This window comes from Methanosarcina sp. 1.H.T.1A.1, assembly GCF_000979295.1.
GTDB lineage: Archaea > Halobacteriota > Methanosarcinia > Methanosarcinales > Methanosarcinaceae > Methanosarcina.
Map to the genome: position 1 here is coordinate 1 of NZ_JJQY01000147.1, position 115,343 is coordinate 115,343.

The 115,343-nt window shown below is 42.2% G+C and carries 103 protein-coding genes and 1 tRNA gene (1 of these 104 running past the window's edge); 58 read left to right on the top strand and 46 right to left on the bottom strand.

What is annotated here, in order from left to right; genetic code table 11:
- A partial coding sequence (locus EO95_RS14440; RefSeq protein ID WP_048135797.1) for an S-layer protein domain-containing protein occupies positions 1-1,329 on the bottom strand: 1,329 nt, incomplete at its 3' end.
- A 1,031-nt stretch (positions 1,330-2,360) separates the two neighbouring features.
- Here EO95_RS14440 and EO95_RS14445 point away from each other — a divergent pair.
- The 5 genes from EO95_RS14445 to EO95_RS14465 all read left to right on the top strand — a co-directional run bounded on the left by EO95_RS14445 (position 2,361) and on the right by EO95_RS14465 (position 9,605).
- Positions 2,361-2,936, top strand: coding sequence for a hypothetical protein (locus tag EO95_RS14445; protein WP_048135799.1), 576 nt, complete (start codon positions 2,361-2,363; stop codon positions 2,934-2,936).
- Between the two features lie 436 nt (positions 2,937-3,372).
- A complete protein-coding gene (locus tag EO95_RS14450) occupies positions 3,373-5,016 on the top strand; it encodes a tRNA uridine(34) 5-carboxymethylaminomethyl modification radical SAM/GNAT enzyme Elp3 (RefSeq protein ID WP_048135801.1) in 1,644 nt (547 codons plus the stop codon).
- A gap of 1,573 nt (positions 5,017-6,589) precedes the next feature.
- Positions 6,590-6,985 carry a DUF1699 family protein gene (locus EO95_RS14455; RefSeq protein ID WP_048136055.1) on the top strand — a complete coding sequence of 132 codons (396 nt, stop codon included), beginning with the start codon at positions 6,590-6,592 and terminating at the stop codon, positions 6,983-6,985.
- Between the two features lie 683 nt (positions 6,986-7,668).
- Complete coding sequence (locus tag EO95_RS14460; protein ID WP_048135803.1) at positions 7,669-8,172, top strand: hypothetical protein; 504 nt, start codon at positions 7,669-7,671, stop codon at positions 8,170-8,172.
- A gap of 32 nt (positions 8,173-8,204) precedes the next feature.
- Entirely contained in the window at positions 8,205-9,605 is a 1,401-nt protein-coding gene (locus EO95_RS14465) for a DHHA1 domain-containing protein (RefSeq protein WP_048135805.1), read from the top strand.
- 111 nt (positions 9,606-9,716) lie between these two features.
- Here the strand turns inward: EO95_RS14465 and nrpRII are convergent, their stop codons facing one another.
- The 3 genes from nrpRII to EO95_RS14480 form a co-directional block, all read right to left on the bottom strand.
- Positions 9,717-10,475, bottom strand: a complete 759-nt coding sequence (gene nrpRII, locus EO95_RS14470; RefSeq protein WP_048135807.1) for a global nitrogen regulator NrpRII — start codon at positions 10,473-10,475, stop codon at positions 9,717-9,719.
- Positions 10,476-10,696: 221 nt separating this feature from the next.
- A complete protein-coding gene (locus EO95_RS14475) occupies positions 10,697-11,437 on the bottom strand; it encodes a glucose-6-phosphate isomerase family protein (protein WP_048135809.1) in 741 nt (246 codons plus the stop codon).
- 230 nt (positions 11,438-11,667) lie between these two features.
- Entirely contained in the window at positions 11,668-12,417 is a 750-nt protein-coding gene (locus EO95_RS14480; protein WP_048135811.1) for a ribonuclease H-like domain-containing protein, read from the bottom strand.
- Positions 12,418-12,893: 476 nt separating this feature from the next.
- Here EO95_RS14480 and mdh point away from each other — a divergent pair, with 476 nt between their 5' ends.
- The 6 genes from mdh (at position 12,894) to EO95_RS14510 (ending at position 20,995) form a co-directional block, all read left to right on the top strand.
- A complete protein-coding gene (gene mdh / locus EO95_RS14485; protein ID WP_048135813.1) occupies positions 12,894-13,817 on the top strand; it encodes a malate dehydrogenase in 924 nt (307 codons plus the stop codon).
- A gap of 656 nt (positions 13,818-14,473) precedes the next feature.
- Entirely contained in the window at positions 14,474-14,731 is a 258-nt protein-coding gene (locus tag EO95_RS14490; protein ID WP_048135815.1) for a PRC-barrel domain-containing protein, read from the top strand.
- A gap of 20 nt (positions 14,732-14,751) precedes the next feature.
- Positions 14,752-15,483, top strand: a complete 732-nt coding sequence (locus EO95_RS14495) for a tRNA(His) guanylyltransferase Thg1 family protein (RefSeq protein ID WP_048135817.1) — start codon at positions 14,752-14,754, stop codon at positions 15,481-15,483.
- Between the two features lie 39 nt (positions 15,484-15,522).
- Entirely contained in the window at positions 15,523-16,476 is a 954-nt protein-coding gene (locus EO95_RS14500; RefSeq protein WP_048135819.1) for a tyrosine--tRNA ligase, read from the top strand.
- 176 nt (positions 16,477-16,652) lie between these two features.
- Positions 16,653-17,825 (top strand): hypothetical protein, encoded by a 1,173-nt coding sequence (locus EO95_RS14505; RefSeq protein ID WP_048135820.1) that lies wholly within the window; start codon positions 16,653-16,655, stop codon positions 17,823-17,825.
- 959 nt (positions 17,826-18,784) lie between these two features.
- Positions 18,785-20,995: a CARDB domain-containing protein gene (locus EO95_RS14510; RefSeq protein ID WP_235283042.1), complete on the top strand. Its 2,211-nt coding sequence runs from the start codon at positions 18,785-18,787 to the stop codon at positions 20,993-20,995.
- Between the two features lie 73 nt (positions 20,996-21,068).
- Here EO95_RS14510 and EO95_RS14515 read toward each other — a convergent pair whose 3' ends face one another.
- Together EO95_RS14515 and EO95_RS14520 are read right to left on the bottom strand one after the other, a co-directional pair.
- Positions 21,069-21,425, bottom strand: a complete 357-nt coding sequence (locus EO95_RS14515; protein ID WP_048135824.1) for a DUF5518 domain-containing protein — start codon at positions 21,423-21,425, stop codon at positions 21,069-21,071.
- Between the two features lie 116 nt (positions 21,426-21,541).
- Positions 21,542-21,853 carry a SemiSWEET family sugar transporter gene (locus EO95_RS14520; RefSeq protein WP_048135826.1) on the bottom strand — a complete coding sequence of 104 codons (312 nt, stop codon included), beginning with the start codon at positions 21,851-21,853 and terminating at the stop codon, positions 21,542-21,544.
- 179 nt (positions 21,854-22,032) lie between these two features.
- Here EO95_RS14520 and EO95_RS14525 point away from each other — a divergent pair, with 179 nt between their 5' ends.
- The 6 genes from EO95_RS14525 (at position 22,033) to EO95_RS14555 (ending at position 27,172) form a co-directional block, all read left to right on the top strand.
- Positions 22,033-22,452: an HIT family protein gene (locus tag EO95_RS14525; RefSeq protein ID WP_048135827.1), complete on the top strand. Its 420-nt coding sequence runs from the start codon at positions 22,033-22,035 to the stop codon at positions 22,450-22,452.
- A 195-nt stretch (positions 22,453-22,647) separates the two neighbouring features.
- On the top strand, positions 22,648-22,875 hold the full coding sequence (locus EO95_RS14530; RefSeq protein ID WP_048135830.1) for a sulfurtransferase TusA family protein: 228 nt from the start codon (positions 22,648-22,650) through the stop codon (positions 22,873-22,875).
- 19 nt (positions 22,876-22,894) lie between these two features.
- On the top strand, positions 22,895-23,314 hold the full coding sequence (locus EO95_RS14535; RefSeq protein ID WP_048135831.1) for a DsrE/DsrF/DrsH-like family protein: 420 nt from the start codon (positions 22,895-22,897) through the stop codon (positions 23,312-23,314).
- A gap of 151 nt (positions 23,315-23,465) precedes the next feature.
- Positions 23,466-24,620, top strand: coding sequence for a cysteine desulfurase family protein (locus EO95_RS14540; protein ID WP_048135833.1), 1,155 nt, complete (start codon positions 23,466-23,468; stop codon positions 24,618-24,620).
- An 82-nt stretch (positions 24,621-24,702) separates the two neighbouring features.
- Positions 24,703-25,365 carry an iron-sulfur cluster assembly scaffold protein gene (locus tag EO95_RS14545; RefSeq protein WP_048136057.1) on the top strand — a complete coding sequence of 221 codons (663 nt, stop codon included), beginning with the start codon at positions 24,703-24,705 and terminating at the stop codon, positions 25,363-25,365.
- A 1,111-nt stretch (positions 25,366-26,476) separates the two neighbouring features.
- Positions 26,477-27,172, top strand: coding sequence for a class I SAM-dependent methyltransferase (locus tag EO95_RS14555; RefSeq protein WP_048135835.1), 696 nt, complete (start codon positions 26,477-26,479; stop codon positions 27,170-27,172).
- A gap of 161 nt (positions 27,173-27,333) precedes the next feature.
- On the opposite strand, the gene EO95_RS14560 is transcribed toward EO95_RS14555, so the two are convergent.
- Positions 27,334-28,203, bottom strand: coding sequence for a winged helix-turn-helix domain-containing protein (locus tag EO95_RS14560; RefSeq protein WP_048135837.1), 870 nt, complete (start codon positions 28,201-28,203; stop codon positions 27,334-27,336).
- Between the two features lie 611 nt (positions 28,204-28,814).
- Here EO95_RS14560 and EO95_RS18355 point away from each other — a divergent pair.
- Positions 28,815-29,063 (top strand): glycosyltransferase, encoded by a 249-nt coding sequence (locus EO95_RS18355; RefSeq protein ID WP_048135839.1) that lies wholly within the window; start codon positions 28,815-28,817, stop codon positions 29,061-29,063.
- 131 nt (positions 29,064-29,194) lie between these two features.
- A complete protein-coding gene (locus EO95_RS14570; protein WP_048135841.1) occupies positions 29,195-29,527 on the top strand; it encodes a carboxymuconolactone decarboxylase family protein in 333 nt (110 codons plus the stop codon).
- Positions 29,528-29,696: 169 nt separating this feature from the next.
- Here EO95_RS14570 and EO95_RS14575 read toward each other — a convergent pair whose 3' ends face one another.
- The gene (locus EO95_RS14575; protein WP_048135843.1) at positions 29,697-30,641 is read right to left on the bottom strand and encodes a radical SAM protein; all 945 of its coding nucleotides are present in this window, start codon (positions 30,639-30,641) and stop codon (positions 29,697-29,699) included.
- 308 nt (positions 30,642-30,949) lie between these two features.
- Here EO95_RS14575 and EO95_RS14580 point away from each other — a divergent pair, with 308 nt between their 5' ends.
- The 3 genes from EO95_RS14580 to EO95_RS14590 all read left to right on the top strand — a co-directional run bounded on the left by EO95_RS14580 (position 30,950) and on the right by EO95_RS14590 (position 34,198).
- Positions 30,950-32,023 (top strand): radical SAM protein, encoded by a 1,074-nt coding sequence (locus EO95_RS14580; RefSeq protein ID WP_235283043.1) that lies wholly within the window; start codon positions 30,950-30,952, stop codon positions 32,021-32,023.
- Positions 32,024-32,119: 96 nt separating this feature from the next.
- Positions 32,120-33,151 carry an L-histidine N(alpha)-methyltransferase gene (locus EO95_RS14585; RefSeq protein ID WP_048135846.1) on the top strand — a complete coding sequence of 344 codons (1,032 nt, stop codon included), beginning with the start codon at positions 32,120-32,122 and terminating at the stop codon, positions 33,149-33,151.
- Positions 33,152-33,184: 33 nt separating this feature from the next.
- A complete protein-coding gene (locus EO95_RS14590) occupies positions 33,185-34,198 on the top strand; it encodes a dimethylarginine dimethylaminohydrolase family protein (RefSeq protein WP_048135848.1) in 1,014 nt (337 codons plus the stop codon).
- A gap of 15 nt (positions 34,199-34,213) precedes the next feature.
- On the opposite strand, the gene EO95_RS14595 is transcribed toward EO95_RS14590, so the two are convergent.
- From EO95_RS14595 to EO95_RS18090, 5 genes are all read right to left on the bottom strand, one after another.
- Positions 34,214-35,107 carry a prenyltransferase gene (locus tag EO95_RS14595; RefSeq protein WP_048135851.1) on the bottom strand — a complete coding sequence of 298 codons (894 nt, stop codon included), beginning with the start codon at positions 35,105-35,107 and terminating at the stop codon, positions 34,214-34,216.
- 224 nt (positions 35,108-35,331) lie between these two features.
- A complete protein-coding gene (locus EO95_RS14600) occupies positions 35,332-36,054 on the bottom strand; it encodes an amino acid ABC transporter ATP-binding protein (protein WP_048135853.1) in 723 nt (240 codons plus the stop codon).
- Positions 36,038-36,733 (bottom strand): amino acid ABC transporter permease, encoded by a 696-nt coding sequence (locus EO95_RS14605; protein WP_235283044.1) that lies wholly within the window; start codon positions 36,731-36,733, stop codon positions 36,038-36,040. The genes EO95_RS14600 and EO95_RS14605 overlap by 17 nt, the downstream gene beginning before the upstream one ends.
- 445 nt (positions 36,734-37,178) lie before the next feature.
- The gene (locus EO95_RS14615) at positions 37,179-38,045 is read right to left on the bottom strand and encodes a basic amino acid ABC transporter substrate-binding protein (protein ID WP_048135857.1); all 867 of its coding nucleotides are present in this window, start codon (positions 38,043-38,045) and stop codon (positions 37,179-37,181) included.
- A gap of 764 nt (positions 38,046-38,809) precedes the next feature.
- Complete coding sequence (locus EO95_RS18090; RefSeq protein WP_048135860.1) at positions 38,810-39,145, bottom strand: hypothetical protein; 336 nt, start codon at positions 39,143-39,145, stop codon at positions 38,810-38,812.
- A gap of 464 nt (positions 39,146-39,609) precedes the next feature.
- Here EO95_RS18090 and EO95_RS17245 point away from each other — a divergent pair, with 464 nt between their 5' ends.
- From EO95_RS17245 to EO95_RS14630, 3 genes are all read left to right on the top strand, one after another.
- Positions 39,610-40,152 (top strand): YigZ family protein, encoded by a 543-nt coding sequence (locus EO95_RS17245; RefSeq protein WP_268767915.1) that lies wholly within the window; start codon positions 39,610-39,612, stop codon positions 40,150-40,152.
- Positions 40,153-40,486: 334 nt separating this feature from the next.
- The gene (locus EO95_RS14625) at positions 40,487-41,572 is read left to right on the top strand and encodes a DUF5050 domain-containing protein (RefSeq protein WP_235283045.1); all 1,086 of its coding nucleotides are present in this window, start codon (positions 40,487-40,489) and stop codon (positions 41,570-41,572) included.
- Between the two features lie 85 nt (positions 41,573-41,657).
- The gene (locus EO95_RS14630) at positions 41,658-42,518 is read left to right on the top strand and encodes a GNAT family N-acetyltransferase (RefSeq protein ID WP_048135865.1); all 861 of its coding nucleotides are present in this window, start codon (positions 41,658-41,660) and stop codon (positions 42,516-42,518) included.
- Positions 42,519-42,525: 7 nt separating this feature from the next.
- Here the strand turns inward: EO95_RS14630 and EO95_RS14635 are convergent, their stop codons facing one another.
- Positions 42,526-42,837, bottom strand: a complete 312-nt coding sequence (locus EO95_RS14635) for a nucleoside triphosphate pyrophosphohydrolase (protein WP_048135867.1) — start codon at positions 42,835-42,837, stop codon at positions 42,526-42,528.
- 115 nt (positions 42,838-42,952) lie between these two features.
- Here EO95_RS14635 and EO95_RS14640 point away from each other — a divergent pair, with 115 nt between their 5' ends.
- Entirely contained in the window at positions 42,953-43,846 is an 894-nt protein-coding gene (locus EO95_RS14640) for a DMT family transporter (protein WP_048135870.1), read from the top strand.
- A 71-nt stretch (positions 43,847-43,917) separates the two neighbouring features.
- Here the strand turns inward: EO95_RS14640 and mtaA are convergent, their stop codons facing one another.
- Positions 43,918-44,943: a methylcobamide:CoM methyltransferase MtaA gene (gene mtaA, locus EO95_RS14645; RefSeq protein ID WP_048135872.1), complete on the bottom strand. Its 1,026-nt coding sequence runs from the start codon at positions 44,941-44,943 to the stop codon at positions 43,918-43,920.
- Positions 44,944-45,111: 168 nt separating this feature from the next.
- Here mtaA and EO95_RS14650 point away from each other — a divergent pair, with 168 nt between their 5' ends.
- Positions 45,112-45,420: a hypothetical protein gene (locus EO95_RS14650; protein WP_048135874.1), complete on the top strand. Its 309-nt coding sequence runs from the start codon at positions 45,112-45,114 to the stop codon at positions 45,418-45,420.
- Positions 45,421-45,520: 100 nt separating this feature from the next.
- Here EO95_RS14650 and EO95_RS14655 read toward each other — a convergent pair whose 3' ends face one another.
- The 4 genes from EO95_RS14655 to EO95_RS14670 all read right to left on the bottom strand — a co-directional run bounded on the left by EO95_RS14655 (position 45,521) and on the right by EO95_RS14670 (position 52,877).
- Complete coding sequence (locus EO95_RS14655) at positions 45,521-47,215, bottom strand: histidine kinase N-terminal 7TM domain-containing protein (protein WP_048135876.1); 1,695 nt, start codon at positions 47,213-47,215, stop codon at positions 45,521-45,523.
- Between the two features lie 314 nt (positions 47,216-47,529).
- On the bottom strand, positions 47,530-48,648 hold the full coding sequence (locus EO95_RS14660) for a hypothetical protein (RefSeq protein ID WP_235283046.1): 1,119 nt from the start codon (positions 48,646-48,648) through the stop codon (positions 47,530-47,532).
- 765 nt (positions 48,649-49,413) lie between these two features.
- Entirely contained in the window at positions 49,414-51,168 is a 1,755-nt protein-coding gene (locus EO95_RS14665; RefSeq protein ID WP_235283047.1) for a hypothetical protein, read from the bottom strand.
- A gap of 647 nt (positions 51,169-51,815) precedes the next feature.
- Positions 51,816-52,877 carry a hypothetical protein gene (locus EO95_RS14670; RefSeq protein ID WP_048135883.1) on the bottom strand — a complete coding sequence of 354 codons (1,062 nt, stop codon included), beginning with the start codon at positions 52,875-52,877 and terminating at the stop codon, positions 51,816-51,818.
- A gap of 475 nt (positions 52,878-53,352) precedes the next feature.
- On the opposite strand from EO95_RS14670, the gene EO95_RS14675 reads away from it, so the two are divergent.
- Positions 53,353-53,892, top strand: a complete 540-nt coding sequence (locus tag EO95_RS14675; protein WP_048135885.1) for a GNAT family N-acetyltransferase — start codon at positions 53,353-53,355, stop codon at positions 53,890-53,892.
- Between the two features lie 54 nt (positions 53,893-53,946).
- Here EO95_RS14675 and EO95_RS14680 read toward each other — a convergent pair whose 3' ends face one another.
- Positions 53,947-56,532 carry a NosD domain-containing protein gene (locus EO95_RS14680; protein WP_048135888.1) on the bottom strand — a complete coding sequence of 862 codons (2,586 nt, stop codon included), beginning with the start codon at positions 56,530-56,532 and terminating at the stop codon, positions 53,947-53,949.
- A gap of 807 nt (positions 56,533-57,339) precedes the next feature.
- Here EO95_RS14680 and EO95_RS14685 point away from each other — a divergent pair.
- Entirely contained in the window at positions 57,340-57,597 is a 258-nt protein-coding gene (locus tag EO95_RS14685) for a hypothetical protein (RefSeq protein WP_048135890.1), read from the top strand.
- Between the two features lie 651 nt (positions 57,598-58,248).
- Here the strand turns inward: EO95_RS14685 and EO95_RS14690 are convergent.
- The gene (locus EO95_RS14690) at positions 58,249-59,562 is read right to left on the bottom strand and encodes an NAD(P)/FAD-dependent oxidoreductase (RefSeq protein ID WP_048135892.1); all 1,314 of its coding nucleotides are present in this window, start codon (positions 59,560-59,562) and stop codon (positions 58,249-58,251) included.
- Between the two features lie 280 nt (positions 59,563-59,842).
- Between EO95_RS14690 and EO95_RS14695 the strand changes: the two genes are divergently transcribed.
- On the top strand, positions 59,843-62,557 hold the full coding sequence (locus tag EO95_RS14695) for a calcium-translocating P-type ATPase, SERCA-type (RefSeq protein ID WP_048135894.1): 2,715 nt from the start codon (positions 59,843-59,845) through the stop codon (positions 62,555-62,557).
- A gap of 174 nt (positions 62,558-62,731) precedes the next feature.
- On the opposite strand, the gene EO95_RS14700 is transcribed toward EO95_RS14695, so the two are convergent.
- From EO95_RS14700 to EO95_RS14710, 3 genes are all read right to left on the bottom strand, one after another.
- On the bottom strand, positions 62,732-63,913 hold the full coding sequence (locus tag EO95_RS14700; protein WP_048135896.1) for a cation:proton antiporter: 1,182 nt from the start codon (positions 63,911-63,913) through the stop codon (positions 62,732-62,734).
- A 250-nt stretch (positions 63,914-64,163) separates the two neighbouring features.
- Complete coding sequence (locus tag EO95_RS14705; RefSeq protein ID WP_048135897.1) at positions 64,164-64,829, bottom strand: HPP family protein; 666 nt, start codon at positions 64,827-64,829, stop codon at positions 64,164-64,166.
- 80 nt (positions 64,830-64,909) lie between these two features.
- Complete coding sequence (locus EO95_RS14710; protein WP_048135899.1) at positions 64,910-66,544, bottom strand: flippase activity-associated protein Agl23; 1,635 nt, start codon at positions 66,542-66,544, stop codon at positions 64,910-64,912.
- An 80-nt stretch (positions 66,545-66,624) separates the two neighbouring features.
- On the opposite strand from EO95_RS14710, the gene EO95_RS14715 reads away from it, so the two are divergent.
- The 4 genes from EO95_RS14715 to crcB (EO95_RS14730) all read left to right on the top strand — a co-directional run bounded on the left by EO95_RS14715 (position 66,625) and on the right by crcB (EO95_RS14730) (position 69,039).
- On the top strand, positions 66,625-66,930 hold the full coding sequence (locus tag EO95_RS14715) for a ubiquitin-like small modifier protein 1 (RefSeq protein ID WP_048135901.1): 306 nt from the start codon (positions 66,625-66,627) through the stop codon (positions 66,928-66,930).
- A gap of 20 nt (positions 66,931-66,950) precedes the next feature.
- The gene (gene glp, locus EO95_RS14720; protein ID WP_048135903.1) at positions 66,951-68,144 is read left to right on the top strand and encodes a gephyrin-like molybdotransferase Glp; all 1,194 of its coding nucleotides are present in this window, start codon (positions 66,951-66,953) and stop codon (positions 68,142-68,144) included.
- A 142-nt stretch (positions 68,145-68,286) separates the two neighbouring features.
- Entirely contained in the window at positions 68,287-68,667 is a 381-nt protein-coding gene (crcB, locus tag EO95_RS14725) for a fluoride efflux transporter CrcB (RefSeq protein ID WP_048136063.1), read from the top strand.
- Positions 68,668-68,670: 3 nt separating this feature from the next.
- Positions 68,671-69,039 (top strand): fluoride efflux transporter CrcB, encoded by a 369-nt coding sequence (gene crcB, locus EO95_RS14730; RefSeq protein WP_048135905.1) that lies wholly within the window; start codon positions 68,671-68,673, stop codon positions 69,037-69,039.
- Positions 69,040-69,311: 272 nt separating this feature from the next.
- Here the strand turns inward: crcB (EO95_RS14730) and EO95_RS17920 are convergent, their stop codons facing one another.
- The gene (locus EO95_RS17920; RefSeq protein WP_162197365.1) at positions 69,312-69,485 is read right to left on the bottom strand and encodes a DUF5350 domain-containing protein; all 174 of its coding nucleotides are present in this window, start codon (positions 69,483-69,485) and stop codon (positions 69,312-69,314) included.
- A gap of 878 nt (positions 69,486-70,363) precedes the next feature.
- Between EO95_RS17920 and EO95_RS14735 the strand changes: the two genes are divergently transcribed.
- Positions 70,364-71,083 carry a YkgJ family cysteine cluster protein gene (locus tag EO95_RS14735; RefSeq protein WP_048136065.1) on the top strand — a complete coding sequence of 240 codons (720 nt, stop codon included), beginning with the start codon at positions 70,364-70,366 and terminating at the stop codon, positions 71,081-71,083.
- Between the two features lie 169 nt (positions 71,084-71,252).
- Here EO95_RS14735 and EO95_RS14740 read toward each other — a convergent pair whose 3' ends face one another.
- The 4 genes from EO95_RS14740 to EO95_RS14755 form a co-directional block, all read right to left on the bottom strand.
- The gene (locus tag EO95_RS14740; protein WP_048135907.1) at positions 71,253-71,939 is read right to left on the bottom strand and encodes a 2,5-diamino-6-(ribosylamino)-4(3H)-pyrimidinone 5'-phosphate reductase; all 687 of its coding nucleotides are present in this window, start codon (positions 71,937-71,939) and stop codon (positions 71,253-71,255) included.
- Between the two features lie 223 nt (positions 71,940-72,162).
- Positions 72,163-73,017: a CBS domain-containing protein gene (locus EO95_RS14745; RefSeq protein ID WP_048136067.1), complete on the bottom strand. Its 855-nt coding sequence runs from the start codon at positions 73,015-73,017 to the stop codon at positions 72,163-72,165.
- Positions 73,018-73,102: 85 nt separating this feature from the next.
- Positions 73,103-73,555, bottom strand: a complete 453-nt coding sequence (locus EO95_RS14750) for a universal stress protein (RefSeq protein WP_048135910.1) — start codon at positions 73,553-73,555, stop codon at positions 73,103-73,105.
- 19 nt (positions 73,556-73,574) lie between these two features.
- Entirely contained in the window at positions 73,575-74,684 is a 1,110-nt protein-coding gene (locus EO95_RS14755) for an amidohydrolase family protein (RefSeq protein ID WP_048135912.1), read from the bottom strand.
- Between the two features lie 825 nt (positions 74,685-75,509).
- Between EO95_RS14755 and EO95_RS14760 the strand changes: the two genes are divergently transcribed.
- Together EO95_RS14760 and EO95_RS14765 are read left to right on the top strand one after the other, a co-directional pair.
- Positions 75,510-75,836: a DUF167 domain-containing protein gene (locus tag EO95_RS14760; RefSeq protein WP_048136069.1), complete on the top strand. Its 327-nt coding sequence runs from the start codon at positions 75,510-75,512 to the stop codon at positions 75,834-75,836.
- A 67-nt stretch (positions 75,837-75,903) separates the two neighbouring features.
- Complete coding sequence (locus EO95_RS14765; protein ID WP_048135915.1) at positions 75,904-76,338, top strand: toprim domain-containing protein; 435 nt, start codon at positions 75,904-75,906, stop codon at positions 76,336-76,338.
- Between the two features lie 286 nt (positions 76,339-76,624).
- Here the strand turns inward: EO95_RS14765 and EO95_RS14770 are convergent, their stop codons facing one another.
- Entirely contained in the window at positions 76,625-77,041 is a 417-nt protein-coding gene (locus EO95_RS14770) for a DUF356 domain-containing protein (protein ID WP_048135917.1), read from the bottom strand.
- 924 nt (positions 77,042-77,965) lie between these two features.
- Here EO95_RS14770 and EO95_RS14775 point away from each other — a divergent pair.
- From EO95_RS14775 to proC, 3 genes are all read left to right on the top strand, one after another.
- On the top strand, positions 77,966-79,309 hold the full coding sequence (locus tag EO95_RS14775) for a glutamate-5-semialdehyde dehydrogenase (RefSeq protein ID WP_048135919.1): 1,344 nt from the start codon (positions 77,966-77,968) through the stop codon (positions 79,307-79,309).
- A 138-nt stretch (positions 79,310-79,447) separates the two neighbouring features.
- Complete coding sequence (proB, locus tag EO95_RS14780) at positions 79,448-80,605, top strand: glutamate 5-kinase (RefSeq protein WP_048135921.1); 1,158 nt, start codon at positions 79,448-79,450, stop codon at positions 80,603-80,605.
- 222 nt (positions 80,606-80,827) lie between these two features.
- Positions 80,828-81,640, top strand: a complete 813-nt coding sequence (gene proC / locus EO95_RS14785) for a pyrroline-5-carboxylate reductase (protein WP_048135923.1) — start codon at positions 80,828-80,830, stop codon at positions 81,638-81,640.
- Positions 81,641-82,400: 760 nt separating this feature from the next.
- Here the strand turns inward: proC and EO95_RS14790 are convergent.
- The 5 genes from EO95_RS14790 to EO95_RS18365 form a co-directional block, all read right to left on the bottom strand.
- Positions 82,401-82,832, bottom strand: coding sequence for a hypothetical protein (locus EO95_RS14790; protein ID WP_235283048.1), 432 nt, complete (start codon positions 82,830-82,832; stop codon positions 82,401-82,403).
- A 78-nt stretch (positions 82,833-82,910) separates the two neighbouring features.
- Positions 82,911-83,258, bottom strand: a complete 348-nt coding sequence (locus EO95_RS14795; RefSeq protein WP_048135925.1) for a P-II family nitrogen regulator — start codon at positions 83,256-83,258, stop codon at positions 82,911-82,913.
- A 1-nt stretch (position 83,259) separates the two neighbouring features.
- The gene (locus EO95_RS14800; protein WP_048135927.1) at positions 83,260-84,669 is read right to left on the bottom strand and encodes an ammonium transporter; all 1,410 of its coding nucleotides are present in this window, start codon (positions 84,667-84,669) and stop codon (positions 83,260-83,262) included.
- A 474-nt stretch (positions 84,670-85,143) separates the two neighbouring features.
- Complete coding sequence (locus EO95_RS18360; RefSeq protein ID WP_235283049.1) at positions 85,144-85,428, bottom strand: hypothetical protein; 285 nt, start codon at positions 85,426-85,428, stop codon at positions 85,144-85,146.
- A gap of 56 nt (positions 85,429-85,484) precedes the next feature.
- Positions 85,485-85,874: a class I SAM-dependent methyltransferase gene (locus tag EO95_RS18365; protein ID WP_235283050.1), complete on the bottom strand. Its 390-nt coding sequence runs from the start codon at positions 85,872-85,874 to the stop codon at positions 85,485-85,487.
- A gap of 332 nt (positions 85,875-86,206) precedes the next feature.
- Here EO95_RS18365 and EO95_RS14810 point away from each other — a divergent pair, with 332 nt between their 5' ends.
- Positions 86,207-88,135: a hydantoinase/oxoprolinase family protein gene (locus tag EO95_RS14810; RefSeq protein WP_048135929.1), complete on the top strand. Its 1,929-nt coding sequence runs from the start codon at positions 86,207-86,209 to the stop codon at positions 88,133-88,135.
- A gap of 169 nt (positions 88,136-88,304) precedes the next feature.
- Positions 88,305-89,006 (top strand): metallophosphoesterase, encoded by a 702-nt coding sequence (locus tag EO95_RS14815; RefSeq protein WP_048135931.1) that lies wholly within the window; start codon positions 88,305-88,307, stop codon positions 89,004-89,006.
- An 11-nt stretch (positions 89,007-89,017) separates the two neighbouring features.
- On the opposite strand, the gene EO95_RS14820 is transcribed toward EO95_RS14815, so the two are convergent.
- Positions 89,018-89,416: a putative zinc-binding protein gene (locus tag EO95_RS14820; protein WP_235283051.1), complete on the bottom strand. Its 399-nt coding sequence runs from the start codon at positions 89,414-89,416 to the stop codon at positions 89,018-89,020.
- Between the two features lie 169 nt (positions 89,417-89,585).
- Positions 89,586-90,086, bottom strand: coding sequence for a metallophosphoesterase (locus EO95_RS14825; protein ID WP_048135935.1), 501 nt, complete (start codon positions 90,084-90,086; stop codon positions 89,586-89,588).
- A 211-nt stretch (positions 90,087-90,297) separates the two neighbouring features.
- Between EO95_RS14825 and queC the strand changes: the two genes are divergently transcribed.
- From queC to nifB, 5 genes are all read left to right on the top strand, one after another.
- Positions 90,298-90,993: a 7-cyano-7-deazaguanine synthase QueC gene (gene queC, locus EO95_RS14830; RefSeq protein WP_048135938.1), complete on the top strand. Its 696-nt coding sequence runs from the start codon at positions 90,298-90,300 to the stop codon at positions 90,991-90,993.
- An 89-nt stretch (positions 90,994-91,082) separates the two neighbouring features.
- On the top strand, positions 91,083-91,643 hold the full coding sequence (locus EO95_RS14835) for a DUF366 family protein (protein ID WP_048135940.1): 561 nt from the start codon (positions 91,083-91,085) through the stop codon (positions 91,641-91,643).
- Positions 91,644-92,411, top strand: a complete 768-nt coding sequence (locus EO95_RS14840; RefSeq protein ID WP_048135942.1) for a 7-carboxy-7-deazaguanine synthase QueE — start codon at positions 91,644-91,646, stop codon at positions 92,409-92,411. It begins immediately after the preceding gene.
- A 114-nt stretch (positions 92,412-92,525) separates the two neighbouring features.
- The gene (gene queD, locus EO95_RS14845; protein ID WP_048135944.1) at positions 92,526-92,879 is read left to right on the top strand and encodes a 6-carboxytetrahydropterin synthase QueD; all 354 of its coding nucleotides are present in this window, start codon (positions 92,526-92,528) and stop codon (positions 92,877-92,879) included.
- Positions 92,880-93,076: 197 nt separating this feature from the next.
- Entirely contained in the window at positions 93,077-94,048 is a 972-nt protein-coding gene (nifB, locus tag EO95_RS14850; protein ID WP_048135946.1) for a nitrogenase cofactor biosynthesis protein NifB, read from the top strand.
- A gap of 112 nt (positions 94,049-94,160) precedes the next feature.
- On the opposite strand, the gene EO95_RS14855 is transcribed toward nifB, so the two are convergent.
- Positions 94,161-94,337, bottom strand: coding sequence for a 4Fe-4S binding protein (locus EO95_RS14855; RefSeq protein ID WP_048135948.1), 177 nt, complete (start codon positions 94,335-94,337; stop codon positions 94,161-94,163).
- A gap of 413 nt (positions 94,338-94,750) precedes the next feature.
- Between EO95_RS14855 and EO95_RS14860 the strand changes: the two genes are divergently transcribed.
- Entirely contained in the window at positions 94,751-95,731 is a 981-nt protein-coding gene (locus tag EO95_RS14860) for a methanogenesis marker 2 protein (protein ID WP_048135950.1), read from the top strand.
- A gap of 129 nt (positions 95,732-95,860) precedes the next feature.
- Here the strand turns inward: EO95_RS14860 and EO95_RS14865 are convergent, their stop codons facing one another.
- Complete coding sequence (locus EO95_RS14865) at positions 95,861-96,163, bottom strand: hypothetical protein (RefSeq protein WP_048135952.1); 303 nt, start codon at positions 96,161-96,163, stop codon at positions 95,861-95,863.
- Positions 96,164-96,595: 432 nt separating this feature from the next.
- Between EO95_RS14865 and EO95_RS14870 the strand changes: the two genes are divergently transcribed.
- The 5 genes from EO95_RS14870 to EO95_RS16840 all read left to right on the top strand — a co-directional run bounded on the left by EO95_RS14870 (position 96,596) and on the right by EO95_RS16840 (position 100,566).
- Positions 96,596-97,402, top strand: a complete 807-nt coding sequence (locus EO95_RS14870; RefSeq protein ID WP_048135954.1) for a PAS domain-containing protein — start codon at positions 96,596-96,598, stop codon at positions 97,400-97,402.
- Positions 97,403-97,409: 7 nt separating this feature from the next.
- Entirely contained in the window at positions 97,410-97,784 is a 375-nt protein-coding gene (locus EO95_RS14875) for an STAS domain-containing protein (RefSeq protein WP_048136074.1), read from the top strand.
- A 172-nt stretch (positions 97,785-97,956) separates the two neighbouring features.
- Positions 97,957-98,355 carry an anti-sigma regulatory factor gene (locus tag EO95_RS14880; RefSeq protein WP_048135956.1) on the top strand — a complete coding sequence of 133 codons (399 nt, stop codon included), beginning with the start codon at positions 97,957-97,959 and terminating at the stop codon, positions 98,353-98,355.
- Between the two features lie 208 nt (positions 98,356-98,563).
- Entirely contained in the window at positions 98,564-99,142 is a 579-nt protein-coding gene (locus tag EO95_RS14885) for a SpoIIE family protein phosphatase (RefSeq protein WP_235283052.1), read from the top strand.
- A gap of 8 nt (positions 99,143-99,150) precedes the next feature.
- Positions 99,151-100,566: an ATP-binding protein gene (locus EO95_RS16840; RefSeq protein ID WP_156164076.1), complete on the top strand. Its 1,416-nt coding sequence runs from the start codon at positions 99,151-99,153 to the stop codon at positions 100,564-100,566.
- A 198-nt stretch (positions 100,567-100,764) separates the two neighbouring features.
- Here EO95_RS16840 and EO95_RS18370 read toward each other — a convergent pair whose 3' ends face one another.
- A complete protein-coding gene (locus tag EO95_RS18370; protein ID WP_235283053.1) occupies positions 100,765-100,929 on the bottom strand; it encodes a hypothetical protein in 165 nt (54 codons plus the stop codon).
- Between the two features lie 439 nt (positions 100,930-101,368).
- On the opposite strand from EO95_RS18370, the gene EO95_RS14895 reads away from it, so the two are divergent.
- From EO95_RS14895 to EO95_RS16850, 4 genes are all read left to right on the top strand, one after another.
- The gene (locus EO95_RS14895; RefSeq protein WP_048135960.1) at positions 101,369-101,683 is read left to right on the top strand and encodes a DUF5611 family protein; all 315 of its coding nucleotides are present in this window, start codon (positions 101,369-101,371) and stop codon (positions 101,681-101,683) included.
- Positions 101,684-101,791: 108 nt separating this feature from the next.
- Positions 101,792-102,265 carry a chorismate pyruvate-lyase family protein gene (locus EO95_RS14900; protein ID WP_311135566.1) on the top strand — a complete coding sequence of 158 codons (474 nt, stop codon included), beginning with the start codon at positions 101,792-101,794 and terminating at the stop codon, positions 102,263-102,265.
- Between the two features lie 185 nt (positions 102,266-102,450).
- A tRNA-Thr gene (locus tag EO95_RS14905) sits at positions 102,451-102,522 on the top strand.
- A gap of 803 nt (positions 102,523-103,325) precedes the next feature.
- Positions 103,326-104,354: a ribonuclease HIII gene (locus EO95_RS16850; RefSeq protein ID WP_235283054.1), complete on the top strand. Its 1,029-nt coding sequence runs from the start codon at positions 103,326-103,328 to the stop codon at positions 104,352-104,354.
- A 964-nt stretch (positions 104,355-105,318) separates the two neighbouring features.
- Here EO95_RS16850 and EO95_RS14915 read toward each other — a convergent pair.
- The 6 genes from EO95_RS14915 to EO95_RS14940 all read right to left on the bottom strand — a co-directional run bounded on the left by EO95_RS14915 (position 105,319) and on the right by EO95_RS14940 (position 114,047).
- Positions 105,319-105,726, bottom strand: coding sequence for a DUF1699 family protein (locus tag EO95_RS14915; protein ID WP_048135963.1), 408 nt, complete (start codon positions 105,724-105,726; stop codon positions 105,319-105,321).
- Positions 105,727-106,709: 983 nt separating this feature from the next.
- Positions 106,710-106,889 carry a hypothetical protein gene (locus EO95_RS14920; protein WP_156164077.1) on the bottom strand — a complete coding sequence of 60 codons (180 nt, stop codon included), beginning with the start codon at positions 106,887-106,889 and terminating at the stop codon, positions 106,710-106,712.
- A 1,677-nt stretch (positions 106,890-108,566) separates the two neighbouring features.
- Positions 108,567-109,421 (bottom strand): winged helix-turn-helix domain-containing protein, encoded by an 855-nt coding sequence (locus EO95_RS14925; protein WP_052733606.1) that lies wholly within the window; start codon positions 109,419-109,421, stop codon positions 108,567-108,569.
- Between the two features lie 1,140 nt (positions 109,422-110,561).
- Positions 110,562-111,929, bottom strand: coding sequence for an MFS transporter (locus tag EO95_RS14930; protein WP_048135969.1), 1,368 nt, complete (start codon positions 111,927-111,929; stop codon positions 110,562-110,564).
- A 215-nt stretch (positions 111,930-112,144) separates the two neighbouring features.
- Positions 112,145-113,179 carry a uroporphyrinogen decarboxylase family protein gene (locus EO95_RS14935; protein WP_048135971.1) on the bottom strand — a complete coding sequence of 345 codons (1,035 nt, stop codon included), beginning with the start codon at positions 113,177-113,179 and terminating at the stop codon, positions 112,145-112,147.
- Positions 113,180-113,252: 73 nt separating this feature from the next.
- Positions 113,253-114,047, bottom strand: coding sequence for a corrinoid protein (locus tag EO95_RS14940; RefSeq protein WP_048135972.1), 795 nt, complete (start codon positions 114,045-114,047; stop codon positions 113,253-113,255).
- Positions 114,048-115,047: 1,000 nt separating this feature from the next.
- On the opposite strand from EO95_RS14940, the gene EO95_RS14945 reads away from it, so the two are divergent.
- On the top strand, positions 115,048-115,343 hold the start of the coding sequence (locus EO95_RS14945) for a hypothetical protein (protein ID WP_048135974.1). It continues 1,204 nt past the right edge of the window; 296 of the gene's 1,500 nt are visible here — the first part of the coding sequence; its start codon is at positions 115,048-115,050; its stop codon lies beyond the right edge, outside the window.

A 115,343-nucleotide genomic window follows, 5' to 3' on the forward strand; every position in this document is an offset into this window, starting at 1 on the left:
CTGCCTGGCTTCGATAGCATAGCCTTCGCCGAGGTCGAGGAGTTCGCCGGTTCTGATGGTGTACTTGTCATCGCTGTCAAGGATGAGCTTTGCAAGCTTGTCAGCTTTGTCAGCGTTGAGTGGGATGTATTCTTCTGCAAAGAAGCCGATAACAGGGTACTGTCCCCAGTTTGCCTTTGCGTTGGAGTACTCGTAATCAACATTCTCGATGGTGGTCGAATAAACGAGGCCGCCTTCAGGAATCACGTTTCCTTTAATACCGGAAACTTTGAGGGATTCTGTGGAGACATCGTCGTTGATGTCATAGTAGAAGCCAGCGAATTTGGTTGCATCCCAGGTGAAGTCACCTGCGCCGGAGGCGACCTGTCCTCTGAGTTCATAGGTGCCGGGCTCTGTGATTTCCTTCATGACGTAGAACCTGAGCACATTGGAGCTGGTGTCAGCGGTCTTGAAGAACATGCCCTCAGCGATTTCATCTGCGTCATCCCTGGTAAGGGTGAAGGTGTCTTCGTTGGTGATGGTAAGGGTTTTACCGTTGATTGAAACATCATTGAGTTCGCCGAATTCGTCGTCAGACTCGATTGTCATTGCGTTTGCGTAGTCAATGAGCCAGAGACCTTCGATCTGGGCAATGCTGTCTACTGCGCCCTGGAAGACCTGGTTGACGTGTACTCTGAGGACAACGACATCGTCTTCGTCCTGGATGTCATCAAGTTCGACTTCCCAGGTGTTGGTGCCAGTACCGACTGAGATGATTTCATCATCTACGAATTCTCCGTCCTTGGATAATTCGAGCCAGACTTTCTCACCGTCAACATCGACCTGCTTGGCTTCGATAGCATAGCCTTCGCCGAGGTCGAGGAGTTCGCCGGTTCTGATGGTGTACTTGTCATCGCTGTCAAGGACGAGCTTTGCGAGCTTGTCAGCTTTGTCAGGGTTGATCGGGATGTACTTCTCTGCGAAGAAACCGATCAGGCTGTAGTTGCTCCAGCCATCTGCTGCATTTTCATATTCGTAAGCAACATTCTGAATGGTTGTTGAGTAGACAATTCCGCCTTCTCCAATGACATTGCCTTTAGTGTCAGGTTTTTTAACAATGGAAAGGGTTTCGGTTGTCACATTATCGTCAATGTCATAGTAAAATGCTGCAAACTTAGTTGCATCGATTGTAAGGGTGTTACCAGCGCCATATGTATCAATAATGTCGTTGATATCAGAGCCATTGTACACTGGGCCACGGATCTCAATTACGTCTGCTGCACTTGCGGCGGATGCAAATACAGTGAGAAGCATGAGAACAGCCAGTGATACTGCTGCAAATCTCTTCATATTATTGTTTCCTCCATGTTTGTTAAGATATATCGTATGTAAGAAGAAGTGTCGGGATCAAACACTTAAAGGGTTTCACCATTCTTCACCAAATCAGACTCATCCATTTCGTCGATTGCCGAAGAGGATTTCATTCCCTCCTTATCCCTCTAAATTGGATTACAAGTGTTCTATAAAATAATTGCATTATTAAATCTTTTGTGGTCTATTTCAGGGGAATTAAAGAAGAAAAGCGCAAAACAACGATACAAATGACGGTAAATGTCGAAAGAACCCGGGCAGAATATTCGTCAGAGGTTAACAGAGAAGATGAAGTAGAAATACTTATAAAACACTATGGAAAAAAGGTAATGTGTTTTAAGAGGAGTAACTAAATAATTTGAAACAATACTAATTTTAAAAAACGATTATGTAAAAACACCATTTATTCAATGTTGATCCATTTTGAAAACCTATTAAATCAGGTAAAAATATCGGCACTTCGCACATGCCATCCTTTTCTCAACTGCAGAACCGAAGCAGGGCATTATTAGTATAACAGTCTAATACATTCCAGATTATACGTGAGCAGGCATCTTCTAAAAAGAGACTGTGTTTGAATACTCCATAATAGGCTGTCTTTTACATGTACTCTAGATACTGAACACACGGACAGCAGGAAAAGTGGCAGTTTAGAAATTAGTCCGGTAAAGCTGGCAAATTTCGAGGATTGGGGGTAAAAGTAAAAATAAACTTTTGAAACAATTCAGTTATTTTTCGCACGGACTTTCATTAGTTTTATAATAATAAAAGTAAAAAAAATGTCTATTTCACTCGGTGTATAGTATAATCATACAGAATATTAGAAATTGACGATATAAGAGAGGAAATATAATATAAGAAAAATATATAAAAGAAAAGAGTAGAAAATAATCTGAAGAAAGGATGCCCTGAAAATAAGGCACCTGACATTATACAGATAACCTATATAAGATCATATTTTATACCTGAACAATGCAACATAGGATTAAAAACAACATGGGGTATCAGCTTTGGAATGTCAAGATATTATCCAGAATGTCCTCTGCAGGATTAAAGCCATCAAAGGCGTGGAAGATACGTACATTTTGAATGAAGAAGATAAAGAGAAAATATTTGAGCTCGAGAAAAAAGCCGAAGGGGCGGTCTTGATGGGCATGGGAATCGGAGATAACCAGGGGATCAAAGAGGTTTTCAAACGCCAGGTAATCATTGCCTTTACAACCAACATGGACTACGTCTGGCCTGAAGGACCAAATGTAATTCTAATGCAGTATGGGGAAAAAGTAGGTGAAGATGTCTATGACCCCGAAAAACTCGAAGAGTGTAAAAAGTGCAAGGATATGATGGTGATGGGAAATTTTGTAATTTACAGAAATGCAGTACCAAAGCCGCAGAGCACAAAAAAAGAACCGATGACTGTTGTACTCCCTCCCCAGAGTTGTAAAGAAGTAGAATGTGTGAGCAACGTGGCTAATACCGTGCTCGCGTCCCCATCCACCCCTTCAGACGAGTACATCAGGTCTGTAATGGGTCTCAAGCCACAGGTAGGGCAGGGGACTTTTATCATCGGATTCGACACCTGCTGATCAAACTGGACATGTGGATGGTTACAGAAGTAAAAAATGTCTAGAAAAACAATCAAGCACACGATACAGACATGCCTGAGAGATGGCTCAGTCGTCATTATACATGTACTATACTCAACGTTGTATCTATAGATATAATACAGTAACAAAAACAATACAACAGCAAAAATTAAGTGTGCTATACAATAAAAAATGAAAATTCAAACAAACGATCTTTAGTATAAAAGATCGAAAATTATCTTTTTTTAGAGAGGTACAGCAGCAGGTTTCAATATTTAGATAAAGCAAGTTTATTGAGAATTCAGACCAACGAAAATTTAAAGAATCCTACATAAGGGAAATTCCATTACTTAGAAATCGGTCTCAAAACACTTTTATCTAAAACTGCTGCCGAAAGAAATAGCCGGGAATAAATGCCGGAAAGACGGAATATGAAATGAAGGAAGCTGATTATAACAGGGCCTGCAGAAGTGTACTTGAAAAGGTACTTGCCGGTGAAATAAAAGACGAAGTCCAGTTGAACAAAGAAAAAAAAGATGTGAGTAAGCTACATCATCTTGCCAGCCTGCCCAGAAATGGAGATATAATTATGCAGGGTACACCTGAAGAGCGAGCTCTAATAAAGGAGTTCCTCAGGCGAAAACCCGTAAGGACAATTTCCGGAGTTGCAGTAATTGCTGTAATGACCTCTCCCGCCCCATGCCCTCATGGAGTTTGTCTACCCTGCCCGGGAGGCCCAAAATCAGCATTTAAATCCCCTCAGAGCTACATGGGAAAAGAACCTGCAGCAATGAGAGCTATTCAACACGAGTTCGACCCTTACGCCCAGGTTCAATCCAGGCTATCTCAGCTAAGGGAGATCGGCCATGATGTGGAGAAGGTAGAGCTGATAGTTATGGGAGGCACATTTTCAGCACGCAGCCTCGACTATCAGGAATGGTTTAGCAAACGTTGCCTTGAAGCAATGAACGATCTCACAGGCACTGAATGGAGGGAAAATGTCTGGAAGATCGGAAAATCAGTCCCTTACATTCCGCTTGAAGAGGTTCAGAAAGCTAACGAAATAGCGGACATCCGTAACGTGGGAATAACATTTGAGACACGTCCAGACTGGGCAAGAGAAGAACATGTGGACGAGTTCCTCAGGCTTGGAGGAACAAAAGTCGAGCTTGGAGTCCAGAGTGTTTATGACTTTGTCTTAACCAGAATGCAGAGAGGACATGGTGTTGCAGAAATTGTCAGGGCTAACCGGGTATTAAGAGACAGCGCATTTAAGGTAGGCTTCCACATGATGCCCCACCTCCCGGGATCAGATTCACAACTCGACCTGAGAGGGTTTAAAAAGCTCTTTGAAGATCCGCGTTTCATGCCGGATTACCTCAAAATTTATCCAACCCTTGTGACTGAAGGCACCCCTCTGCACAGGATGTGGGAAGCCGGAGAATATCAGGCACTTTCAGATGAAGAGGCTGCAGAGCTCGTTGCAGACATAAAAGCTGTCCTGCCTAAATGGGTAAGACTCCAGCGCATCCAGCGTGACATTCCCGCCAATCAAATCTTTGCAGGCGTCAGAAAGAGTAACCTCAGGCAACTTGCAGAAGAAAAACTTCGGGAAAAGGGAGGTAAATGCCACTGTATACGCTGCAGGGAAGTGGGGCACAATAGCCTGAAAGGGAGAAGGCTAAACGAGAAAGACATCGAGCTTACGATGGAAACTTACGAAGCCTGTAACGGTAAAGAACATTTCATTGCTTTTGAGGACCTTTCGGCAGATATCCTGATAGGTTTTACGCGTTTGCGTTTCCCGGCGACTCCCCACCGTCAGGAACTGCAGGACTCCGCCCTTATAAGAGAACTGCACGTTTACGGCTCCATGGTACCTGTAGGAAAAGGGGCAAAACAAAAGGAATGGCAGCACCGGGGCTATGGAAAAGAACTTATTGAGCACGCTGAAAAAACGGCATATGAATCCGGCTACAGGAAACTTGCAATAATCAGTGGAATAGGTGCCAGGGAATACTACCGAAAACTCGGGTATAATCTTGACGGAGCTTATATGTCAAAAACTCTGAGGGGCTAAAAAGATGGCCCTCTTCCACTACATACCTTAAACTGAGTTTTCCAACCCGATACTTTACACAACCTATCGGGTTCCGGAACCTCTCCAGAGTTACTGGAACCCGTAATATTCCTGTTAACAGTTGTCCTTGCAGGGACTTTTTGGTATAAGATTTGCTTTTCTAGCATCTATCAGTATACATCCGGAAACACCATCTTAAGCACTTACCGTTTTCTCCCCACATTATGTTTCAAGTGTCTGGCTTTCCCACTAACTATTTTTTCAACTCCCTTTATACTCCAGATATTTGTATAAGCGGTTTTTTATAAAAATTCGGATTGTTTATCAGCTTGCTCCTGACAATTTATTTCAGATTTTGGGTTTAAAAGAGAAGAGTAAAGAAAAATATATAAATATTAATTTGTAAAAACATTTTAATAAAATTTATTAATATAAAAATCGTACTGTGGTTTTTTAGTTATAGAGTATAGAAGGTTTTGATTTGGATCTAAAAAGTTAAGAGGAAAAACGGGCTAAAACCTCAACAAGCAAGGCAATAAAGAGAAACTGATAAAATTGGCTATTATAACTTTTCCCTTATAATAACCACTTATATTTTAAAGATATAAGGTCTATCAAATATAATTAATGTAAAAATATAAATAGTACTGTGTAAATAAAGTAAGTCAACTGAATAATAATATTGAAGCGCAAGTCAAAATTTCTGCGTTAGTAAAATTAACTGACCAGAGACGAAAGACCTTGTTAGGAAGAAAATTCAGTTGAGCCATCAATTTTAAAGAATGAGGGGGATTATATGGCACATAAAAAATATAAAAAAGATTGGGGAGGGGAATATTCTGTCCTTAGTACCTGCAAAATGAGGAAAAACAGCCTATAAAAAATAACTAGTTAACTGAAATCCCTGTCCATCGCATTCGAATCTACAGATTTCACAGGGAGATTTACAGAGAAATGTTAAATAGTATGGTACAATAACGTATACCCGCCTTCACAAATTGTATAAAATATTTACAATTTATATGAAAAAAAGAAAAATGTCAACTTTTGGTTTCGCAAAAAATACTCTTCAAGCTTCAGGAAAAAAATACGGGTCACATTTTAAGGTAAATCCGTAATATATGAAATTAAAAACCTGAAAAAGAAAAAAATTATAAAAAGCAAAAATAAGGCAATTAAGAGATTTGGCTTCTGAAATAAATTTTTGATTAAAATAAAAGTAAAAAAAACATTCATAAAAAAATAAATATTATGAGACATTAACATAATAAAAAACGTAATATATCAGATCCGAAAGCCCCACTCAGGTTTTGAATTTTAAAGACAAAAACAAACCCGAAATTAAACCAAAGAAACCTTAAATAGAACCTAAGAAACCCTAAAAAACCTGAGAAATATTAAATTAAACCCTAATTAAACCCTAAATTAAACCCTAATTAAACCCTAATTAAACCCTAATTAAACCCTAATTAAACCCTAATTAAACCCTAATTAAACCCTAAATTAAACCTGAGAAACCCTAAATTAAACCCTAAATTAAACCCTAAAAAACCTGGAAAGAGCGGTGATAAAAATGAAAATTAGAGTTGTAAGCTCAAAAGAAGAAATTGACACTTTAAAACTCAATGAGGAAATTGTCCATCTTGCATTCAGACCATCCAACAAGGACATTTTTAAACTCATTCTGAAGTGTCCAGAAGTAAAAGCGATCCACATCCCGAGCTCATACAAGAGAACGATTTCCAGTTCTGCACAGATGTATCTATCGATGCAGAACATTGCTTTGCTTGAGGGCGATGTGTGGGGCCACAGAAAAGACATCAACGAATATTCCGAAGTTTCCCAACATGTATTTGACCGTATAAAGGAACTGAAAGAAGAGGGAAACTCCGATGAAGACACAATAGAAAGACTTGTAAGGGAAACAAGGCTCAGCCCTGAGTTTGTAACCTTTATCATATCGAATTAAAATAAAGTTCTAAATAAGCCGATCAAAATCCTGATCGGCGTCCATTCTCCGGCAGAATTCCCTGCTTAAACTTTTTTAAAATATTCAGAGACATATCCTGAAGCAAATCCTATAAGTTCCAGAGCTGATACAGGAAAAATGTATCGGAAAACGTGTCTCTCGTAAATTAATTAATTTAAGAGTTCCAGTCACCAGCAAGCTTTTAAAGAAAACTATCCTTCAGGATAAAAATTTCTTTTAGAAATAACAAATTAGATGTAATTAGATATTTTCTCATACAGGAACCTTATTTCATACATCAGTACATTTTAGCAACTACCAGTGATACAAGAATATTATTGATGTAGGAATATTATTGAGCCTGATATGCATTACTTTTATCAATACCTGACCGATAACATCTTTACTCTTACCAGAAACCTACCCTAAAACCCATATTATCTGTCGTCGGGATGCATTACCTGTGCCACCAGCATTCATAATCTGTTGTCTGCATGCACTATAGCTACTGGAATTCATTATCTGTTGTCCGCATGCACGATCTAGCTACTGGAATTCATTATCTGTTTCCCGTCTGTATTATCTTTGCTATCCGAAAAAAAATAGAAAATAAACCCGGGCATTGCCCTTATGTTTTAAATAAAAAGCTTAAGTAAAATAGAGAAAAACAGGAGATGGATTTTATGACCGAGTTCGAACATGTGCTTGTAAACTCATTTAACGCATACATTGAGGAAAAAGGCATAAGAGCCATCTCCTACCGGCTTAAGCAGCACAGGTTTACTTCTCAGTTCCTTGACGTGCTTGTAGATTCCCTTGACCCTGACCTGTACCTGGGGATCGAATGTAAAAGTATCTCTGTGGAGAAAGGAGCAAACGCACTTTACTTCACCCAGCATTTTACTGTAGACAAAAAAGGCATCCATCAAATAGACAGGATTTCAGACTACCTGAATAAATCGGGAAGGAGGGGATTCCTTGCAGTAGAGCTTCGCCTCGGGACAGGTCATGACAGGGAAGCATATATGGTCCCCTGGGAAGAGCTGGAGAAGAGTTATCATGCAAAAAATCTTAAACTAACAGTACAGGAAATCCGAAATTTTCCGGAAATGAAAAGGGATGGAAAAGATTACATGATAAACCCTAAAGAATGGGGAAGAAAAAATCGCTGGGAAAAAGACAGTTAAACTGAGGCTAGCAGAGAATCTCGGAGAAAGTAATGACTGAAATTATGGAAGCATTTAGAAAAGAAGCAGGCAGATGTGCCGAAGAGATAAGAAAACATAGGTCAGTGCACGTAGTATCTCATATAGATGCAGACGGACTGACTTCTGCAGGGATTATCTGCACAGCTCTTGAACGGGGAAATATCGAATATACAGCACGTTTTGTAAAGCAACTCGATGAAAAAGCCCTTGACACTCTCGCAGACGAAAACCATGAGTTAATAGTTTTTACGGATCTCGGCAGCGGGATGTGCGAACATATAAAATCCCGCGGGATCAATGCTATTGTCTCAGACCACCACCAGCCTCAGGGCACTCTGGAGTTTCACCTCAACCCACACCTTTTTGGGGCGAACGGTTCTTACGAACTAAGCGGTTCGGGAACCACTTACCTTCTGGCTTCAGCCCTCGGAAAAAACAGAGACCTTTCCTCACTTGCCATAGTAGGGGCTGTAGGGGATATGCAGCACCTGAAAATGGGGCAGCTTGTAGGGATTAACAGGGAAATTCTGGAAGAAGGGGTGAGAGGAGGGAACCTCGAATTCAAAAAAGACCTGACCCTGTTCGGAAAGCAGACCCGCCCAATCTACAAACTTCTGCAGTACTCTTCTGATCCTTACCTTCCCGGACTTACCGGAGATGAAGAAGCTTGCATTGAATTTCTTCATTCCCTGAATATTCGCCACAGCCAGGACGAGCGCTGGAGGCGCTGGATAGAACTTGAGGTTTCGGAAAAACAGAAAATTGTCTCAGGGCTTATCCAGTATTGCCTTAAATCAGGAATACCGTCATACAGGATCGAGCGCCTGATAGGCGAGGTGTACGTCCTCCTCAATGAAAAGGAAGGTACGGAAATGAGAGATGCATCAGAGTTTTCCACTCTTCTCAATGCTACTGCCCGGTACGACCATGCTGACATCGGGCTTGCAGTCTGCATGGGGGACAGGGAAAACGCCTACGAAGATGCCAAAAAACTGCTTGCTGAACACAGGCAAAACCTCGTTAACGGGCTTCTGTACGTAAAAGAAAATGGTATTACTCAGCTCAATAACATCCAGTACTTTGATGCAGGTTCGCAGATAAAGGAAACCATTGTAGGAATAATTGCAGGCATGAGTTCCACAATAGTTGAAAACAGGAATCTTCCAATTATTGCCTTTGCAAAAACAGAGGGAGGAGTTAAGGTCTCAGCAAGAGGGACGCAGGACCTGATCCGCAGAGGAGTAAACTTATCTGAAGCAATGTCAACTGTATCGGCAGAAGTTGGCGGGGCAGGCGGCGGACACGATATTGCCGCAGGGGCAACTATTCCTGAGAACGTAAAAGAAGAGTTTGCCCGAAAACTGGACCTTTTCATAGGAGAACAGCTTCGACGGAAAGCAAATTCAAGATAATGGAGGCTGCCCTCCGGAAATCGTTCCGGAAAGCCGGATACCACGAAAAGCAAATTCAAGGCTCAGTGAATGAAGGACAGGAATTTCTGGAATAGAGGTAATAAGCAGGTTTCAGACCAGATCTTCAATCCGGCTCATTTCCTTGAAAGAAATTAACCTTGACATTGCACTTGTGTCTATAGGAATTCCATACTCCTGTACAACAGCCATCGGATTTGTTCCTCCAATGACAACTATTCCGAGGTGGTCTCTCTCAATAGGGACATCGAGAACTCTTGTGTTTGGTTCTCCCACTTCCAGAATTCCGCTGAAGCCTGCATCCAGAAGGTCAGAAAGGCTACTTTCAATCACATCTCTTGCAACCATGGGAGCTTCCCTCAGGTTTGCGAGAATCTTGCCTGAACCTGTCCTGAGCATTTCAGATACGGAAGTGATTCCCTGAGACATCAGGACTTCCAGAGGATCTACAGTTGTACTTACATATGTCAGCACATCGGTAAAACGTACAGGAATTCCGTTTCGGATCTGGACAACCCCGCCAAGCTTCGGATTTACAGGAATTCCTGCTTTTAGCAGTACGCCGTCAATAGTTATACTGCAGACAGTCCCGATCCCTACCTTTCCGTTTTCAATGGTCAGGTTTCCGATTGATTCCCCTTCGGAAATTACTTTTACGTAAGGGGTCACGGAAAGTCCGCTTGAGATAACCATCTTGAAGATCCCGAGCACATCGTCCAGGTCTTTTTTATCGATAAGCGAGAGATTAAGTATGACGTCTCCATCCATTTTCTTCGGATCAAATGTAGTCCTGTACATGAGATCTCTGATTCGGGATGATGTAAACTGAATACGGTATCCATTTTTTTGCATTTCAACCCTCCTGTAATTGAAAGTATTTATACCTATTATAAGTTGTGTATTAATATGAAGGAAAAACATCCTCCCGATTGGTATCAACCATCTGTCTGTAAGTTCCCGGCCTTAAAGGCTATAATAAAAAAAGATAAAAATTAAGGTTTCTCAGAGGAGTCTTCAGGAAAAATGTATTAGAACGTGAGCTCGTGTATATCATGAGAAACTCGGAATCCTTTTCACAACACTCCCGCTAAGAAACCCATAAAATCCTGCGGAGCCGTTAAGAATCTTAGTTTGTCAGCTCTATGCAAAAGATCATACATATTTTCTCCGGAATCAAGCCTGAGTTCATCAAAGCTTAGTGGTTTGAGATAACGAATGGATGGGATATCCCTGTAAAGGGGATTTTTGGCAAAGCCATCTTTAAGAAGGAAATAGGCAGCTCCGGAAAGTCTTTTTACAGGCTCATAGACCGAAGAGAAATCCCGACAAACCCAGTTTGCCATCTCAAGAGTCTTTTCTGAAGCGTTTATTGTTACATGCCCGTACCCGGGTGGGACAAGCACCATATCTCCTTTTTCTGCTTTGATTACTGCCACATCCAGAACAATATCCTCTTCTCCAGGTTCCACTTTCTGCAGTAGATAAGTAGCAGAACCTTCAAGCACCTGGTAAATCTCAGGATAGGAAACATCTGTTCCGGGAACCTGCGGATGGTAGTGACCTACGGTTTTAATATATTCTGACCCAAGCATTCCGGGAGGGATTCTTGTAATGTCATATCTGAGGTGGTGGGTTTTAATGTTCTCAAGATCAGCATCATTTTTGGCAAGATCCCTGAACATGTAATACATGTCTTTATTTCTTTCATCTACCCTTTCAAACCATTCCCTATCAAATACCACATCTTCCATATCGTGGAGTTTTCTTACATCCGCCACAGTGACTTTATCCCCGAACTTCAGTGTTACTGCCATTAAATTCCCCTTTATTTCAGAGCATATAGATAACGTTCAATACCACAGCGAGCCTGTTCAATTACATACAAGATTTACATACAAGATTTTGCCATAAAAGTTAGCAGTGAATCAGTAAGGCCAAAATCCAGAACAGCAATAGGAAGTGCATAAGTTATTAACTGACAATATATACATATTGCTGACATTTCTACTTTTTGGCGACATCCTGATAGGAAAACTGCACTGTTTCACGTCTTCAAAGCTTTTTCAACCATTTTCGGGTAAGTAAGTTCAATAATAGTTTTCAGATTTACTATATCCTCCTGATTATATTTAAGAAGCAGGTCCAGAGCTTCCTTATCGCCCTTCTCATACTTCCTCCAGAGCCGGACCGCATCAAATCCATCCATACCGTCCGTATCCTCACTTCTGCAGATCCCGAGCAGCTTTTCAATATTTTTGAGACCTCCGCCATACCCTATACGCCTGAGCGGATACATCAGGTCGATGTGGAGCTGCTTGAATTCGATTTCGGGAAATTCGGATTTTATGAAAGGAATATCAAAGCGGGCTCCGTTAAAGGACACGAGGAGCTTGTATTTTGAAAATTCCTCTACTATGTCATCAAGATTGATTCCCCTCACATACATTTTGGACTCATTCCCGTCATAGATTCCAACAACGGTAATCCTGTCCCTGCTGGGAGAAAGCCCTGTGGTTTCGATGTCAAAGAAAGCGACAGAGTCAGAAAACAGAGAATAAGTCCTCCAGTGTTCTGCAGAAGGGAGACGCTGTGAAAAAAAGAAGCAATCTCTTGCAGCCAGATGTTTAGAAGAAATCTTTATTTCGTCACATATTCTGGTTTTCCTTGATAAAGGAATTGAGATTCGATCTTCCATTTCCAGGAACTCTTCCCAGGTATTTATTCCTGAAGCCCAGATCTTCTGCTCAAGAGCTTTTCCTACGCCTGGAATGTGAATATATGTGTTCTTTAGCATTTTTCCCCTGAACCATTGTAGGTGATCTTTAATAAAAATACTGCATGAGGACTGAAAGTGACATAGAACGCAGACAGTGGCTTTCAATAAATATAAACCCTACATTAAATGGTCAGAACATAGAAACTGTTCTCTAAACAGACATTAATCTGGGTCAATTCGTTCGGACATGTATTTAAGAGTCGACCTTGCCGTACGGAATCGTTCCGGAGTCACACCGACAAGGTTAATATACTTAGCTAGTGATAATATAAAGTACTCTTTATTTCTTGCGGGGGCAAAACATAAAGAGGGTTTATAGAGTCCGACTTAATAAGATTGGGGAAAAAATACAAGTTCAGGATTTCTAGAAAGCCAAAAAAATAAATACTAAGATATAGTTACCACCAAACCAATTAGAAATTCATGATCGATTTTTACAGGCAGGAATCAAGAAAGCTTCCTGCAAATGAATATTTTATACGGGTGTGCAAGTAATGGCTAAAATTTCCGTAATTGGTGCAGGAAATGTAGGTGCGACCACAGTCCAGCGGCTAGCCGAACTGGAACTGGGCGAAATTGTCATGACAGATATTGTGGAAGGACTACCACAGGGAAAAGCTCTTGACCTAATGCAGGCAGGGGCAATAAATGATTATGATACACAGGTAACAGGTACTAACAATTATGCAGACATTGCAGACTCTGACCTGGTGATCATTACAGCCGGGATTGCCAGAAAGCCCGGAATGAGCAGGGAAGACCTTATTAAAACCAATTCAAAAATAATAGGAGAGGTATCCCGAAATATTGCAGAGTATTCTCCGAACTCCATTGTTATAAATGTCACAAACCCACTTGACATTATAACATATGTATCTATGAAAGCAACGGGCTTTGAGCCAAAAAAGGTCTTCGGGATGAGTGGAGTTCTTGATGCAGGTCGTTTTGCAAGCTTTATAGCAGAAGAACTGAAGTGTTCGAAAAAGGATGTCGAGGCAATGGTTATAGGAGGCCACGGAGACCTTATGGTTCCCCTCCCCCAGTATACCACAGTCTCAGGAGTTTCGCTTCCGGAACTGCTTCCGGAGGAGACAATTGCCAGGCTTGTAGAAAGGACAGTGAATGGAGGAGCCGAAATCGTAGGACTTCTCAAACAGGGAAGTGCATTTTATGCCCCGTCTGCAGCCATTGTGCGCATGGCAGAAGCCGTGCTTAAAGATTCAAAACGCATTATTCCGGCGTCTGCATATCTTGAGGGGCAGTATGGGCAGGAAGGAATTTACTTCGGAGTGCCCGTAAAACTGGGAGCAAACGGGATAGAAGAAATCCTGGAACTCAAACTTGATGAAAGCCAGTATGAGATACTAAGAAAATCCTCAGAAACGATTAGAAGGGGAATCTCACAGCTGGAAATATAAAAAATAAACCAAAAAAAACCTTAAGAGGCATAGACAGATCAGAGCTGAAAGGTAAGTATTAACAAAAGAAAGGTTTAACAAAAGAAAGTTTTCGGTTAACGGAAAAATCAGTACATTTTTTTCGGCAGGTTTTTTAGGCGGGTTTTTTAGGCGGATTATAAAAATCTCAGAAGCCTGCCCTATTTACCAGTTTATTTCTGTTTTTAAATGTCTCTAAAAAATACAAAAACAAAGTTAATCCTTCTTGGTCAATTCGGAGAAGAGAAGGTGGGTCAACTACCCGCTAAATCTAAAGATTTAACGGGTTTCCTGCTAAAGCACTATGAATTAAAAGTTTCCATTCCTCTGGCCAGGACAATTCAGGAAAGAATTCAATAGAGAAAAACACCACCTATGACTAACTTAAACGCGGAGTATTTATTATAGAAAATAGATTAAAAATCCTTTTTCTCAGAAAAAGGCAATAGATAATTCGTTAATCGTAAACATTAAGATTAAGTAGAACTGTAGAATCTGGAACTATATTTTAAATAGAGAAGAGAGCTCAGTAAAACTGTAAGATATATAAGTATGTTTTTCATATAAGGTAGAGGAAGATATTTAAATAAATTTAGGATGCATAGATAACTTAAATTAATTAATAGAGCTGGGATATAATGCGCGAAGAACTCACATCACTCTTTGGCCTAAGCATATACACAAACAACGGTGTTTATGTAGGGAAGTTGCAGGACCTTGTAATTGATGTCGAGGAACGGAAAGTTACAGGACTTGCTGTTTCGGACATTAACAGGGAACTTTTTGATCTTAGCAGCAGAGGTATTATTATTCCCTACCGGTGGGTTATAACAGCAGCAGACATTATAATAATCAGAGACGTTATCCAGAGATACAAAAAGAGGAAAGAAGACTGAATGGTCTTTCGAAAAGTCATATGAAAAACCGGGAAATCTATGCTGAAATGCGCTGTATCCCGCCAGTGGTCTTGCGCGCTGACGGCAGGAATTTCAAAAATACACTTTCAGGCCTGGGCTTTAAGAAACCCTATGATAAAACCTTCGCCAGAGCGATGGCGAACACTGCCGAACTCTTCATCAAAAAAAGCGGTTTAAGCCCTCTTTTTGCCTATACTTTTTCAGATGAAGCCAGTTTTATTTTCACAGACCTACCTTTTGACGGCAGGGTGGAAAAAATCGATTCTGTTGTGGCGAGCTTTTTGGGAAGTGCCCTTACGATAGAACTGCGGCTTGAAGAACCCATAGCTTTTGATTCCAGATTGGTGGCTCTTCAAAAGGAAGAAATTCCTGAGTACTTTCACTGGAGGCAGCTGGAAGCCTGGCGCAACTTTGTGGCAGCCTGGGGATACTATGCCCTCAGGAACGAAGGTATGGAGAAGAATGAAGCCGCAAAGTGTCTGAAAGGAAAAAAAGAATGGGAAATTCATGAGATGCTTTTTGAGAGAGGCATCAATCTTGCGGCGCTTCCTGCCTGGCAGAGGAGAGGAATCATTATATCAAACGAAGAATATGAAATCCATGGTTTCAATCCGGTATCTGGCAAAGAGGAAAAATCCCTGCGAAGAAAAATAACTCAGAACTGGGAAATCCCGAAATTCAAATCCGAAGAAGGGATACCGTTTTTAGAGAAACTTATTAATAGAAACTGAAGTGTTTCAGAATAAAAAAAGAAAAGGAATGTAGATGTAATGGACAGACTTGAGCTTATAAGAAGAAATGTTCAGGAAATTGTAACCGAAGAAGAACTGGAAGGACTCCTTAAAAATAAAGAAATCCCCCGTGCTTACGTAGGATACGAACCGAGCGGAAAAATCCATATGGGGCATGTCCTTACCGTAAACAAATTAATAGATTTGCAAAAAGCAGGATTCAAAATCACTGTCCTGCTTGCAGATGTACACGCTTATATGAACAAGAAAGGCACTCTGGAAGAGGTCAAGAAGATTGCAGACTACAACCGGCGCTGCTTTATCGCTCTCGGGCTTGATGAAGTACAAACTGATTTCGTTTACGGGTCAGACTTCCAGCTGGGTGCCGAGTACATGTTAAATGTGCTCAAACTTTCAAGAACAGTCACCCTTAACAGGGCAAAGAGGAGCATGGACGAAGTAGGGCGTGCAATGGACGACCCGACAGTTTCCCAGATGGTATATCCCCTGATGCAGGCTATTGATATTGCCATGCTCGGAGTGGACGTGGCGGTCGGTGGGATTGACCAGAGGAAAATCCACATGCTTGCCCGCGAAAATTTAAAGAACCTCGGATTTGAAGCACCAATCTGTATTCACACTCCTATTCTCCTTGGGCTTGACGGAACCAAGATGGCTTCTTCAAAGGACAATTTTATTTCAGTAGATGATACGGAAGAAGAGATCTACAAGAAGTTTAAGAAAGCTTTCTGCAAGATAGGAGACGTAGAAGAAAACCCGATTCTTGCTCTTTTCCGCTATCATATCATCCCAAGATACGAAACAGTTGTTATTGAAAGGCCTGAGAAATTCGGTGGAAACCTCACATACCACAGTTACGCTGAGATGGAAAGTGACTTTATAGAAGAAAAAGTCCACCCAATGGACCTTAAAAATGCAGCTGCAAAATATATAAATGAGATTCTGGATCCTGTCCGAAAAGTTCTTCTATGAATTCCGGAAGGGTAAAACCCTTCCAGAAAATTTTAGAAAAAAATCCGGGGTGAAGGCACATTCTTATGGGGAGTGGGACGTCACATAAAAATGCCTGAAGATCCTGGATAAAATGTTATATAGCTATAAGGCATAGAATATTTGGAGAGTTAGTTCAGATATCCAGGGTGCTTTTTATGAAATATGTTTACCAGGACTCTACGGAACTGCCTGTACAGAGGGATTTCATTGAAGATCTGAAATCATACATAGACATAACTGCCCGAGTAATCCCTCTGGAGAATTCCATAATAGAACTTAAGTGCAAAAATAAAGAAGCGCTCCATGAATTGAACAACAGAATTGCTGGAATGAATATCTTCGAGGAGAAACTCAGCTCATTGGTTAATAAATTAATAAAAGAGATAGGTACAGAGGATTTAGTACCCTGTGCTGACGCAATCCGGATCACCTGCAGTGAAAATTTCGGGCGAAAGCATGAAATTCTTGAAATAGAGTCCAGAAAAATTGAAAATGGAACCGCTCAGGAATGTCAAAAAATTGAGAGCAAGGTCCTTGAGGTTCTCAATCCTTTTTTGATCTCAGGAATATATGGAGCCAAAAAGAGATTTGAGCTTTCCAGCAGTATAAGCGGAGTTTCAGGTGAAATAGAAGGTTCGGTTTCAGGCCTGCAATACTATTATAAACTCTGGTTTACAGAAGAGCCTCTGACAGTAGAGAGGCTTATTGATAGCTTGAGCCTGCCAGGATGGACAAGGACAGGAATCCTGCGAAAAGAAGAGAAAATAAAAATGCAGGACCTCTCCGAGTTTCTAGTAAGTTCCCTTGAATATGACAACGAAAGAAATATCCGTCTTGTTCTTGAAAATAAAAAAGCAAACCGGAAGTTCAGGATAGAAGGCAGTGGGCTCAAGTACTTTGTATATGAAGATGATAGAGAGATTACTGCCGACAAAGAGCTTGGTGCTCTTATAGATATGAAGGTTCTTGCTAAAATTCCGGAGAAGATCCAGAATTACCTCCGGACAAATATCCGAACCTATACCCTTTCAAAAGTCCTGCTTGACGAAGAAGATGCCATCTCTACAAACCAGATTTTCGACTGCCTGAAAGTGATTGCCGAACAGTACGGCGTGATCGTCCATGAGTGTCTGACAAAAGGGCTTAATAAAGAAGAAATTACCATCAAAATGGAAGAAGCCGACGGAACAAGAACTGAAAAGTATATCTCAAAGGCTGAAATGTACACCCGTCTTTCCGATGTAGGAAGCGAAGGCGTTGAGATTGCCGAAATACTCGGCGTGGACAGTAGGGCTCAGATTAAGGACAGTAAATACCTGATCGTCTAAGTCTTTTTAAACGTTATCTTTTTGAAGTATCTACTTATAAATTACATTTTAAATTTTGTATTATACATATTAAAACATACATTATGTTTGATATGAGATATATTACAGTATATACTGTTCGTTTTATAGTTTACTTTTTCATTTCTATTTTATACATCAATTCTTTAGACTTTTTCTCTCCTTTTATCGCCCGCAGATTTTAGCTAGTACAACTTATGAGCTGGAACAGATAGAGAAAGGAGAAATAAAAGGGCATCTACTACGGAATTTTGATACATTAATGAGCAGCTATAATACCTGCTTTCGGCAGGTAACTTGTTTTTATTGTAATATTTTTGCTGATAGTGTTTTTGCTGGAAAACACATTATCCCTGATACTAAACATTATTGCAAAAAAGGCTCATTGTTTATATATGTCGTGAGATTTGGGTCATATGTCAACCAGTTTCAAACATAATGCATATTTAAATAATGTTTGAAAAACGCCAGCAGAAAAAAACACTCAAAATATAATGTCGACCTGCCGAAAGTAGGATAATAGATTCAAAAGGAAAAAATCTTCTGAGATTTAGTTGGTAGGATGAAATAAACAGATATAGATAAATTTATATTATGTTAGGTTTGAACCTGCAAGAACCCAAGAGAAAAGCCTCAAGAAGGCTGATATTTGAACTGCAAAACTTTTTTAAAGGACTGGCGAATTGAAAGTGTCGAGCCTTAAATAGGAAGCAGGAGAAGTAACGTATTGTACGAAGTAACCCTCGTTCAAGGTATAAATATTTTGGATCAGGAGTTTACCGGAAAATTTATTCCGAGATAAAAATAAGAAACTCAATTTCGATGAATTATATAGCTACTTGTTAATAAGCTACTGATGTACCAGAAATTTATATTCATATGTGTGGGGACGGAGGCTAATAAAAATGAAAATAAGTTTTTTTCATTATTTGATTTATTTATTGATAATAACACTACTAATTCCTGGAATTATGCCTGTTACGGTTGCTGCAGCTGAGGACATACCTTCCGAAGATGACGGAAATATAACTATTTTACTGCCTGACCTGGTAATTGAGGATCTTTTCTGGAACCCGGTTAATCCAGAAACTGGAGAACAGGTGACCATCACAGCAACAGTAAAAAACCAGGGAGATGCAACTTCAGGAGCAACAAATCTGGTATTTTATAGCAACGGGAGCCAGATAGGAGAAAGCTCAGTCCCTGAAATAGAAGCTGGAAACAGTGAACAAATATCGTTTTTATGGATATCGGAAACTGAAAGTACAGTGGAGATAAGTGCAAAGGTAGATGAAAAAGATTCAGTGGAAGAAAGCAGTGAGGATAACAACGTCAAAACGGCGGGGTCTATAACTTTCAAAAAGAACAGATTCCCGGACCTGATAATAGACACTCTTGAACACCCTGAAAATCCCAGACCAGGAAAACATCAGAATGTATGGATAAGTGTAAAGAACCAGGGAACAGCAGCTTCAGAAAAGACGACGCTGACGCTCTACATTAACGGAAGTGCTGTTAACTACTGGAATGTGCCCAGGTTATCCAGGGAGGAAAGCAGCTATGCCTCATATACATGGATTCCGATTACAGAAGGGTCTGTAGAGATAAAAGCAGTTGTTGATGAGGGCTACCTTGTAGATGAAAGCAACGAAGAAAACAACGAAAAAACATCCACCGTAACAGTAGCAAAAGAGTTTATTCCGGACCTGATAATTGAAGATATCGTGCCTGAATCGGCGGAGGGTGAAGTCGGAAAGACCCTGAACCTCACCCTGAAAGTAAAGAACCAGGGTACGTCCCCCTCTGAGGAAGTCCGGGCAAAATATTATATTAACGGAATCGCCCCCACACAGGATGATATTCAGATTCCAGCTCTTTCAGAAGGTGAAGGGGCAGATGTCATATTCTCTCTGGTCCCGGATAGAGAAGGACAAATGGAAGTAAGAGCAATTATTGACTCTGGTACAGACGTTTATGAAAGTAATGAAGATAACAATCAATTCACAAAAATTATAGACGTAAAAACCATACTTCCGGACCTTATAGTAGAGTCTCTTTCTTTAAACCCGGAAGCACCCAGGATAGGGGATGACATTACTTTCACAATATCAATAAAGAACAATGGGCTCAGAGACTCGGCAAGCAGCGAGCTAAAATATTATATCAACGGGAACAATGTAACTCAGACCGGTAAAGTATCGATACCAGAAATTGCCATCGGGGAAACCACAAAAGGTACTTTTCACTGGGTTCCTGAAGCAGAAGGAAACGTAAATGTGAGAATGGTAGCAGATGACGGAAATGCCATACGTGAGGACGACGAGACGAACAATGAACGAACTGAAACTGTAAGTATCTCCAAACAGACAATTCCCAACAGTGAAGGGAGTTCGGGTTCCAGCTCCAGTGGTAGCGGCAGTGACAGCAGCAGTGGCAGTAGCAGCAAAAGCAGCAGTATGGGAAGTGGCGTTTCCAAAGAGCCAGCTAAGAATGTAGAGATCAAAGAGCTTGATACAAGGAACATTATGAGTGGCTACCATGTCAAATATGATTTCCCGAAAAACGTCACATGTATCACATATATCGAGTTTGACCCGCAGAAGACTTTTAAGAAAACGACAGCAACCGTAGAGGTGCTCAAGGGAAAATCCATTTTTGTTAAGAAACAGCCTCCTGGCAGGATATACAGGCAATTAAACATCTGGTTGGGAAATAAAGGAGCAGGGCTTCCGGCTTCCCTTAAGAACAGCTATACAGGGTTTAAAGTTGAAAAGGAATGGATAAAAAACAACAGTGTTGATGAATCCAATATAACCCTTCTATGGTACGATAGTAAATGGCAACCGCTAAGCACCAAAAAGACAGGTGAAGACAAAAACTATGTTTATTTCAGGGCAAAAACGCCTGGTTATTCTTCCTTTGCAATAAGTGAATATACGGGAGAAGAGGGAACTGTAGAAGGAGATGAAGATGGAATACAGGAAACTCTGAGAAGCTGGAACGGCGATGGGAAGACAATCCTGAACAGCAGTGCAGAAAGAGAAGGCGACACAGGAAAAAAGCCGATGGGAATGGCTAAAATACTTCTTGCTATTTCCCTGCCTCTGTTTATGATCCTTGCAGAGTACTTTGTTCTGAAGAAAAAGATCTGAAAAGATTCCTTTTCTTCAACCTCTATTTTTACCATTCAAAAAATGCAGCTTTTTAATGCTTAAACAGTGAGTTTCAGCCCATTTTTCTTTCAGCCAGAAGAGCCCCGATTACAGAGCCAATAATGCCTGTTATCGCGGTATGAGCTATGATAACTATTGTAATTATGAAAGTAGAGGCTGCTACAAACCCTCCAAGGACAGGGGCATCCCGCAGAACGGTCACAAGGACTCCCCCAAGAAGAAAGCCAGGGATTATCATGAAAACTGTCATAAGGAATCCGGACTTAAGCCCTCCTCCAAAGCCTCCGTCTGCATAATAACCCGCCAGTAAGCCTCCCAGAAAAGGAGCTACTGAGTTTACGACCGGAATAAAATAAAAAATTATAGTACAGACCATACCTATTAATGCGCCACTTATGGTTCTACCCATTGTTTAGACCCCCATGTTAAAGCAAGTCGAACCGGAAATTAATATAAATTTGATTTGATAATTATTAAGGATATAGTTGGCCCCCATATTAAATATATAGCTGAACCCCTTGTACTTCACTTCCAGAGAAAGGCATTTTTATTTTTAGACCCTCTAATTTTTTTGCCGAAATTGTCAACTAAATTTATATATTCATAATTAAGCTTGAGTCCCCGAAGAGAGACAGCCAGTATAACGGAAACGCTGTTTGCAGCAATTATTGCAGGATCGTCTACCTGGATTCCGTAGAACAGCCAGAGAACCATGTAAGAAGTCGAGCAAAGCAGCATTAGAAGATATACATCTTTTGTGGATTTCGTTGTCAGGGCTTTTATAAGCTGAGGGGCAAAAGCTATAGTTGTCAGAGCGCCTGCAATATAACCGATCATACTGATTTTATCTCCCGGATTCTGATTCGATGCTCAGAAAAATGGATTTCAGGATAGCTTTGTAAGATATAAAAGAGAGTTGGGATCCGAATTGTAATTAAAACTTATTCAAGAAACAGAACTCTGAGAACAGAACCCTGATATAAGTGTACCCTCCTAAACCTTTATGGGGATACCGCATGACAGAAAACTGCCTTTTTTGCAAGATAATATCAGGGGAAATCCCTTCAAACAGGATATATGAGGATGATGCCGTTTACGCATTTCTTGACATTTACCCGGCAAGCGAGGGGCATACGCTCGTTGCTCCTAAAAAACATTTCAGTAATTTTACGGATATGAATGCAGAAGACATTGCCCTGCTTTTTGAAGCTGCAAGAAAAGTTACGGCTGCGGTTGAGAAAGCATTTTCAGCAGAAGGATCGAACGTCGGCATAAATAACGGGGAAGTAGCAGGACAGGAAGTTCCCCATGTACATGTACACGTTATTCCAAGAAAAAAAGGGGATGGAGGACGAGGAATAAAATCAATTGTATGGACTGAACCCGATACTACCAATCTGGAAGAAGTTGCGGAAAAGATAAGAAAAGCCCTGTGAGGAAAAAGAAAAACTTTAAGTAAAAAATGACACCGGCAAAAGGCAGGTGAATAACCAGAGAGAGAAGAGACAGCTCCGGGATAATATTTTCAATACGAAACGATAATATATTTTTTGGAATATAGTGAATTTAGGGGAAGAAGGCATAGTTATCTTTAGAAACCTTCCATTTCTCTTACTTTGGGGGTAAGAACAGTGGCAGAGCTGGAAGTAGATGTTAGAGGGCAGACCTGCCCGGTCCCGCTGGTAGAGTGCAGAAAAGCATTCAAAAGAGCCTCTCCAGGAGACCTTGTAATAGTAAAGGGTACGCATCCGGCATCAAAAAAAGAGATTCCCATGGCATGTGAGGCGATGGGACTCAAGGTGCTGGAGATCGAAGACAAAGAGGGAGGAAAAGAGTGGGAGATAAAGATCCGGAGGTAAGCCCGGAAAAGGAGTGGAAATGGGGGAAAAAGCAGTTATTGTCCTGCATAGCGGGGATATGGACAAGGTATACAGTGCGCTCATAATAGGAAACGGAGCCCTGGCAATGGGAATGGAAGCCTCCATATACTTCACTTTCTGGGGGCTCATGCGGCTTAAAAAAGGGGAACTTGAAAAGGGGCCGCTTTCCAAAATGAATATGATGGGCATGGGCAGGCAGATGATCAAAAAGAGGATGGACAAAGCCAATGTAGCTTCCCTTGAAAGGCTGATGAGTGATTTCAAGGAACTTGGCGGAAAGATCATAGCCTGTGAAATGACCATGGAGATAATGGGCATAACAAAAGAAGAGCTTCGAACGGAATTGGTGGACGAATGGGGAGCTGTTGGCACATATATCCAGGAAGCAAGAAATGCAAACATAACTCTCTTTATCTGATCCTGAAAGGATTTCCGGATTTAGGATTATCGTATTAGCCCGGATCTTTTGGGTTTTGCTTCGATTCTTAGACCTCAGCACGTCCGTTTCAGTTGCAAATCTCAATATAAATTGAATTTAATCTGAGGAGGGGGAAGAGATATTTGAAAATATGATTTATCTTGACAATGCTGCATGTACCCGGCTGGATGAGAGGGTGCTTGAAGCAATGAAGCCTTACTTTTTTGATACTTATGCGGTAGCGACGTCCGAGTTTGGCTATTCTATGGGCATCGATGCAAAGGAGGGGCTGGAAAATTCCAGGGAAGGTATAGCTTCAAGGCTTGGTGCGGATTCCGAAGAAATTGTGTTCACTTCAGGGGATACGGAATCAAGCAACATGGCGCTTAAAGGAGCAACATGGGCCCTTAGGGAAAAGAAAGGCAAGCATATTATCGTCTCGAAGATAGAAGATTTTCCGGTATTAAATACGGCAAAAACCCTCCAGAAGCAGGGCTTTGAGGTAACTTTTCTGGATGTGGATGCCGAAGGGTTTGCAGACCTTGAAGGGCTCAAAAAAGCAATTACAAAAGAAACCGCCCTTGTCTCGATTCAGTACGCCAATCAAGAAATAGGGACTGCCCAGGACCTTAAGGCTATTTCTGAGATATGTGAAGAAAAAGACGTGCTCCTGCATACCGATGCTACCCACAGCTTTACCCGGCTTCCCCTCAATGTGAAGGAATTGCCCGTAGACCTGGTGACGTTGTCCGCCCATACAATTCACGGACCCAGAGGAATAGGGGCACTCTATGTCAGGAAAGACACGCCCATAACTAAATTCATGGACGGGGGCTTTCAGGAATTTAACATGAGAGCAGGCGTGGAGAATATTCCCGGAGCCGTAGGTTTTGCAACAGCTGTGGAACTTGTAACTGAAGAAGAAAACCGGCAGCTAGAAGCTATGAGGAATCGGGTAATTGAAAGAGCCCTTTCCGAAATCTCGGAGGTCACCCTCAACGGAAACCGCAAAAAACGTCTGCCTCAGAATGCAAACCTGACTTTCCACTATGTAGAGGGCGAATCCGTAACCCTGCATATGGATATGAGAGGATTTGCAGTTAGCACGGGTTCGGCCTGTTTTTCCCGCTCCCTTGAAGCCAGCCACGTGATAAGAGGAATTGGTGGAGATCATGAGAGGGCTCACGGCTCGGTACGTTTTACTTTTGGGCGTTACAACCGTATGGAGGATGCGGATTCGGCAATTGATGCCATGAGTGAAATTGTGGCAAGGCTCAGGGAAATAAGTCCGCTTGCGAAAAAATGAGCTGAAAGAAGGAGAAAAGAGAACACGTAAAAAAGGCAGGAACAGGCAGGAAAAGAAAAGGAAAGGAAAGGGAGAGAGGAAGATGAAAGTGGAAAGGAAAGGTGAGACTATAAAGTTTCCTTATAGCGAAAAAGTGCTGGAGCATTTCAGGAACCCGCATAATGTAGGGAAAATAGAGAATCCTGACGGAAAGGGCCTGGAAGGAAGTCCGGCATGTGGAGATATGGTTGCTGTATATATTAAAGTCGAACCCGAAACAAAGGTTATTGAAGACGTAAAATTCGAATCTTACGGGTGCGCTTCAAATATTGCCACAGGATCTGTAATCACAGACCTTGCACGGGGAAAAACTCTGGATGAAGCAAAGAAAATAACATGGAAACAGGCTTCTGAAGAACTGGGAGGGCTTCCTCCGATTAAAGCCCACTGCTCCGTGCTTGCAGTTGAGGGCCTGCGTGCTGCAATCCGTGACTACGAGGAAAAGCATGGGCTTGTTACTGAGAAAGAGCCTACAACTGAAGATGTTATCCGGCGGAGGCTCAAGCACGTTATGAATCCACTAACCGGTCTTGACATTATCCGCACGAATCTAATCCTTAAAACGAGTGTCGAAGATGGAGTGGTAAGGGTGGTTGTTGACCTGCCTGCGGACCACCAGTTTGCTCCGGCAATAAAAGAGGATGTAATGGAAAAACTGGGAGCTTTGTGGGATGTGGAAAGAGTGGACGTAGTGTTTACAGCCTGAATAGGCTCTGCATTACACCTGTAGAAACACCTGTAGAAACACCAGTTGAAACGCCGGCCCAAATGGAAACCTTTGTTGGGGAAAGAAAAAATAAAGGGTACGTGAGAGGAAGAAAGCAAAGCCACTTCCTGGAGGGTCTGGTTCCGAAAACACAGAAATTTAGTTCTTCCCGACTCAAAAAATGAATGGATATAAAGCCTTATTTTTTCTTTGCCCGGACAGGGCTCACAAATCAGGACGTTAGAGATAAATCAGGATATTAGAGATAAAACCCAGATAGCTTGAGCTCATTATCTTCATAACTAAGACCTGTTACCCAAATCCGTACCCTTACGTAGTTTTCGAGTTTTAATTAAAGTGGATAGAAATTAATCCTCTATCCTGCAAAGCAAACAGACCTGCAATCAGCTGGCGCTTATCCCGGGAAGTGTGCAGCCCCGGGAGATGTCCATCAGGAGAGAAAAAAGAACAAACTCTTAAAACCGAGAGGTGAACCAGGGAGGAATAAGATAATTCAAGCTAAAGGAATAACTAGAGAACCGGAGATAATGTGGAATCTCAATATCAGCAAAGATGGAAAGTTTTACCAGGAAAATTACATGCTCTTATTTCCCAGGTATGTCAGTGCCATAGATGAAGAGTGAGAAAGTTTTCTCCTTTAAAAAAAAACTCAAAAACCAAACCAGTTTCAATATCCAATATAAAATGTCGCTCGAGGGAGAGATTTTCTCTCGGGCAAACCTCCATTTCATTTTATTCTGAAGTAGTGAGAAATAGGTTTACGTCCGTGAAAGCCTGAATGATTAAATCTTTTTTATCAGGAATAGGTTTACATCCGCGAAAGCCTGAATGATTTACCTTTTTTATCAGGATAACTTAACCATCATTTAGTTCATTATAACTGAATCCTTTTTTCAGTTCAGAACAATTCACTTTTTTTTAGTTGAGAATACCTTAAGCCGTTCTGATTAGAATGATTAGTAGAAGATTAACCCTTTCAGATTCACTTTCTGTCCACTTGATAATAAAATAGACAGTTATATTAAAAGTCCGCGTATAAAATAGTAATAATGAAGATCAAAGGGAACTCAACCAGAAGGAAGTGCATGAGATGAATCTGGAAGACACGGGTAGTGAAAAAGTAGAATACGGCACGGAAAAAGAGATCCTTAACGAGCAGCAGCCTCACTGGGAGAAAGTGTTTTCAAACACCTGCTCGAGATTTGGGGACAAGCCAAGTTATCCGGCCAGAAAAGCGGCATCTGTTTTTGAAAAAGAAGGAAAAAAGAAAATCCTCGAACTTGGAGGAGGTCAGGGAAGAGATACCTGTTTTTTTGCCAGCCGGGGTTTTTCAGTCCATTCGCTCGATTATACTGAAAGCGGGCCAAAAGCGATAAAAGAAAAAGCTGAAGAAGCGGGATTAGGGGAATATGTTACAGCCCTCAGGCATGATGTAAGAAATCCTCTTCCTTTTGAAGATGGGACTTTTGATGCGTGCTATTCTCATATGCTTTACTGCATGGCCCTGACCACAGAGGAACTGGAATTTCTCTGCAAGGAGATTAAAAGGGTACTCAAGCCAGGTGGAATAAATATCTATACAGCCAGGCACACCGGAGATGCCCATTACGGGACCGGAAAACACAGGGGAGAAGACATGTACGAAATTGCAGGCGGCTTTATAGTGCACTTTTTCAGCAGAGAAAAGGTTGAGCACCTTGCAAAAGGTTACGGGAGCTTCGAGCTGGAAGAATTTGAAGAAGGCGAGCTCCCAAGAAAACTGTACCTGGTAACAATGCGAAAATAAGGGCAAAGAAAGACAGGCGGGGAAAAGGGGGTAGAAGAACTCCATAAGACTGCCGAACCCGGAAGGACTTTCTGCTATACCTTCTTTAAAGGCAGGAGAACAAAATCAAAAAACAGAATTTCAAAAACGTCCCAGCCTTAAAAAGAACGAATCGAGAAAACTCAGAGAGAAAAAACCTGCCTGGAATTCTTTTTGTAATATATAAAAAGTTCTTCCCCCCATTTTAGAGCACCGGGCTCAAAGCTTACAATGTATTGACGGTCAATTCGTTCATTTTTATCAAGCAGAGAAAGCGCAAAGACCTTATCGGTTACTACCAACATCATCGGTTTTTCTTCGCCCTCAGATACAAAAAAATGAGAATTTTCACAGTTCAAAAGAAGCTGTACCTTCTTCTTGTATTCCGGAAGAGCCATGTTAAGAACCGAACTGTCACTAAAAGGTGTGGCTGAATCAGAGAGGCACTCGTCCCGGATACTCTCGAAAACCGATTCCGTAAGGATAATTGTAACATCAATACCCATTTCAATTAATTCCAGACAGAGCAGATGGTAAGCTGGATGAATGGCAGAAACAAATACCATAATGCGGGAAGAGGCCAGCATACATTTTACAATATCTTCCTGAACTTTGAATATATGAGATAGATCGGGTTTCAGGACCTTACACTGCCCCAATTCTCCGATTCTTGTGAGAAAATGAAAAGGAATTGAACTCAAATCATGTTCTGACCAGAAATCCCTGTTTTCCTCATATATCTTAAGGGTGTTTAGCAAAAACTGTGCATTTGTGGCTATAACTATCCCCATTTCAGAAAGAGAATATACCCCATCTGTCTGGATAACCAGACCCAAATCAACCAGTTTTTTGATCTGGGGAATCATTGACTTCCAGGGAAAATCAAATGCATTTTTGATCTCGTCACTGCTTTTAGGACCCTCCTCTTTTAACAGCAGAAGAAGGTTCTTTCTTTTTTCAGAAAGGAAAATTGCGTCAAGCAACGAAGAACTGGTACCAGAAACTTGGCTCATGGGTTTGTCTCACTTAGAATATATTATAACAAAAAGTTATAAGTTCGCTGGAAAATCCTCAATAAATTCAGGATAAATCCCATACTATTCGAAACTCATAACAAAATGGATAGGTTCCAAGGGGAGTTGTCATGTCCAATGCCATTGGAATATTCTAATCGCAAAGTAAAAATCTTCATCGTTTTGGTTATATATGAATAGGAATTATATAAACTAGACAGATAGAAATATTATTCTATTGTCGTTTCGATTGGGTGAATATTAAGATGTGGTAGATACGCTGTGGTTTTCTTCAAGAGCTGTCGAAAAGCAATATACTCCCTCCAAGGAAGATGCTGTTGATGAAAACGCCTTATCATCAATATAGTTCTAGAAGCTCTGAGGCAAAACCTACAGCTAATACAATTCCGATTTTAATACAATTCTGATTTTAATACAATTCTGATTTTTAAGAGGGCTGGTAACTAGTCATCGGAATAGTCTCATGTAAAACATGAGGATTCAGAAATATAACAATAAAACAGACGAAATTCGGAACCTTTTTTCCAAATAAGATCATTTCCCGAATAAGTTAACAACTTCTGTTAACATTTCTCCGACAGGAGTTTTCTGTGGGCACTTATCTTCACATTACCCGCATTCCGTACAATTTGAAACCTGGACTTCAAGACCACTGTACAGAACCTTTTCCCCTTCTGCATTATCAACCTGCTCACCAGTCCAGCGACGAGGGGTTCGGGATTCCAATTCTTAAAGCGATTTCAAAAAAGGTCCCTTTTATAGCAATGAACCACAGCGGAGTTTCGGACATTATTGGGCACGGAGTAAATGGCTACCTTGCAGATAACCTCACTGAGTAGAAGAACGATTAAAGAGAGAATGATTTCAAAAAATTTTGAACTAATACTTAAATATAAAAAAATATCATAGTATATGTACCGTCTTAACAGTGTGAACCTGCAAGTTTGCAGGTAAAAAAGGAGCCGTATAAATGAAAATGCTGGAAGAATTTTTCCCTGAATTCACCCAGAAGCTGGACGAAATTGACCAGCTTTATGCCGAAAAACGGATGATCGATGAAAAGACCTACCAGTTCATCTGCTTTGCCCTCTCCATCAAAGGCAGGTCAAAGCCCTGCGTCCTGAAGCACTTCAAGGGTGCCCTCGAAGCAGGAGCTACGGTCAAGGAACTCTCATACATCTTTGCCCTGGTCATGAGGGAAGCCGCAGGAGCCGACGACTGCTGGACCCACGAAGTGATAGGCGACTGGAAAGAGATCCTGAAAGGCAACATTTCCTGCAGCTGCGCAGGAGATGAAAAATAAATACTTAAAATCAAGATTTTTTTGGATATAACTTCCAACAGGGACATGATTTCAGGAATGCAGCTCTTATTTTTCACCCCTAATCTTTTCAGGCTCAGAAATATGGAATGGGAAAAATCAAGAGCTTCATTTTCCTGTCTCCGGATTCCCTAATTTCAGAAAATGAAGCTTAAAAATCATCTTTGGAAAAATCCGTGAGCTTGAGCTGTCTGGGGCGTAAAAGTTTTGCTCGCATTGGTTTTATGTAATCTCCTGAGAGCTGGTATTTTTCCATGAGAGGCCTGAGCACCCCGTAAAGTTCAGCCTGATAGGCCCCGTCAACCACTCCTTTTGCATACAAACGGCGGTAAGGAGCAGAAAGTTCAGGAAAATTGCAGGCAAGGAAATTGAAAAAATGCTTTCTGGTTTCACCCCTGAGGTAAAGGATACCCGTAAGAGCATAATCTACCTTACAGTCGGCTGCAAGAGAGAGAATTTGCTCAAGGTTCTGAGGACTGTCCGTAAGAAAAGGAAGAACAGGCATCATATGAAGCCCGGTAACAGCGGCTGTATCTTTGAAAGCCCGAAGGACTGAGAAGCGCTTTTCCGGAGAAGAAGCCAGGGGTTCCAGCAGAGAGCTTAGCTTATCATCCATTGTAGTGACCGTGACTGCGACGTTTACATACGTCAGTTCAGAAAGTTCTTCAAGAAGGTCGCAGTCTCTGAGGATAAGATCGGATTTTGTGGATATAATAACAGGGTTTTTGTATTCGATCATCAGCGCCAGGACTTTCCGCATCAAGCCGTACCTTGCCTCAGCGGACTGGTAGCTGTCGCACACTCCACCTATGTTGATTACATCTCTTTTCCAGGACCGGGCTCCAAGCTGTTTTTCAAGGGCTTCTGCAATGTTGGTCTTTACGCAGATCCTCCGGAAAAAAGCACAGTTTTCCTTCCCTGTAGAGGAATAATTCTCCTCTTTTTCCAGATAGTTGTGAGAATACATTGCATAACAGTAATTGCAGCCGTGTTCGCACCCCCTATAAATATTCAGGTCCCAGCCGAAAGGTAATTTGAGCCTGCTAGTTTCCTTTATATTATTCAGAGCTTTTTTAACCCGGATTTCCTCAAACATCCGGGAATAAGATTGGGTTGAAAGCTATAAGAAACTTGAGAACAGAGTATATTAGAAAAAAAATCAGTAGAAAAAATAGGCAATTTCAATGAAAAAAGGGGAAAAACATTGAAACAAAACTAAAACAAATAAGAAATAGAAAATCAAAAACATCAGAACAAAATAAACCATCTGATCTCGAAAATATCACTTAGTTTCTTGTAACTTGATAAAGGGTGATATATATACCTTTTAATATGTTGGGGAAAGAATCAAAAAATTTCGATGCGTTGAGCCTGTTTTCACCACCCCCTGTCCTGAGAGGATACATGTACGGGGCACAGGAAGCCTATGAAGCGAGGAACTCAAACAGGCTTCTGGCCATACGGCTTGAAACAAACACATCATGTAACCTCCACTGTCGCTACTGCTATGCACAAAGTGGAGAGGATTCAGTAAAAATAGCTGATTTTAATGTCCTTAAACGCATAATATCCGAAGCAAAAGAACTGGGGATCAGGTCTGTGGTGGTGATAGGGGGAGGAGAACCGACTCTTTACCCTAACTTTAGAGAATTGATTGCCTGCATTGATTCCCTTGGGATCATTCCGATGCTTTTTTCAAATACTGTTTTGATGACAGAGGAACTTGCAGGGTTTCTGTATGAACACAACGCCTCTATTATGGGAAAGCTCGATTCCCTCAGGCCTGAGGTCCAGAACTATCTGGCAGGCAGGGAAGGGGCTTTCGAGGATATAAAAACCGGACTTGAAAATCTGATAAAAGCAGGCTTTTCAAACCCTGCCGAGCCTGGGAAACTCCGCCTGGGAGTCTCTTTCGTGAGCAATAAAATGAACCTTGAAGAGATTGAGGAGATCTGGCACTTCTGCAGACAGAACAATATCTTTCCTAACATGGAGATTCTCACTCCAACAGGCAGGGCAAATGATGAACTTGAAGATAAACTGCTCACAGCCGACGAGATAAAAGAGTACAAGTTAAAATTGCTGGAAATAGACAGGAAATATTACGGATACGACTGGCTGCCCTATACCCCGATCACTGCAAGCGGCTGCCTTCAACACCTTTACAGCCTGTACATCAATATAGAAGGAAATGTCAGGCCCTGTGCACCTACAAAGCTGGACGAACATCCCGCACTAAGGGTTAACGGGGAATATCCCTATAACATAAACAGGATGACCCTGAGGGAGATCTATGACTCCGAGCTCTTCGCATATGTAAGGAATATCGACAAAGTGCTCGAAGGCAGGTGTGGGAACTGCGAACACATCGAAGAATGCATAGGCTGCCGCGGGTATGCCTACAGCGTCGGAATAAATAACGGAGCCGACCCACTCGAAGCCCTGAAGATGGAATGTAAGCAGTGCTTCAAAGAATGATAAAACAATAAAAAGCGGCCCAGGCAATTAATAATAAATAAATTTATTAAGTGAGGGGCATATATATTATGAAATGACCCTGGGAGAAGTGAGAAGTTGGACAGCACAGGAAAAGCAAGATTAGAACAGGCTCCGGAGAAAGAAGAAAAGATCATAACTATCAGCGAGAAAGGCCCCGAAGAGAAGCTGTATGAGAGCCTGAAGAAGTACGAACTGCCCGATTATCTTCTGTATACAGGCGCTGGAGGGGCAAATAACTGGCTGAAGCTAGATGAATCCAAAACGTTTCCTGTTGCCCGTCAGCTCAAGATAATGCTTGAGGAGAATGTTGCTTCGATCGTCAGATTCATTCCTGCCTGCATGAACCTTGTGAGTGTGGGAGTAGGGAGCGGGGAAAAAGAAAGAATTCTTCTCGAAGAGCTAATAAAGAAAAACCGGGCTGAAAAACCAGCCTCAGAAAAAATATCAACACACTATTATCCTGTCGACATAAACAGCCAGTTTGTAGATATCGCCCTTGAAAAGGTAAAGGACCTGCCTGTAGAAAAGAAAGGGATAGTCGGCTTTATCGAGGACATGCCTCTCCTTAAAAAACACTGGCGACCCCCAGTTCTGTTCTGCATTCTGGGAAACACGTTTTGCAATTATGAGCCTGAATTCATTCTTCAGTTGATCTATGAAAACCTTGAGCAGGGAGACCTATTCTTCTTCGATGCCAATCTTCTTCCTTCACAGGGTTCGGGTGAAGAGGCACAGTCTTCAAGGAAATCTATCCTGGGCACATATGCCTCAAGAGAAAATGCGCTCTTCAATATGTACCCCCTGCTTCAGTACGGAATGGCTCCTGAGGATTTCGACTTCGAGCTTTTGCTTGCGCATGTGGATTCCAGAATAGGGGCACTGTACAGGACCTGGAAGAGCCTGAATATCCTGAAGGACGCTGAGATAAGGATCGGAACAGAGACCATAGGCTTCAGAGAAGGAGACGTCATCCGCATGGGCTTTACCTATAAATATACATATGACCAGGTTATCGCTTTTCTAAACATCTGCGGATTTGAGGTTCTCAAGGCTTTCCTGAGTGAAGACAGGACAAATGTGATGATCCTTGCAAAAAAATGCATCTGAGAATGACAATAAATTAGAATGGAGGTTCTGGACATGGGTTGCCGGATAGAAAAATTGGATGGGGTGAAAAAAACCGGATCGAGTATTGCTTACGGCTGCGATGACCTGGGGAAGCTGAAAAGTGTACTTGTGCATACTCCGGGAGATGAACTCGCGCTGGTCAACGAATCGAACTATAAACACTGGCTTTACGATGAGGTCCCCGATGTTTCCGGATATATTGAAGAACACAGGCGTTACCAGGAACTGCTGGAATCAAATGGGGTCAGGGTCTATGAGCTTGCAGACCATGTGACAGAAAACAGAGACATGATAAGCAGGATGCCAAATATTACCTTCCTGCATGACACTGCGGTAATTTCCAGAAAAGGCGCAATTCTTTCAAAAATGCGTCCTCCTGCAAGGGAAAATGAAGAGGTTGTCGTAAAGGAAGCTCTGAACAACCTGGGAATTCCCATACTCAACGAGTTCAACGGGGAAGAAGGATTTTTTGAAGGCTGTCTTCTACTCTCAAAAGAGACGATTTTTGTTGCTGATACGGAAAGGCATACCTATCCCTTTATCCGGGAATTTATTTTGAATATCCTGAGCGAGTTTGATGAAGTCATCTATGCCCGCATTCCTAAAGCCAGGCGCTACATGCACCCTGATACGGTCTTCAATCGAATAAGAGAAGACCTTGCCCTTGCTTACCTTCCAGCCTTTGAAGAGACCTGCCTGTTTACGAAAGACTCCAGAGAAAGAATAGATTTTAAAGAGTTCATGCAGGAGAAAGGCATGGAGATCATACCTGTTTCAGACTCCGAGCAAAGCCGCCTTGCCTGTTCTTTTGTCCCACTTGAAAGCGGGACCATCTTCCACTATGACATTGCACTTGATCAGAACACAAGGAAAAGCCTTGAAGGAGAAGGTGTTGAGATAATTCCTTTCCACCCTGAAGCCCTGCTTGCGGGAGGAGGAAGTCTGCGCTGTCATACCCTGAGGCTCTGCAGAAGGAAAAACAAGATTAAGCTGAAAAAGAGGGTGAAAACCGTGGAAAAGGCATGACGGATTTCACGAAATTTAATATAAGAAATCAAGGATGATCGAAACTGCATAGATTACAAGAGTTCCGTGGTAAACAGGCAGTATCCTCAAACCCGCACCTGGGCTCTTTTCTTTCCATAGATAAAGGTTTGCCCCTGCAAGGAGTGCAAAGCCTGCAAAAAAGCCGTAGTGAGCAATAGTCCCGAGCTCCCTGAGGAAGAAAATAGCTGTAAAGAAATGCAGGAGCGTAAAGCCTGTAACCCAGTACATAGTCCCTTTTGCGCCATAAAGGACGGCTATCGAATTCATGCCTCTTGCCCGGTCATTTTCCAGGTCGATAAAGTCGTTCAATCCCAGGTGAGCCATCGTCCAGGGATAGAAAAAAACCATATAGAGCAGCATGGTCATATCCGGCTGCCCGTAGCAGAGATAACCTGCTGCCGGAAAAAGGGTGAAGTCAGTCCTTCCGAGAAGCTGGGCAATAGGGAGTTTCTGGTCTATTTTTTTCACCTGGTAAAACGCCTCAATGCCGTAAGAGTACAGCATGATGGCAAAGACATAGAGTGAATTCGGATAGGGAAGGGTGAAGATCAGGGCTGAAGTAACACCTGCAAGCAGGATAAACAACCAGAAGGCATTTTTTGAAGTGATCTTCCCTGAGGGAAGGGGTCTCTCTTTAAAGGGTCTCCAGTACTTTGTAAGGGTATTCTCCACATCAAGCCGGTCTCTTTTTCTGTCCACGTAATCGTTGAGCACGAAGCCGGCTTCGAACCCCAGCAAGCCTATCAGGGCAGCCTTGATAATTAGTGCCCAGGAAAAACCGCCGTAATTAGCAAAAGCAAGCACCAACCCGGAGCAAAAAATAAGGGGCCAGGCAGGAAGGAAATGAGCACGAGTGAGGTCGATGTAGGCTTTCAGGGTTTCTTTCATTTTTTGGGCCTCAGTAACAATAGTGGTAAATAAGGGAGATCATTCCATAAAAATAATGAGTATAAATTAAAACCGTTGTAAAAGGGAGAAAGTTCAGGAATATAAAATAGGTGTAGCGCCTAAAGTTTATTCCGCTCGAAACAAAAAAATCAGAATGAAAAAGGTAAGGTTTCTGTTTATCACAATGGATATATCATTAATTTATAATGAGATACAGAATCTTATTACAGAATCTTACTCAAAAATGACTTTGTCCTCTCATTCTGAGCATTGTAGAAGATTTCATGGGGTGTGCCTTTTTCGACTATGATACCGTCGTCCATAAAGAGAACGCGGTCCCCGACTTCTCTGGCAAAGCCCATTTCGTGGGTCACAACAACCATTGTCATGCCTTCTTTTGCAAGGTCTTTCATGACGTTTAAGACTTCTCCGACCATCTCTGGATCAAGCGCGGAGGTGGGCTCGTCAAAGAGCATTACCTTCGGGTGCATAGCAAGAGCCCTGGCGATTGCGACCCTCTGCTGCTGCCCTCCGGAAAGGGAACTGGGGTACACATTGGCCTTGTCTTCAAGCCCTACTTTTTTTAGTAGGTCGTGGGCGCGGTCGTAAGCTTCTTTTTCGGAAAGGCCGCGGACCTTCATAGGGGCAATGGCTACGTTTTTAAGGGCGGTCATGTGGGGGAAGAGGTTGAAACGCTGGAAGACCATTCCGACTTCCTCGCGGATCTTGTTGATATTCACTTTAGGGTCAGTGACCTTTTCCCCATCGATCCAGATATCTCCCGAGGTAGGGGTTTCAAGAAGGTTCAGGCAGCGGAGGAAGGTACTTTTTCCGGAACCTGAGGGACCTATCACGCAGACCACCTCGCTATCTTCAACTTTTTCGGTTATTCCTTTAAGGACTTTCAAGCTTCCGAAATTTTTGTGGAGGTTATTCACTTCTATCACTTACGCCAAGCCTCCTCTCAATGTAATTAAGCACGCGGGAAATTCCCATGGTCAGGGCCAGGTACACAAGGGCAACTGAGATGTATGTCGGGAAAGTAGCAAAGGTCTTTGAGACATAAAGCATCCCGTTTTTGGAAAGCTCATGCACGCTGATGATTGCAAGCAGGGACGAATCTTTCAAAAGGGCTATAAACTCGTTTCCGAGAGGAGGGATAATCAGCCTTACAGCCTGCGGCACGATAACTTCCCTCATTGCCTGCCCTTCGGTCATACCCAGGGAACGGGCGGCTTCCATCTGCCCTCTGTCAACAGATTTGATGCCTGCGCGCACAATCTCGGCATTATAAGCCCCGCTGTTAATACTGCATACCGCAATACCAGCGATAATCGGGTCGATCATGAAAGGCTCTCCTGTAAGCCCGAAAATAAGGCCAGGGATTCCGTAGTAAAAAAGCAGGATCTGCACGAAAAGAGGGGTTCCCCTGATAAAATCAACATACATTGTACTCGGAATTTTGAAAACCGATCTTTTAGAGAGCTTTCCGAAAGCTGCAATTGTCCCCAGGATTAGCCCGAAAAATATCGCAAAGGTAGTGACCTCTATGGTGATTACCGCTCCCCTCAACAAACTCGGAAATACATTTATAGCGTGTTCAAGGTAGGACGCTAAAAGAGACAAACTTTAACCTCAGTTATTTATGATATATAAAATGAATTACATTATACAAATGATTGATCTGTTGGAGATGTTTAGCTCAGATTTTAGCTCAAATTATACAGCCATCCGGGTCCAACCGGAATGGGGGTTCCTCTTCAACAAATATCTCTGCAAATGGACTGCAACAACGCCTTTCAAGCGAGGGATTTTAAAGTTGCATCCAGTGCAAATACGCGTTTTACAGAAATATATTACTGAAAACACTTTTCCATTATATAAAACCAATCATTTGTAACAAATATATCAGTGGACATATTTTGGAAATGAGATGTTAGATAATTCAGGCAAAAAGAAAATCAACAGATTTGATCGAATATTGAAGAAATTATATAAAAAGAGCAGAAGCAAAAAGAAAAGAGACGGGAGAGCAGCACAAAATGTGCAGGCTCTCGAGTTACAGTAAGATTTACTCTTCCATGTAGGTTGGGAGTTTTGTAAGGAGTTCGTCGTACTTGCCACTGGCTTTGACGTTCTCAAGACCTGTGTTGATTTTGGTGAGGAGTTCGGTGTTGCCAGTGCGGACGGCAAAGCCATAGTCTTCACTGTTAAGGGGCTCGCCAACAATCTCGATTACATCTGGCTGGGCTGCGATGAAAGCTTCCGTGACAGGCAGGTCATTGATCATTGCATCGGCACCGCCGATCTTGAGTTCTTCAATGGCTTCATTTACATGGGGGAAGTCCTTGATCTCAGCAATGATTCCGGCTTTCTGGAGCTCTTCTGCCTTCAGGAACCCGGTGGATCCGGTCTGGACAGCAACGGTCTTGCCCTTCAGGTCGTCAATACTCTGAATGTCTTCATTGCCAATGATTACAGCAAGAGCCAGGCCTGCGTTGATATAAGATTCACTGAAGTCGACCTGTTCTTCACGTTCATCGGTGATTGTCATACCTGAGGCAATAATGTCAACATTTCCGGTCTGAAGAGCCGGGATAAGGCCAGCAAAGTCCTGGTCAAGATACTCAACCTTAAAGCCCTGGTCTTCTGCAATGGCGTTCATGAGATCAACGTCAAAACCGATCACATTTCCCTTAGAATCCACAATCTCAAAGGGCGGGAACTGGGCTTCAGTGCCTACAACGTAGGTGGGCATTTCTCCGTCAGAAGAACGGAAAACAGCATCAGATCCGTTTTCAGCTGGAACACTTTCTTCAGCGGCTTCTTCGACGGCTCCTTCTGCCGCTTCCTCTCCACCCTGCTCGGCACAGCCGGCTGCAAAGACAACAGTAGCAATTACAAGGAGTAGGGATATTATCTTTAACAGTTTCTGCATATCAGTACCTCTGAAAACTCTTCCTTAATAGTTAGTAAGTAAAATAATTAAACTTTTATAAATAGTAAGACAAAAGATTAATAGCTTTGGAGTTTAAATTAATTTCTTCAGATCGCAAAGTAAAATTTTTTAAACTAGAAAGAGAACTTAAATAGAAAAGCCTGAAAGTTAATAAAACTGAGTTAAACACTGAAGATTGCGGCAGGATGCAGCACCCGGTAAAAAACTGACATCTCTTTTGTATTTCTCACGGGACAGGTAGATTCAATAAATTTACGAACATGTGTATTCATTTATTTATAGAGTAAACTGAAAAACTCTGTATGCACCCAATTTTGAGTAGAAAGTTCAGTATAATTCAGGAGAAGGAAGAATGTTTGAGCGTAACATAGGAAACAAGTAAAAGAAATGTAGAATTCTCACCGGGGCTCGAATCAGAAAAATGTTGATGCTTATGTAGTTTTGCCCGGAGACCTATTAAGAAATAATTAATCTGGAAAACAGATATCTTCAGAAGATTTCAGTGAGCTTGATATTTACAATGTAGTTCCAATTTTTGCCAGATTATGTTTAGTACTTTTTGTTTAGCCTACTTTCCGGATTTGGGACAGAAAAGCAAGAGAAATGCTCTGACATGGGAATTTTATAAAAATACCTTATTGCAGGTTTTACACGGCTATAAACTGATTATACCCGAGTGTTTAAAAAAAGAAATGTGTAGCCTAAAAAGGCTACGCGGATTGTTATTTTATTAATTATACTGCTTATTCAGTAATTGATTCATTTTCGTCAGTGACGTTTGCGTCGTCAGTGACATTTGCGTCGTCAGTGACATTTGCGTCGTCAGTGACATTTGCGTCGTCAGTGACGTTTGCGTCATCAGTGACGTTTGCATCATCAGTGACGTTTGCGTCAACAGCTGCAACATCAGCTTCTAATTCACCTGCAGGTGCATTTTCTTCTGCTACTACGGTTTCATCGGTCACTTCTTCTGAAGCTCCTTCTTCTGCTGGTTCAGCGGCCTTGTCAGCACAGCCGGCTGCAAAAACAACAGTAGCAATAACAAGGAGCATTGCAATGATCTTAAACATTTTTTTCATTAATTTTACCTCTAATTAGTTCTCTTCCTTTTACACTTATCTCATACAAATTCATGAGACATTCATATGAGATATTTATGCATGAACCACCAATGAGATTAAAACTTTTCGATTTGGTAAAAAAATAAGAGAACGAAGAGCTCCAAAGTGCCCCAACAAATAAACATAGAGGGAAATTAGTGGTAATAGATTAAGTTAGATAGCCATTCCAGGAACATGATATAGAACAAAAGTCCGCGCGTAAGCTATGGTGGAAAAAAAATCGGCACTTGAGCGGAAAAACTGTGAGTCACCGGGAAGCAGAAAATTATTTAAAGATATCAAAATGTTCGTTGGGCGCGCAGCTGCAAAACTTTAAAGCCTCAAGTTAAAAACTAATTAAAAAAGAAGACGAGGATAAGACCCTGAATAATTATAAAACCCTGAAAAGCTCTGGCAGAGCCCAAAGAGAATTCAAAAAATCCATATTTATAGGATATGCCAAACCGGTAACAAATGAAACCGAAGCAAAAGCTTTCGTAAAAGAGATAAAAGAGCTGCATGAAGATGCAAACCATAATGTTTCAGCCTATTTTGTAAAAGAAGGGAGTTCCTTTGCCCTCAGATACGATGACGATGGAGAACCTGCGGGCAGCTCCGGGAAGCCCGTTTTTAAGGTCCTCGAATCAAAAGGGATCTATAATGCAGCTGTAGTTGTTACCCGGTATTTTGGGGGAATAAAGCTGGGCTTTGGGGGGCTGTCCAGGGCGTACAGGGAAACTGCAATTTCAGCTATTGAAGAAGCAGGTACTGTAGAGGTCTTTGAAGAGGTAAGGTTCAGGATACGTTTCGGATATCCGGAGATTCAGAAGATTAAGAATCTCATTGAGGAACACGGAAAAGTAGAGGAAGAAAAATATTCTGATGCCGTAGAATTTATTTTCCTTGTAAAAAAGAGTTTTGAAGAGAATTTTATTGAAAAACTGGCAAATCTGACAAGAAATAAAGTTGAGCTTGAGAAGATTTAACTTTAAGAAGTGGGGCTGGATCTTGAATTGAGCGCTGGATCTTGAGTTGAACTTTATGGAAGTGTCCCCTCAAATAAAGAAAACACTAAATTGCAGGAAACCGCTAAAAACTATGGGAGATATACATTATTTAGAGATTACCCAGCTATTGGAAATATTCTATGCTGGAAAATACTTTAACTGGAAAAAAATTAGAAGTTTAAACCGAAATTTAATCCGAAGTTGAAAGTATCTATACTCAAAAAACCCACACTGAAGCTCGAGAGGGAATATTGGAAGTGTAATATTGAGGCACAACAAATTTTCAATTGTACTTATTTCGGTTGTTTTATTCATGGTACTGAGCGCATGTGCAGGTTCAGCTGCCAGCGAATCATTGAAAGGAACCGAGCAGGAAGTTAACTCGGCTTTTAGCAACCAGATCAGCCCTGTGATCTCAGGAGACTACATTGTCTGGCAGGATGAACGGGACGGAAACTGGGACATATATCTGTACGATATGACCGTTGGGAGGACTGAATCTGCCCTGTTCGAGGACTCAAAAGACGAAATCGAACCGGCAATCTCAGGTAACCGCATCGTGGTCTCGGACAACAGGAGAGGCAACTATGATATTTATATGTACGATATCGACTCCGAGACCAAAACCCAGATTACTTCGGACAGGACAGACCAGAAAGAACCAGCAATCTCAGGCGACATAATTGTCTGGACGGACCGCAGGAATCAGGATACTGACATTTACATGTATGACATTACCTCCAAAAAGGAAACACGGATAACAACAGATAAGGCAGATCAGAGCCAGCCTGCAGTCTCGGGGAATATCATAATCTGGAAAGATACGCGTGACGGTAATGACGACATTTACATGTACGATATCAATACAGGCAAAGAAAGCCCTGTGGTTACGGACCCTGCAGGGCAGACAAACCCCGTCATTGAAGGAAACTACATTGTCTGGGAGGACAGGCGTGCCGGAAACCTTGATATCTACATGTATGACCTTTTAAGCAAAAAAGAAATACCTGTTTGTATTGACCCATCCCCACAGAAAACCCCTGCTATCTCGGACGGAAGAATAGTATGGGCTGACGGTAGGATTAAGGGAACAAACATCTTTATATACAACATAGCCACGGGGCAGGAAAAGACAGTTTCCACTGCATCTGAATATGAAAGCAACCCTGCAATCGACGGCAACCGGATAGTCTGGCAGGACAAACGCAAAGGTACCATGGACATCTTTATGTTCACAGAAGATGCTTCCGAGCCAGGCATAGCTGCCGAAGAAGAGAAGGGGACTGAAGACGAATCCGGAGCAAAAGAATCGCCTCTCGGCATCTATCCCGCATCAGCTGCAGTTATAGCGGCTTACCTTAGAGCAACTTCAGGGAAAGACAGGAGAAGAAAAATTTAATCTCTGCAAACTCTGATATCAGGCGAAAAAACAGATCAAGAGAAGATACTTAAAAAATAAATAGGAAGTGAGAATATAAACTGTCATGGAAAAAGATTCGGAAAAAATAAGAAAACTGGAAATCCGAAAAATGCGCCGGGAAGAAGCCGGATTCGCAATTGAGATGGCAGCTGCAGAAGGCTGGAACCCTGGCATCCATGACGGAGAACTTTTTTACGAAGCCGATCACAACGGCTTTTTTATTGCAGAGGTTGAAGGCAAGCCCGTAGGCTGCGCTTCTGCTGTCGCTTATGATGATTCTTTCGGGTTTTTCGGGCTCTATGTAGTCAACCCAGAATTCCGGAAAAAAGGCATCGGAATGAAACTGACCGAAAAATGCCTGGAATATCTGGAAGACAGGAACATCGGGCTTGACGGCGTTGTGGAAAATGAAAAGAAATACCAGCAGGTTATGAAATTCAGATCCTCCTATAGCAACCTGCGTTTTGAAGGCAGGGGAGGAGGAGAAGTCCCGGATGGACTTATGAAGACTTCGGAAGTCCCTTTTAAAAAACTGCTTGCCTACGACATGGAGATGTTTCCTGCCCCAAGGTCCGGCTTTCTGGAGAAATGGGTGAATCAACCTGACTCTTACGCCTTTGCAGCACTGGAAGAAGGAGACCTGAAAGGGTACGGTGTGATAAGGAAGTGCAGAGCAGGATATAAGATAGGCCCTCTTTTCGCAGACGACCGGGACACGGCAGAGAAAATATTCAGGGCTCTTAGAGCTTCAGTTCCTGGGGAAACCGTTTATCTTGATGTCCCCGAACCCAATAAAAAAGCAATGGAAATCGCAAAGAGATACAACATGAATGTGATGTTCAAAACTATCCGCATGTACAGCCAAAAAGAACCTGATATAGAGCTTGATAAGGTTTATGGGGTCACGAGTTTCGAACTTGGGTAAGCAAAGATTAAAGCAGTAGCAGGTTCTTTTCAAATCCTCCCTTTTCCAGTTTTTTCTGCAGCCTGAGAGCTTCAAGGCTCTCTTTTGAAGAACCCTGGAGTTCTGCGATTCGATAGATAATTTCAAGCAGGTCGGCAAGCTCCTCAAGCTCTTTACTCTCAAGATACTCAGCTAGTTCTTCTCCAAGCTTACTTTCCAGCTCAATAAGAAATTCAGGATCTGAAAGCTCTTTCGCGGCACATTCTCTGCCTGAATTCCGGATAATCTCCGGGATTCGATCCCTGACTGCTTTAGGGCGATTTTCTGCGGAAGACTTCATTTGAATTAACCACCTTCACCCGGTCTTAACTTATGAGATATATATTTTAACAAATATATATTAGACAAATACATATCCAATAAATATATAAGTGCTACACGTCTATCCATGCAGAATGTTTCTGGAGAAAAAAAAGGCGCATCTGGCAGTCGTTATAGGCTGCGTGTTCTACAGCATGAACGGGATTTTTATTTCCCGTATCCATGATATGGCTATTTCTCCAGTAATCTTTTACAGGTTGTTCTTCGGGCTTCTGTTTCTTTCTATATATATAGTTGCGAGAGGGAAAACCTCGGACCTCAGGTTAAAGAAAAAGAAAGGAAGCCTGTTCCTGCAGGGAGTGCTCGTGGTTACGTGCATGCTGCTCTATTTTACCTGCCTGAAGATTACCTGTGTATCCATTGCAATTCTACTCCAGTATACAGCCCCAATCTATGTAATGCTGGCTTCCCCTTTTCTCCTGAATGAGAAAATCGGAAAGGAAAGTATAGCTGCCCTCTTCATCGCAATCACAGGAGTATTTCTTATAGTCAGACCCGAAGGTGGACTTTCCGGCATTGAACTTACCGGCACCTATATGCTGGGCATGATAGCAGGGCTGCTTTCGGGAGTTGTCTTTGCGGCTCTGATCCTGAACGTAAAAGTTTTAAAAGCGGAATACCCGGAGCTTGCAATCGTCTTCTGGCCCATGGGGATTGCGTTTTTGCTGCTGAGCCCGTTTGCATTTGAAGTTGCCCCGGCTGTCCTTTACAGCAACCTGAAAGTGCTTGCTGCTTTCGGGATAGTGTCCATAGGTTTCGGAGAGATCTTTACAATTCTAGGACTTGCTAACCTTAAAGCCCAGACAGGAAGCCTCCTTTCCCTGATAGAACCTGTAAGCGGAGTATTTTTTGATATCGCAGTGCTTGGAATTGCGCTGTCTTCAGAAACTCTTGCAGGTTGCGCCTTAATTATGGGCTCTGCAGTAATTATAAGTCTGAATGATTCAGAGAAGCTTCCGGAAAAATAAGTGAAGAAACTCCCCGGGGCTTTTTAAAAGAGCAGCCTCCGCAGGTTCTTCCTAAAGCCCCTCCGAAAGATTCACAATGAGCAGTACTCATCCCTTGCCCTGAAAAGCGCTTTTATATTCTCGAGCGGAGTATGGGGAGCGAGCCCGCAGCCCGGAGCAAGAATATCGATTCCGTCTTCAAGGCATGCCCGGGCTTCAATTATAACCTCTTCAGGCCCTTTTGTCAGCAGGGTATCAGAGGGAGATACATTTCCTATCAGGCATGCCCTGTTGCCCACAATTCTCTTTGCAAAACTAACGTCCACCTTCTCTTCAATGCTGATTCCCTCAAACCCGGCATCTGCAAGAGGGTCAAGGACAGCTGTGGCGTCCCCACACATATGGAGGATTTTTAATCCCTGAACCTCCCTGCAGAATTTTCTGTGGAGTGGAAAAACAGATGTCTCAAACATCTGAGGGGCAATAATATCAGGACCGGCTTCGGAGTCTATGAGAACTACGGCATCTGCCCCTCTTTCCAGCAAACCGTTAGCGTATTCTATACAGGCTTCGGTCAGAGTTCCCATGAGTTCCTCAACAACTTCAGGGTTTGTCACAAACCACATCAGATAGTTTTTCATCCCGGCAAGCATGGAAGCGAGTCCGGCAGGACCCACAAGCCCTGCAACAACAGGCACATCTTCCCCGACGTTATTCTTTATAATTTCAACCGCATCCAGTACTACCGATGTCCGCCTGCTTTCAAGAAGAGCATAGGGGACTGAAATATTCTTAACATCATTCTTTTTCTTGCAGGGGAAATCAGTCACGTAAGGCTGTATATCGACACTACCTTCAGCTACCGTACAACCCAGGGACTCGGCAAGCACCGTAGTGCAGAAAGGGCAGCGCACGTTTTCAAACCCTGCAATCTCATGGCCTGCCAGGGCAAGTGCCGCCATCTTGTGGGAGTCGTAATTAGCCTGAGGCCAGTAAGCTCCTGTCATATCCATGAGTTCGACAGTGCCTGTCTGGGTTACCGAACAGACAGGAACCATATCCGGGGATTCACCTTTCAGTGCCCTTTCAAATCTCTCTTTTAGGGTAATCTCACTCATTTTGTCACCAGATGTAAGTAGATATTATTTGAGATGTAGTTGTTAACTCAAAGAATGATTTTCGGAGAATATTTACTTATTTTATAATATACTAAGAAGAAGATATAAAAAGATATAAATTAAAAAAAATTCACAGAGATTAGGTAGAAGTTAACGGGTGAGAAGAAGATGGGAAAACAGAATGATCATAAGCAAGAAAACCAGTGGATGATACTAGCCTTTGCCATAGGTGCCGCCCTTGGAAGCCTTTATGGAGCTTTTATTCTTGGACCTGCGCTGGATAGTGTTGCGGAAGGGGCAGCTATAGGCATTGCAATGGGAATTGGAGCTGGAGTAAGTTTAGGAACTGTCCTGGAATTTGGGACCAGACCCGAGAAAAGGAACAAAAAAGAAAGTAAGCTACTGATCGCCGTGGTTATTGCAACTTTAATTCTGGTCCTGTCAACTGTATTTATGGCTTATTCAGGTACTGCTTAATTTAATGAGGTCCGCCCTCTACATATTCTCACTTGCAGCAAAAACTAATTTAATTTTAGTTTCCAGTCTGAAAAAATTCTCGTTTTAGGTTCAATACCTGTTATTGAGAAGAGGCTCTGCGCCAGTTTCCCGGTGGCACGCTAATTTCAAATCTTGCGCCTTCCCCTTCGATTCCTGTTTCATGAATTTCCAGGCCTGTAATGGAAAGTATACCTCTGACGAGGAAAAGACCAAGCCCGGTATTTCTACCTACGGATTTCTCAAAAATAAGTTCTTTCATGACAGGAGAGACCCCTATGCCATTATCCGTTACTTCAATTACAACACTTTCCCCGACTATATGAGAGCTTACATCAATCTCGCTGACGTGATCTCCATGGTTTCTTGCATTGTCAAACAGATTGTAGAAAGCTTTTTTGAGCAGGGGGTCGGCATATACATCAAGACCGTTATCCTCTATGGAAAACTTCAATCCCTGCCCGGAAAAGGCAAATGCTGCCTCTTTTGCAATGTTGCTTATAGACTGCCAGGTAGGGGAAACAACTCCAAGTTCCTGGTAATCCTTTGTGAAAATGATCTGGCTATGGATTGTTTCAATGCCTTTGTTAAGATTTCGGAGGTATTTTGAGATCCTGCGGTCTCCTTTTACATCCGGAGGAAGCATTTCCGAGATAAGCTCGGTATACCCTGAAAGTACATTCACCTGATTGAGAATATCGTGCCTGGTGATATTGCTCATGAGGTTTATCTTCTTGTTTGCCTGTTTCAAAGCTTCCTGGTACCGATGTATCTCCGTGATATCATGGATCATTACCAACTTGCCCTCTGAATCATCCCTTGTCATAAGGGGACTGACACTGACAGTGAAGAACCTTGTTTCCAAACCGCTCTTGAGTGAAATTTCCCTGCCGAAACTTCCCTCAGGCGAATCACCAAAAATCTCCACTCCCTCTCCGAAAATGCCATTTAAGTTTTCTCCCATGACCTCTTTTCTTACTTTTCCGGCGAGTTCAAGTGCTGCCTTATTAATATCCACTATAGAGTTTGAAAAGTCCACAACAATGTACCCATCATTCATGGATTCTATCACACTCTCTCTGGCAACTGGAATAATGTTAAGGAACTCATGCTGGATTGTGCCCCAGAAGAGAATCAAACCGGTTATTGCAAAGGAAAAAGGAGTCGGATCAAAAAATTCAAAGGGCCCGATATCTGCTATGTGAAGTAGATTTCCAACCACCGGAACACAAGCTGCAGTAAGAGCAATGGCTGCCTGAGTCCCATAAGGCGCGGTAAGGTGGACAAACTGCCTGAAAAAGAAAAAGATTCCTGCGAAGATCAAACCAAAGGAGTAGATATAAAAAAACCAGAAAAATGGCCCATGCTTAAGTACAAGGAGAGGAAAGCCTCCTGAAGCATCAAGATAGAAACCTTCAAAGTACAGCCCGTGGATACTGTTTGTAAGCATCAATAGAATTGCAAGGCAGGGAAAAAGAAAAAGCAGTTTCTCATACTTTCGTGCAAACTGCCTGCATACCCCAGAGTATTCGGCTGCAAATAAAAACCACGCTACAGGAGCAAAGGCAATCCCCAGGTACTGGAGATGGGCAAATAAATACTTATACTCAATATCCAGGAATCCGATTTCAAAAGCGTAATTCACGGACCAGAGAGCCATGCAAAGCATAATTAATATAAAATGCTTTGCAAAAGGCAAACTGCGGTAATTAAAGGCTTTGTATGCTTTGATTGCAAGCAAAGTAGATATAAGCCCTGAAAAAATTAATGCCCCCATATAGGGAAACGCAACGGTGTGTATTTGCAGGCTGATAAGACGACCTTCCTTTTTACAATTATTATTAGGCGAATGGGGAGAGTCAGGAAATAGAAGTAAAAAACACCAGACGTTTTAATAGTAACATAAAGACTATCTATATAAATTTATGTATTTAAGCAAAGAGAAATAAGATTACGATTATACTGTCCACGAGATAAAATACTTAGAAATAAAGATTGGGAGGGTTCAATATAAAATTTATATTACCCGGACCCTGACAGAAAAGGTGGAGATCCTTAAAGGAAAACTCCAGATAATTGCGATTTATTTGCTTACCAGACACCATTGTTTTTAAGAGTTGCAAGGATATTGGTAAATTCACTGTTGAACCTGCACTTTCCAAAATCAGGAGTGTCCAGGATTTTCTGCTTTACAGCCTGCAGCTCATTCATAAAACATCTGGAATCTTCAAAACCGGAGAATCCGGATTTTCCGCCTTCTGGATACTCTCCGAAATGCACGATATTTTCCTCCAGGATTTCCAGGAACCTGGGATCAAGATCTTTTGTAAAATAAGTGTCCAGCACAAGGAGATTTACGATTCTCTCATAGAATTTTAGAAGCTCGTAGTCTTCGCTTCCGGAAATGTTAGGAGAAGCAGTCCGGTAAATCTGTCCGTGAATATAGGTCAGATAGCTGGAAAGTGTGCTTATCAGAGATTCAAGGTTTTTCTCTTCAGGGAAAACAATAGGGAAACGCCTTAAAACTCCCGGATTCAGGCTCCCATTGTAAAGCCTGTCATTCTGGCAGATCTCGGAAAAGACCCTTGAAATTGAACTGTTAAGTGCAGCGAGGACGTAAAAATACCGGGAAGGGTCTTGAAGCACAATTCCACAACCTTTTTCAAAGAGATTGTTTCCTGCTGCGTCAAAAGAAGCCTGCAAGCTGTAATGATCCGAAACGACAATTTTCGGGGTATTGATATACTGCAACAGTTTGCAGTCTCCAACACTGTAATCTGCAGAAGAAAGAGATGTGGAATTGTGCTTAAAATTGTTTTTAAACTCCGTAATCCGGGCATATGTCAGGGGGTACCTTGCCTTCAATTCCTCAGGTTCAAGGAGTCGACACCCTTTCCTCAGACCATCGGCTTTAATTTCGTAAGGCAGCATGAAACAATAAGGAGAGGGATGGACCGCATATTCGTTAGAAAAGGCACTGTCTATAAACGGATATACAAGTTCTCGTTCGAGATTGATCTCCCTGTTCAGGCCCATACATTTATAAGGGGTTTCAGGAGAGTCATTTTCCGAAAGGCTTAACTTATGCAGATATTCGCTGTCAGTATTTATCCCGCAAAAAATATCTGCTGAAATATCATCCAGGGTGTTCGAAATCTTGCTTACTTTTTCTATAATACTGTTTTTGCTCCAGAACATGATAGGTTTCACTTCGTTATAATCGTGGAATTTATTTATGAATAGACTTATCCTTTCTATAAATAGACTTATCCTTAATCAGAAAATGATTTATTCCCGCCAGAAAAAAAATCATTCAGAGTTGATCCCGGAAACAAAAGGGTTAACGGAAAATTCATTTCTCGTAGATAAAAAAACCCGGAAGGATTTGGACCATACATATTAACTTCTAATAAGTGGCTCCTTTAATCCGGCCCTGTAAAGGCTAAAAATTCTCTCAGGACTATCGTTTTTCGTTAAAATTTTCGAGCATTAAGGAGGGGAATAATCTGCCTGGATTGAGATCCATGCTCCCGCAGCATTAGGAGCCAGGGAAATTAATCCTTCTAAACAGCAAAGATCTGAACCTTTTACGGTCTCAGTGATTCCGACTGGAAAACTTGGCATTCTGCCCTGAGAGACTTTTACCCCGTGGGTTAGAAAAGGTCAATGTATATAAACATTTCACAAAAATCTAAAAGTATTGTATCCTGAAATGCTTTCGTAGATTCAAACCCATTGGGGAGTTCAATATATGAAGCAAATACAAAGTAGAAGTAGAATAGTGAGTCGTCTGTATCCGTTATACAACTATATCCGATATACAACTATATCCGATATACAACTATATCCGATATACAACTGTATCTGATATACAACCTCAATAAAAAAAATTAAAAAAGGGAAATGATTTTGGAATAAATCACAATTGTTTTAAAAAACAAACATCCATTGGTATTTCTGTTTCTAGTGAAATGATCACTGTTCTGTGCCCTCCGGATGTATGTTGTAAGTGTGGTTATTTTCAACCTGGAATGTGATTGATCCGTCCCCTTCGACCTTGTAACCGAGGAATTCACCCGAGGTATTGTCGTAAACCTGCGTGTTGTCCCCGGCACTTATATTTACATTTATGAGTGCGCTGGCACCATTTGTGTTTGCCTTGAAAGTGAAATAATCATCCCTATATTCCAGAGAATCAAAAAATGCATCGTAGGTATTGCTATTTACCATGTAATATTCGTAAAACGACACTATGGATACATTATTTGAATCGTAGTTGTCAGCCCATTCCTGGAATTTTGGGTAGCTTATAGAGTACTTTATAGAGGGGTCTTTATCGGTTTGATGGGTAAAAACCGGATATGCCATCCCGGCCGATGATGCTGTTTCCCACCATCCCCAGGTATCGTCGTCCAGGTTTCCGACACTTTGTTCAGCATGAACTCCCGAGTTTCCATTTCTCCAGACCATTCCCAGGTTTTCATATGCATAAATTGCGTGTGTAATGTTATCACTATTTCTCAACGAACACCAGTTTGTCGGCTTCTCCCCTATTGTTTCATAGACGTACCAATACTCCTCATCCATTAATCTGTATGCTTCTTCGAGGGGAAGGATGGTCAATTCTTTGGAATAATGTATGCCAGTATCCCAGGAATCGTTTTCCACCAGACCCCGCAGGTATTCAATTTCCGTTTCATTGCACTTCTTGAGAAGTCCTACATCAAACCATATTGTGCCTTTATCCCCTCTGCTATTAAGGTAGTTGATGCCCTGCTCCGTCGTATTTTTCGGATGCGGCCCATCAAGTCCAAAGGCAAGCATTCTGTTATCTCCAATTGCTGTTATGAAATTTCTGTCCGCATACTGGTCTATGCTATGTATATTCACATCAAGGAATGTTCCTTTTCCGATGACAAAGCCCGTGAACTTGATGTACCCGTTTGAGAAATCCACATAAGGCAATTTCTGCCTCTCAAGATCATAAAATGGAGTTACTATGTATGTGCCATCATTTATGGCGATAGTATTTGTTTTGTTGTATCCGTCAAATATTATTTTGAAATCAGATCTATCACCGGCATTTTTCAGGTATATGGTTTCATATTTAAGTTCGCCGGAAGGACTTTTGTAATAGCTTTTTAGGACGGATTTGTTACCTATTTCGGTAATTATCATCCTTGAACCCGGACTATTGAGTTCAACGAAACTTTCAGGGTCGTCCGTATTTATATCCATTGAAATTTGATAAGTGCATTTGGCCATCGGCGTAAAGCCGCAGATATAAAGTGATCCTACCTGTTTCGATTGTTCAAGATAGTGAATCAATGGAATGGAAGCACATTTACAAAAATTGAATGTCTTTGAAGAGCTCCTGAAATATCCTACATATGTATCTGTTCCAAAATTAGTGATGGGATCTACAACCGGAAGTATGAAGTAAGAAACTGGAGAGCAGTCTCTTGTAGTTGTATATTTTAACCTCATCGAGGAATTATCAAAAATGACTTTTGATTCATGGATCCCGTAAATTGTTGAATACAGTATATCGGAAGTCCCATTCTGGAGTTTTGCGACAAAGGCATTTCCAGGAACACCATTATTCTCTGAATAGTTGCCCGTGAAAAGTAGAATATTACCTTGATTAATATTGGTGAGAGTTTTTGAACTGTTTGTGTCCCGGGAAACTCCGAGTTCTCCGGCACATGAGTAATTTAATATCAAGAACATAAAAAGAAATATTTTTATTTGATATGACCTCTCCATTTGCCCCCCTCTTCCTAATGATTTTCGAAATTTGCGTTAAATGTTATATTATATGCAGTCTCGTGTGTGCAAAATATATAATATCATTTGTATTTATTGCCCATTAATTCAAAAATTGACAAACTGCGTTTTAATATAGCAAATATAGACTATAAAAACTTTTGTTTAGTAGTAAAAGAAAGTACGGAACAAAAAATTGCATGTACAACAAAAGTAATTTATCTCAGTTCCTGTTGTAGTTACCACGCAGCTACTGTCAGGAACAGTTTAAGCCCGGACCTGAGCTTAACAAAATTCTAAAATAGCCTTCTCGGAGATTTCCTCTGGATTAAATGCTGACAAAGCATCTTCAGTTCGAAACACAAATTCATCAGAGGATTTTATGCCTATTCTTTCTTCCGTCTTCTTTTGACTGATAATCCATCTGATCTTCTTAGCATTTAGTTTCAAAATAGAGGATCATCCCAGCTAACATAGTATGCGAAATATTTTCGGGATAAAGGGTCAAATCTTAAAAAATAGCAGGTCGAATATTGGAAATGCCGGAGAGAAAAGAGTAAAAAGTGAGATTCTGAATACCTCAAATAGAAGTTATTCAGATTTCCTACTTATTAGAGGAAGCTAAGAACTCCAGAGAATTCGGCATCAAATGCGTACTTTTTAAAGTTAGAGGTTTCGAAAATCTTCTGCTTTATGTAGTAGAGTACACTCAGAAGGCTTTCACTGCTTTCAGATTCCATATCTCCTGCATATGGGTGGATATTATCTTCAAGGGCACCCAGAAGCTTCGGGTCAATGCCATCTTCAAAGTAGGCATCCATAACCAGAAGGTTTGAAATCTGCTCATAAAAGCCCGTAAGCTCATCAAGCCAGCCCGCAACACTATTTCCTGCTGCATATTTCTGCCGGTTAAGGAACATGAGATAGCCGGAAATAGTGGTGATCAGGTCCTCAGTCAGCCTGTCTTCAGGAAATACAATTGGGAAGCGTTTCATTACTGCAGGGGTTACAGAGCTTGAGTACACCATCTCAGACTCGCAAACTGCTGGAAAAAGTCTGGCAATCTGGCTGTTAAGGACTGCAGTTACATAAGGGTATTTTTCCGGTTCTTTAAGGACAATACCACAGCCGCCCTCAAATACATGGTTTCCGGAAGCGTCGTAGGCTGCCTGCAAACGGTAGCCTTCGGTAGCAATGATTTTCGGAGTGCCAAGGTACTCCAGAAGTTTCTTGCCCCTTACACTATAGTAGTCTGCGGAGTCAAGAGGAGAGTTGTCGTGATCGAACTGGTTTTTGAATTCCAGGATTCTCCCGTATGCCATAGGGAACCTGACTTTCAGATCCTCTGGAGGGATTATTCTGCCCTCCTTCCTGTTGCCTTTGTCTGACAGCTCATAAGGCAGCATAAAACGGTAAGGTGAGGGGTTAAATGCAAATTTTTCGGAAAATGCGCCTGAGACGTAGGGATAAATAAGTTCAGGCTCTAAAATTACGGGTTTACAGAGGCCTTCACAAAGATAAAGCGAGTCAGAATCGCTTCCTTCGGGAACGGCAAGCCTGTGCAGCAACCCATTTTTGGTGCTAATGCCTCCAAAGATGCTTTCGGAGATGTCTCCAAGTTTAGTCGGAAGTTCACAGATTTTTTCTACAATTCGGTTTTCATTCAGGAACATCTATTTTTCACTTCTTAGAAATATATTGAGAAAATTCCTTTTCTCTTGTTTTTACTCTCAGAGCTGGATCTTGTCTGAGTTGTTGAAAAATAATTTTATCTCAGCACTCTGAACTCTGATGTCCCATTAAAACAATCAAAATCCGGTCTGAAACGCAGGATAGGGTTTGTATAATTACCTGCAGGAAATAGTAGAATAGCATAAGTATATAAATATATTCGCACTGAAAATTAATTATAAATATAAATCATGACAAATAGCCAAAGTAAATCCAGACCAATAAAAAAAACGTGGAGCAGCGACTCGTATTATTTAAAGGAGAACTATTAGAAGCAGCTCTAAGTAGAATAAAAAATAAGGAGGTGGAGAAATAAATCTCTATTTGATGCAAAGTTTCAGGCATATAATCTGTTATTCAAGGAAATGCAGGGACTGACCAAATAAATTTAAATACTGATTTTCAGACTACTTATATATGCAAGGAAGCAAATATTCCGAAAAGTATTTAATAAGAGAAGCTACAGCCGAAGATATATCCGGAATGCTTGAGGTCTTTAACTATTACGTTGAGAATAGTTTTGCAGCGTATATCGAAACTCCGGTTGGCCCCGAGTTTTTTCAAGCTGTTCAGAGTCAAAATGAGCAGGATGGAAATGAGCATTTTCCTTTTTATGTTATTGAAGAAATGGGAAAAATAATAGGACTCGGAGCCCTGAGACCATATTTTCCATTCCCGAATTTCCGGCACACAGGTGTGGTTTCCTATTTTATCCTGCCAGGGCACACAAGAAAAGGCCTTGGGTCCGGGATGCTGGACAAACTCTGTACGGAAGCCAGCGAAAAAAAGATGAAAAGCCTCCTTGCAAATGTGTCCTCAAAAAATGAAGCCAGCCTGAACTTTCATCTGAAACACGGTTTTATTGAATGCGGGAAGTTCCGGGAAGTCGGAACTAAATTTGGGAAATATTTTGATATCGTATGGCTGCAGAAGTTCCTTGAGGAAGATCGGGAGTAAAATCAGATAAAATCAGATAAAACAAGAGTAAAAAAGAGAATTGGAAAAGGAACATTAAAAAGAACCTGCAAGGGGCAGATAATCAATGTTTCCTTTACCCATATCGTAAGCTGTCTCACAAATACCATCACCATCGGCGTCTGGATTTGACTGACTGAAACCATTCCCTTCAGGTGAAGCCCAGAAGTTCCCACCCAGGAAAGATTTTCCAACAATATTGGTGCCTGAGTTTTTGCTTACATTCCAGACATTGCCTGAACTTTTGCCTTCGGAATATAGATTTTTCGTGTTGTTAAAGTAATTATTATAGATAATATTGTTATTTGAGTCAAGAATGCAAATGCCATATCCTGAATTCGAATCCACTATATTGCTGTTAAACGTGTTATTACCGGAAGAGTTAAGATAGACACCGTACTTTGAATTTAAATTTGCACTGTTGCCAGTCAGAACGTTTTTGCTGGAGCCTTTCAGGTAGATGCCAATTCTATTGTTTGGTGCCCTGCTGTCACTCAGTGTGTTGTCATTGCTGAAAGAATCAAGCCAGAAACCATAACTGCTGTCAGATGCTGTATTGCTGGCAAGCACATTTTTGCTGGCGTTATGCAGAAGGATTGAGACCTCACTGTAAGAAGCGGTGTTGTTTTCCAGTTCGTTTGCAGTAGAATCCCATAGACTGATACCATACTTCTTGTTGTTTAATGCCATATTATTGTCAAGTACATTTTCGTTTGAAGCTTTCAGGTAAATACCCACTTTATTAGTATATGACGCCCTGTTCTCATTCAGAGTATTACCGTTACTTGACGAATCCAGCCAGATACCATAGTTGCTGTTAAATACCTTGTTATTGCCAAGGATGTTTCCGCTGGAGTTATGCAAAATAATACAGACATTGCTGCTGTTTGAGGCTGTATTGTTACTTAACGTATTTTCGCTTGAGTCCAACAGATTGATGCAGGACCCGGGGTTATCGAACGCCGTAATGCCGGAAACTGTGTTTCTGCTGGAGGCTTTCAGATATATGCCGATATTATTGTTTGCTGCAGTATTATTTTCCAGTACATTGCCGAGGGAAGAATCCACCCAGATACCGTAACTGCTGTTGGAAACCCTGTTATTAAAAAGTATATTTTCGTTTGAGCTACGCAGCAGGATACAGGCATTGCTATATGAGACTATGTTGTTGCTAAGAGTGTTGTTGCCTGAGAAATCAAGACGGATACCGAATCCCGGATTTAAGTTAAAATTGTTTCCTTGAATATAGTTCCCGACAGCGTTCTGAAGAATACCCTGGTAGTTAAATAATTCGTTGTTTTCAATGCGGCACTCTTCAACCCCATAAAGGTGAATTCCGGAATTGGGGGAACTTATATTTCCTGTAACATTGAACCCACTAATAACCACTCCATCAGCTGTGACAGAGAAAACATCCTCCGAGCTACGGACTGCCTGAACTCTGGTATCCGAAGGGCTGCCAGATGCCGAAACAACAACCAGATCTTTCACATTTATTTCTACGTTTTCCACATAGATGCCCGGATAAACAAGAATAGTATCCCCTGGATATGCACTGTATACCGCAGCCTGGATGGAGGTGAAATCGGCAGCATGGTCTGCGCTGTTGCTTACGGTAATTACCGTGGACTTCGATTCTTTGAGCGGGAGATAATCAATGAACCCGCTGCCTTCAATATCATACATGGAATCAAAGATGCCGTCAAGGTCAGTATCCCTGACACCCATCGGATAGACAGTTCCGTCAGGTCTTCCCCAGAAGTTACCACCAAGGTGAGACCCGCCTACAATATTAGTGCCTTCGGATCTCGTTGTATTCCAGAGATTTTCCCCTGCGGCCAGTTCAGATTCCACGTTCACTGCATTATTAAAATAGTTGTTATAAATGAGGTTACTGGAAGTTTCGTAGATTTGCAGGCCCACTTTTGTGTTAGACTTTATAGTATTGCTGACCAGAACATTACCGTTTGACACACCTGTAAGAGAAATACCCCCATCATTTTCCGAAACCGTGTTATTTTCCAGTGTGTTGCCAGGAGAATCAAAAAGTGAAATTCCACTGCTACAGTATGAAACGGAGTTATTTCTCAGAATATTGTTCTGACTGTCACCAAGGCTGATGCCTGTCAGGCTATCCGAAACATCATTATCAATCAGGGTGTTACCTGAGCTAAACATGTAAAAATCGATGCCACAGCTATTATTCGAGAGTATATTATGCTCAATGCGGCAGTCAGCAACTCCATATAAGTGAATCCCGGCAGCTGAATCCGATCCTCTTATGCTAAAGCCCTTAATGCTCACTTCATTTGCCCAGATACCGAAAACGTCTTTAGAACTATCAGCTGCCTGAATGATTGTATCTGAAGAGTTGCTGGATTCGGAAAGAATGGTCAGAGATTTGGTAATTTCAATATTTTCCTCGTAAATGCCTGGTTTGACAATTATTTCATCGCCGGGATTTGCAGCATTTACTGCAGCCTGAATGGATGTAAAATCAGCAGCCAGACCTGTATTGTCATTTACCGTAATTGCGATAGCTGCTGCATTTCCTGTAATCACGAGATTGAACGCGAGAACTGCTATGAAAACGATTATGCTTTTTCTTTTTGTTTGATACATGGTAAACTCCGTAACAAAATTCTTGAATTCTGTAACGAAACCTATTTTTCGGACAATTATCGGAATTAATAGTCGGATCTCAGAGGTTTAGGGGAGAGACCTTCTCTAAAGCGCTACAGGTGACCTCAAAAATTCTAAAAATTAACACGGCTACCTCGCTGCTCTCATGGATATAAGAACAATGTTTTAAGCCTGGACACCTAATATTTGAAATTTAATTAGTATGTTAAAAAATAGTACAGTTATATAAAATTAACTCAAATGTTAGGAAGTTGGGTATTTGAATACTTCATTTCCTCATCAATCAGGATTGATTTTGTGTAAATTTTTTACAAATGGCGACGTTTCCAGCAAACTTACATCCTAAATTCGATCCATTTACTTACCTGAGCCCCGAAGGCGAAACTCTATATGGAAAAATTAAAGGTTGGGAACAAAGAAGCCGAATAAATCAAAATTGAGCTGGCGCACCCCGCAGCAAGCTAGCGGGGTATTCGACTGAAATAAAGGGACAAACGTTTACTGAGTGAGTGAACCGGGATTAAACCGGGAAAAGGAAAAAAGCCTTGGAAAAGTTACTGAAGAAAACGCCTTATTTTTGATTAATTTTTAGCTTAACAAAACGCCAGAATCGGCGACGTAGCAAATATAGGCCCTCAAAACTCCGGTCCTTAGCTTCTTCTTTTAAAGTATCGAATTTAACTAAAAAGTTAGAGAAGTCCAGGGTTTTAAACATTCTTTTAGAAAAACAGGAATAATTGAAATAGAATAATCGAAATATAAATAGATGGGGGGAGAGTTAATTTGATGGGTAAGAGAGCTTTGCTGCTATTAGTATTCATTCTATTTATTGTACTTCCGGCTGCAAACATAGATTGGATAAAGTGTATGGAAAATTCCGGTTCTGCAGCCGGAGATTTGCCAACGGACCTGACAGAAGGAGAGATAAACCGCAGTAATGACGGAAAATACAGGGATGGCGTGGTTGATAATTTTGATTATTATTTAAATCCGGGATACCCAGCGGGATTCACCCACGCTACTGGAAATAGAGGGAGTGGATAAGTACGCAATGCAGGGTGAACCTGAAGAGATGCGTAAAAAGCAAAATAAAGCAATTATGCTGCGGGGATGAGTTCTCAAGTCATGGAAAACCCGGGATGTCAGAACCTTTAGCCATGGTTCAGGTTCTCGCAGGTAAACAAATAAAAGAAGATACGTCCTTGACAGGATAAAGTGAATAAGGATCGCGATTAGATAGATAGTATTTTGATATGAAAATATTAAAGAGGTCCGGATTTATGAGTTTGGTGGACCGGAGGTTATAAAATACGAAGATGCCCACAAGCTCCGGCCAGGCCCGGGGAAGAGGTCTTTGTAAAGTACCGATAAATCAAATTGCACACGGCTACCCCGCCCTAAACAGGCTGTTCGACAATTATTTTCAGTAATAACGGAATTTCTTCGGTCTCGATTATACACTCAGAATGGATGAAACGAAGGCTTTTCTTGTGAACAATTATGGAAAAATTGAAAATGAGTGAAAGTAGTCATTCGGACCTACAGCAAATCAGAATTACTGTTTGAGTCAAAATGATCTTAGCTTTGGATCTTAGCTCTGGATAATTATTTTAGTTAAAAGCTTTTGAAATAGCTCCCCCAACCGGATATAGACCATAAACTTAATGAATATTTTAACTTAGCATTTACCTGAGTTTAATTTCCTTTTTCTTGTATCAGCAGTTCAGCCGATTCAAACCCGGCTTTTACCGAGCCATTCATACTCCTTTCCGGATAGTTGGTTGATGAGAACATACCTGCAAGGTAAAGTCCGGATGGGCCTGCAGCAAAAGGAAGCACATTTTTAAGGTATCCCTGTTCGTATACAGGAGCGGTATCTATTCTACGGTAGAGTTTCGTCCAGTGAACCTCTTCTCTTGAGAATCCGGGAAACATTTTTTCGAGCCCTCTCAGATAAGAATCAATGACCTGTTCTTCTTTTTGCGTCCAGAGAGCACTTTTTTCGTCCTGGAAATAGGACGTCACATAGACCAGATGCTCACCATAATCTTCAAAAGGCAAATAATTAGTGTGCTCGATTAAGGCTCCAAAAGGCACATCGGCTTTTATGTTCAACCAGTAATTCCCATCTTCCATAAGCTTTCTGTCAAGCCCGATCAAAGCGCACGCAGTCCCTTGATAACGGATATTTTGTAAGGAATTATGCAGGGCTCCAAGCTTGCCTCCGGTAATTGCGTCCAGTGCCATTGGTTCTACAGTTGAAATAACTGCATCGCAGGCTATAAAATCCCCGCCAACTACCACTCCCTGTACGGAATTGCCTTTGATCACAATTTCCGTTACTTCCTTAGTTGTTTGAATCTCTCCCCCATTTGCAGTTATTTCCCCTGCCAGAGCTTCTATAAGGGAGTTAAAACCTCCTCTCATGTACCCCAGTTTCTCTCCTTCTTTTCCCCTATCCGACCTTATTTTCACCCGCCCGATTAGCCAGGCAGCAGAAACGTTTTCGGCATTGTCTCCGAATTTGCTTTTCATCAGGGGAGCAAAAAAGTTTTCATACACCGACTTTCCTGCAGTATCGAGGATCCAGTCCTTTGCCTTTATTTGATCATAGGGCGCCGTGTCTTTAATCAGTCTTATCCTGAAGACCAGCAGGCCAAGTTTTACCAGGTCAAGAATAGAAAGAGGGCTAAAGTGTAAGATCTCAAGAGGGGTGTTCATGGGATAGTTCTTACCATCCACGAAATAGGCGTTTTTTGCTTCCAGCCATAGCATCTGCTTTTCAAGCCCAAGTTCCCTTATAAGGGCAAGAAGTTCCGAATCGCTCCTGAATATATGGTGGTAGTACCTTTCAATAAAGTATTTTTTTTCGGAGTGTTCCAGACAGTAGCTTGCTGCCATTCCTCCAATATCCGGATCTTTTTCAAAAACGATTACTTCGTTAGATTTACAGAGCCTGTAACCTGCTGACAAACCGGCAAGTCCGCTTCCGATGATTACTATCTTCATGTATATTTTTCCCTCTGTTCGTTAAATTTTTAAGTCAATTTTTGAGAATTGGCATTTACAACCTTGCAATTTCGATATAGAGAAACAGATAGATTCTAGAGAAATAGATAGACCCCACATCTTTTTTCAAGGAACGGTTTTGTAGAACTGCAAATTACGTAAACTACCCCTTTGCATATCGATATGTCTAACCGCTATATATACATTAAACTCATTTATATTATAGCACAGTACATACTGAGTGCAGAGCTATCGGGTTACAAAAAGATGAGGGTCAGGGTTGTACTACGATCAGAAAATTAGCTCGGTTTTTGAGGAGCTGAAGACATCAGAGGAAGGGCTGAGCTCCGGAGAAGCTGAAAAAAGACTGGAAGAGTATGGGAAAAACGAACTTAAAGAAAAAGAAGAAATCTCTGTCTTTCGCCTCTTTATCTCACAATTTAAAAGTATTTTAATATTTATCCTGATAATTGCTTCCATTGTTTCGGCTTTACTTGGGGAAACCATTGATGCAATAGTGATTTTATTTACGGTTTTTCTTGCTGGAGTTCTCGGTTTTGTGCAGGAGTACAGAGCTGAAAAAGCAATTGAGCTTCTCAAATCCCTGACGTCTCCGGAAGCAGTTGTAATAAGAAATGGGACCGAAAAAAAAATCCCCTCAACAGAACTGGTTCCCGGGGACATTATTCTGCTTCAAACCGGGGACCGCATTCCTGCAGATGCCAGGATAAGTAAAGAGTTCAACCTTAAAGTGGACGAATCCTCGCTCACCGGGGAATCCGTGCCTGTCCAGAAAATTACCGGTTCCCTGCCTGCAGACACCCCAGGAGCTGACAGGAAGAACATGGTCTATGCAGGGACTGCAGTTGCCTATGGAAGAGGAAGGGCTGTTGTCACGGCAACTGGCATGAAAACCTCTTTTGGAGAACTTGCCGGGCTTCTCGGGACAATAGAAAGGTCCAGAACCCCTCTGCAGGAAAGCCTTGATAAATTCGGCAGATTGATTGGCGGGGCAACTCTTGTAATTGTAGCTTTTGTTGCAGTGCTCGGTGTATTTTCCGGCTTTCCCCCTCTTGACATGTTTCTCTGGGGTGTTGCGCTTGCAGTTGCCGCTATCCCTGAAGCCCTTCCTGCGGTTGTGACAGTAGGGCTCGGGCTTGGAGTAAGGCGCATGGTCAAAAGGCATGCCCTTGTAAGAAAACTGCCTTCCGTAGAAACGCTAGGTGCTACAGATGTTATCTGTTCTGACAAGACGGGCACACTTACTCAGAACAAAATGACGGTTGAAAAGATATATGTTAACGGGCAGACCCTCAAGGTCACAGGAAACGGGTATAACCCTGAGGGAAAATTTCAAAAAGGAGATTCAGAAGTACCGGAGGACAATACACACCTTCGGATTCTTTTGCTTGGGGCTGCTCTCTGCAACGATTCAAACATTCATGAAGAAGAAGACGGATGGAAAATTACAGGAGACCCGACAGAAGCAGCTCTTGTGGTCGCTGCGGCAAAGGCTGGATTTGAAAAATCCGAGCTTGACCGGAAATATCCGCGGCTTGGAGAAATCCCTTTCTCTTCCGAAAGTAAGAGAATGACTACCTTCAATAAACTGGAGGACAATCCGGGTAACTTTTTTGATTCCGAGCTTGTGACTTTTTCAAAAGGGGCTCCAGAGGTCATCCTTGCCTCGTGTACGAAGACTTTCCTCAACGGCGAAATGAAAGCTTTAACCCCCGAGCACGAACAGGAGATCTCCGAGCAGGTTAAGGAGCTTGCTGATCAGGCGCTGCGGGTTATGGCCATTTCTTTCCGCCCGCTTGAAGAAAACTTTTCTCCCGAAAAAGTTTCGTTCGGGGAAATCCCTGTAGAGAAGATCGAAGAAGACATGGTCTTTTCAGGGTTAATTGGCATGAGAGACCCTCCCAGGGAAGAAGTGAAAGCTGCAATCAAAACCTGTGAGGATGCCGGCATCAAGACTGTAATGATAACAGGAGACCATAAGGTTACAGCAGCTGCAATTGCGCGAGAACTCAGGATTTTGAAAGAAAACGACCTTACACTTACTGGTTCTGAACTTGACAGCCTTGAAGAGAGTGAATTTGAAGACAAAGTTGAAAGGGTCTCGGTTTACGCCCGGGTCTACCCTGCCCATAAACTGAGGGTAGTAGAAGCTCTAAAAAAGAAGGGCCATGTTGTGGCGATGACCGGAGACGGGGTAAATGATGCTCCTGCCCTGAAAGCTTCGGATATGGGCATAGCAATGGGCATTACAGGCACTGATGTGAGCAAAGAAGCCTCAAGCATGATCCTGACCGATGATAACTTTGCGTCCATTGTCTCGGCAGTTGAAGAAGGACGAAATATATTTAAAAATATCAAAAATTTCATCACCTACGGGCTCACAGCCCATATAGGGGAAGTCCTGATAGTCCTTATTGCAATTCTGGGCTGGCAGATCCTGCCTTTGCTTGCCGTACAGATCCTGTGGATCAATCTGATTACAGATGGTCTCCCTCCTATGGCTCTTTCTGTTGAACCTCCTGACAGGGGGCTTATGAAACAGAAGCCGAGGAACGTTGAGGAAGGGCTTATCACCCGCCGTGAAATCGCTGCCGGACTGGGGCTGGGAGGGCTTATAGCCTCGCAGGCACTGATAGTTTTAGTCTGGGCTCTGGACAGCGGTTTTCCCATTTCGAAACTGCAGACTATGATCTTCACACTTGTGGTCTTTTCAGAGATGTTCAACGCCTTCAACTGGCGTTCGGACAGGTATTCGGTTTTTTCACTGGGACTTTTTACAAACAAGCCTCTGGTCTACGCTGTCCTGACCACAGTGATTCTGCAGTTGATGGTGGTTTACGTCCCGTTCCTTCAATTTGCTTTCGGGACAGTTCCCCTTTCACTTTCTGAGTGGGGAATCATACTGGCTTTAGCTTCCACCACACTCATCTCGATGGAGATTGTAAAGTACCTGAACGCAAGGAGAGCCCACTGATCAAAAAGTGAATTGAGTTTTTCCGGCTCTCTGATTCAAGCAGTAATGTCCAGGTTCCTTTTTCCGAATAAAAACAGTCATTCCCCTGTTCCGAAAAGTTATTCCCCTGTTCCGAAAAGTTATTCCCCTGTTCCGAAAAGTCATTCCCCTGTTCCGAATCCCAGAATTAAGCAGTCAGGCCCTTATCCTATCATCGGTTTTCTTTTTTCTTTCAGTTTTAATCGCAAACTTCAAAAGCGGAGGTGAAACCAGAATAGATACAACCACCATAAGCACTATCCCCGAAAATATTTCCTGGTTGATAATCTCCAGTTCCCTGCCTATGGTCAGTACCACAAGTTCTACCCCTGCCCTGGGCATGACTCCTATCCCGAAGATAAGGCTTTCATAAAAATCGAAGCCTATGGCTTTTGACCCTATGAAACCCCCTATTAGCTTTCCTGAGAGGGCAAAGAGGACAACCAGGAGGGCAAAAATGCCTGTGTTTCCCAGGGTGGACAGGTCAATTGAAAGGCCTATAAATGCAAAAAAAAGAGGGATCAAAATCCCGTAAGCCAGTCCTTCTACTTTGCTCTGCACGTCCTGGATTTTGGCAAGGGGAATTTCCGAAATTAATATCCCTCCTATGAACGCTCCTATTGTTGCATGAAGCTCAAAAAACTCTGCAAGATAGGCAGAAAAAAGGGCTACCATGACCACAAAGGAAAATACTGCTTCTTTTGCATGCATTTTCTGAGCATAGACAAAAAGCCTGGGAAAAAGATACTTTCCAAGGACATACATAATCAGCAGAAAGAGCAGAATTTTTCCTGCAATCGTAAGAACGCCCAGAACTGAAGGCACGCGGTGAAAACGGGAAAAGGTAACAACCACAGAGAGCAGAAATATCCCTATAATATCGTCCAGGATTGCCGAGGAGAGTATTACTGTCCCTGGCCTGCTGGAAAGGTAGTTCAGGTCTATAAGGGCTCTGAGCACCACTCCTATGCTTGTAGGGCTGAAAGCAACTGCCATAAAGAGGCTTTGAAGAAAACTGAAATCAAAGATTTTTCCAAGCCAGAAACCGAAAGCAAAGGCAAAGGCGACCTGAAAAAGTGTAGGAACAAGGGCAGCCAGCGCTGCAGGTTTCAGGTCCCTTAAGCTCACTTCTTTATATCCTGCAGTGAAAAGCAGAAAAATAGCCCCAAGCTGGGCAAAGAAAGTAATTACTCCGGTTTCTACGTTAAGAAAAAGCACTCCAAGTAAGATACCTGCCAGAATTTCTCCCATGACTGAGGGGACACCTACTCTTTCTGCCACCTCACCCAGAATTTTCACACTGAAAATCAGGAATAGTATCTGAAACAGAGCACTCACTGCTGTTAGTCCCCCACTCTTTGCTTTTTTACCCCAAACTCCTTTTTCTCAGGACTTATCCAGAGCTTTTTAGATCTCAATTTCCGTTTCCAGCTTTATCCCTCTGTTTTGTTCTCCGTTTAATCCCTCAATTTCAGTTTCCGGCTTTATCCCTCTGTTTTGTTCCCCTTTTAATCTCTCGATTTAATTTTCCGGATTTATCCCCTCTACTTTAGCCTCTGTTTTATCTCTCAATTTAATTTTCCTGCTTTCATCCTTTCCTTTTTTCGTCCCCTATTCTTTCCTTCTTTCTTCTTCTACAAATCTCCTTTACGAGATCTTTCTTGGAGATAATTCCTGCCAGTTTTCCATTTTCGCTGACGCATACGCGGTCAAACCTGTGCTTCATCATAAGATCCGAAGCGTCTTTGAGTGTAGCGTTAAGAGAAATTGTCACAGGATGCGTAATCATTACGTCTCCCGCTTTTCCTCCAAGAGACCTTATAGCTGTAAGAGGAGTATGTTTTGCTCTGGGAACCAGGCACAAAAGCAGGATTTCAAGAACGATGTCAAGATCAATAATTCCCACAAGCTCATTATTCTTATTCACTACCGGGAAAGTATGGTAGGGAAGCTTCCCAAAAAGCGAAAAGACTTCTTCCAGAGGAGTGTCTTCCTGGATTGTTACTACCTCTCTGGTCATAAGTTCTTTAATAGTTATCCAGAGGCAACGCTCAAAAATTTCGACGATCTGTTCGGATGGAGGACCAGCTTCCGGAAACCCTTCAAGAGAATCAGGTAATTCTCCTTCCTTTTCAGAAACCTTTTCCAGCTGTTTATCTTTTCCTTTTTCCTTTTCTTCTCTCTCTTCGTTGCTGCTTCCTTGAGAGGAGTTTCTTCCTGCAAGATTATTTGCCAGAGAGAATATTTTGTCCATAACCAGCCCCCATTTATAGAACTCTCCCCTTTTTACATATTATTTGTGTTCTCTGGCACTTTCTTCTCTGTATATGGGGTTTATCCGTTCATTTCAAGTTTCTTCTTATAATAGAGGGTGAAATCCCTCCCGGGGCGCAGGGTAAAGTTGTAAGAGGAGTACTCTTCTGCAGAGATTTCCCTGTACATATCATAGGACATGGGCACAATAATAGCATCGTACTTACTGCTTGCAGGAGGTTTTGAAGAATACCCCACTTTATCATAGTCCTCCAGGTACCAGGGCAGAGGCCAGTACAACTTATTCGGGTCAACCACATAAAGCCTTAGACTTTCAGGCCTTCGGTCTAAACCTTCTATCTTTTCCATGAGCTCCCGAATATCCGGAGAAGCCTGTGTATACGTCATCAGCTCTGCCGGCTCCATGCTCCTGTAGTAATTTACCGAGATACACTGGCCCAGAGAGATTAGCAGGGCGAGCGCCAGAATTCCTGCTGTTAAAGTACGGGCTTTTCCTGGATGTTTTGCCCGGAAAGACGGTTTCGACCCTGTCAGAGGGCTTAGATTACCTTCCAGAAGCTCCTGTTCCGGCACCACAGATTCATTATTCCGGGAAAATAGTTCTCCCAGATAAGCTCCTGCCAGGATTCCAAAGGGCAGGACAATATGTACAACAAGCCAGGGAACTTTTTCCTGAAGGTAGGAATAGAGCAGAAGGCTGGTAAATGCCCAGTAACAGAGGAAAAGGAAAAATGAAACATTTCGGCCTTTACTTTTCAGAAAATGGAAAAATCCTGCAGTCCCAAAGAGTATAACCGGAATCTCGTATCTGAAAAGGATGGGTATATAATAATAAAATGGACCTCCGATCCTCTCTATCCTGTGCATTGCCAGCCAGTGGGTAAAAGCCCTTTCTACGATTGAGAAAAGGGAAATATCGTTCCTGAAAAGGCTTGTATAAAAAAACATTATAATGAAAATGGAGAGCGCCCCTGAAAGAAGAATTTCAGGGAGGAAGGGTAAAAGTACCGAAGCTTTGCGGAGGAGGGTCTTTTGCAAACTCAGGTTTTCTCTCTTCCAGCTGGAATAAATCCAGTATAGTAAGCCCATCCCGGCATAAGCTCCGAATATAAGTATGATAACGTAGGCGTTTTCCTTTGCAGTTACGGCAATGGCAAGGGAGGAAGCTGTCAGGATAAGGTAAGGGTATCGCTTTGAGCTGTGAATATTGTCGAGATAGCGGAATACACCTGCAACAGCAGCCAGAGTGCAAAACACAATTATCATATCATTTCTGAAGAACCTTGAGAAGTAGACCATGCTTGGAGAAAATGCAAGCAGAAACATTGCCCAGAGCACTCCGCTTTTTCCCAATTCTTTCTTCAGCAAAAAGAGCAACAGAATAGTTGCCACTCCGAAAAAGACCGGGACCAGGCGAGCTGTTGCATCGTTTATTCCCAGGAAATGGAAGACAGCTGCAGTAGAATGGAAAAGAAAGGGACCGTGGTAGGCTGGATTATAACTGTACTCCCCGGTTTCAAGCAGTTTGAGGGTAAAACTGCCGTGTACGCTTTCATCATGATGAAAAACCCTCTCTCCAAGCTCAAATAGTCTGAGGGCGAGGGCAAAAAAAACGATCAGAAGCCCGAAAAGCCTGTACTTTTTATCAGAGAGCTTCGGTGAATTTACGGGGTCAGAATATGGACTTTGCTGCATTGTTTCCCAAACCTTCCGGTGATGGCTGTTCCTTATAAGGCATAGGTATATTTAAGGAATAGGATGAAATAGTCTTCCTCATGGCTGAAGTAAAAATTAAGTTATTTGCAAATCTGCGTGAGGCAGCAGGCACACCAGAACTCCTGCTTTCCGGAGAAAAGGTCATTGATGTCCTATTATCCCTCACCGACAAACATCCGGAGTTAAAAAGCCTTATTTTTGAAAAAAGCGATGACAAAAGTGATGAAAAAGGCGAGACCCCTGTCCTTTGCGGCTCAATTAATGTCCTGGTCAACGGAAACAATGTCCGGCACCTGGAAGGGCTTGATACTCTTCTAAAGGACTCGGATGAAATTGGGGTTCTACCTCCCGTTTCAGGAGGCTAATTTTTTTAAGGGGCGAGTATATGGGCAGGATATTTAAAGAACGCACTTCAGTTGATAAAGCTTTACGGCTTTTCCTTGAAAGTATTTCCCCTCTCAGGCACACAGAAGAAGTACCACTTGAAGCCTGTGCAGGCAGGGTACTTGCAGAGGCTGTAGTTTCCGGAAGAGATGTCCCTCATTACAGGCGTGCTGCAATGGACGGATACGCTGTCAGGGCATCCGATACCCCGGGTGCTTCCCCTGCAAATCCCGTGCTCTTACAGCTTTCCGACAGTATAGAGGAAGGAACTTCTATGTGGGTTCATACCGGAGCCGCACTGCCGGAAGGAGCCGATGCGGTTGTAATGGTTGAGGACACTGTTACAGCCGGGGACCTGGTTGAAATCAGGGCTCAGGTTTATCCGGGAAGGAACGTCGGGCAGATTGGAGAGGACATAAAAAGAGAAGATCTGGTTTTTGAGGAGGGACATCTCCTTCGCCCCTGTGACGCTGCAGTACTTGCATCCCTTGGACTTAACAAGGTGAAAGTTTTCCGAAAACCGGTAGTTGCAATCATCCCCACAGGAGACGAGCTGGTAAGTCGTGAGACTGCCCGAGAAGTCCCTCCACCGGGAATGGTGCTTGAGACCAACGGGCTTATGACTGCCCTTTATGTGGACAGATGGGGCGGAATTCCCAGATTTACAGGGATCGTGCCTGACCGTCCAGAGAGCATAAAAGAAGCGGTGGAAGCAAACCTGGACGCCGATATGATCCTCCTCTCAGGCGGGACTTCAGTTGGTAAAAGAGACCATTCCCCTGAGGTTGTAGCATCCCTGGGAAAACTGCTTGTGCACGGAGTCGGTCTTAGTCCCGGGAAGCCTGCAGCCCTTGGGGCCATAGGTAAAACTCCTGTAGTTTGCCTTCCTGGCTACCCGGTTGCCGGGCTTGTTGCCCTGTATTTCTTTGTCCATCCCGGTATCCGGAAACTGGGTTCAATCCCTGAAGTTCCGGAAATTGTCCTTAGAAAGCGCCTGGTTGCAAAAATAAGCTCAAAAATAGGATACGTTAATTTCATCCGAGTTGTCTTTGAAGGAGACAGGGTACGCCCACTTATGGGAGCCGGGGCAGGAGTCCTGAGTTCGGTTGCGAAGGCTGACGGTTATGTGCTCGTTCCTGAGAACGTGGAAGGCTATGAGGAAGGACAGGAAGTGGATGTCTTCCTGATCGAGTGAAATTGATATACAGAACGGATACGGCTAGCTTTTTGTATTTTATCACTCTCTGGAAATGAATAAAATTTTATACTACCACGGGCTATTGGGACTGGAAAAAACCGTCCCTTACTCCAATTTTTAGATAATATAAGTGAAAAAAATGCCCTCTCCAGATAAAGAAATGGATAAGATTTTTCTAATAGGAGCCGGCGGCTTTCTTGGAGCCGTTTGCCGATTTTTGCTTTGCGAACTTGTGGAAGGGCAGCTTGGCATCCTATCTGTAAACGTACTTGGGAGTTTCATGCTGGGCATGATAATGTACGACACTGAGTACCTGGGTTTCATAGGTCCTAAAGGGAGGATTGCATTTGGCACAGGATTTATGGGAGCATTTACAACTTTTTCCACATTTGCGGTCCAGTCTTTCAGCATGCCTTTCATTCCAGCCCTTGGAAATATCAGTGCCAATATCTTTCTTACCCTTACAGGCGTATTCTTCGGCAGGAGTGTTATAAAAGCCCTCTCAAGCAAGGAGATCTGAGAAATGTTTCCAGTTTCGGGCATCGGAGAACTCTTTTTAATAGGCACTGGAGGTTTTATAGGGGCATCTCTCCGCTATACGGTTTCAAGCCGCGTGCCAAAAATCCGGAATATCCCGGCAGGGACCCTGACAGTAAACCTTCTGGGCAGCATAGTGCTTGCACTCTTAACTTTTTCCTCTGAGCCCGAATCCATGGTATATCTGTTAAACATAGGAATTCTTGGCTCCTTTACAACCTTCTCCACATTTGCCTACGAGACTTTCAAGCTACTTGAGGATGGGCAAAACGTTTCATTTTTTCTCAATATCTTTCTAAATGTTATGCTCTGCCTTCTGGGTGTAAGCATCGCATATCTTGCCCTCAGGCTTTGATTTTGAAGATATCCCCTGGAAGAGGTTACTTAGGGCAGATTATAAAGATTGTTTTATGGTTGTTTCAGATATATTCCAGGTTGTTTCAGGTATTTTCTCGGCTTTAAGTTATTTGTTTAAAGCATCAGCTGTTAGAGCAGCGAATTTAAAACACCATTTAGAAATCTGGCTACCTGGAGTAAAATAGCCCGGATTAACGGATTTAAAAAAGACTATGAAGTAACTTAAAATATATAACTAAAAAAAATGGTAAAATAGAAAAGCCCTTAAAATCACTTTACAAGGGCTTTTGCAGATCTTCTTATGAAGCGCCTTTTATGACCTGAAGAGGTGAAGCGCTGTGAAGGTCCGGGGTGTGCTTTCTGAGCTTTTGATTTCTGAACCTTAATTACTCTGCCTTTTCTGCCTTTTACCTTTACCCAATCAATGCTGCCGGTTTTGCCCATTATCATTCCTCGTTAATTTTGATTTAAATATATTCTGTATTTGCTTAAATTTATAAGTGATTTATTCACATACCATATTTGCCTTATCGCTGACCACTGCTGTTTGCCGCGGATTTTTTCCTTCAGCAGTGTTTCAGCAAAAAGGTATTTTGATTCGAGAATCTGTCAAATCGGTAATATTTCAATGATCTTAATTGGAATGTTTGATATTCCTTGAAGCCTGAAAGTAAGAAATTATGAGTTTCATCAAGCCTTGGGTTTATCATAAAGAGAAATGCTAGTAATTAAATGTTACGGACATTGGCCGAAATCCAGGCATAAAATGTGGAGATATGCGTAAGATATAAATAATTCGACCTCTGGAAAATGCGTATAGATCCATTTTATAAGTGATTTATTCACATACCATATTTGCCTTATCGCCGACCACTGCTGTTTGCCGCAGCTTTTTCCTTCCGCAATGTTTCAGCAAAAAGGTATTTTGATTCGAGGATCTGTCAAATCGATAATATTTCAATGATCTTAATTGGAATGTTTGATATTCCTTAAAGCCTGAAAGTAAGAAATTATGAGTTTCATCAAGCCTTGAGTTTGTTATAGAGAGAAATGCTAGTAATTAAATGTTATGGACATTGACCGAAATCCAGGCATAAAATGTGGAGATATGCGTAAGATATAAATAATTCGACCTCTGGAAAATGCGTATAGATCCACTTAAAAATGTACAGGTACCTTAGATGATACCAGAAAAAGAGTCAACTACCCCTGAACTAAAGACCCTGGGGTTTCCTGCTGAGGTTTTATGAATAGCAGGAATAGATAAATAGAAGGAATTGACGAATAAAAGGACAAATGCCTCATTATTCTTTTCTGAAAAGGTGATTTCCGTAAAAAATAATCCTATTGAAACCAGGCTTGCCGAAGTGCGAGAAGAACTTAGGGACTTAAAAAGCTTCCCGGACTCTGAATTTGTCGGCATAATCAAAGAACTGGGATTCAGGTGTGAACTCTGCGCCCGCTGCTGCACTAAAGAGTTTAATGACCATGTATTTCTGCTTGATTCAGACCTGGAAAGAATAAAGCAAATCGATCCGGATGCCATCACTCCTGCCCCATATTACGAGTTTTGCGACCAGAACGGCAGGTTCTACGTTTCAGGCTATGCCCTGAAAACAAAACCTGATGGTTCCTGCATTTTCCTGGAAAATAAGAGGTGCAGAATTTATGAGAGCCGCCCTTCAATCTGCAGGGTATATCCCCACATGCTTCACAGGGAAGCCGATGAAACAGGAAAAGTAGACTGGCGGCAGATAAGCGGCTTAAACGAGCATGGGAGCTATAATTCAGAACTCGGCAATTTGACGTGTGAAGCAATTGCAAGGGAGACCAGGGTTTATGAAGAAGCTTATCTCAAACAGATGATTGACTTTTTCGAAGTTGTGGGAACTCATTTCAGGAAGAACCGCTTAAAACACGTCCAGAGTATATATGACCGCAGAATGCGGGAATTCCTTAAAGGGGAATGCGAACTGGAAGTTTTTGTATACTGTAGCAACGGGCTTGAAATGAAAAAACTCAGATATGAATCGGACAGGTAACCAGCAGAACTGCTTTAATCCGGGGAACGAGCTCTTCAAGGTAATAGAATTAAAAAAGAAATTAAAATGGCTAAAAAATTCATTTTTAGATAAAAAGACAACGTGTTGTTAAAATCGAAAGGGAAGGAAAAGAGCGGAAAGGAAAAGAGAAGAAAGGAAAGGAAAAATTTCAGTTTCTTTTACCTTTGACCTTCCACTTAAGAAGTATACCTTCTTCAATTTTTTCAGCCGAAAGCAATTCAAGTCCAAAGAGTTCGGCTTCTGTGAAACCTTCCCCATCCGTAAAAGTCGGGGCTGTTTTTCCTCCTATGATGAGGTTTCCAACGAAAGTATAGACCTCATCAACAAGACCTGCGGAGAGCATACCCCAGTTCAGGGTCGCGCCTCCTTCGACCATGAGGGTGTTTATGCCCATTTCCTTTAATTTTGCCGCCAGCTCTCCAAGGTCAACTTTAAGGGCTCCTGTTTTAATGACCAGAGCTTTTTCTTCGAGGCTTTTGATATTATCTGCAGAGGCTGAATTTGAAACAGCAATTATCCTGAGCCCGTCTCCTTTTTTGAATATATCGGCATCCAGAGGAGTTCTTGCGGCACTGTCCACAATAATCCTTACCGGATTTTCGTTTTTTCCGGCGGTTTTTCTGGCGGCTTTCCGTTCAGGAGATTTTACAGTCAGGCTGGGGTCATCGGCAAGTACGGTTCCTATCCCTACCATGATTGCATCTGCCTGAGCTCTGAGTTCATCCACTCGCTCAAAATCGAGTTTTCCGGAGATCTTTACTTGCTTCCTCTCCTTTGTTGAGAGCTTGCCGTCGGCTGACATAGCAGAGTTTATAAAAATGAAGGGTCTGTCCATGTTATGGTTCCTGAAAAAAGTATTAAATTGAGAGGCACTTTGTCTAAAAGTAGCCTTTCCGCATTATAATTATGGAATAGACCTGGCACTTTACTTTAAGTCTGTTTTTCTTACCGGATTTTCCAGTCTGTGTTTATTTTTTGACTGGAATAAGTTTGAGCAGGAGCTTGAACTATTTCTGACCTGGCTCAAAACTGTTTTCAGTCCGGCATTTTAACCTGGCTTATTCCGAGTCGATCAGGGGCTTCAGGAGATCGTGGTCTCTTAAGAGGCCCTGAAGCTTGCGGTTTGAATTAATGATTGGTATCTGGTCGATCCTGTTACGTTTCATTTTTCTTGCGCAGTCGCTGACAGATGCAATGTAGGTAGCTGTGATCGGTTCCCGGATCATGACGTCACTTCCAATCAGATTTGGGACCTTGATCCTGGAAACGCTGTAGTAGATGCTCATGGTATCCCGCATTGACTCCCAGGTCCACGCATCATCATCCTGGCCTGCGGACATATCAGACATCTCCACACTGTCTTCAATAACGCTTGCAGAGATAACGTCCCTGTCCGAGATTATCCCTATGAGTTCCAGAGCAGCATCGAGCACCGGAACGGCTTTGACACTGGCAAGTTCCATGATCCTGGCTACAACAGGCAAAGGCGTTTCACTGTAGATTGCAACTACTTCCTTTTCCACATAGTCCTTGATAGGAATATCGATATTCATATCCGCAATTGTGCCCACGACGTCTGCAACCGTAACAAGCCCCACGAGTTTTCCATCATCGACGACCGGAAGTCTTCTGATACCGTGCTGCAGAAGCAGGCGTGCGGCAGTCTGCAGGTCCGATCCAGGGGATATGGTAATCGGATCTCGTGTCATAAGAAGGGCCAGCTGTTCCTCTTCAGGGTTTTGTAACAGGTTTGTCCGGGTCACGATTCCTACTACCTTGGAATCCTTGAGTACCGGGACTCCCGATATATGTTTATTCTTAAGAATTTTAAGAACCTCGTCCCTGGAACCTGGCAAGGTCGCGCATGCGACGTCCCTTACCATTATATCTTCTATGAAGATGTTTTTTGGCATATGATTTACACCTGTGTTGTCCTCTGAATCCTGGATTTTTTTGTTTATCACTTCTTTTTCAAAAGGCTTCCAGTTGATAGCAATATCAGCTTGTTTCTACACTACGAACGACCATTACCGGAACTTTTGAGCCTCTGACCACCTTTTCTGCAACGCTTCCCATGAGGAATCTGTCAAGCCCGGTTTTTCCAAGTGTCCCCATAATTACCAGGTCAGCATTGTTATTCTCTGCGAACTCGAGAATCGCATTACTCGGGTGCCCTTCCTCAAGTACCTCCTTTACATCCACGCCTGCAATCTCTCCTTGTCTCTTCACTTCAGAGACTGCCTTTTCCCCCTCTTTTTTCAGGATTTCGTACATTGCTTCCCATCCGGCATCCATTGGTATTGACGAAAAAGAAGATGTGTCCACTACGTAAAGTGCGTGAACCGTAGCCCCACTGAGTTTTGCAATCTCAATTCCGTAAGAAATTGCCTTCTTGGTATTCTCAGATCCGTCTGTTGCAATTACTATGTTCCGGTAAAATTCGCTCGTCATGTCTCGCTCTCCATTTGCTTTACGAATGAAGCACCGCTAATATATCGTCAGGTCTTGCCCTTTTTGTGATTCCACTTATAGGGTCCTTTATCCCGGCCAGATTATTTGAACTCCCATTCAGGACCATCAAATTAGCTTTATTCCCCTTTTCTATCGACCCCGTGGAGTCTGGCCCCATTACAAAAGAACCATTAAGTGTGCAAATTTTAAATACTTGCCTATCTTCGATCGAAAAGACTTTGGACATAAATTCCATTTCAGCAAACATATTTACAGAGTTTAACATTACATTGTCTGTACCTGCTGCCACCCGAATTCCAGCCTCTAGCATTTCAGCTATCGGTGCCATTCCTACTCCTGTTACGAAGTTTGATCTCGGGCAGACAACAACTGGAACTTCTGTCTGAGCGACTTCATCAAGGTCTTTTTTAGTGGCTTGTGTTAGATGGATCAACAAGTCGGGCTCCAGAGAGAGGGCTTTTTCAATGTCACTTCTGCTCTTTTCCCCTGCATGAATTGCAAAGAGCTTTTTTCGATCTCGTGTGCAGGCTATAATCTCCTGCAAGAGTTCCATATTGAGATCATTTGCTCCGCTCATTCCAAGCCCATCGGAATTCAATAAAACCCTTCTTACTTCGGCAAGCACCACTCCCAGAGGAAGCTGAGGTTCTGTGGGTCTACCAAATATAAGGGAATGCAATTCCAACCCCTCAAGAGCTTTATTCAGGGCTGCAATTCCTACAACCCCCCCTTCTCTAAAATCCGCAAAAGCACAGGTCCCTGTCGCAATCATATCTAATAGAGACTTTCTAATGTACTCGATAAGTGTTTTATAAGAAGTTTCCCTGAGAATTCTGTGTTTTAGTCCATCCGGCGGCTTTACCAGGGAATCAAGGTCTCTCTTTACCCGAAAACCGGTAGTGTTTCCCAGGGGAGGGTCTTTGCAAACTGAATCTCCGAGATGGGTGTGGGCATTGACAAAACAGGGCGCTATTATATTTGCAGAATATGTGTGCTCTTCTCCAATTTCCGTGATAATCCCGTTTCGTACACAGATGTACCCAACTATGGGATCCAGTTCGGGACCTGCAATGATTGTTCCGGGAATTATCTGTTCAGTGCCGTACATATATACGCACCCCTGCTGCTCATCAAACGCCTGTGCTCAATTAATGAAAGACCAAACATATACATCATATATAACTTTTCCTTATGCTCCTTTTGTGCTGCCCGTACATTTTTCTCTGATAGGGAAATGCCAGAATATTTATTCTTATATTTTAAGCGGTTGTCCTCAATTATATATGCATGACGAGGGTCATTCTTACCGGCATATTTATAAGTTAGAAAATATATATAGTCACATGTCGCATTGTATAGGTCCTTGCATGAGATAATGGTAAATCCTAACTATGAGTGTATAGACAACCCCAATGCGGTACATCAATAGTGTGACACTGCTCGGCACGAGGGTAACTGAAAGGGACTGCGGAAAACCAGAGGATGAACTTTCGGAGTTAGTGCGTCCGGGCTACAGCACTATTTTATACGAATCTATTTTTATAAAACTTATATTTACACAAATCCATTTTTATAAAACTCATATTTACACAAATCTATTTTCATAAAACTCACTTTTAATAACTTTAGCATATAATTTAGAAATGCATATTTAGGAACGATTCAAATATAATACCAAGGATTTTTGTTGCCAAGAATGATTATTTGGGGAAATGGAACTATAGAGCAATTCCCGAACTGAAAATTTGAAGTTATATTTTATCATTCCTTAATTAACTGAATTTTATCATTCCTTAATTAGCTGATTCCGGCTGTCTTTCAGCCAGTTTTTGATTATAGCTTTATTCGTTTCGGGCTATTTTTATTGATCGATGATTATTGCGACCATTTGTCGGTTGTCTAGTTACTCATTTATATATATTCATTCAAAATGATGACACATATGTCCTTCGAAGAGGCAATAAAAGCTCTGGATTCCGGTATTATTATTGATATTGAAGTTACCCCGGGTTCCAGGTCACTTTCCATTCCCAGCGGCTATAATGAATGGCGCAAGAGAATCGAAGTAAAACTTACAAAAAACGCCCAGAAAGGAAAAGCAAATGAACAACTTATTGAGAGCCTCGCCAAACTCTTCGGGATCAGCAGTTCGGATATCCAGATAAACAGCGGAGCTACAAGCAGCAAGAAGTCCTTACTGGTAAAAGGGGTTTCCTATCAACGGGCAGTTTCGGTTTTTGGAGCCCTTTTAAAAGGATAAAGACAGGACTGCAGGAAACGGCTTTCAAATTATACCTATTGTTTAACGAAAAAGGTTGCAGAGTAACGTGACTGATATTGAAATATATAGAAAACGGCTGGAAAGGATAGAAGAACTGATCGCAGAACTTTCAGAGCACTCTAAAAGAGGGGCAGTGATTATTGTTGAAGGAAAAAGAGATATTATTTCCATGAAGCGACTCGGTATTGAAGGCAGCTTTGAACTTGCAACCCACCAATCTCTTTTTAATTTTTCAGAGAGAATCGCGAAACTCGGCTGCGAGGTAATCATACTCACTGACTGGGATCGGAGAGGTGACCTGCTTGCCGTCAAACTTTCAGAATACTTTGATAACTTTGGAGTAAAGCCTGAACTCCAGATCCGGAATAAACTGAAACTATTAACGCAGAAAGAAATTAAAGATGTGGAAAGCCTGTATACTTACATTTCCAAGCTAAGGTCAAAGACGGGCTCATCTTTCGATCAGGAATATGGAATATGAGACTCGAAACTAATGGACCACCTGATCACTCCAAAAGTATCAACCAATCAAAAAGAGGAAAACTGATCTAGAAGGGAAAACTGTATAATAAAAATGATAATTAGATGGAATAGAACCTGGACAAAAATCCTGCAAAAAATCAGCTATATAATTCTGCAAAAAATCAGCTATATAAGTCTGCAAAAAATCAGCTATATAAAAAAGAGAGTTTCCTTTTTCTCGACCTATTTCAGAAAAAGAAAAAAATAAAAGTTAATTTGTATTCTAGCCTTAAAAAGAGGAAGTATTATTCTTTATGCATTGGATTGGATGATTCTGCGTTATCCGGAATCAGATCCATACTTTGCGGGTTTTTTTGATGATTGAATGTCCTGTCAAATTCCGGATATTTTTGAAATTTGCCAGCCAGCTCTTCAAACATTTTATGCCTTGGACTGATAATAATTATATGCGCAGGGGGATGAATTTTCTTCAACCTGCTAATAGCCGCTCCAGCGTGATTATTCAACTCCACAAGGGCTGCAGAGTTGCATTTTGACTTGAGTGATACACCCATTACATTTACAAGAAGCTCATCAGCATAGTTTGGTTCAATACATTTCGGAGTCGCTGAAAATTGAATATGTCCGTATCGTTCTAGGTCATGTAATGCTATTTTTACTTTATCCGAGTCGTCTGCCCGGACTAACGCGAATGATTTCATTTTTTACACACCACCAATCAACTGAAGTTATCCCCATTTCGATATAGATCTACCCCTATAATAAACTTTGTTTATGAAACGGCTTAGTGGATGACCATGATTTTCCAGGCGGATATGGCATCCTCATCATATATAATAATGTTAAATAATAATGTTAAAAATGGCCAGTTTCGAGGCCTTAATATTTGTCCGCCTTCCTTCTTTGCAAAATATGCTCAAAAATTACAGGGGTTTCTACAATTTCTTTTTTCAAGATATCGTATGCGCTTCCATGAAATGAAGCCGCATATTCTATAGTTATATGCATCGTATATATATTCGTTTTGAAATAATATTTTGATAACAGGAGAACTTTACCTTAAATCCTATTTAGTTGAGTTATTTAAGAAACGAGTTTTTTTATTTTTAGTAATATAATATTCTCTTGTTGGTCCTGTAAACTACATTTTTTAATTCCCAATTTCAGCATGAATGGAGATATTTCTCCGGGCTAATTATGAAATCAGGAAATATTCCAGCTTCAAGCGGATTTATATAAACCCCATAAATATCGTTATAAATTGAATAAAAGAAGAATGATATAAACATAACTATTTGATTCTGTCACAGGGACCAAAAATTACTTCGCTAAATGGTATCTTTTATTTAGAACCTTGCCATATCATATACCGAGACGGCATACAAAAATATTTATCATAGGACTCTCTTGATTCTTTTTTCATCTCCATGCATGAAAAAAAATCAAATATTCTATTGATTTAGTTCTTCCTCTTATAATCTCAATAAATTACATTTTAAGTATTATATCTTAAGTAGATCTTTGACCCGGTAAGTCTGGTTCAATAAATTGGATTCGGTTAAAGAGCATGTTACCAGCTTATCCTGTTGAAGCGTTCAGGGTTATTACATAAAGACGGTGAATATATGGCTAAAGATATTGAAACTAAAGTGATTAAGGCAAAAAAAGCTTCAATTGAGCTTTCCGATGTAAGCGAAGAGGTAAAAAACAGGGCTCTTGAGGCTATGGCAGAAGCTCTGGATAGAGAAAGAAAATCTATCCTTGAGGCAAATTTAAAGGACCTTGAATATGCAGCCGGACTAAAAACCGCCGGGAAGCTCACCCAGGCCCTTGTAGATAGGCTTAAGGTCACTGACTCAAAGGTCGACGGGATGATCGCAGGAATCAGGGATGTAATAAGGCTCAAAGACCCTGTAGGGGATACTCTTTCCACACTCGAACTGGACAATGATCTGGTCCTCTATCAGGTTAGCTGCCCTATAGGCCTGATAGGAGTAATTTTTGAATCCCGGCCTGATGTGGTGCCTCAGGTAATGTCTCTTTGTCTGAAGAGCGGAAATGCAACTATTTTCAAAGGCGGAAGTGAAGCCAGGGAGTCAAACCGCACAATTTTCGAAATTCTTGTAAAAGCCATAGAATCCACCGAGGGTATGCCGAAAGGAGCCTTCCAGCTAATGGAAACCAGAGAAGAGATCATGAGCCTTCTAAGCCTTGATGCGTATGTAGATCTCCTCATCCCCAGAGGCTCCAATGAGTTTGTCAAGTTCATTCAGGATAATACAAAAATCCCGGTACTCGGGCACACAAGCGGGATCTGCCATATCTATGTAGATGAGTTTGCAGATCTGGACACAGCCTGGAAGGTCTGTTTTGATGCTAAGGTCCAGTACCCTGCAGTATGCAACGCTATTGAAACTCTTCTTATAAACCGCGGGATTGCGGAAGCTTTCCTCCTGAAGATGGCAGAAATGTACATAGAGGCCGGAGTGCAACTGCGCTGTGACGAGGACAGCTATTCTCTGCTTGCAGAAAAGGGGCTTTCTCCTCTCTCAAGGGCTACCGAAGAGGACTGGAGTCTTGAATATAACGACCTTATCCTTTCAATAAAGCTCGTAGATACCATAAAAGAAGCAATTGGCCATATAAACACCTTCGGCTCCCACCACACCGATGGAATAATCACGGAAAATGCTTCCAGGAGAAAAGAGTTCATAGGGCTTGTTGACTCTTCAAGCGTTATGGTGAACGCCTCTACCCGTTTTGCGGACGGCTACCGTTATGGAAAAGGCGCGGAGGTAGGAATCAGTACGAACAAGATTCACTCCCGTGGACCTGTTGGCATGGAAGGGCTGCTGATTTACAAGTATATTCTTATGGGTAAAGGTCAGGTTGTTGCCGACTATGCAGGAGAAAACGCAAAACCCTATACTCACAGGAAGCTTGACCTTAAGTTCAAGGATGTGAATTAATACATCCTTGAATATTTATGATATGTTTATATATTTGAATTGAAATACCAGCGCAGGTTAAGTGCAAAAACCGGAAATCCCGGCTGCGGCTGAGATCGTCTGCAGCCATTTTCCAAATAACCTTAAGAGGCACTTCCATTGACAGATAGAGAACAATTCTTCCGTGATGTTAATAAAATCGTTATTAAGATTGGAACTTCTTCGATCACCAGAAAAGGCTGTGACCATACAAAGGAAAACTGCAACATTGACCCGGCCTTCATGGAAAGCATCGCAGCTCAGGTATCCGAGCTGCGAAAACAGGGAAAAGAAGTAATCCTTGTAAGTTCGGGAGCAATAGGCGTCGGGCTTAACGAGATGGGCATAGCCCCTAAACCCCGTGAGATCCCTATAAGACAGGCAGCTGCAGCTGTGGGGCAGAGCATACTGATGCAGGACTGGATCAAGGCTTTTTCCAGGTACGGGATGAAAGTAGCCCAGATACTTCTTACCTACGAATTCTATTCCGATCGCGTAACCTACCTTAACCTGAGAAACAGCATTTCAACCCTTCTGGAGTATGGTGTCGTCCCGATAATAAACGAAAACGACTGTACCTGTACAAACGAGATTGAAGCAATATTCGGGGACAATGACAAACTCTCTGCAATGGTTGCAAGCAAAATTGATGCCGATCTACTGATCATCCTTTCGGACATTGACGGCCTCTTTGACAAGAACCCAAAAACGCATAGTGATGCAAGACTGCTGACCCTCGTAAAAAAGATCACACCTGAAATTGAGAGCTACGGGGGTGACCCTACAAGCTTCAAGGGTGTGGGGGGAATGCGGACCAAGATAAAAGCTGCAAAGATCTGCAGCATGGCAGGCTGCTATGTCGTAATCGCAAACAGTGAAATAGAGGATATTATCCTGAAGATTCTCTCCGGAGAAGATATCGGAACCCTCTTCCTTGCTGAAAGGCATATTCAGAAAAACCGCGCCCGCTGGATTATTCTTGCCAGGGCCTCAGGAACTGTCCGTGTGGACGCCGGGGCGAAAGCTGCTGTTCTGGGAAAAAACAGCCTCCTTCCGGCAGGCATTGTGGGTATTGAGGGAACTTTTGATAGGGGAGACGTCGTGAAACTCGAGTGTGAAGGCAGGGTCTTTGCAAAAGGAATCACAGACTATAACTCCGAAGAACTTATCAAAATCAAAGGAGCCCACACAGATCAAATTGAAAATATTCTGGGCCATAATAATTATGATAATGTTATAAAGAAAGAAAATATCGGCATACTGGAAGAGTTAAACTAAATCCATCGGGCTCAGGAAGATTTCCCGGATCTCCTCTGGTTCTGGAAACAGTATTATCGATCCTTGGAGTCTAACCGGTGCTATTGAGTTTCCGAAGCTTCAACAGGCAATAAATGCAGGTATGCTTTGAAATTAACCTCTTGCAGGTGAGCTTCGGAACCAGTTCATTTCAAATTTAAAGTTAATTTACAATTATTTTCTGGAAATAAGGAGATTTCATATATGACAGATCAAAAAATAGGATTCATAGGAGCAGGAAAAATGGGCTCTGCTCTCATGCAGGGCATCATTAAAGCCGGAATCGTAAAGCCTGAAAATATAGGTGCAAGTGATGTATACGAGCCCTTTTTGAAAGAGCTGCAGGCAAAACTGGGAATCAGGGTGTCAACGAACAACGCTGATATCGTCCGGGATTCGGATATTCTTATCCTTGCAGTAAAACCCCAGACCCTGGGCTCGGTGCTCGCAAATATGAGGAATGATATAACTTCAGAAAAACTCTTAATATCAATTGCTGCAGGAGTACCTATCTCCACCTACGAAGCTGCTCTCCTCGAAGGCACCAGGGTTGTGCGCGTGATGCCAAACATAGCAGCAACAGTTTCTGAAGCTGCTTCAGGAATTTCCCCAGGAAAGAATGCCACTCCTGAGGATCTGAAAGCTGCCCTTGAGATCTTTTCTGCGGTTGGCACAGCCGTCCAGGTGCCGGAATCTCTGATGGATGCAGTTACAGGGCTTTCGGGCAGCGGACCTGCGTTCATTTTCCCGGTTATTGAAGCAATGGCTGATGGGGCTGTCCTTGAGGGGATGGATAGAAAGAGCGCCCTTGCTCTTGCAGCCCAGACTGTGCTCGGAGCCGCAAAAATGGTGCTTGAAACAGGCATGCACCCCGGAGAACTCAAAGATATGGTTACCTCTCCTGCCGGAACTACTATTCAGGGGGTTCACGCCCTTGAAGAAGCCGGAATCAGGGCTGCCTTTATGAATGCCGTTATAAGGGCAAGTGAACGCTCAAAGGAACTCGGGAAAAAATAAAATCCGATTCCTCCCTTCTCTTTAATTTTATATAATTTATTTTCTTTTTTATAAATTTTCAAAACTTAAATTTATTTAGATAAAATTGGGTTTCAAGACACTTTTTTCTTATTTCTGCTTGACCTTTTTCCTGCTATTTACCTCTAATTTTCTTCCGATAGTTCATGATCAATGATTACAAATATAGGTGAATTTTATATATCAGTGGTTTCAATATTACTTTCTACCTGACAATTAAGCCGAGCATACGTGACTGAGGTTGACGGGGGTCATACTTCATATCTCATGCATGACTTTCAATTATGGAATAATTCGTAATTCTAAGGCCTGGTGATATACTCTTAAGGCTGAATTTATTCCATAACTATTACTCTTAAGGCTGAATTTATTCCGTAACTATTACTCTTAAGGCTGAATTTATTCCATAACTATTATGGATGTCAGGAATGAATACTAAAGACAAATGGGAATGGACAAAAATCAGAAATCGCGATGAATTGTGGTGAAACGGAGTTTTGGACCTTCTTCGTTCGCCATAGGAGGAATCTTTTATGGGGGTAAGAGGTTCCTCTTCAAATTCTTTTAATTTAATCCTTGCCTAAACCCTTACTCTCTGCGAGATTACGATTTAAAAAAGGTAACGATTTAAAAAAGGTAATTATTCAGGGTATAGTTACGAAAAAAGTATTGAAAGATTCCTGTGTAAGGAAAATCTTTTTCAGAGTTAGGAAACTCTTTTTCAGAGTTAGGAAACTCTTTTTCAGAGTTTCAGGATTCCCAGGTCAAGGCTCAGGGACAGGGCAATTGCTATTACTGAGAACACTGAAATTACAAGGTAATTTGCACGCTCTTTTGATACGGAAAGGCTCCATAGCAGATATTCCATTCCTTCAAGATCTTTTTCTGAAAGTTTCTGTCTGGCCCTTACCTTTTCAAGCAGGCTCAGGTCTTTAACCACACTAAACCTTCGTTTTGCAATATGGTATCTGTGTGTGAAGAACCAGAGGTAACCTGCGACTCCAAGATACCATATTGCCTTTCCCCAGAAAACACTGTAGTGGTCAGCTATGATTATACCCCTTAGCAGGATTGCGGAAACCAGTCCTACCCAGAAATATAAATTAATTACAGGCATGCTGTATCCGCGGGGAATCTCAAAGGTAGGAGTTTCGGATTTGAATTCGGTCATCATGGTATCTTGCCTTATTCCTTGAATCGTTTCAGTATTTGAGAATTAATTAGGTTAAAATGGAAAAAAAGAGGTGCCTGGTTAAAGAGCATCTCCATTCCGTTCTCCGGTTCTTATCCGAACTACGGTTTCAATAGGTATTACGAAGATTTTTCCATCTCCTATTTCTCCAGTATAGGCCGTGCTCTGGATCAACTGTATGATTTCTTCGACCTTATCTTCCGCCACAACTACTTCGACTTTGGTTTTTGGAAGAAGGTCCACGCAGTATTTTTTGCCTCTCCATTGCTGCACGATCCCTTTTTGCTGGCCACGCCCTTTAACATCGATAACTGTCAGGCTTGGAAAACCGGCCTCTTCCAGGGCATCCTTTACCTGATGCAGTTTCAGGGGTTTTATGATTGCTTCTACCTTGCATATTTTAGCCATGTTATTCCTCCCTCATCAGGTACTCAGGGTATGCTCTGATTCCGTGTTCGCAAATATCCAGACCCATAATTTCTTCTTCTGCAGATACCCGAAGTCCTATTACGGCATCGAGGATCTTGAAGATAATGAACGAGAGCCCGAAGCCCCAGACAATGGTTGCTATAACTGCTACCAGCTGGATCAGAAGCAAGCTGATTCCTCCTCCGTAGAAGAGTCCGGGAACTGCAGCAGCGTACGAAGCGTCTGCAAGGATTCCGTTTCCAATTCCTATAGAGAAAAGCCCGACCGAAATCAGTCCCCAGCTTCCACAGTATCCGTGTACAGCAATTGCACCTACAGGATCGTCCAGTTTTAGTCTGTTTTCATTGAACATGACACCGGCATAGATAATTACTCCGGCAATGGCCCCGATTAACAGAGCTGCCAAGTTTGAGACCGAACCACAGGGAGCAGTAATTGCTACAAGCCCGCCAAGAAGCCCGTTTGCACTCAGCGAAGGATCTGGTTTTCCGGTCGTCATCCAGGTGATAGCCATGGTCACGACTGCGCCGGCAGCACCTGCCAGGAAGGTGTTGGCTATTACAAGGTTCATGTAAGCATCGTTTCCACTAAGGGTACTTCCACCGTTGAATCCTATCCATCCGAGTGCAAGGATAAGAGTTCCCAGGAAAGCAAAGGTAAGGTTGTGACCCGGAATCGGCACAGCTTTTCCATCTCTGAATTTACCTATCCTTGCACCCACCAGAAGCACACCTGCAAGAGCTGAATATCCTCCAATTGAATGCACAACTCCGGAACCGGCAAAGTCATGATGAGCTACTCCGATTGCTTTTACGATCGGGCTTTCGGCTCCGCTCAGGAGGGCAAGGTCAGAGCCGCTCCATACCCAGTGACCATACACAGGGTAGATTACAGCTACCATCAGGATGCAATATACAAGGTATGCCTTGAAGTTAGTCCTCTCAGCCATTGCTCCCGAAACTATGGTAGCTCCCGTGGCTGCGAAAACCATCTGGAAGAACCAGGAGTTCCACGTTGCATTGTCCGCACCTGCAAGGAAGAACTGGTTCGTTCCTACAAGTCCTGCTGCGTCAGCTCCATACATTACTCCCCAGCCTACAGCCCAGTAGATCAGGATCCCGAGAATTACCGTCATGAAGTTTTTCATCAGGATATTAGCCGTATTTTTACTTCTCGTAAGCCCGGTTTCTACCAGAGAGAAACCTGCGTGCATGAAGAATACCAGTCCGCTTGCCAGAAGTAGCCATACGAATGTAAGTGAAGTTTGTAATCCTTCAATAGCTTCTGCATTTTCCTCTGCCGTTGAAGCAAATGCCGGTGAGGACAGCGCTATAAGTATCATACAAATAATTATCAGTAATTTCCCTATTTTTTGTATATTTTTCAACATACTGTTCTTTTGCCTCCCTGTATTTGGCCGGCTACCGGTAAGTGCTTGTCTACTTTTAGATATTTAAATATTTCGCTAAGGTATTTAATTCATAATTTGGCAACTATCCAGCCCACCAAAAATCAGTTGTTTGACGTCGATTTAGACGTAATAGACACATCTGGTAACTAACTAATGAAAAAAGAAAAACCGAATCTATCGCCAACAATTAAAGAAAATAAGCTCACTGAAATTTGCCCATTGAATCATAATGAAGATGACTATTGACGTTGTTTTACCCAGGCTGGATAGTTATCATTATTTTGGTAATTAAATACAAGCTGCTTATGCATCTGACTTAAAAATATAATCATAGCTGGATTTTTGGACCGGCATGAGATTAATAACCAAGCTCTAGTTCAATTATTTCAGTACTAGAATTGATTTGTATTCGGTTAACAAATAACCACAAGTCTGTGTAGCAAATAAATAGCATTATTTAATACAGTAAAAACCAGCCTGCATGTAAGAATACCAGAACAACTCCACGGTCTTGAATCCTGTTTCTCTCAGCAGCTTCAAATGTTCTTCAACAGTTAGGGGAAAATACTCAGTATCAAAACGCTCAAGATACCTCTCTACTTCTTCCTCACTCCTGCCGTGAGCTAACTGAAAGTTGCCCCAGTATCGTTTTCCTATGGTGATGCCATCTTCTGTCAGCGGCCTGATGTTCTCGAAGGTGACGTAAACTCCACTTTCTTGTAGCAGATTATAACACATGCTGATGGCTTTTGCCCTGCCCTCGCGGCTAAGGTAGTGATGGCACTGTATAGCAGTTATAACATCCGGTTTTCCTCTAATTCCTGAGAGTCCGGAGAGAATTCCTGGGTAGGTGAAGCTCTCAGAAATTCCAGCCTTCCGGCAGGGCGGGATGATAGTTTTTCCTTTGCCTGGCCCAGCATACCTTCCGAAGGATCAAGTAAAAGGAATTTTGTATTGGGAAATTCCTCAATTGCCTTATTTACCAGGGACCCTGTTCCACATCCGGTATCCATCCATACCTTCGGGCTGAATGGCAGCGATTTGATGAAGTTGATAGTTTCCTGATGAAAAGATGAGTAGTAAGGAAGAATGCCGGATATCCGGGCATCGTAATCCTCTGGAAGATGAGGAGTAGCGTTCTGGGTAGGTTTTGCAGGAGTCATAACAGCAGGATCCACTTTCACTCACGATCTAATTGAAGATTATTTCTCTACGTTTCAGAAACTAAGGTAATTAATTGTTTTCCTAAAAAGAGTACGTCCAATTTTTCATCCAAATCAATTTTACCTGGCACTCCATTTTCAAACCCGGATTTCTCCGAATTTCTCAGGGTAAAAATAAAAAATCGCTTTCTATCTCTGAATTTAATGTTCACAGTGACAAGCAATTCCTTTTATCTGATGTTCGGTATACCTAAATTATAATCAGCTTTAACATAGCCAATTTATTGCACTTAATTATCAAATTGCAATAAACCCAATATTAAAAACAAATATAAAAAGGAGTCATTTTCATCATGCATTACAGCCTTGGGATTGATGCGGGGGGCACTTACACCGATGCGGTGCTCGTAAGGGACTCGGATGGAGAAATTATAGACTCAAATAAAGCCCTGACGACCTATCCCGATCCTCTTGCCGGCATCAAAAATGTAGTTGATGGGCTTAATCCGGGATATCTTGAAAACGTAAAGCTGGTTTCGGTCTCCACCACGCTGTCCACAAATACCATACTTGAAGGGACCGGTTTTCCCGTAGCCCTGATCCTCATAGGGGACCACCCTCTTGAAAAAGAACTGCCAACAGGGCACGTGCTCTTTGCCAGAGGGGGACACAACCACAACGGAGAAGAGGTTTTTCCCCTGGAGCTTGAAGTCATCGAGAAATTTGCGCTGAGCGTGAAGGACAAAGTATCAGCTTTTGCCATATCTTCCTATTTCAGCACACGTAACCCTGAACATGAGCTTGAAGCAAGAGACTCCATACTTAAGTTAACAGGGCTGCCTGCGGTTTGTGGGCATGAACTCTCACAGGAACTGGGAGCCTACGAAAGGGCGGTTACAGCTTTCCTGAATGCCCAGCTGATCCCCATAACAAGACAGTTTGTACAGTCCATTATTACAGATATAAGAATACGGGGAATTAATGCACAGCTCCTTATGCTCAAATGTGACGGTTCGGTGGTGGGGATAAAAGATGCCCTGCAAAAACCAATCGAAACTATATTTTCAGGCCCTGCAGCAAGCCTCGTAGGTGCCTCTTACCTTTCAGGACTGAAGACCTGCGCGGTTGTGGATGTGGGAGGAACAAGTACCGATATCTCCTCAATCTGTATGGGAGTCCCTGACCTGAGTGATGAAGGAGCAGTTGTTGGCGGCTGGAAAACAAGGATCCGGGCAATCAGGATGGAGACAACAGCTACAGGCGGAGACAGCCATATCTGGACCGTGAACAGAGAACTTTTCCTCGGGCCAAGGAGAGTCATACCCCTCGCAGTAGCTGCAGTGAAGTATCAGGGGTTTCTGAATAACCTGAAAAGGACACCCATGCCTTCCAGAGAAGACCTGGGGGAAAACATCCAGCCCACAAAGTTTTTTGTCAGGTCAGGCTACCCGGCAGGCGAACTGAGCAAAGCCGAAGCCGAAGTGCTCGGAGCAATCGGAGAAGAACCGGTTTCCGTGCATGAAATCAAAACCCTTCTCAGAAAAGACCTTCATCCTCAGACCCTGGACTCCCTTATTAAAAAGCGCCTTGTCCAGGCAATTGGCTTTACGCCAACCGATGCTTTGCATGTGCTCGGAAATTATACCGCCTGGAATGAAGAAGCCTCCCGAATAGGAGCTGAACGACTTGCAAGGCTCATGCGCATGGCTCCCGGAGAATTCTGCACTGCTGTAAAAAAGAAGGTTGCAAGGAACATGGCACTTCACCTCCTCTCATATATCCTGCAAGGAGTGCCATACACAGCCATTGAAAAAATCCTGGACGGAAACTACCCCGCAAAGTTCAAGCTTGGAACCCCGGTTGTCCTGCTCGGAGGCCCGGTCCGGGCGTACCGGGAAGAGTTAAAAGAAATCATCGACGCCGAGATCCTGATCCCCGAACACGCTGAAGTAGGAAATGCAGTAGGAGCTCTTGCAGGAAAAGGCATCAAAAGAGTGGAAATTCTGATCAGGCCTGCAAGCCTGATGGTACCTGAAACGGATTTCCTTGTATTTGCACCCGGCAGCAGGCTGAGGTTCGATTTATATGCAGAAGCCCTGAACGCAGCAACAGAACTCGGAAAAAAGATTGTTGCAGACTATATGAAAGACTGCGGCCTCAGCGGAAACCAGGTTGAAATTTCCATTGAAAAAAAGACCATCTCGCCTGACGGCTGGAACCATCCCCCGATGGAGACAAATCTACTGGTAATGGGAGTAGGAATGCGAGGGCTGCCTGCCTGAAACAAATCCTTCAGATTTCAGACTCTTCTTCTTCTCGTTCCTTTATTTCTTATTTTGAAGACCGGAAGACCAGAATAATAGATAAGATAGGTAAGGATTGAATCCATAGATAAATTAGTATACCCGAATATTTTCTAAGATCAGGCCATTATTAGATAGGAGAATAAACATGAAGATCCTGCTGATAGCCGATATCCACGCAAACCTTGAAGCCCTCCGGACAGTCCTTGATGTTCCGCATGACAGGGCAATCTGCCTGGGAGACATAGTGGACTACGGGCCTGACCCGGACAAATGTATAGATTTCCTGCAAAAAAAGAACATTCCAACCATAAGAGGAAACCACGATAATGCCGTAGCCTTTAAGATGGACTGCCAGTGCGGGTATAAGTACAAGCACCTCTCAATCGCGACCCGGGAGTATACCTGGGGAGTCCTTGACGACTTACGGATGGAGTACCTGCAGAAGCTTCCTCTCGTCATCAAGGAAGAAATCAACGGAAAGAAGCTCTTTTTAACCCACGCGAGCCCCCGCTCCATGTTCGAGTACATAAAGCCTGAGACTCCGGACGAAGATATCCTGGCAATGATTGCAGACCCGATGGAACCTGTTGATGCCGAATTCCTCGTAGTCGGACACTCCCATATTCCAATGAGCCGGAAACTGGAAGACCTGACAATTATAAACCCGGGATCAGTGGGCCAGCCGAGAGACGGGGACACCCGGGCAGGCTGTGCGGTTTTCGATACCGAAACAGGAGATGTGGAATTCTTCCGCCTGGAGTATGATATCGATGCAGTCTGCGCAAAAATAGAAGAACGGATGCCATATGCAGAAGAACTAACAGGTATTCTTAAGCGGGGATACTGAAAATCAAGAATTCAGGTATCCCTTATCGCACGTATGATTTTTTCGACATATTCGGGCTTCACATCCGAAGGCCTGGTTTTTTCAATCCCGAGTTCCGTAACCAGCATGTAGAGATCTGCCTTCAGGCCGGCTTCATCGAGTTTTTTCGTAGCACAGCGGTCCGTGCAGCCGTCAAGGGCAAGAATTCGGAAGCCTTCGGAGGCTGCATCTTCTACCATGTCGACCCCTTTGTGAGCAGCTGCAGCCCTGTACATATCCGGCCTCCTGAAAGCGAGAGTAGAAGCTGCCTGCATTGTAAGTTTTCCGGTATTCGAAAGACCTGAACAGGCAAAAATAAGGATATTCTTCCTTCTTCCGACTGTGCTTTCCTTTTCTTTTGCCCTGTCAGGCAGAAGCTCATTATTTGTCATTCTTGCAGATCCCATGCATATTACAAATTATAATAAAAAATGGTTTCAAAAAATATTGAAATTAAAATTTACGTGAGACCTGATATAATTTACGATATTTTGCCAGCCTGACAGACCCATCTGACAGTAGAATGTACTGAAAAGATAAGGAAAGATCAGGAGCGATCAATCAATCAATCTCAAGTTCCATAATCTCAACGTTCAGGTTTGCAATCTCAAGGATTGCAACCGTGGCTTTTCCTGAAAGCACCCCTGAGCATTCCCCGGGATTTATCACCGGCGTCCCATCGATCATTTTGACGCCCGGGTCGTGGGTGTGGCCCCGGACCACCACGTCAAAATCCCCTGATCTGGCAAGGGCTTTGACCAGCGCCTCATTTGTCCCATGCAGGAGGGCGATATGTAGCCCGTCGATTGTCAGGTCCCCAAACTCCCCGCAGGAGACGGCCCCTATTTCATCAAACCATTTTGTTAGGGTTACTTTATCTCCATCGTTATTCCCGAAGACAAAATAGAGTTTTGGACTTAGTTCTTTAAAGGCCCTTGCCGTGAAAGGAGAGACAACATCCCCTGCGTGCAGCACCGCTTTTACCTGTTTTTTGTTGAAGAACTCCACAGCTTTCCGGATAGCTGTCAGGTTATCGTGCGAATCCGAAATGATCCCTATCAAATAATCCCACCTCTGTTAATATTAGATGTCCTAAATATTTAATACATGCCCCGGGGTTCTCCGAAAGGAAGATTCTCCAGCCAGAAAGTCAGCTATTTTTAAATATAAGTTATAGGTATTATCAAGGTAATCCCTGAAGAATACTATGAGCACCCTGTGAGAGTAACAAATAAAGGGGAATTTTCCATAAAAATAGAGTTAGTGAATCGGAATGAAAGCTATAACCCTCCTGAGCAGTGGACTTGATTCTGTTGCAGCTCTTGCGATTGCAGCTGAGAGCCTGGAAATTGAGATGGCGCTTACCTTTGATTACGGGCAGCGGGCCTGTGAGCGGGAAATCGAGTACTCCCGAAAGGTCTGCGAACATTTCGGAATAGAACACAAGGTAATCAAGCTGGACTGGCTTGCAGAAATAACACACACATCCCTCGTAAACAGGGATGAAGACGTTCCTTCTCTGTCCTTTGAAGACATTGATGAAACTGCTCCTGCTACAATTACCGAAGCTTCTGCAAAGGCTGTCTGGGTCCCGAACAGGAATGGGGCCATGTTGAATATTGCAGGAAGCTTTGCCGAAAGCAGGGGTTGTGACTACCTGATAGTAGGTTTCAATGGAGAAGAAGCCGGGACCTTCCCTGATAATTCCCTGGATTACGTACAGGCAATGGACCATGCCTTTTCTTATTCTACTCAGAATGGAGTCCGGGTACTGGCCCCCCTGATCAAACTCGGAAAAACTGAGATCTTAAGAAGGGCTCTTGAAGTAAAGGCTCCCCTGGAATACAGCTGGAGCTGCTACCACGGTGGAGAAACTCCCTGTGGGGAGTGTGAAAGCTGTATGCGAAGAGCCAGAGCATTCAAAAATGCAGGTGTAAAAGACCCGCTCCTGGAAAGGCCTGGGATCTAAATCAGAAAAATCGTCCGGAGCAGGAACAGATACGATACTGAATAGAATACAATAGAATACGTTAAAGAAAGAATTGCAGAGAGAGTTCCATGAAGTGCATTATAATACCCGAAAAACTTGACTATGACGGGAGCCAGATTTCTTCCCTCTGGGCATACAACAGCTTTGGAGTGAAGGAAGACTCGATTATTGGTTTCAGAGGTGTATGTGACGTAAAAATCGAGCACATGATTGACCTCGAAGACCGTAGGGCAAACGAGTCTATCTGGTCCGAAGACATGGTGAGTTTTATTATAGAACATTTCGATTCTACTGACCTGAAATTGATTTATGCACGTCAGCGCTTTTTTACCGCCCTTGTAAGGGAACACCTTGCCGGATTGGGAGTCCACACAGCAAGAGAAGGAGATGACCTTTTCATCAAAGGTAAAAAATTGACCGTATCAATTGCCAGTACCTCGGCTGTTTCCCAGAAGATCCACTTCGGCATCAATGTCTCCCACGAAGTATATGGAAACCTGAGAGAAGCCGGAATAGGGGACGATGAAGGCATTGTGCGGTTCATGCAGGAAATCGGGGAAGCTTACGTAAGGGAATTCGAGGACATAGAAAAGGACCTCAGGAAATCCCGGCCTCTCGGAGTGGTATAAATGCCCTCTTCAGACAGGGAATCTGCTCACATAAAAGAGATTTTCTGCTCTGTGCAGGGAGAAGGCCCGTACGTTGGCACAAGGCAGGCTTTTGTCCGATTTTCAGGCTGCAACCTTAATTGCAACTACTGTGATACGGCCTTTGAAAACTCTGGGACATGCGATTATGAAAAAGTCGAGGGAAGTGGAATTTTCGAAAAGGTTCCAAATCCTGTAAGTGTAGAAAATCTGGAATCCATGCTGCAGCCTTTCAATAGACTCCATTCTGTATCCCTTACAGGAGGAGAGCCTCTCCTGCATGCAGATTTTATAGAAAAACTGAACCTCTCCGTGCCTCTGTACCTGGAATCCAATATGACTCTGCCGGAGCAGGCGAGGAAGCTGCGTGAAAACATCTCATATGTTGCAGGGGACTTTAAACTTCCGGAAGCTCTCAGGGAAATTTCCCCTGAAACCCGTGAAGTGCATGTGGAAAATACGATCGAGTGTTTCAGGCTCCTGAGAAAAAACAGTTCAAGAGACTGCTTTTGCAAGATTGTTGTAGGCAGGGACACAAAACCCGAAACTGTGTTTCTGGCTGCAGAAGCAATAGCCCCCTATGTATCCTGTATAATACTCCAGCCCGAAACGCCAGTTGGCAGTGCAGTAAGGACACCAGGGTTTACACAGGCATCTGTGCAGGCCATTATAGAACTGCAGAAAACCCTGCTTGAACTGACCGATACGCGCATCATTCCCCAGACCCACAGGATGTGGGGGTGCTTATAACCACAAAAGAGGATCAGATAAAGCGTAAAATAACAGTCAAAACGTAAAATAAGAAACGATAGACAGCAAGCGATTAAATGGCAAGAGCAGTTAAATCAAAAAGGGGTGAATAAAATGACAAATATGAGATTGGGAATTATTGATTATATCGACAGCGCCCATTACCTCCCAGGGCACGGGAAATGCGGACGAGTACATGGACATACATACAAAATAGAGGTAGTGGTAGAAGGAGAAGTAAGGGAAAACGGGATGGTAATTGATTTTTATGACCTGAAAAAAGGCATCAAGGAAACCCTTCAGGAATATGACCATACCCTGTTAAACGACCTCATAGAGTTTCCCAGTTCCGAACATCTCTGCCAGCAGATCCATTCCCGCCTTCTGGAAAGGTTCGGCTTTTCCCTTCTGGTAAGAGTCTGGGAAGGAGAAGGTAAGTGGTGCGAGATGGACAATTTTTCGGACTGAAAAGGTGAAATAACTTATCTCAGACTCCACAATAGTTTTAAAATAGTGTTATCGAAATTACAAAAAAATTTCACAGATATTCCTAAATGATTCCAAAATGTATATCAAGGGTCTGTATCATAGGTGCTTTAGACATTCAAAAATTCCCCTTTAATGAGATCTACTTCACTTTTAAATTCCGAACGGAGGAGAATAATTTGCCAGAAAAAAACCAATCTATAGAAGAGCCCAATAACGGTCCCATACTTGGGGAGGAGCTCCTGAGAAAGATTGCCGAGCACCCCTGTTACGACAAGAAAGCTCAGCATAAATACGGGAGAATTCACCTGGCTGTGGCCCCGAAGTGCAATATCCAGTGCAACTTCTGCGTCCGAGAATTCGACTGCGTAAACGAGAGCCGGCCCGGGGTTACTAGTAAGGTCCTGACTCCGGAGGAAGCCCTTGAAAAGACAAAGCAGATCCTGGCAGAATATCCATTCATCAAGGTAGTTGCAATTGCAGGACCGGGCGACCCTCTGGCTAATGATGCGACCTTTGAGACCTTTGAACTTATAAGAAAAGAGTTCCCTGAAGTAACCCTCTGCATGAGCACAAATGGACTCCTGCTTCCCGAAAAACTGCAGGACATGTTGCGTGTGGGAGTTTCCACACTAACGGTTACGGTAAATGCAATCGACCCCGAAATCCAGGCAAAGATAGTGGACCATATAGTTTACCACGGTGAAGTCTACAGGGGAGTTGAAGCTGCAGAGATCCAGATTAAAAACCAGCTTCAGGGAATAAAAGCAGCTGTTGATGCAGGAATTGTTGTCAAGGTCAACACCGTGCTCACCCCGGGCATCAATGACAAACATGTAGTTGAGATTGCCAGAAAACTCAATGAACTCGGGGTTTACATTATGAACGTCATGCCCCTGATCAACCAGGGAGCCTTTGCAGACATTGAACCCCCTACAGCCGAAGAAAGGAAAGCCGTTCAGGAAGCCTGCGAGCCTTACGTTATGCAGATGCGCCACTGCAGGCAGTGCAGAGCCGATGCTTACGGACTCCTTGCTCAGGACATGTCGCAGATGAGCGAAGAGCGCAGAAAGGTTATAAAAATCCAGACAAAAGAAGATATGGAAAAAGCAAGAGAGATTCTGGAGAAGAACGGAAAAGAAGAAGTCTGAAAAACTGGAGAACATTCAGCTCCAGGTTAAAAATCCCTGAAAACGGGAGCGAAACTGGGAGCCTAAAAGGCGGAGTTCAAGAACTCCGCTTCTCAGACTTATTTTAAAAGCGTTACTCGAGGGTGATTGCCCCATTCGGGCAGGCATCTTCGCATGCACCGCAGTCAAGGCATTCATCTTCATCTACAACTGCAATATCATCGTCATTGAGGGAGATTGCAGCTGCAGGGCATTCATCTATACAGCTTCCACAGCCTGTGCAGGCATCTGCATCGATTTTTGCTACCATGTTTTTCACTCCTTATTTCATCGATTTGGGACTTTTATAAAGTCGGAATTATATTAGGTTGACATATTAGGATATAATAATTTAATAAAAAGCTGTCGCTTCCATTCTTCGGTACAAAGAAATAAACAGATAAAGGATAACCGAAATTATTTACTGGCCATAATATATCGCATTGCCTGGCTATTAAGGAAGAAATCGAGAGGGCAAGCATATAAATGTGGCATTGATTACCATTAGCTTATAATTAACTTATATATACTTACCATAAACTTACTATCAATTTATCAGTAACTTATCAATACCTTACCATTAGCTTATCATTAATTTATTGTTATCTTATGTTTACTGTTATCTTAGTGACAATTTTTGAAACTATCATTGATACAATTAAAAAACAAACAGGAAGCCTTTGATTGAATCTGGAAGAGCTAGCAGAAGGGATAAAGAATTTCGAAGGAGTTACCCGAAAAAAACAGATAGAGGATATAGTTTCCATCTTCGAAGCCGTCCGCCCGGAATATGGGGACGCTATCGTTGATTTCGGGGATGATGCTGCAGTGATCGATATTGGAGGAGATGACGTTATCCTCTTTGCAGCGGATGGCATCTGGGGGCGGCTGCTAGATGCAAGCCCCTGGTGGGCAGGTTACGGGGCTGTGGTCGTTAATATAAATGACATTGCAGCGATGGGTGGAAAACCCCTTGCCATGGTGGATATCGCCTCTGCAAATTCTCAGGATGCCTGCAGGGAACTGATGGAAGGGCTGGCTGAGGGAGTCAGGAAATTCGGAGTTCCTGTGGTAGGAGGGCATGTACATCCCGATACACGGTACAATTCCCTTTCCGTTGCTATTATAGGGATTGTCAAAAGAGACTGCGTAATCAGGAGTGATACTGCAAACCCTGGAGATCTGGTAATTGCAGCCTATGATATGGACGGAAAAATCGGTCCGAACTCTCCTTATAGCTGGGATACGACTTCTTTCAAAGAGCCTTCAGTGGTAAGGGAAAGCTATCTCGTAACCCAGGAAATAGCAAAGAGAAAACTTGCAACCGCTGGCAAGGACATAAGCAATCCAGGGCTAATAGGGACGCTCGGAATGCTTTGCGAGACGAGCAAGGTAGGAGCCTCAGTGGATCTGGAAAAAGTCCCCAGACCGGAGGATGTGGACTTTGAACAGTGGCTGAAAGTGCATCCTGGAACAGGCTATGTATTTACTGCAGACCCGAAAAAAGCAGAAGAGTGCGTAAATGTGTTTGAAAATGCAGGGCTCACAGCTGCAGTTATAGGAAAAATCGAAGAAGGCTCAAAACTCGATATATACGATAACACAGGCAGGGTAACTGTTTTTGACTTTTCAAAAGACAGTATTACAGGCATCGGTTCCGAATAATCGGAACCCTTCTGCATGTCTTGTACTTGTTTCAAAGAAAAAAAATATTAGTTTGCTGAAAAGTTGTTATTTTACTTATCCAGCACCTGTTTCTATTTTTTACCCCCGTTTGACCGGGCCTGTGCAGGTTTACTTATCTTCGACCCAGGCCTTCATTTCATTATAAAGAAATTCTTCTGCGGCCTGAACCTTTTCAAGAGGGCCACGAAGGACAAGAATTTCCCTTTCCTCACTGTTTACAATACCAATAGGCATCTTCCGCGTTACGGGTTCAAGACCAAATTCTTCCACGATATCGTAGATGATGGACACAACCGTTCCAGGGGGGATAATCAGATCGTAGAGCTCTTCATACTCCAGATCGGCATCTTTCTCTACATTCTCTTTATTCTTTTTGGCGATTAAATCTTCAAGGTTGAGTGTTTTGTGCATCCAGGGGTCACCTTCCTCTTTTTGTTAGGATTATGGGATATAAGTTTGTTTGCCCATCCGAATTTTGTGTGCAATTCAGTAAATTACTGATAAGTATGATCATATTTATGTTGTTTCCCAAATTTAGAGTACCCCCTACTCCTTTGAAAACCTGATTCAGAATCTAATTTTCCTCCATTGTAATAGAAGAGTATCTTTAATATTAAATTAAAGTATGAAGTATAGCAACTAAGTGTATAAAAAAATTTAAGTACAATACTGACCAATATATTAAATATAAAATAAAAGTATATAATATAAGGGTAAGAGTATTAAATTTAATACAGCAAAAATTGAAGACCTCCAATAATTGGTTTTAATCTCATTTTAAATAATAAAGGCCATGAAACATTGCTTTTAAATTTAATAAAATCCGGCAATAGAGGATGAAAAATGAACACTGCAAATAAATCCAACATAGAGGCACGAGACCTGGAACATGCTCTTCTGGAATCAATCCCGATTCCTGTAATAGCTGTAGATAAGGACTTTAATATTTTGTTTATCAACCCGGCAGGTTGTGACTGGCATAAAAAAGAATTAAAAGAAGTAAAAGGAAAAAAATGCTATGAAGTCCTTGAAGCAAAGTGTTGCAGTGTAGCTAAGTGTGGGATCAAGCAAGCAATGGACAGCGGCAAAAAATATGCAGGCCATTATGAAATTCCGTGTCAGAGAGAAACAATCAACGTAGAGATAACGGCTATGCCCTTAAAAGACGAGGAAGGAAACATTGTTGGAGGGCTCGAATATATTGCGGATATTACTAACAGAGTGAAGCTGGAAAATGACCTTCGTGTACAGACCCGGACGATTATGGAGCTTGCAACCCCTGTGATCAAAATATGGGATGGGGTCCTGTTGCTGCCTCTGGTAGGAGCAATCGATACAGCACGTGCACAGCAGATTATAGAAAACCTGCTAAATTCAATTGTGGAAAATGAAGCAGAATTGGCGATTCTGGACCTCACAGGAGTGCCGGTAGTAGACACTGCAGTTGCAAGGCATATCATCAAGGCAGTAAATGCAGCAAAAATGCTCGGGGCAAAGACGATTCTAACTGGTTTCAGCCCTGAAGTCTCACAGACCCTGGTCACACTCGGAATAGACCTGAGCAATATCACAACCTGCGGTTCACTGAAAACAGGGATCTCAAAAGCCTTCGGTATAATGGGAAAGAAAGTAGTCTCCTGTGAGAGGTAATGAAAAAATGATTCCGATATTGAAAGTGAAGGACGTTTTGCTGTCATCGATACCGGGAGACCTTACAGACAACGAGGTACTTGAATATCAGGCCCAGTTGCTGAACATGCTTGAAAAAACCGAAGCTATAGGAGTCCTGATTGATATAACAGGCATGGAGATTGTTGATTCATTTATGGCGAGAGTTATCAATGAAACAGCAAATATGGCGCAAATTATGGGGGCGAAAGTGGTACTCTGCGGCATGCAGCCTATGGTTGCTCTGACCCTTGTTGAAATGGGGCGCGAACTGATAGGTGTGCAGACAGCACTTAACCTCGGCAAGGGGATTGACAAAATACTCATTTCCACAAAAGGGAATCAGACCTCATTAAACAGTTGAAGAATTAAAAATTGTATAAATTCTTACCTGCGGGGATGTATTTTCCATACTTACCTGTACCACAGCAACAGGATAATAAGAGGAGTGGAAAATTGCAGGCAGAATCCTGGTATGGGTAAATTATGGGAAATACCAGATTAATGATGGGGGATAACCTGAGAGGGAATAAGCAATGAATAAGAAGATACCGATTAAAACCGAGAGTGATCTCCTGTTCGCAAGGCAGACAGCAAAGGAGATCATGAAGGAATTGGGGTTTGGTTCGGCAGATCAGACACGTATGGCCACGGCCATCTCTGAACTGGCCAGGAATGTCCTGAAATATGCAGGAGAAGGAAGCTGTTCCATTTGTGAAGAACAGGATGAAAGGGAAATGGGTATTAAAGTAGTTGTAGAAGACAACGGCCCCGGAATTGGGGATATTGAGCAGGCAATGGAAGACGGGTTCACTACGGGAAATGGGCTGGGGGCAGGGCTTCCGGGAGCCAGAAGGCTTGTAAACAATTTTGACATAGCATCAGAGCCAGGATATACAAAAATTACCCTGGAGATCAAAAGGGCCCGGAAATAATTTGATGTGACGCAAAAATCCTAACATAAAAAATTCATCCTCGAAATGGGGGAACCATTTAATTTGTTGAACCGGGCGCTGTGAAGATATTAGCACCTGAATCCTGCAGAAGGTAAAGTCCGGAACCAGGATAAACTGTCAAAGAGTTGGGAAAAGAGAACGGCCATTTAAGGTGGAATCAGAGGGCCTGGAACAGAGAATGGAACACATGAACATAGGTACTGCAACTCATTCTTTCTTCAACGACCCACATTGTGGAGATCAGTGTAGGTGGTGGGAAAACGAGGATAGTATCACACTATGCATGGTTGATGGCCTCGGGCATGGAATAGAGGCTGAAACGGCTGCAAAAGCAGCTATAGACTGTATATCTCGTAACCTCTGTGAACCACTGCACCATATATTTGAGAAGTGTGACAGGGAAATAAAACATACCAGAGGGACGGCAATGAGCATAGTCATTGTTGATAAAAACAATTCTACATTGACTCATGGGGGAATAGGAAATATCAATGTAGTAATAAGGGGTAGAAAAAAAATGAATTTGAGCAGTGATTGGGGTATCGTTGGGGGTGGGTACAGGAAATTAAATACAAATACTGTAGACCTGGCTGATGGTGACCTTGTGCTCATGTGGACTGACGGCATCTCAGAACGTCTTGATATTTCCGGTTATGACGAGTTCCTCTGCAGGGATGTGCAAAAACTGGCAAATCAAATACTTAGGGATCATGCAAAAGAAACAGACGATGCTACAATTCTAATCTATAACAGATATAATGAGTGATTTACCCTATGCCACTGCAAAAATTCAAACACCGATACCACATTCTTCTAAAAAATTATTTTGATGACCCTGATGAAAAATACCTTTTTGAAATAGAGAAACTCGGTAGAGAGCTGGTCCGAGAAAACATACCCCCCGAGGACCTTGCAGAGATCCATGAGGAAGCAATAGCTAGCCTTGCAGAAACTTATCCAGACGCGAAACTCATCGAATCCGCACGTTATCTTTCAACCCCTCTGATGGAAATGATGATGGCCTATGGCCTTGCCTTCAGAGAATGGATCGAAGCGTCCGAAAAAAGCAGGAAAGAACTACAGAGATATGCTGAAGAACTGGAGCAGACGAATATAGAACTAAAAAAATACTCCAAAAAACTACAGCAGAGTAAAAAACAATTTGCCACATTTATGGATAATTTGCCTGCTGCTGCATTCATAAAAGATGACGCAGGACTTGTTGTATATTCAAATAATTATCTGAATTCAAATAATTATCTGAAAGAATACTTCCGGATAGAGGAGTGGATCAGAGATGCGAGAGCTGAAGAAAAAGACAGCAGCCCAAAGACAGAAGCTCTTGTAGATCCGGAAGGAAACGAACTTTTCTACCGCACCATAAGGTTTCCGATCAATCTGGACGAAGGAGCAACAGTGTACGGAGGCCTGGGGATCGATGTAACGGATCAGATGCGGGCAGAAGAGATGATGGTTCGAGCCAAACTGGCCGCTGAAGAGGCAAACAACACCAAGTCTAAGTTTCTGGCCAACGTGAGCCATGAATTGAGGACACCTCTGAACTCTATTATTGGGTATTCGGATTTTTTGCTTGAGCAGGTGATCGGGCCGCTGAATGAGAAGCAAAGAAAGTATGTTGGCAATATTTCCATGAACGGAAAACACCAGCTGTCTCTAATCAATGATATCCTTGACCTTTCGAAGATCGAAGCAGGAAAGATGGAGCTGCGATACACAGATATATCGGTACCGGAATCGATTTGTGAGGTCGTGACAACACTCCTTCCTCTGGCATCAAAAAAGAATATCCGCCTTGAGAAAGATCTCGACCCCCAGCTCCGGGTTCTCCATGCAGACAGAGAAAAATTCAAAGAGGTCCTCTACAACCTTACAAGCAACGCAATAAAGTTCACGCCTTGTGAAGGCTCAGTGACCATCGGGGCCCAGATTGGCGGAGACTTTGCAGAAATCTCTGTAAGGGATAGTGGTGTTGGGATCTCACAGGAGGACCAGAAGAAGCTATTTAAGCCTTTCAGCCAGATAGACACCGAGGAGGCACGCACGTATCAGGGAAGCGGACTTGGACTCACCATTGTCCAGAAACTTGTTGAACTGCATGGCGGGAAAATAGGGATAGAGAGCGAAGTGGGAAAAGGCAGCACATTCATGTTCACATTACCGATTAAATGATTCGGGAAAAAAGTGAGCTGTGCCGGAACACAGTAGAAATGAAAAATTAGGTAAAAATTCTTATGAAATTTTTATGAGATTCTTTCCCCTGCACTCGGGCCGGGGGAAACACTGTATATCTCCTCTACATGGAGAAGGGCTGCACCTTTTGGTTTGAGATTTGCCATCTTGGAAGCGACCAGTCGGTAACCCCATTCATTAGAAGACCTTACTGATCAGTTCCACATTTCCTTTCATCTTGCAGGCTTTCATCGAAAGCATGTAAGTGCTGAGGGCAGCTTTCGGGTTTTCATTCAGGTTTGCTTTGGTCTTTTTCCAGAAAACGTTTGCCATGATAAGGGTCTCGTCGTTTCTTACTTTCACAAAACCCATCAAGCATACGTTTGGAACACCGTTTTTGTCTTTGGTTACAGGGAGGCAACCTGCTGATTTTCAAGCGCTTCTTTTACATTTGCAGGAAGCATTACCATATCCGGTTTCCCCTGTGATTTTTTAGTTCAATATTAGAGTAGGGCAAATACATAATTATAATTAATTTGATAATGATTAAACTAATATTCAAATAAATAGAAAGTGTTAATATAGCCTGGAATCAATGGCAATAAACAGAAAACCAGCGTTATTAGATAGATAATTAGCGAATATACCTGAAGCAAAAATACATGAAGATCAATTATGGGGGAGAAATCAACCTCTCGGGACCCTATATTTTGACTGCTTCGGATTACCAATGCGGGTTCCAGACAAAACGATTCTAAGCAAACTTTATCTGAAATGAAAATATCTTATAAGAGGATAAGCAATGCAGCAGTATAAATTAAAGCGCGGTTTTAAACCTGAAATTGATAGAATCTACTCGGCAATGCAGGAATGCTTCCCGACTGAGATCTCCCGGAACGGGGACCATATTGAAACTTCCTATGGAGCAATGTCAAAGATAACGGTCTGGATAGAAAACAAAATGCTCTTTGTGGACACTGTTTCCGATGTTACTATCAAAGATGATGAAACGATCCTGCAGACTAACAAAGCCTACCGGGAGTTTCTCTTAAAGGCTACCGGATACACGGCAAAAGAGCGGTTGAAAAATGCAAAAAAAGAAGTCGGAGAGGAATAAACTCCTTACCTCTCATTCTTATTTCAAGTTATCAATAACATCAGGCAGCCCTTACCTGGAGGTATCATTCTGGAAGTAGATTTCCTTGATAAACTGAAATGCCTCGAAATTCCCACCTGCCTTCGGGTCTGCTGTGGGACCGATGGTTCCGTAACCTTTCTCCTCGAGATCATGACCCGAAAACCGGTTAATGTAAAAACCGAGTCCCAGCACATAATCAAAGCCGATAAGGAAATGGCTGCATTTCTTGGTGTGGAAGAGGGCAGTGAGGTAAATAACAGGACAGTCCGGCTCTATGCAGGGGATACGGTATTCGTCCAGGCAAGGTCACTCTCTCCTCTGGAACGCATGCCTGCAACTATGAAGGAACAGCTAATGCGCGCAGACATCCCCATAGGCAGGATCCTGCGCAGCCACAACCTCGAGACCAGGCGCGACATGGGAGAACTCGAAGTCCTGGAAGAAGAAACCACTTTTGACGGCATTCCAGTCCTTTCCCGCTCCTATAAAATCGTCCATAACAACTATGTCCTGATGTGGATCAATGAACGCTTCCCCATCGATGAGCGCTGGAACCTTTAAAAACCTGAAATACCGGATAACAAATGCTAAGGCGTGGGTATTTTTACAGGAAAGTTCTCCAGATTTTCCAAAATAGATGTTTAGATCTTCAGACAGTCAGGGGCTTTTTCCCTGTCTGCAACCTGATCAGTCGAAACCTTTATATCTCTGGTGTGATATTTTGGAGATGCTCTTACAGCAACAGTGCCTTGGTGGCTTAGGGGTATAGCGCGTCCTTGGTAAGGACGAGGTCGCGGGTTCAAATCCCGCCCGAGGCTTAAAAATATTTTTAGGGAATATGTGGGCTACAAGTCCACCTCCCACTATACTTTTCTCCGGTGTGAATAGAACAATTTCTACTGAACTTTTTTTTGAATTTTACCCAACAGAATTGTAACAGTTCAGGCGAATTTTCAGGACTCTTTTTCTTGGGTGTGCATATCAGAATGATGTTAGAAAGGATCGAAACATGGAATGAACCTCATTTCCCTACACCTCGTCCTTACCAAAGACGCGCTGTGGCAAGGCGTGTATTCAGTTTTATTGAGGCACGCTTGATTACACACATATGCCTCATGTTTGTAGACGAGCCCCTCAATCGAAACTAACACACCAAGAACAATCCAAAAAAGCAACTGTTACACTTTGCCCATGTTTCCAGGGCGAACCCATGGAAGTCATGAGTAATTTCCACGTAGGGATTTTCAAAGGTATATCCTGCGGGTCAGATATTCAATACTTGACATTGACCCCCCTTTGTCAGGTCAAGTATTCAGGATTATGTCAGGATCCCTTAAAAACTGAAACGTCGTTCTTTTAGACTGATTGAGTACTTGAATGCGGGTATCCAGTCGCTCGATATACGAGCGATGAATTGTATTTTCACCCTGTGTCCTCATCCTTACCAATGACGTGCTAAGCCATAGAGCTTTATGTGATGTTTGTGGAAATAATCCGTACTTTTTTGTGCATGTTTTAGCGCAAACAGGAGTCTACAGTAGATATTTAATTGCAGTTTTTTCATCTATATCCGGATCAAAGGGTTCTTCCTCCCAAAACCACAACTCACTTTTCGATGATCATGACCCTAAAAGAGATGTTTACACTGGTTTCAAATGGGCTTACGGCTCATGGTATTGTAGTCTCGGACATAAAGATGATGCAGAACACTGCAGAATTTATCCAGTTCAGGACTGGCTTCAGCAACTGGGTAGGTCAGATTAACATCTATTCGTCCAAGAAAAATGGGTTTACCATCGACATGTCCAGGTTTGGAGATAACCCCGAATCTGCAAAAATCATAGAGATTATCCAGAACATCGACCTGAGCGAATTCAAGCATAAGATTACAATTCCTGCCATCTGCCTGCAGCGGCTGTCCGAGGTAGTAGCTTCCCAGGCTTCGGAAAATGTAATCAGTAACCCAACCGTCTCGGAGAAGTTTCCCCTGTTCTGTATAGGAGCAGATGAAGTTGGAAAGGGCGGAGCATGTGAGACTCTGGTCACAGCTGCATTCTGCATCGATAATTCACTGTCTCAGGAAGCAATGTCCATCCTGAAGCACATGGTTGCGGATTCCAAGACCCTGACTGATGGCAAGATCAGGCAGGTTGCTCAGCTCATTAAGAAGTACTGTGCTGGAAAGTATGTAATCCACACGTATAACCCACGCGAGTATAATGCAATGTATGCAAAATACGGCAACCTGAATGTTCTCCTTGCCCAGGCCCACGCGCGCAACATTGCAGAAGCCGTGGAACTGATCAACATCGAGTGTCCAACTGTCGTCGTCGACCAGTTTGCAAGTAACAATGTTGTGTCTGAAGCCCTGTCTCAGAGAAATTTGTTGAACAAAGTAAACCTCATCGAGACCACCAGGGCCGAAGAGAAGTCTATGGCAGTAGCTGCAGCATCCGTACTTGCCAGAGATGCATTCCTGAGTGTCATGGACGAGAGGTCCAAAGAGATTGGAGTTACAGTTCCCAAGGGAGCAAATATGGTAGGCAGCTTCCTGGCCAGAGTGCACAACAAACACGACATCGGAGAAGTAGCAAAGCTTCACTTCACTCCCGTAAAGGAATTTATGAGGGGGAAATCTCGCCTCTTGTAAGAACAAAAGCTATCCCGTCAAACCCAGAAAGAAACAAAATCAAACAATTCAAACCTTTATTAAATATGTAAAAAATCTCTTCCGTTTTAGATCATCACCTGTTTCCTGGCATGGGGTTATCAAAGTCCGGTCTGCCAAAGCACGGTGGCAAAATCCGGGTTGAAAACAAAGTTGGAGAAGGTAGGATTTTCACATTTGTGCTCCCCCTTGATCCGAAAGACCATATAATGACCGGGGATAAAAGACAGACAGGGAATTTGTTCCGGTCTTCACTTATATTACTTTTAACTGTCAAAGTTGGGATGTAATTAGCCATATAAGCCGTGTGGCTGTCGAAAATTGTGGGGTTTTGTTACATGTTAAATTGCCGGAGAGCCGCAGGAGTGGAGGGTGGTAGTCTATTCAAACCGGAAAATGCCGTAAGTTACAAAAACTACCCTCTCAGCTTACGTTTGTTTTATAAAAAAGTAGCCATAAAATTAAAGCCGCATATTACCCTTATACGAGTTACATTAGAAAATAGAAATGAGAATTAATGTTGTAAAATAAATAGCTCAAATATATACAAATAGAGGATTACAGAGTGTTAGAAGGTTTTAGAGGTTTTTCTCCGGGTTTTCTTTTTAATGAAATTTACAATATCAGCTTTGAAAAACTTGTACACTTTCAGGGTAGTGAGAAGATAAAACCAAAGGTGGCATCCAATTGCGTATTATAGGTGATTATGAGGAGAAGAATAATTAAAAACAGCGTAATCATACAAAAGTACAAAAACCACTAAAATAAAAACGTAATTAAAAATAAAGAGTGATAAAAATAAAAACGAAACAAAACTTGAAAAGTAATAAAACTGTAAAACATCAAACTTAAAAAGTAACATCAATAAAAGAATAATAAAAATTACGAAGCAATAGAAGTTAGAAGAAAATAAAATGGGAAGAGCCTGAAAATATGTTTCAGAGGCTCATGCACTAACATCCTTTCTGAGGATGTAAGCAACCATTTCAGGGTTCAGTTTGCTTTCCCTTGAGACTTTTTCTTCAATAGCCTCAGTGGATTTACCTTCAATCTTCAGTTCCTTTATCTCCTCAATTATAGAGGTAGGAATCCGGTAATATTCGTTTATGTCCTTTCTGTGGCCCCAGACATCTCCTTCTATGAGCTGGATACGCTGCATTTCAAGGAACATTTCTATGGACTTTGAGACCGTGCGCCTGTATGATTTCGGTAACTGTATTACCTCAATCTTCGGGCAGTTCTCGACCAGGGAAAAAATGTCCTTGTTCGAAGGCCTAAAAGCCAGATGAACTATTCTTTCGTTTGGATTTAAAGTAAAGATTTCTTCTCTAGAACTCACAACCCTTATTTTCAAAGTTTGTCCTCCCTATTTATTGATTTTTTTTATTTGATAGTAAAAAATTCTTCATTAAATATTTTTCTATAATTACAGGATTTATTTAGAGAGAACTAGTATTTACATTCTTTCATTTATTTTTGTATATTTTATAAACCAACAATATAAATCGGTATGAGTAGCACATGTTAATTTAGCAAATGAATAAATAGTCACTCAGACATTCTGAAAAGCATGAGGAACAAAATCAACAAAAAATCAGAATATTATCAAAACAATATTTGTTTTGTCGCAGGTCAGGGCATTTTCAATATTTTTTTATGTAACTTGATAAATTCCAGCTGAAACCGGCATATTATGAATACATTCTTTGGATCTCTCTTTTGCTAAAGGTCTCAATAGATCCAATCCTCCACTTATTTACTATTATAAAGTTATGGTTAAACTGAGAATATATATTCAACTATCCAGATATATTCAACTATCCAGATATATTCAACTATCCAGATTATACATATCTAATTACTAAAATGTGTTAATTTCCAGCTAAAACTTCAGCGAACTCTTATAGTCTCCTGGCATTTTTCAGAACCGAATTTTTCTGTATTCAATTGGACACTCTTTTTTAAGTAAAAGAAGGGTATCTGGAGAAAACTGAACAGGTATCGGTTTTCCCTGGATCTTACTTTAGTCTGTTATCTATAGAACAATCTTTAATAAAGTTATCCATTTAGTACAGTAGTTCAGAAGAGCTACAGTGTCAGGAAGAACTACAGGAACTGCAGAACCGAGAATAGGATTTGAAGAATATAATGGGTAGCGGATGATGAAAAGAATGTTGGGGAAGTGAACGGGGTTCATCTCCAAGCTAAAGCATAGGAGCTTTCTCCCTCCTTTCTCGGAAGGAAAATCCACTTAAAATAGAGTGGTACTGCTTCGGGAAGAGATAGAAAAACTTCACCGAAGAAAACCAGCACCTTTTTCAGTCAAATTGAAGAACTTCAAGAAAGCATCGGCACAACAAATTTAGCTACTCCATAAAGAAGTAACAGAAGCAAAAGCTGAATGAAGATCACATCAAGATAGTAACCTTTTGCCTTCATTCCGTTTGGTCTGTCATCCTCATTAGTCGGCTCTTGTTTCCTTTTTTTCGCGCCATTGTCGCCTATCTGAGATTTCATTCCTTCTATCACTTGAGACCACCTTGAATCCGATTTTATATCCTTTTTGAGTATATACAACTCTTTAGTCGCATCATCTTCAAATTGTAGGGGTAAAAGTAAATTTCACATATTTACTGAAAATTTAAGAATTTAACAAGGTATGAAAAACATGCTCAAAAGGCACATTCAACTTCACAAATGTACGATAGAATTGTTGCATATTTTTCTGATTGGAAAATTCTCCCTTGAATTTAAAGATGATACCTTTAGTCTGATATTCATTTACTCTGCAATCAACCCGGAACTATTACTGGTACGATGAAATAGTAGACTATACACAGGATCACAATGAACAAAATGTGCATAAAAACCAGATCTACGACCCAGGCACTTACCCTAAACTTTCCCAAATTAGTTTTCCTCCTCAATTGATTATCTGGTTCTCGTTGATGTACAGGGGGTGACATCAAAAATTATATTATATTAAATAATTTTTTAAAGTTCGCGAGTTGTAGTAGATTCCAGTTAGTTAGAACACAATCCTATAAACAGTCGAGAAATACTGAAATTAATTAGCCCTTCAAAATTAAATAAAACAAGACTGTAAAAAATATACAGTTTTTGTACAGTTTATATATGCAAAACTGCTTTTCACCTCACCTCCGATATTTAATCAACCTGACCTATATTATCCTAGATTAGTGGACAAGAAAGCCATCCTCCCTAAGCCTTTTCTGGCAGGAGTGTGGTAGCTTCGACCTCTGAATCGATAAATCTTAATCCCATTATTATTGCGCAGCAGTAGGGGGAATTACGAACTAACCCTATTTTTATTACCTGAACTGGTAAGTCAGCCCGGAGCGTCAGAAATATACCTATTAATTGCAAACCGCAAATTCGCCACCAGGCAAATTACGAGGGGGTCATAAATATTCTCTATTTAATATAGTACATATTTTTTATATTATCTTCTGGAGATAATATGATTTAACTTATGTAAATATTTTATATAAATCTTTCTAAAAATTATTAGAAACTAAATATAGTATGATATAAAAAATAGATTTTTAATAATAATAGTAATTTTTTGAAAAATGAATTTTATACGCTCCTTAATTTATTTCTTTGCTCAGGTTACTTGAAATTCCTTTCTTTTATTAATCCCATAGCTTACAGTTGTCCCAAAAAAACAGCTAAAAAACGATACTTATGGACATACCTCCTCATCTATCTGTGTAATCCTCCTAAGTATGCTTTCTTGTCAGTTTGAATACCTCTTGTATGATTAGTCTTACAGATCTGAACTCTTTCGATCTGCTTATTAGCTCTCTAAATTTCACAATTATTCCATTCAAGCGATCTCAAAACTCAACCCATTTTTACAATTGGATAATGGACAACAATGGCTTTAAATTAAAAAAGGGAATTAGTCTAAAATACAGGTATTGATTAACCTAATAGTAGAATATATTATCAGAATTGTAGAATCAAATGTAGTTTTGAGACAGCCTGCGTTGTAGAATTCTATTTAATGTTTAGAATATCTTCATAAAAGAGATATGATAAGAGCGTCCCTCAGCATATTGAAAAGCCCGACCAATCCTTACATAACACGGGGAAAAATATCGAAACTTAGAAAGTATGAAGTGTAAATAGAGAGAAATCACAGGTAAAAACAAAAAAATATTGAAAAAATTAGAATTTATTGGCTTTTGTGATATTGTAACCAGTAAACTCCATTTTCCCGGAGTCAGGGTCAATATAGACCATATTTGAAATGCTGGAGTAATAAGTGAAAAGTTCCCTTCCCCATTTGAGGGCGCTCTCCTCAGAACTTATAAGCATAGTCCCATCAAACCGTCCATTCTTGTCAAAGAGCCAGAGAGCCATAAAGGTGTTCGTTACAACAAGAGTAAGAGGGCCAATATGTCCGCTGCGCATGGAAATATTCATATTTTCGTGGCCGAGGAAACATTTAAATTGATCCGGGAAATCGTCGAAAAACTTATCAAAAACCTGTTCCGTAAGTACGAAAGAGACCTTTGCGTTCTTCTGGAGAAGCTTTGAAAAGATGCTGACTGTTTGAGGCTGAAAGGCGGAGCTTGCCATCATAACATATTTTGAGGCAAGAACATTTTCAACAACGTTCGGATGGAACTCAAAGAGGCAATCTCTGTCTGCTTCCAGAAGCTCACAATGCTTCAGGTTTCCAATCCTCTTTCTCATATGATACGGGATCTCACTAAGGTCACGGGTTTCCCAGTACTCATGGTTTTCTGCATAAATGTTGATAATATTCAGAAATTCCTCTATTTTTTCTACAATAAGAACCCCCATATCAGACAACTTATACATATCTTCAATGGGATCATAGGTTACGAGATCCCATTTAAGAAGTTTCTTAATCTGGGGCATAAGAGCACTTGAATTGACATCAAGAGCCTCTTTTATTTCATCGATGTTCTTGGGTCCTTCTTTCAACAGAAGAACCAGTACGTTTTTTCTTTTTTCAGATAAGAAGATTGTTTTTATCAGGCATGATGGATCCAATCTCAATCACCAGGAACTTATAACCACCTTCAGGGCAAAACGACAGCCTGAAAGGAACAACGCTATCGAATATTAACAGAAGAGAATAAGGAATATTAATTGAAATTTATAAACAACCTAATATAGGGATCTTGATATTAAAAAGTTATTATTTTTAAAGTATCAAAAGGTTATTAAACCCCAATTAGACAGACCCCACTATCTAATACATTATTTCCCCACATAAAACGCATTGTAGCGGCATAATGGTGACAAAAAAGGAAAAGGCAAACAGTCAAAAAAACACGATGTAACTTTGAATTGTACGACGAAAACAGAATCCTGAAGTCCATTAATACATTATAAAATGTATTATCATGTCAAATTCGGATTAAACGATTATCCCGTGTCCCTTATTATCCGAATATTTTACAAAATATTTCAGGAGATCAGCCATGAAAACCTAAGAAATGAAGATTTTGCAGATAAATAAGCCTGCGCAAGCACATTAAAATGGGAAACCTGTGCCTGCGCAGAGAGAGTACTGCAGGTCTTACGGCCTACTTGGGGAATATATGATGACAGTATATCTCGGAGAAGCAAGAAGTATACTGCCATCAGCGTGAAACACTGTACAACCTGACCGGCTCCTGCCAGGAAGTATGTAAATGAAGCTCTTCGCCTTTTTGCAGGTTTTTACTGCAAACTTACTGGACACATTTCAGTGTCTGAAACCACTCTGCTTTTCTAAAAGCCTATGCACATTTTTGGAAACTAACTGCTCCCGCAAAATGCGCGAAGAACCATTTACCTTGATTTCTGAATGAATACGGGTATTTTCTGGAAGACTGAGTGGTTTTGGATGCACTGGAAACTCTTTCTCTATCTTCTGGAAAATTTGCGTGTTTTGACTCTGGAGGTTTTACACTTCTGAAGTTTAATCTCAACCATGGGGCAAACTTTTGAATTTCTCTATTAAAAGGTTGAGGAGTAAGGTTATGAGAATAACATCAATCCTACTCCCCAACTGGCTAGCCTGAACACATAATTAACTATTGTTTACAGGCCAGCCCTGTCTCTGATACCTTCTTTTTTTCTCGAATCCTTTTCTCGATTCCTTTTTCTCGATTCCTTTTTCTCGATTCCTTGTTTATCTATACCTCATCTATGAGATCCAACCGGCGAATCTCCGGCTTCTGTAACTTTTACAGGAGCTGTAGCCTTTTCTGCACCTTTTTCCTTGGAAACCAGAAGGCATAGGAAGGAAAAAATCATGCATGCGAACATGAGGAGCCAGACGGATTTGTACTGGGCTACGGAAGCAACAGCTCCATCAGAGACATCCATCATCTTCCCGGTTATTGTCATGAAAATGGCTCCGCCAAGGAAGGGAAAGATATTATACGCACCTGTTGCAGTCCCCATGATCGATGGAGGGAACCATTCTTTTATCTGGGCATAGGATACGACGAAGAAACCCCCGAAGAACCCGAAGAGGAAGTGGATGAGGGTGTATGCGGCAGTACTGGTAATGTTTCCTGCCTGGGACCAGATGATTCCCCAGAGCACTATATATACTGCAGTGCCTGCAATAAGGACTTTCTTTCTGGACTTGAGCACTTTGTCAGAGAGGTAACCTGCAATCGGACAGCCGAAAATCATACCTATTGCTATGAAGGAAAGGACACCTGCATAGGTTCCCTTGTCCCAGCCGAGAACATCCCTGAAAAAGGGACCTCCCCATAATCCCTGATAGACCATCAGGCTTCCGTACATGAAGAAGAACCAGATGGACAGAGGCCAGAACTTCATTCCGGAGCTGAAAGTCTGCTTGAGGGCTTCCCCCATCGGAATCTTTGCAACGGCTTTCGGGGGAATGTATTTTTCACCCTTTTCGTAGGCTTCGATTTCTGCAATAGTCGGGCAGCCCATATCTTCGGGTTTGTCCTTAACCAGCAAAAAGATAGCTAATGCGAGCAGCCCTGAAAATACACCCAGCATCAGGAAGACTTTCTGCCAGTCTCCAAAGAATGCTGCTATTATAGCAAGGGGACCGGCGGCGCTCAGGGCTCCTATGTTTCCAATTGCGAGCAGGACTCCGGACATTGAAGCAAACTCATTCTTTTTAAACCAGATGGCAAGCACCTTCATTACAGGAATGTAGACCATTGCCACTCCGATTCCTATGAGAACCCTTCCGATAAGGACCATAGTGAAGTTGGTAGCAACTCCGGTAAGAACAGCTCCAACTGCGGCGAGCATTGTGAAGACCCAGGCAGTCTTTTTTACACCCCAGCTGTCACTTAAAATCCCACTTGGAAGTTGCATTGCCGTGTAAGCATAGAAGTAAGCTGAACCGAGCAGCCCTATAGATGCAGCCCCCACCCCAAAAGAATTCATAATGTCAGTCGCAACTATTGCGGTAGACACGCGGTGGAAATACACAAAGAAATATGCAAGGGCGAGAATAATAAACACCACCCAGCGATATTTCATTACTTTGCTTATTTTATTTTGATCAATTTCCATAGCCATCGCTCTCAATGATAATAATTTAGAACACAGATAATACAAGAGTAAATAAGGTACTTGAATCAGGCATCTTAAAAAAGATTGGCCTGAAACATATACCTCAGTTTCGGACCTCAGGAAGAGACTAAAAAATCCATTATTCTTGAGATAGATCTCTTCCTGAGACAGCTTTCTTCTTCAAACAGGTTAATTCGTACTTCTTTCAATGTACATCAAAGATTGTCTGCAGACCAGTCAGCTGCAGCTTTAACCCAGGTTCTGAGCCTGTCTGAAGTACTCAGGGGTGGGGTTCCGCATCCGAGCATGCTGGCTTTTGCTCCGCTGTCGAGCCCTTTTCTTGTTTCGTCAATAATCTGCTCTTCCGTGCCCTCGACCATCAGGAGAGGAGTCACATTTCCGACAACAGGCACATCACCAGCAATCTTGGTGGCTTCCTTCATATTAACAGCCTGTTCCACACTGAGGCATTCTGCACCTGTGGAAGCCATTCCTTCAATGATCGGGACAGTATCTCCGCAGATGTGAAGTTCCCAGGGGCATCCAAGGTGGTGCACAAAGTCACCGATCTCTTTTTCAGCAGGGACGGCTACCTGGTAGTAGAACTCAGGCATTACCAGGTTAGGAGATGCCGATGCATCCGAATAGTATAGTACGTCAGCTCCGGCTTCGACACAGGCCTCGGCATAGATCCTGTTAATCTCCAGGGCTTTCGAAAGCCAGTCCTGCATTTTTTGCATTTGTTTTTCTTTCTGGAGGCACTTGATGCTGAGCATGGAAAGGTTCTCTGCACCCATGAGGTCTCCTGTAAGAGTTATGGGAGCAACGAGGAAAGCAGTAATTGCTGCATCAGGATATTTTTCCTTTGAGAGTTTGATGGCGTCAAGTGTGGTTTTTACATATTTATTTTCAAGGAAATTGTCATATTTTACCTCTTCAGGCTTGCTGAAAAAGCTCCTTACCGAAGGCTGAATATCAACCCTTCCCATCTTCACTTCAAGGCCAAGAGCTGCGGATTCTATGAACATACCAAAAGGCAGCACAATATTATCAAGCCCGGCGTCAGTATGCATCAGGCTTACAGTATTGACCATCATCTCTGCATCGCAGTGATAGTCCGGCCAGGAACTCCCGCTCTTCTCTATATATTCCTTGACCATAGCAGAACCAGTCATCACCGGGACCCTGTCAACAGGTTTTCTGTCGAGCATTGCAAGGACCCTTTCTTTTGAGGTCATCTCAGATACCATGTTTTTTCTCCTTTTTTTACTCCGTTTATGCGTTTTTAACTCTCAGGTCAATTCTCAAACACCTGTTTAAAGTTCAATCCCATCTCACACTTTCAGATGGGAAATTAACAATTGATTCTTTCAGCCAGCTGGCTGCACTGGCTGCATCGTGAGGAGAGACATTTGCCCCTATCTGGGCTGCATACCCGGCTGTGATCGGAGCGCCGCCCACCATCACCAGTAGTTTGTCCCTGATGCCTTCATTTTCAAGTAGATTGAGTACTTTTGGCATTTCGGCCATGGTTGTGGTCATCAGAGTGCTCATGGAAACTGCTGTTGCCTTATTCTCCCTGGCAGCTTCAATGAACCTGGAGGCAGGCACGTCGTTTCCAAGGTCCACGCAGTTGAAACCGTTTGCACTTAGGAGGGTCTTTACAAGGCTCTTCCCGATGTCATGGACATCACCTTCAACCGTTCCTATGACGACTGTTACTGGCTTTGAATTGCTGTTTTCATCCTGCTTCATATAGGGAGCAAGAAGGTCCATCCCGCCGTACATTGCAGCCGAAGCGATAAGAAGCTGGGGCACAAAAGCTTCTCCCTGTTCATACTTTTTCCCGATCAGACTCATACCTGCTGCTAGACCCTCTATAAGAGTCTTGAAAGGGTCTATGCCGATCTGAATTGCCACCTCTGTCCAGCCCCGGGTCATTTCCTCCTCGCCTTCCATTACCAGGAGAGAAAGTTTTTTGAGGGTAATTGCTTCCACATCAGCCCCGGTCTCCAGAAGCTTCTGGGTCAGCTCTTTGATTGTATCTTCGTCCTCATCTTCTGCTGCCTCATCCAGTTCTTCAATTAATTCCTGTACTTCTTCTGGTAGATCATCCATTTTTATACCTCTGGTTCGATTTGCTCATTAATATCCCGAATTTGACAGAATAATACATATTATAATGTATTAATGGGCTTCAGGATTCTGTTTTCCTCTTACAATTCAAAGTTAGATCGTGTGTTTTTGGATAGTGACATTTGTCATTATTCAAACAGCATTGTGCCGCCACAATACGTTTGTAGAGAGGAAAGACTGAATTAGTTAGTAGAATCTGTCAAATTTGGGCAATATTCCACAACGAATAATATTCCACAATTATTGATACTCCATATTGCATCTGAAGCTGTACAGGGTAAAGATCCGGATCTTTTCCTTCTTCCAACAGAAAGCAATTAAATATTGTTTCAAAAATAGATATACTAACCGTCATCGTAAAAACTCATAACTTTAATAAAAAGACGGTCCTGATAAAAAAATCACTGTATATATTAAAAATTATATATATCCAATATAAAGAGCAATCATTTAAAAAACAAAGAACCCCTGAAAAATAAACAGGTTAATTTTTGAAGTATCTCTCTATAAAACCTTCAAGCTTTGATGAATTAATAGCCCCATTTATAATATCAACGACGTTGATTTTCCAGCATGGTGTTGATTTTCGGTCTGAGATTGAATTCCAAATAGAACTATAAATATAAATTTCAGATTTATATTTAGTAACTGACCTCCCTCACAGTTACAAAGTATATATAAGTATCGAGAAGAGAACGGATATTCGGGCTTCAGCCTGCTGTTTTAAGTCATATTCTTCAATTTGAGAACCTTTTAGTAGGCATTCGAGGACCTTTTATTATGCTCCAGAGTTTTCGGCAGTGCAGACAGCCCTCCAAAATAAAAATTCCTTACAGATAATAACCTGGCGTGTCGGAGAATACATCTGATGTTTGCAAATCACTTACTCTCTGCTCTATAAAATTAATAGGAAATAACATAACTTTTATTAAATGTTATACTTATTATATCCCAGAAACTAAGACTGTTGAGAGGCCCATGCATGGAAGACCCTGTTGTTGCAAAAATAAAAAACAAGTTTGATAAGAAAGGAAATCCGGTAAAGATTCCACTTATGAGCGGGAAGCAGTTCTTCGAAGCCCGAGCTGAAGAAGACGGAATCTACGTTGATAACCTGAAAAATCAGCCATTTCTCCCCTGGAAGATATTTTCCGAAGCCATTAATTTTTTGCAGGAAAATGGGGGGCAGGCGAAGAAAGGAAATGCAACAAACTCCAGGCTGGGAGATCCTAACCTTGATCTGAATACTATGGAAGGTTATATTGCCAGTAAAGTCTA

What these genes read in the sequence shown, in the direction of transcription:
- EO95_RS14450 (WP_048135801.1), top strand. Translation starts at nt 3,373, where the DNA reads ATGAAGGAAGCTGATTATAACAGGGCCTGCAGAAGTGTACTTGAAAAG.
- EO95_RS14455 (WP_048136055.1), top strand. Translation starts at nt 6,590, where the DNA reads ATGAAAATTAGAGTTGTAAGCTCAAAAGAAGAAATTGACACTTTAAAA.
- EO95_RS14460 (WP_048135803.1), top strand. Translation starts at nt 7,669, where the DNA reads ATGACCGAGTTCGAACATGTGCTTGTAAACTCATTTAACGCATACATT.
- EO95_RS14465 (WP_048135805.1), top strand. Translation starts at nt 8,205, where the DNA reads ATGACTGAAATTATGGAAGCATTTAGAAAAGAAGCAGGCAGATGTGCC.
- nrpRII (WP_048135807.1), bottom strand. Translation starts at nt 10,475, where the DNA reads ATGCAAAAAAATGGATACCGTATTCAGTTTACATCATCCCGAATCAGA.
- EO95_RS14475 (WP_048135809.1), bottom strand. Translation starts at nt 11,437, where the DNA reads ATGGCAGTAACACTGAAGTTCGGGGATAAAGTCACTGTGGCGGATGTA.
- EO95_RS14480 (WP_048135811.1), bottom strand. Translation starts at nt 12,417, where the DNA reads ATGCTAAAGAACACATATATTCACATTCCAGGCGTAGGAAAAGCTCTT.
- mdh (WP_048135813.1), top strand. Translation starts at nt 12,894, where the DNA reads ATGGCTAAAATTTCCGTAATTGGTGCAGGAAATGTAGGTGCGACCACA.
- EO95_RS14490 (WP_048135815.1), top strand. Translation starts at nt 14,474, where the DNA reads ATGCGCGAAGAACTCACATCACTCTTTGGCCTAAGCATATACACAAAC.
- EO95_RS14495 (WP_048135817.1), top strand. Translation starts at nt 14,752, where the DNA reads ATGAAAAACCGGGAAATCTATGCTGAAATGCGCTGTATCCCGCCAGTG.
- EO95_RS14500 (WP_048135819.1), top strand. Translation starts at nt 15,523, where the DNA reads ATGGACAGACTTGAGCTTATAAGAAGAAATGTTCAGGAAATTGTAACC.
- EO95_RS14505 (WP_048135820.1), top strand. Translation starts at nt 16,653, where the DNA reads ATGAAATATGTTTACCAGGACTCTACGGAACTGCCTGTACAGAGGGAT.
- EO95_RS14515 (WP_048135824.1), bottom strand. Translation starts at nt 21,425, where the DNA reads ATGGGTAGAACCATAAGTGGCGCATTAATAGGTATGGTCTGTACTATA.
- EO95_RS14520 (WP_048135826.1), bottom strand. Translation starts at nt 21,853, where the DNA reads ATGATCGGTTATATTGCAGGCGCTCTGACAACTATAGCTTTTGCCCCT.
- EO95_RS14525 (WP_048135827.1), top strand. Translation starts at nt 22,033, where the DNA reads ATGACAGAAAACTGCCTTTTTTGCAAGATAATATCAGGGGAAATCCCT.
- EO95_RS14535 (WP_048135831.1), top strand. Translation starts at nt 22,895, where the DNA reads ATGGGGGAAAAAGCAGTTATTGTCCTGCATAGCGGGGATATGGACAAG.
- EO95_RS14540 (WP_048135833.1), top strand. Translation starts at nt 23,466, where the DNA reads ATGATTTATCTTGACAATGCTGCATGTACCCGGCTGGATGAGAGGGTG.
- EO95_RS14545 (WP_048136057.1), top strand. Translation starts at nt 24,703, where the DNA reads ATGAAAGTGGAAAGGAAAGGTGAGACTATAAAGTTTCCTTATAGCGAA.
- EO95_RS14555 (WP_048135835.1), top strand. Translation starts at nt 26,477, where the DNA reads ATGAATCTGGAAGACACGGGTAGTGAAAAAGTAGAATACGGCACGGAA.
- EO95_RS14560 (WP_048135837.1), bottom strand. Translation starts at nt 28,203, where the DNA reads ATGAGCCAAGTTTCTGGTACCAGTTCTTCGTTGCTTGACGCAATTTTC.
- EO95_RS14570 (WP_048135841.1), top strand. Translation starts at nt 29,195, where the DNA reads ATGAAAATGCTGGAAGAATTTTTCCCTGAATTCACCCAGAAGCTGGAC.
- EO95_RS14575 (WP_048135843.1), bottom strand. Translation starts at nt 30,641, where the DNA reads ATGTTTGAGGAAATCCGGGTTAAAAAAGCTCTGAATAATATAAAGGAA.
- EO95_RS14580 (WP_235283043.1), top strand. Translation starts at nt 30,950, where the DNA reads ATGTACGGGGCACAGGAAGCCTATGAAGCGAGGAACTCAAACAGGCTT.
- EO95_RS14590 (WP_048135848.1), top strand. Translation starts at nt 33,185, where the DNA reads ATGGGTTGCCGGATAGAAAAATTGGATGGGGTGAAAAAAACCGGATCG.
- EO95_RS14595 (WP_048135851.1), bottom strand. Translation starts at nt 35,107, where the DNA reads ATGAAAGAAACCCTGAAAGCCTACATCGACCTCACTCGTGCTCATTTC.
- EO95_RS14615 (WP_048135857.1), bottom strand. Translation starts at nt 38,045, where the DNA reads ATGCAGAAACTGTTAAAGATAATATCCCTACTCCTTGTAATTGCTACT.
- EO95_RS18090 (WP_048135860.1), bottom strand. Translation starts at nt 39,145, where the DNA reads ATGAAAAAAATGTTTAAGATCATTGCAATGCTCCTTGTTATTGCTACT.
- EO95_RS14625 (WP_235283045.1), top strand. Translation starts at nt 40,487, where the DNA reads ATGGTACTGAGCGCATGTGCAGGTTCAGCTGCCAGCGAATCATTGAAA.
- EO95_RS14630 (WP_048135865.1), top strand. Translation starts at nt 41,658, where the DNA reads ATGGAAAAAGATTCGGAAAAAATAAGAAAACTGGAAATCCGAAAAATG.
- EO95_RS14635 (WP_048135867.1), bottom strand. Translation starts at nt 42,837, where the DNA reads ATGAAGTCTTCCGCAGAAAATCGCCCTAAAGCAGTCAGGGATCGAATC.
- EO95_RS14640 (WP_048135870.1), top strand. Translation starts at nt 42,953, where the DNA reads ATGTTTCTGGAGAAAAAAAAGGCGCATCTGGCAGTCGTTATAGGCTGC.
- mtaA (WP_048135872.1), bottom strand. Translation starts at nt 44,943, where the DNA reads ATGAGTGAGATTACCCTAAAAGAGAGATTTGAAAGGGCACTGAAAGGT.
- EO95_RS14650 (WP_048135874.1), top strand. Translation starts at nt 45,112, where the DNA reads ATGGGAAAACAGAATGATCATAAGCAAGAAAACCAGTGGATGATACTA.
- EO95_RS14655 (WP_048135876.1), bottom strand. Translation starts at nt 47,215, where the DNA reads ATGGGGGCATTAATTTTTTCAGGGCTTATATCTACTTTGCTTGCAATC.
- EO95_RS14665 (WP_235283047.1), bottom strand. Translation starts at nt 51,168, where the DNA reads ATGTTCTTGATATTAAATTACTCATGTGCCGGAGAACTCGGAGTTTCC.
- EO95_RS14670 (WP_048135883.1), bottom strand. Translation starts at nt 52,877, where the DNA reads ATGTTCCTGAATGAAAACCGAATTGTAGAAAAAATCTGTGAACTTCCG.
- EO95_RS14675 (WP_048135885.1), top strand. Translation starts at nt 53,353, where the DNA reads ATGCAAGGAAGCAAATATTCCGAAAAGTATTTAATAAGAGAAGCTACA.
- EO95_RS14680 (WP_048135888.1), bottom strand. Translation starts at nt 56,532, where the DNA reads ATGTATCAAACAAAAAGAAAAAGCATAATCGTTTTCATAGCAGTTCTC.
- EO95_RS14685 (WP_048135890.1), top strand. Translation starts at nt 57,340, where the DNA reads ATGGGTAAGAGAGCTTTGCTGCTATTAGTATTCATTCTATTTATTGTA.
- EO95_RS14690 (WP_048135892.1), bottom strand. Translation starts at nt 59,562, where the DNA reads ATGAAGATAGTAATCATCGGAAGCGGACTTGCCGGTTTGTCAGCAGGT.
- EO95_RS14705 (WP_048135897.1), bottom strand. Translation starts at nt 64,829, where the DNA reads ATGGACAAAATATTCTCTCTGGCAAATAATCTTGCAGGAAGAAACTCC.
- EO95_RS14710 (WP_048135899.1), bottom strand. Translation starts at nt 66,544, where the DNA reads ATGCAGCAAAGTCCATATTCTGACCCCGTAAATTCACCGAAGCTCTCT.
- EO95_RS14715 (WP_048135901.1), top strand. Translation starts at nt 66,625, where the DNA reads ATGGCTGAAGTAAAAATTAAGTTATTTGCAAATCTGCGTGAGGCAGCA.
- glp (WP_048135903.1), top strand. Translation starts at nt 66,951, where the DNA reads ATGGGCAGGATATTTAAAGAACGCACTTCAGTTGATAAAGCTTTACGG.
- crcB (WP_048136063.1), top strand. Translation starts at nt 68,287, where the DNA reads ATGCCCTCTCCAGATAAAGAAATGGATAAGATTTTTCTAATAGGAGCC.
- crcB (WP_048135905.1), top strand. Translation starts at nt 68,671, where the DNA reads ATGTTTCCAGTTTCGGGCATCGGAGAACTCTTTTTAATAGGCACTGGA.
- EO95_RS17920 (WP_162197365.1), bottom strand. Translation starts at nt 69,485, where the DNA reads ATGGGCAAAACCGGCAGCATTGATTGGGTAAAGGTAAAAGGCAGAAAA.
- EO95_RS14740 (WP_048135907.1), bottom strand. Translation starts at nt 71,939, where the DNA reads ATGGACAGACCCTTCATTTTTATAAACTCTGCTATGTCAGCCGACGGC.
- EO95_RS14745 (WP_048136067.1), bottom strand. Translation starts at nt 73,017, where the DNA reads ATGCCAAAAAACATCTTCATAGAAGATATAATGGTAAGGGACGTCGCA.
- EO95_RS14750 (WP_048135910.1), bottom strand. Translation starts at nt 73,555, where the DNA reads ATGACGAGCGAATTTTACCGGAACATAGTAATTGCAACAGACGGATCT.
- EO95_RS14755 (WP_048135912.1), bottom strand. Translation starts at nt 74,684, where the DNA reads ATGTACGGCACTGAACAGATAATTCCCGGAACAATCATTGCAGGTCCC.
- EO95_RS14760 (WP_048136069.1), top strand. Translation starts at nt 75,510, where the DNA reads ATGACACATATGTCCTTCGAAGAGGCAATAAAAGCTCTGGATTCCGGT.
- EO95_RS14770 (WP_048135917.1), bottom strand. Translation starts at nt 77,041, where the DNA reads ATGAAATCATTCGCGTTAGTCCGGGCAGACGACTCGGATAAAGTAAAA.
- EO95_RS14775 (WP_048135919.1), top strand. Translation starts at nt 77,966, where the DNA reads ATGGCTAAAGATATTGAAACTAAAGTGATTAAGGCAAAAAAAGCTTCA.
- proC (WP_048135923.1), top strand. Translation starts at nt 80,828, where the DNA reads ATGACAGATCAAAAAATAGGATTCATAGGAGCAGGAAAAATGGGCTCT.
- EO95_RS14790 (WP_235283048.1), bottom strand. Translation starts at nt 82,832, where the DNA reads ATGATGACCGAATTCAAATCCGAAACTCCTACCTTTGAGATTCCCCGC.
- EO95_RS14795 (WP_048135925.1), bottom strand. Translation starts at nt 83,258, where the DNA reads ATGGCTAAAATATGCAAGGTAGAAGCAATCATAAAACCCCTGAAACTG.
- EO95_RS14800 (WP_048135927.1), bottom strand. Translation starts at nt 84,669, where the DNA reads ATGTTGAAAAATATACAAAAAATAGGGAAATTACTGATAATTATTTGT.
- EO95_RS18360 (WP_235283049.1), bottom strand. Translation starts at nt 85,428, where the DNA reads ATGTGTTATAATCTGCTACAAGAAAGTGGAGTTTACGTCACCTTCGAG.
- EO95_RS14810 (WP_048135929.1), top strand. Translation starts at nt 86,207, where the DNA reads ATGCATTACAGCCTTGGGATTGATGCGGGGGGCACTTACACCGATGCG.
- EO95_RS14815 (WP_048135931.1), top strand. Translation starts at nt 88,305, where the DNA reads ATGAAGATCCTGCTGATAGCCGATATCCACGCAAACCTTGAAGCCCTC.
- EO95_RS14820 (WP_235283051.1), bottom strand. Translation starts at nt 89,416, where the DNA reads ATGACAAATAATGAGCTTCTGCCTGACAGGGCAAAAGAAAAGGAAAGC.
- queC (WP_048135938.1), top strand. Translation starts at nt 90,298, where the DNA reads ATGAAAGCTATAACCCTCCTGAGCAGTGGACTTGATTCTGTTGCAGCT.
- EO95_RS14835 (WP_048135940.1), top strand. Translation starts at nt 91,083, where the DNA reads ATGAAGTGCATTATAATACCCGAAAAACTTGACTATGACGGGAGCCAG.
- EO95_RS14840 (WP_048135942.1), top strand. Translation starts at nt 91,644, where the DNA reads ATGCCCTCTTCAGACAGGGAATCTGCTCACATAAAAGAGATTTTCTGC.
- queD (WP_048135944.1), top strand. Translation starts at nt 92,526, where the DNA reads ATGACAAATATGAGATTGGGAATTATTGATTATATCGACAGCGCCCAT.
- EO95_RS14855 (WP_048135948.1), bottom strand. Translation starts at nt 94,337, where the DNA reads ATGGTAGCAAAAATCGATGCAGATGCCTGCACAGGCTGTGGAAGCTGT.
- EO95_RS14865 (WP_048135952.1), bottom strand. Translation starts at nt 96,163, where the DNA reads ATGCACAAAACACTCAACCTTGAAGATTTAATCGCCAAAAAGAATAAA.
- EO95_RS14870 (WP_048135954.1), top strand. Translation starts at nt 96,596, where the DNA reads ATGAACACTGCAAATAAATCCAACATAGAGGCACGAGACCTGGAACAT.
- EO95_RS14875 (WP_048136074.1), top strand. Translation starts at nt 97,410, where the DNA reads ATGATTCCGATATTGAAAGTGAAGGACGTTTTGCTGTCATCGATACCG.
- EO95_RS14880 (WP_048135956.1), top strand. Translation starts at nt 97,957, where the DNA reads ATGAATAAGAAGATACCGATTAAAACCGAGAGTGATCTCCTGTTCGCA.
- EO95_RS14885 (WP_235283052.1), top strand. Translation starts at nt 98,564, where the DNA reads ATGAACATAGGTACTGCAACTCATTCTTTCTTCAACGACCCACATTGT.
- EO95_RS16840 (WP_156164076.1), top strand. Translation starts at nt 99,151, where the DNA reads ATGCCACTGCAAAAATTCAAACACCGATACCACATTCTTCTAAAAAAT.
- EO95_RS14895 (WP_048135960.1), top strand. Translation starts at nt 101,369, where the DNA reads ATGCAGCAGTATAAATTAAAGCGCGGTTTTAAACCTGAAATTGATAGA.
- EO95_RS16850 (WP_235283054.1), top strand. Translation starts at nt 103,326, where the DNA reads ATGACCCTAAAAGAGATGTTTACACTGGTTTCAAATGGGCTTACGGCT.
- EO95_RS14920 (WP_156164077.1), bottom strand. Translation starts at nt 106,889, where the DNA reads ATGAAATCTCAGATAGGCGACAATGGCGCGAAAAAAAGGAAACAAGAG.
- EO95_RS14930 (WP_048135969.1), bottom strand. Translation starts at nt 111,929, where the DNA reads ATGGAAATTGATCAAAATAAAATAAGCAAAGTAATGAAATATCGCTGG.
- EO95_RS14935 (WP_048135971.1), bottom strand. Translation starts at nt 113,179, where the DNA reads ATGGTATCTGAGATGACCTCAAAAGAAAGGGTCCTTGCAATGCTCGAC.
- EO95_RS14940 (WP_048135972.1), bottom strand. Translation starts at nt 114,047, where the DNA reads ATGGATGATCTACCAGAAGAAGTACAGGAATTAATTGAAGAACTGGAT.